The sequence below is a fragment of the Rathayibacter sp. AY1E3 genome (assembly GCF_002932235.1).
Taxonomy (GTDB): Bacteria; Actinomycetota; Actinomycetes; order Actinomycetales; family Microbacteriaceae; genus Rathayibacter.
Genome location: NZ_PSVN01000003.1, coordinates 57672 through 172449 on the forward strand (window position 1 = coordinate 57672; position 114778 = coordinate 172449).

Below are 114778 nucleotides of genomic sequence, written 5' to 3' on the forward strand. Positions count from 1 at the left end.
CATGAGGTCGTCGGTGAGCGAGAGGTAGAAGCGGCTCTCCCCCGGGTCGCCCTGGCGGCCCGAGCGTCCGCGGAGCTGGTTGTCGATGCGGCGCGACTCGTGGCGCTCGGTGCCGAGCACGTAGAGGCCGCCGGCGGCCTGGACCTTCTCGGCCTCCTCGCCCACCTTCTCCTTGACGGCGGCGAAGACCTCGTCCCATGCGGCCTCGTACTCCTCCGGGGTCTCGGAGGGGTTCAGGCCCTTGGCCGTCATCTCGGAGACCGCGAGGAACTCGGCGTTGCCGCCGAGCATGATGTCGGTGCCTCGACCGGCCATGTTGGTCGCGACGGTGACGGCGCCGAGGCGGCCGGCCTGGGCGACGATGGCCGCCTCCCGCGCGTGGTTCTTGGCGTTCAGGACCTCGTGACGCACGCCCTTCTTGGCGAGCAGGCGCGAGAGGTACTCGCTCTTCTCGACGCTGGTCGTGCCGACGAGGACCGGCTGCCCGGCCGCGTGGCGCTCCGCGATGTCCTCGACGACCTGGGCGAACTTGACCTGCTCGTTCTTGTAGACGAGGTCGGCGTTGTCGATCCGCTGCATCTTGCGGTTCGTCGGGATCGGCACGACGCCGAGCTTGTAGGTCGACATGAACTCGGCGGCCTCGGTCTCGGCCGTTCCGGTCATGCCGGAGAGCTTCGCGTAGAGGCGGAAGTAGTTCTGGAGCGTGACGGTGGCCAGGGTCTGGTTCTCGGCCTTGACCTGCACGCCCTCCTTCGCCTCGATGGCCTGGTGGATGCCCTCGTTGTAGCGGCGTCCGGCCAGGATGCGGCCGGTGTGCTCGTCGACGATCAGGACCTCGCCGTTCAGCACGACGTAGTCCTTGTCCTTCTTGAACAGCGCGCGCGCCTTGATGGCGTTGTTGAGGAACGAGATCAGCGGGGTGTTCGCCGACTCGTAGAGGTTGTCGATGCCGAGGTAGTCCTCGACCTTCTCGATGCCGGGCTCGAGGACGCCGACGGTGCGCTTCTTCTCGTCGACCTCGAAGTCCTCGCCCTCGTCGAGGCGCTTGGCGAGGTTGGCGAACTCCGCGAACCAGCGGTTCGCCTCGCCCGAGGCCGGTCCGGAGATGATCAGCGGGGTGCGGGCCTCGTCGATGAGGATCGAGTCGACCTCGTCGACGATGGCGTAGAAGTGGCCGCGCTGGACCATGTCCTGCGCCTGCCACGCCATGTTGTCGCGGAGGTAGTCGAAGCCGAACTCGTTGTTCGTGCCGTAGGTGATGTCGGCCGAGTACTGCTCGCGGCGCTGCTCCGGGGTCTGGCCCGAGAGGATCACTCCGGTCGTCATGCCGAGGGCGCGGAACACGCGCCCCATCAGCTCGGACTGGTACGACGCGAGGAAGTCGTTGACCGTGACGATGTGCACGCCGCGGCTGGCGATCGCGTTGAGGTAGGCCGGAAGGGTCGCGACGAGCGTCTTGCCCTCTCCGGTCTTCATCTCGGCGATGTTGCCCAGGTGCAGGGCGGCGCCGCCCATGAGCTGCACGTCGAAGTGGCGGAGGCCGAGCGTCCGGCGCGAGGCCTCGCGGACGGCGGCGAACGCCTCCGGCAGCAGGTCGTCGAGGGACTCGCCGTTCGAGTAGCGCTCGCGCAGCTCGACGGTCTCGTTCTTCAGCTCCTCGTCGCTGAGGTGCGTGAAGTCCTCTTCGAGGGCGTTGACGGCCTTCGCGTAGTTCTCGAGGCGGCGGATGACCCGCCCCTCCCCGACGCGAAGGACCTTTTCGAGGACAGAGGCCACGGGGTACTCCAAAAAAGTAGAAGACAGGAGTCGCGCGCCGGAGCGCGGACCGCGACCAGCCTAGCCGGGGCGGGCGGCGAGCGGTCGGGGCGACGCGTCCGCCCTGGGCGGACTCCCTGCCTGGGCACGGGGAGGGCCCCGGAGCGGATGCTCCGGGGCCCGGGGTCGGATCTCAGCCGGCGGCCTGCTCGGCGAGCTCGTCGGCCTCGTCGCCGAGGCCGATGACGCCGTAGTCCCAGCCCTTGCGGCGGTAGACCACGCTCGGGCGGTTCGTGTCGGAGTCGATGAAGAGGTAGAAGTCGTGTCCGACCAGCTCCATGTAGTCGACGGCGTCGTCGACGGTCATCGAGACGGAGGCGAAGACCTTCTTGCGGATGACGACGGGGCAGTACGGCTCCTCGACCTCGTCCTCCACCGGCTCCGGCGCCTCCTGCACGGGGATGACGCCTGTGCTCAGCTGCTCCAGCACCGCCGCGTCGGCCGGCTGGATGGCGACGACGCTGAAGTCGTCGGCGGCCGCGTCGCGGAGCGAGGTCGGCCGATGCTGGCCCCGATGGACCTTCTTCCGGTCCTTGGCGCGTCTCACCCGTTCGAGCAGCCGGCCGATGGCGACGTCGAACGCCGCGTACTTGTCGGCCCCGCTCGCCTCGGCCCGGACCACGGGCCCCTTGCCGATCAGCGTCAGCTCCACGCGGTCGCCGCCGGCCGAGCCCTTGCCCTCGGCGTGCCTGCTCGCCTTGATCTCGAGTGCGAGAGCACGATCGGCGAGGTGCGCCACCTTGTCCGACTTCTCCGTCGCGTACGCGCGGAAGCGATCGGTGATGTCGATGTTGCGTCCTGTGATGTCGATGTCCATGACAACCTCCCAGTCGAGTACGGCGTGCCGCCTTTCTCCGGGGCGGACCGTTCACGCCGTGCCCCCACCGTAGACCCCGGCCACCGGATCGTCACCGGGAGTTCGTCCGGATTCTGCTGCTACGTTCCCTCCTCGTTGCGCGGTGCCGGCCAGGGCCGCCGCGGCCCGGACCGTCCCGCCGGCCGCACGCACGGCGCGCCGGAGCTCGAGCAGGGTCGCGCCGGAGGTGACCACGTCGTCGACGAGGACCACCGGCGGCCACGACGAGAGCGGGCGGCGGGCGCGGAACGCCCCGTCGAGGTTGCCGCGCCGCTCGACGCGGCCGAGCCCGACCTGGTCGCGGACCATCCGCGACCGCCGGAGAGGACGCGCCGCCCGCCCTCCCGCCGCGGCGACCAGCTGCGCGACGGGATCGGCGCCCCGCCGCACGCGGCCGAGCCAGGAGCCGGGCGGGACGACCAGGATCGCGGGGCTGCCGGCGAGCGCCGCGCCGAGAGCGGGACGCAGCAGCGCGCCGAGCGGGGCGAGGCTGGCCGTGCGGCCCTCCTCCTTCAGCGCGACGACGAGGCGGCGCACCGTGCCCTCGTACGGGGCACCGGTGACGACGAGGAGCGGATCGTCCGGCGGCCCGACGACGCGGGTCAGCAGGCAGGCCGAGGCGGCCGCGTCGGCCGAGCAGTCCGGACAGGGCGCCCGGCTCGTCGGCTCTCCGCAGGCGGGGCACTCCAGCGGGAGGAGGACGGCGAGGGCGTCGAGCAGGTGATCGGAGAGCATGCCTCCACGTTCGCCGTCCGGGCCGCGGCGCGGGGGGTGGATCCGTCGGATCGGGACGATCCGCCCGCCCGACGCGCCTGGGGAGGAGCATCCGGAGCGCGCCGCCGTCGGAAGGGCTCGTCGCCGCCGACAGGACCGGTCAGGACCCCATGCCGGTCTGCGCCGCGAGCAGCCGGATGTCCGTCGCGGTCGTCTGCCAGGCCGAGCCCCGCTGCTGCCGGAGCTCCCCGCCCTCGGCGAGGATGCGGATCTGGGTCGAGGTGTTGCCCGCGGCGATCTGGACCGTGCCCGTCGTCGTGCCGAGCGCCGTGGCGCCTCCGCCGAGCAGGTTCATCGTGACGGCGTCCTCTCCCGTCGAGCTGCGGACGACCGACACCACGTCGAGCTCGTCCGTCCAGGCCGCGGCGACCGCGGTCCCCAGAGTCGAGCGGAGGACGACCGGCTCGCCGACCGCCACCGGGTCGCCGTCCCGGGAGCGGGTGATGCCGGCCACCAGCACCGTCGCCTGCTGCCCGTCCTGGGCGAGCGCCAGCATCCGGGTGCCGTCGCGCGACACGGCGATCGAGGCGAGCGACTCGACCTCGCTCCAGGCCGTCGCGACCTGCATCGAGCGCGAGCCGTCCGCGGAGTACGCCACCAGCTGCCCGGGCGAGGCCGACGGCACGGACCACACGTACCCGAGCGGATCGATCGTCGGCGCGACGAGGCCCGACCGCGCGTCGAGGAGGACGTCGGCACCGTCGGGCTCCACGAGGCTCACGCCCGCGGCGGTGAGCACGGCGGCCGATGCGTCCGAGTCGGCCCCGCGCTGCTCGCCGAGGACCGCGGCCCGCGGCTGCAGCGCCTCGATCCGATCCGAGATCCCGAGGCCGGCCAGCCCGGAGGAGCCGAGGAATCCGAAAGCGTCGTCGGTCAGCACGAGCGGCCGGGTGTCGACGCGGGGCGAGGTCGGCAGGCCGGTGACCTCGGAGGGGACGTCGATCGGGTTCTGCTCGACCGAGAGCGCGACTCCGGTGACGTTCGAGACGTTCGCGAGGCTCCGGTTCAGCTGCAGGGCCATCAGCCGCCACTGCGCCGGATCGGCCTCGAGAGCGGCCGGGTTCAGGTCCACCACGGCGCGCTGCGACTCGACCGGGACGGTCTCGGCCGCCAGCGTCGTCCCGGTCGGGAAGGCCGACACGACGGCGGCGGAGTCCCGCAGCCACGGCGTGGGGCCGCGCAGCAGCTCGGTGACGATCGTGGTGCTGGTGGAGCTGTCGGCGCGCGAGGCGAACCAGCGCAGGTCCGGCACGAGGTACTGGTATGCGGGGTCGAAGAAGTAGAGCGCGTGCGTCGAGAAGACCTGCTCGAAGGTGGTGCGGTCGATCACCACGCCGCTCGGCGGCGCGCTGATGCGCCATTCGCCGTTCTCCTGGACGAAGCCGTAGTCGAGGGTCAGGCCGGCCGTGGTGGCGACGTCGGTGTAGACGCCGGTCGCGTCGACCTCGGCGACGGGCGTGATCGTCAGCGAGAGCGTGGATCCCGACTGCGGCGAGGCGGAGCGCTGGCCCTCGTCGACCGTCACGTGCTCGCCCGGCGTCCAGTCGGCTCCGGTGGAGAGGAACTCGCGGGCGATCTTGTAGTTGTTCTGCGGGCTCGACGCGGCGTCGATGAAGCCGGTCAGGATGTCGCGCTGCGACGCACCGACGGCGGGTCCCGACGGGAGGAAGTCGTACTGGAGGTCCTGCGGCGCGGTGTCGGGCCGTCCGACTCCGACGTCGCCGTCCCGCGGGATGCCGGCGCACCCGGCCAGCCCGAGCGCGAGCAGCGCGGCGGCCGCGGCGCGGAGGACGCCGCGCCTCACGGGAGCACCCCCGCGGCCCCGACCGGAGGAGCCTGCAGCGGAGGGAGGACGATCGGGCCGCTGTAGGCCTGCTCGCCCGCGTCGACCGGGGGCAGCGGGAGCGGCGAGGCCTCGATCCGCTCGCCGCGGTGCCGGGGCACGGTCAGGCGGAAGCAGGCGCCGCGATCGGGCACGGACCAGACCTGCAGCCAGCCGTGGTGCAGGGCGGTGTCCTCCTGCGCGATGGAGAGGCCGAGGCCGGTGCCGCCGAGCGTGCGGCGGCGGGACGGATCGGCGCGCCAGAAGCGGTCGAAGACGCGCACCACCTCCTCGCTGCTCATGCCGTGCCCGTAGTCGCGCACGGCGAGGGCGACCGCGCTGGCGTTGCTGTCGACGGTGACGACGACCTCGCGGCCGTCGCCGTGCTCGATCGCGTTGCCCAGCAGGTTGCGGACGATCCGGCGGATGCGGCGCGGATCGAGGTCGGCGTCGAAGTAGCCGCCCGGGGCGGAGAGAGTGAGCCGGGAACCGTTCGCCTCCGCGATCCCGCGCATCGCCTCGATCTCGTCGCCGGCCAGCTTCACCAGGTTGACCGGCTCGAGCTCGAGCTCGGCCGATCCCGCGTCGTGGCGGGAGATCTCGAGCAGGTCGGCGAGGAGGCTCTCGAAGCGGTCGATCTGGCTGTGCAGCAGCTCGACCGTGCGCTCGGCGACCGGGGCGAAGTCCTCGCGCTGGTCGTACAGCACGTCCCCGGCCAGCTTCATCGTCGTCAGCGGCGTCCGGAGCTCGTGCGAGACGTCCGAGACGAAGCGCTGCTGGACCTGGCTGAGCGTCGCGAGCTCGCTGATCCGGTCCTGCAGGCTGTCGGCCATGCCGTTGAAGGACCGGGCGAGGGTCGCGATCACGTCCTGGCCCCGCTCGGGGATCCGCACGTCGAAGTCGCCGGCGGCGAGGCGCTGGCTCGTCTCGGCCGCGACCCGGACCGGGGCGACGACGATCCGCACGACGACCCAGCTGACCGCTCCGATCAGCAGGATGAGCAGGATCCCCGCCACGTTGAGCACCTGCTGCACGAACTGGAGCGTGCGCTCCGCGTCCGCGAGGGAGTAGCCGATGTACAGCTCGTAGCGCCCGGCCGAGCTCGGCAGCTCGAGGGTCGAGCCGACGAGGATGCCGGGCTGCTGCTGACCGGAGGCGTCGAGCGTCACCGACTGCCAGTACTGCCCGTCGGAGCCCGCCTGCACCCGCTCGCGCAGCGCGTCGCTGATCACGCCGTTCTGCAGCTCGCGGTTGTAGATGTCCTGAGGCGCCAGCGAGGACGCCTCCTGGTCGGGCGAGCGCACGACGGCGATCAGCGCGGAGGAGGAGGCGTCCCGGACGGCGGTGCGCACCGAGCTCATCACCTCCTCCATGTCCTGGCGGGTGGAGACTGTGGCGGCGTCGAGGTATCCCTGCGCGGCCCGGGTCGCGCGCGACGTGTCGCCCGTGACCTGCGTCAGCCGTGACTGGAACAGGTTGTCGCTGATGCTGTACGAGAGGTAGACGCCGGTCGAGCCGATGGCGATGCCGCTGAGCAGGACCGTGATCGCGACCGCGCGGAACTGCAGCGACGTGCGCCACACCCCGAGCACGCGGCGGGGCCACCGGCGCACGTCGGGAGCGGCGAGGCGGGGCACGGTCAGCCCGGGAGGACGGCGCCGGCGCGGTAGCCGACGCCGCGCACGGTCATCACGATGCGGGGGTCGTCCGGGTCCTTCTCGACCTTGGCGCGCAGGCGCTGGACGTGCACGTTCACGAGGCGGGTGTCGGCCTTGTAGTGGTAGCCCCAGACCTGCTCGAGCAGCATCTCGCGGGTGAAGACCTGCTGGGGCTTGGAGGCGAGGGCGAGGAGGAGGTCGAACTCGAGCGGGGTCAGGCCGATGCGCGTCTCGCCGCGGCGGACCTCGTGGCCGGCGACGTCGAGGCTCAGGTCCCCGACCTGCAGCACCGCGTTCGCGGCGGCGGTGGCGGGACGCAGGCGCGTCCTGATGCGCGCGACGAGCTCCTTGGGGTCGAACGGCTTGACCATGTAGTCGTCGGCGCCGGACTCGAGGCCCTGCACGACGTCGGAGGTGTCGGACTTGGCCGTCAGCATGATGACGGGGACGCCGGACTCGGCGCGGATCGCGCGGCACACCTCGATCCCGTCGATCCCGGGCAGCATCAGGTCGAGCAGGACCAGGTCCGGCCGGGCCCGCCGGAAGGCCTCGAGGGCGCCTGAGCCGTCCGCGCAGAAGGAGACGTCGTACCCGTCGGCGCGCAGGACGATGCCGATCATCTCGGCCAGGGCGGCGTCGTCGTCGACCACCAGAATGCGCGCGCTCATCGGTCTGCTCTTCCTCGTCTCGGGTCGCGCCCGCCCACGGCGCGCACGGTGACCCGACCCAGGCTAACCGACGCACCTCTCCGTGGGCGGGGAGCGGGCTCTGCGGGCGAAGGGGGTCCGCTCGGGGGAGGACCCCGCCCGCACGCCTGTGACAGCATGGAGGGGATGACCGACGCAGCTCAGTGGCCCCCGCCCGCAGGGCGTCCGGACGACGCGGCCGTCCCGGCGCAGGACGGCGACCGGCGCAGGCCGCTGCCCGCTCCCGTCGCCCCGGCCTGGTCGCCCGCGCCGCCGAGCGCAGGCCCCGTACCACCCGGTCCCGCCGGGGGCTCCTGGTCGCCCGCCGGCGCCGGCCCCTGGTCGCCCGGACGCCCAGCGCCCGGCTGGACTCCCCCGCCCAAGCCCGGTCTCGTGCCGCTGCGCCCGCTCGGCTTCGGCACCCTGCTCGGCGCCCCGTTCCAGGTCCTCCGCCGCAGCCCCCGCACGACCCTGGGCGTCGCCCTGCTGGTGCAGGGCCTCGGGTCGGTGCTCGCCCTGGCGGTCTACGGCCTGATCGCGGTGCTCGCCGTCGGGCGCATCGCGCAGGCGGAGTCCGCCGACCGCGACGCCGTCGGCGCAGGCTCCCTCGCGGTCGTGGTCCTGGCCGCCCTCATCCCCCTCGCCGTCTCGCTCGCCAGCGGCGCCCTCGTGCAGGGCGTGGTCGTGCTCGAGGTCACCCGCGGCGTCCTCGGCGAGCGGGCGACCTTCCGACAGCTGCTCGCCCGGCTGCGGGGCCGCTTCTGGGCGCTGATCGGCTGGACGGTCCTCCAGGGCGTCGGCTACCTCCTCCTGGTGCTCCTCGCCGTGGCGCTCGCCGTGCCGCTGTTCGTCATCGGAGCGATGGACGGGACGTCGAGCGCGATCGTCGGCGGGATCCTGGTGCTCGTCGGCTCCGGCCTGGTCGCCCTCGCGCTGGGGGTCTGGCTGTCGACGAAGCTCGCCCTGGTGCCGAGCCTGATCGTCGTCGAGCGGCTGCCGCTGCGCCGTGCGGTGGTGCGCTCGTGGCGGCTGGTGGCGGGCGGCTTCTGGCGCACCTTCGGCGCGCTCGCGCTGATGACCGTGATCATCCAGGTCGCCGGCCAGATCGTGGCCACGCCGTTCAGCCTGCTCATCCCGATCGCCGGCGCCCTGATCGCCCCGACCGACCCGGACGCGCAGCTCGTCACCTCGCTCGTGGTGACGATCGCCTCCGTCGCCGTGGGCTTCGTGATCGGCGCCGTCGGCACCGTGCTCCAGTCGGCCGTGACGGGCCTGGTCTACCTCGACCGACGGATGCGCCGCGAGGGCTTCGACCTGGTGCTGATGCGCCACGTCGAGGAGCGCGCGGCGGGCCGCCCCTCCCCCGATCCCTTCCCCGTGCCGGAGCGCCCGTGATCCTCGCCGCGGCCCCTCTCGAGCCCGACGCGGCGCAGGCGCGCCGACTCCTCCTCGAGGAGCTCGCCGACCCGCGCTACCGGGCGGCCGAGCCGACCCTCTTCGACCGGGTGGTGCAGGCGGTGCGCGACTGGTTCGCCTCCCTCACGCTGCAGGGCGACGGCCCGCCGGTGCCGATCGCCGCCGTGATCGGCGTGCTGGTGCTGGTGGCGCTCGTGGTCGCCGCGCTCGTCATCGCCGGACGGCCCCGCGCCGGTCGCCGCAGCACCGTCACGGGAGCGGTGCTCGCCGACGACGACACCCGCTCGGCCGCGACCCTCCGCTCGCTCGCCGAGGCCGCGGCCGCCCGCGGGGACTGGGACGAGGCGCTCGTCGAGCGCTTCCGCGCCCTGGTGCGCTCCCTCGACGAGCGGACCGTCCTGCGGGTCTCGCCCGGCACGACCGCGCTCGGCCTGGCGTCGCGCGCCTCCGCGGCCTTCCCCTCCTCCGCCGCCGCGCTGCGCCGCACGGCCGACGACTTCGACCGCGTGCGCTACCTCGGGCAGCCCTGCGGCCCGGCCGAGTACGAGCGGGTCGCGGCTCTGGACCGCGAGCTCGCCGCGGCCTCGCCGGTCCTGGACGCCCTGGCGGCGCCCCGGTGAGCGCCGACACGGTCTCCAGCCCGACCCTCGGCGCGCTGCTGCGCCGCGGACGGGTGTGGGTGCTCCTGCTCGTGATCGTCGCGGTCGGCACTCTGCTGCTCACCGTCGCGACCGGGACCCGGGTGGCCGCCCCGGACCTCGACGTCGACAGCGCGACCCCGGACGGCGCCCGTGCGCTCGCCCAGGTGCTGCGCGATCAGGGCGTCGAGGTCGTCCGCGCCGACGACCTGGACTCCGCTCTCGCCGCCTCCTCCCCGGACGCGACACTGCTCGTCGACGACCCGGACGTGGCCCTCGACGAGGCCCAGTACCGCCGGCTCGCCCGCGCCTCGGCCTCGCTCGTCCTGGTGACCCCGGGAGGAGCCGCGCTCGACGCCCTGCTGCCGGACGTCCGCTTCGCCGGCTCCCCGGCCGGCGACGGCCCCTTCCGCGCCGAGTGCCCGCTCCCGGCGGCCGAGCGCGCCGGGACGCTCCCCGCCGGTGGGAGCACGTACCGGATCCTCGACGACGGCGACGCGGTCGGCTGCTTCCCCTCGGGCGACGACGGCTTCCTGCTCGTGAGCACCGTGTTCCCGCAGGGCGCCGACGTCACCGCGATCGGCGACGCCGACCTCCTCCGCAACGGCACCATCGGCCAGGACGGCCGCGCCGCTCTCGCACTCGGACTGCTCGGCGGTGAGGACCGGCTGGTCTGGTACCGCGCCGGAGCCGCCGACTCGGCGAGCACCACCCCTGCACCCGCCGACCTCGCCCCCGGCTGGGTGACTCCGGCTCTCCTGCTGCTGGTGGCCGTGTTCGTCGCCTCCGCCGTCTGGCGCGGCCGCCGGCTCGGCCCGCTCGCGGTCGAGCCGCTGCCGGTCGTCGTGCATGCGAGCGAGACGGCCCGCGGCCGCGCGCGGCTCTACGCGCGCGGAGCCCTGCGGCCCCGCGCCCTCGACGCACTGCGCATCGGCACCCTCCGGCGGACGGCCGCGCTCCTGGGACTCGCTCCGGCGACCGGGGTCGACGAGATCGTCGCCGTCGCCGCCGAGCGCCTCGGCCGCGATCAGGCCGCGCTGCGCCGTCTGCTCGTCGACGACCTGCCGGGCGACGACGCCGCCCTCGTCGCCGCCTCCGACGAACTCCTCCGCTTCGAGAGCGCGCTCCGCGCCGCCCTCTCCCCGACGACCGCCCGACGACCGGAAGGCCCCTCCCGATGAGCGACACCACCCCCTCCGCCCGCGACGGAGCGCCGGTCTCCGACGACGACCTGCGCGCCGAGCTCGACCGGGTCCGCTCCGAGGTCGGCCGCGCGGTCGTCGGCCAGGACGGCGCCGTCTCCGGGCTCCTGATCGCCCTCCTCGCGGGCGGCCACGTCCTGCTCGAGGGCGTCCCCGGAGTCGCGAAGACGCTGCTCGTGCGCGCCCTGTCCGTCTCGCTCGGCCTCGACACCCGCCGGGTGCAGTTCACGCCGGACCTGATGCCCGGCGACATCACCGGCTCCCTCGTCTACGACGCCTCCACCTCCGGCTTCGCCTTCCGCGAGGGCCCGGTCTTCACGAACCTCCTGCTGGCGGACGAGATCAACCGCACGCCGCCGAAGACCCAGGCCGCGCTCCTCGAGGCGATGGAGGAGCGCCAGGTCAGCGTCGACGGGCGCACCCTGCCTCTGCCGGACCCGTTCCTCGTCGCCGCCACCCAGAACCCGGTCGAGTACGAGGGGACCTACGTGCTCCCGGAGGCCCAGCTGGACCGGTTCCTGCTCAAGCTCGTGCTCGACATCCCGCCGCGCGACGTCGAGGTGGAGGTGCTCTCGCGCCACGCCGCGGGCTTCGACCCGCGCGACCTCGACGCCGCGGGCGTGCGACCCGTGCTCGACGCCGCCCGTCTGCGCGCCGCCCAGGCCTCGGCCCGGCGAGTCGGAGCCGGTCCCGACGTCCTCGGCTACATCGTCGACCTCGCCCGCGCCACCCGCGAGAGCCCGAGCGTCAAGCTCGGCACCAGCCCCCGCGGCTCGACCGCCCTGCTCGCGGCGTCCCGCGCCTGGGCCTGGCTCAACGGCTACGGCTCGATCACCCCCGACCACGTGCAGGCGATGGTCCTGCCCGTGCTGCGCCACCGCATCCAGCTGGAGCCGGAGGCGGAGCTCGAGGGCGTCCGCACCGAGGCCGTCCTGGGCGGGATCCTGCAGCAGGTCCGCGTCCCGGTCTGAGCCGTGCACCTCACCGGACGCAGCGTCCTCGTCCTCCTCGTCGGCCTGGTGCCGGTCGTCCTCCTGGGCGGCCGCCCCGAGGTCGCCTTCGCCGTGCTCGGCCTCTGGCTCCTGGCCTGGGCGGTCCTCGTCGGGATCGACGTCGCGGTCGCGGGCTCGCCCCGGGCCGTGGTGCTCGAGCGGCGGGTGCCGGACCGGGTGCGGCTCGGCGAGAGGGCCGAGGCGACCCTCCTGGTCACGAGCACCGGCCGCAGGAGGATCACGGGGGTCCTCCGCGACGCCTGGGAGCCCTCGGCCGGTGCCCTCGAGACCCGGTCGCCCCTGCGTCTGCCGCCGGGCGAGCGCCGCGCGGTGACCACGGTCCTGGAGCCGCTCCGCCGCGGCGAGCGCCGGGCACTCCACGTCACCATCCGCTCCCGCGGGCCGCTCGGGCTGGCCGGCCGCCAGGCGACGCGGGCCGCGCCGGCCGTCGTCCGGGTGCTGCCCGCCTTCCGCTCCCGTCGCCACCTGCCCTCGCGCCTGGCGCGGCTGCGCGAGCTGGAGGGGCGGACCAGCGTGATGATCCGCGGGCAGGGAACGGAGTTCGACAGCCTGCGCGAGTACGTCCGCGGCGACGACGTCCGCTCGCTCGACTGGCGGGCGACCGCGCGGCGCCGGGAGCCGGTCGTCCGCACCTGGCGCCCGGAGCGCGACCGGCGCGTGATCGTCGTGCTCGACACGGGCCGCACGTCCGCCGCACGGATCGAGGACGAGACGCGCCTGGACACGGCGATCGAGGCGTCGCTCCTCCTGGCGGCCCTCGCGGCCTCGGCCGGCGACCGGGTCGACGTGCTCGCGTTCGACCGCACCCGGCGAGCCCGCGTGCACGGCGCCACCGGCACGGAGGTGCTGACCCGCGTCGTGGACGCCCTCGCCCCCGTGCAGCCCCAGCTCATCGAGACCGACTGGGCGGCGGTCCCCGCGCAGGTGCGCACCCTGGTCTCCCAGCGCTCGCTGGTGGTGCTCCTCACCGCGCTCGACTCGGTCGGCTCGGCGGAGGGGCTCCTCGCGGTGCTCCCGCAGCTCACCCGCGTGCACACGGTCGTGGTCGCCTGCGCGCTCGACCCCGAGCTGCAGCGGATGGCGGAGGACCGGAGCGACCGGGCCGCGGTCTACTCCGCCGCCGCCGCGGAGCGCTCGCTCGCGGACGTCGACCGGCTCTCGGCCGCCGTCCGCCGTCTCGGCGGGGACGTCGTGCTCGGCAGCCCCTCCGCTCTCCCGCCGGCGCTCGCGGACCGCTATCTCGCCCTCAAGGCGGCCGGACGGCTCTGACCTGCGAGAGGGGCCGTCGCCGCTCCCGGGAGCGCGACTCGACGGCCGTGCTCGTCCGGCTCGGCTCAGCCGGCCGCGATGCTCCGCGACCCCGCCTCGAACCGGTCGAGGTCGCCCGTCTCCCCCGCCCGCACCGCGCGCCCGCCGACGACGATCATGTAGAAGAGGAACGCGCCGAGGGCGAGCGCCCCGATCCCGATCTTGAGCCACCAGGGCCAGGGCGCCGGAGTGACGAACCCCTCGATCACGCCCGAGACGAGCAGCACGAAGACCAGGCCGATCGCCACCGTGAACAGGCTCCGCGCGTCCTCGGCGAGCGCCTGGCCGCGGGTGCGCGCGCCGGGAGCGATCCAGGCCCAGAAGATCCGCAGGCCCGCGGCCGCGGCGACGAACACGGCCGTCAGCTCGAGCTGGCCGTGCGGCGCGATGTAGAGGAAGAACGTGTCGCCCTCCCCCACATGGAACATCACCGCGATCGACGTGCCGAGGTTCTGCGCGTTCTGCAGCAGGATGTACGGCACGTAGACGCCGACGATCCCGAAGGCCACGCACTGCGCCGCGATCCAGGCGTTGTTGGTCCAGACCTGCCCGGCGAACGAGGCGGCGGGGTTCTCGGAGTAGTAGTCGATGAAGTCGCCTCGGGCGAAGCGCCGCAGCTCCTCGTCGTCGCCCAGCGCGGCGAGCAGGCGCGGGTCGCCGAGGATCCAGAGCGCGTAGAGCGTCGCCACCACCGCGGTCGCGAGGGCGACGGCGAGCGTCAGCCAGCGCAGCCGGTGCAGAGCGGCCGGGAGCGAGAGGACGACGAAGCGGGAGACCGCGGCGAGCGGCTCGTCTCGCGTGCCGGTCAGGCGTCCCCGAGCCCGCGAGAGCGAGACGGCGAGCCGCGTGCCGACGGCCGTCGATCCGGCGGTGGAGGAGATCGTGGCGAGGTCCGCGGATGCCGCCTGGTAGCGCTCGATCAGCTCGTCCGCCTCGGCTCCGGTCAGGCGGCGCCTGCGCGAGAGCTCGTCGAGGCGGGTCCACTGCGCAGTGCGGGCGGCCGAGAGAGCGTCGATGTCCATCTCCTGACAGGATAGCCAGGCACGCCGCCGAGGCCGAGCATCCGGGAGGAGCACCGTGGAGGAGCAGCGCACCGAGTTCGACGACGCCGACCTGATCACCGGCGAGGCGATCGCGCTCGAGGTGCCCGTCACCTCCTTCGTGCTCCGCGCGGTCGGCGCGATCATCGACCTGATCGCGGAGCTCCTGCTCGCGCTGGGCCTATTCCTGCTGGTCTCCTCCCTCTCCGGGGACGGCGGCCTGGACCCCGCCGCCTCGGCCGCCGTGGCGATCGCGGCCCTCGTCATCGCCGTGGTGATCGTGCCGGTCACCGTCGAGACGGCCAGTCGCGGCCGCTCGCTCGGGAAGCTCACCGTCGGCGCTCGCGTCGTCCGCGACGACGGCGGTTCCATCGGCTTCCGGCACGCCCTCGTGCGCGGCCTCACCGGCGTCCTCGAGATCCTGATGACCTTCGGCGGGCTCGCCGCGGTCGTCGGCCTCCTCTCGCGCCGATCGCGCCGTCTCGGCGACGTCCTCGCGGGCACGCACAGCCAGCTCGAGCGCGTTCCCCGCGCGGAGCCGCTGGTCGTCGAGATCCCGGAGCCGCTGCGGGGCTGGGCCGTCACGGCGGACACCGCGCGCCTCCCCGACGCCCTGGCGCGCCGACTGGCGCAGTTCCTCCGTCAGCGCCACGGCATGACGGAGCCGTCGCGCTCGCAGCTCGCCGCCGCGCTGGCCGACGAGACCGCGGTCCACGTCTCCCCGCTGCCCGCCGCGCCCGCGGAGGACTTCCTCCTCGCCGTGGCCGCACTCCGCCGGGCGCGGGAGGAGCGCGCCCTGCTCCTGTCCGACCAGCGCCTCGAGCGGCTGGCCCCCGTGCTCTCGAGCACGCCGCGCGGCTTCCCCGAGCGGCCCTGACGCGCGCGGCAGCGGCCTAGGCGGGCCCCGCGCCGTAGCGGACGGTCTCCCAGCCGCGCGGGACGAGGAGCCGCCGGTCGTGCTCGGCGCAGAGGTCGTAGCCGTGCGGATCCGGCGCAGGACTCAGCGGCCCGACCGCCACCAGCGAGTCGCGGTAGTCGTAGGTCAGCGTGACGACGGCCTGCGCACGGCAGCCCGTCCGCGAGCAGTGCCGTCCGGTCATCGCCGCCCACAGTAGCAATAGGCTGGAGCCATGCCCCGTGCTCGTCGTTCCGCCGCTCGCCCGACGAGCGGGTCGCGCGGAGGCTCCCGCGACCGGCACGGCCGCGGCGCACGAGGGCCGATCACCGGTCCGCACCTCCCCCTGCTGCAGACCCGCTCCGACTTCTTCGAGGCGACGATCGGCTCGGCCTTCGACTACCTGCGCGGCACCTGGCCGGAGGAGCTCGCCGGCATCCGCGTCGACGTCGCGGCGACTCCCGACGTCGACCCCGACCGGCTGCAGGGCACGGGCATCGCGCGGTGGCGCGTCGACCACGCCGCGCGCCGCATCACGCTCTACCGCGTGCCGATCGAGCGCCTGGCGAAGCTGCACCGCCGCGACGAGTGGCACCAGCGCATGCTGATCGAGAGCTACGTGTTCCGCGCCGTCGCGGAGCTGCTCGGCCGCGACCCGTGGGACATCTCCCCGGACCGCTACCGGCACCCCTGAGGCGCCGGCAGCTCTGAGGCGCCGGCAACTCTGAGGCGCCGGGACCGCCGAGGCGCCGCCGCCCCGCGTCTCAGTGCGAGTAGACCGTGATCGGCGAGGAGAGCGGTCCCGGCGGGACGATCGTGTACGAGGCGATCCGCCCGTCGCGCGCGATCGAGACCGAGGCCTGCACCGGCTGGGTGCTGCTGACGACCGCGCCGTCGCCGTCCAGCGGGGTCGCGAGAGCCGCGAACGGGCCGAGCTCGAGCGTGCGGGTGCCGCCCGGCGCCTCGATCTCGACCGAGGCGGTCGAGTCGCTGCCGTTGACCAAGTGCAGCCGCGCGTCGCCCTCGCCCGTGCCGGCGACGCCGAAGGGCGTCGTGGTCGCGGTGCCGGAGGCGAACCAGGCGAAGTCCGTGCCGGCCGAGCCGGTCGAGGTCGTCCGCCCCGCCGCGACGATCGGCTGATCGGCCCGCAGGACGATGCGGTAGGAGCCGTCCGCCAGGCCCGTGAGCGGGACCTCGCCGACGAGGCCGGCGGGGACGACGACCTGGGTGAAGGCGCCCGACCCGCTCGGGTCCTCGTTGGTGACCTCGACCGAGACCGTGCTGTCGGCGTCGCCGGGGGTGAGGATGCGCAGCACGGGGCTGCCCGCGCCGCCGCTGCCGTCGTCGCTCGCGGTCTCGGCCGGAGGCGACGTGACGGTGAAGCCGGCGATCACGGCGAGCGTGTCCGGGCCGGCGGAGGGGCCGGTGGTCTCGACGCCCTCCGGGGTGAGGCCGGAGATGGCGCTGCTCTGCATGCTCGCGGCGACCTCGCCGCCCCGTGCGGTCACGTGCACGACGGGCTGGACGATTCCGGGGGCGAGCCCCGCGAGCGGGAGCGCGCGGACCGCTCCGGCCGGAACGACGATGCCCGTGGCGCCGGTGGCCTGGACGGTGCCGGTCTCGGAGAAGAGCGTGAGGTCGACGGTGGAGGCGACCTCGCTCGGGTTCGCCAGGATCAGCACGGAGGTGCGCCCGACGTCGGTCGAGCCGGCCACGAGCCAGCTGTCGGCCGAGGGCTCGGCGCAGGCGCGGGCGGACAGTCCGGAGAGGGTGTCCGTGCCGATGGCCTGGACGGTGGCTCCACCGGGAGCGGGGTCGGAGCCCGCGGGCACGCTCAGACCGGTGATGCCGGTGCCCGGTGCGGCGACATCGTCCTCGTCGAGGACCGTGGGGTCCGAGGTGGAGCCCTCGGGCCGGACCGCGGTCGCCGCGCCGTCGAGGGCGCGCAGCTGCTCCGGCTCTCCGGCGTCGATCAGATCGCCGCCGCAGACCAGCGAGCTGTCGGCCGCGACGGGCGTCACGACGACGCCCTCCGCGGCGCTCGAGACCAGGGGGGACGGGAGGAGCTGGGGCACGACCACGGCGGCCGCGGCGATCACGACTCCGGCCGCGCCCACCGCACCGCGCAGGGCCGTCCGGCGCCGACGGGCGGCCGAGGGTGCGCGATCGGGCGTCGAGGCCGCGGCGCGATCGGCGCGGCGCTCCGCGCGGGAGCGGCGGGCGGAGGACTCGGGCATCTGCTTCTCCTGGTCGGCGGGGTCAGACATCGTCGTTCCCGTCGTCGAACTGGCCGGTGGCCTCGCCCGGCTCGTCGTCGATCCCGGCGACCGCGCCGCTGGAGCGGCCCCGCTCGAGGGAGAGCCCGGTGGGCACCGCCAGCAGGAGGGCGACGACGAAGACGAGGAGGAGGGCGATCGTGTAGGCGATCCCGAAGGGTCCGACCACGCCGGACGGAGCGGCCTCGGTGCGGGTCCCCTCCGTGTCGACGGCCGTCCAGAGGAGCCCGTAGCGGGTGTCGCCGACGGCCGAGAACGCCGCGTTGCCGTCGAGGGAGACGGCCGCCCGCGCGCGCACGGCGGCGGCCGCGTCGCCGACCTGGGTGCCGGCCGGCTCGGTCAGCACGACGAAGCGCACGCCGAGGCTCTCGAGCGCGGAGGGGACGTCGTAGCCCGTCCGCGAGACGAGGTTGCCCGCCAGCTCGTCGATCGCGTCCGTGCTCTCGGCGCCGGTGTTCGCGAGGGTCGACTGCTGGTCGAGGGTCGCGCCCGCTCCGCGCTCCAGCCGGGCGAGGACGCCGCCGTCCACCTGCGGGACGAGCACGATCGTGCCCACCCGCGGGTCGTTCCGGGCCTCGGCCGCCACGTAGGCGGGGAGCGAGCGGTCCGACGTGGTCGACACGGACGTGCCGGCGCCGGACGGGAAGGCCACCGCGAGCGGACCGACCAGTGCTGCTGCCGCGGCCGTGACGACGAGCGCCGGCACCACGCGCACGGAGCGCACGGCGGCGAGCGAGAGCGACGCGCCGATCACCAGGCCGAGCCAGTAGAGGCTGAGACCGGTACCGCTCCAGACGGAGACCGCCTCGGAGCCGGTGGTCGCGACCTGCACGCCCTGGGCGAGCGAGGCGGTCACGAGACCCGCCGCCGCCACGCCGACTCCGCCGAGGGCCGAGAGGTTGTTCGGGAGGAGGAGGGCGGCCAGCGCCGCGACGATCAGCGGCACGACGAGCACGGCCGTGACCAGCGGGGCGGCGGAGGCGCCGATCCCCAGACCGCCGAGGAACGCGAGCCATCCGTCGGGCAGACCGGCCGGGAAGCCGGCGAGCAGCGCGACGAGGTCCGACTGCGCGGAGGGCAGCGGGACGCCCGGATCTGCGAGGACGCCGAGCCAGTCGCCCCGCGGTGCGCGGGCGACCACCAGCGGGAAGAGGAGGACGGCCGCGGGGATCGGCAGGCCGAGGAAGCGGCCGATCCGCCGCCCCGAGGTGGCGACGACGACGAGCCAGATCACCAGGAGCGGCACGGCCAGCACCGGCGCGCACGCCACGACGGCCGCAGCCAGGATCGAGGCGCTCGCGGAGGCGGACCAGGAGCGGTACGCGCCGAACCCGGCGAAGAAGAGCCAGGGAAGCAGCACGTGCACCAGCAGCGGGGCGGGGCGCCCGTCGGCCTGCGCGGCAAAGAAGGCGGGAGCGAGGATGTAGACGAGGGCTCCGGCGGCGCGGGCGGTCGCGCGCGGGGTGAGCCGCGCGATCATCAGCCAGGCGCCGAGGGCGGAAGCGGGGAGCGCGACGAGGTAGAGCAGCACCATCGAGTAGCTGGGCGACCAGAAGGTCAGCGAGCCGAGCACGGCGAGGACGGCGGCGAACGGGTCCGCCGCGCCGATGAACCCTGAGCCGAGGTCGCGCCAGCCGTAGGCCGCGTTGCGCCAGAGCTCGCCGACGGTCGGCGAGAGCGTCAGCAGACCGCCGCCGCTGAGCGCGGGAGCAGCGAGGAGCGGCGTGTAGAGCACCAGGCCGGCGAGCGCGGCGATGAGGACGACCCACACTCCCCCGCCCTGGAAGAAGTGCAGCGGATGGCGGTCCCGCCCGGCCTGCACGCGCACGGCGTCGTGGCGCACCGAGCGCAGCTGCCGCACCACGTCCAGCGGGATGCGGAGCGGCGCGATCGCCTTCCAGCCCACGTTCTTCGACGAGCGGAGAACGGTGCGGGCCCGCAGCACCTTCGTCCCCCCGAAGGCGACGACGAGGGCCGCCAGCAGCTCCCCTCCGACCAGCCCGGGCTGCTTGCGCAGCAGTCGCACGACCGCGCGGCCGATCGCCAGCGGGACGAGCGAGAGCCAGTGCAGGAGGAGGAGCGCGACGGGCGCGTAGGCGAGCCGGCGGTGCAGCTGCGCGGTGCGGTGCTGGCGTGCGCGGCGCCGCTCCCCGCTGTCGATGCGGCGGCCGTCGGGGCGCTGCAGCCCGATGCGGGCGGTGGTGACGCGGGCGTCCGGCACGCGGCTGACCCTGTGCCCGGCGAGCCGGGTGCGGATCGAGAAGTCGAGCGCGTCGTCGACGACCGGCAGGCCGGGGTCGAAGCCGCCGAGCTCCTCCCAGAGGGAGTGGCGCACGAGCATGCCGCCGGCGGCGACGGCCAGGACGTCGGGCGTGGAGTCGTGCTGGCCCTGGTCGAGCTCGTCCTCGACGAGGTGAACGGTCGTGCCGTGCTTGGTGATCGACTCGCCGTAGCTGCGGATGTAGCCGGAGCGCGTCCAGTCCATGATCTTGGGGCCGGCGACCGCGACGGAGGGGGCGACCTCGACGGCTCCCAGCAGCGCCGCGAGGGCGCCGGGCTCGGGGGCGGAGTCCTGCGCGAGCAGCCACAGCCACTCGTCCTCTCCGGCCGGCGGCTGCATCACGCGGACAGCGCGGGCCACGGCCTGGCCGAAGGGGAGGTGCTCGGCGACCTGCACGAGCTGCGTCGGACCCCAGGACGCGAGGAGCTCGTCGGTCGTGTCCTTCGAGCCTCCGTCGACGAACACCGTCGCGTCGGGCTGACGGGTCTGCGCCCGCAGGGCCGCCAGGGTTCGTTCCAGATAGGCCGCGCCGTTGCGCGCGACGAGGACGGCGGTGACTCGTGGATACATCGCGGACCACCCTAAGCGATGCCGCCGCGCCGTCCGCCTGCGGCTCGCCGCCCCGTCGGTCGGGTCGCGGCGAGGAGGGGACTAGGCCCGGCGGCGCAGCTTCCGGCGCTCGCGCTCGGAGAGGCCGCCCCAGATGCCGAACCGCTCGTCGTTCTCGAGCGCGTACTCGAGGCACTGGGCCCGGACCTCGCACGAGGTGCAGATCTTCTTGGCGTCGCGGGTCGAGCCGCCCTTCTCGGGGAAGAAGGCCTCGGGATCGGTCTGCGCGCACAACGAGTCGACCTGCCAGGAGAGCGCGCCCCCCGGCGCCTCGGTCGCGGTGTCGATACCGGGTCGGACCCCGGGCACGCCCAGACGGACCGGATCGACGAACCAGTCCTCGGGGACTCCGGAGTGCTGTTCCGGAAGCGTCATGCCGTCTCCTACCCCGCCTGCGAACCGATGATCGGCGGCCGCTCCTCCCGGAGCCGCTGCCTAGGTAATTACAGCGGTGTCATTCGCTCAGGTCAAGTCGCGGACCATAAACCCTCAACCCGCCGTGGAGGGTTCACGACACACCGGCGTGTCGCGAACGTGAGATCCGATCAGGCGGTCGCGGCGCTCCGTGCGCGCCAGGCGCTCTCCACCATCTCGGCGACCGTGTGCCGCATCTCCCAGCCCAGGTCGCGGGCCGCCGTCTCGCCGGAGGCGACGATGCGGGGCGGATCGCCCGGCCGCCGCGGGGCGACCTCGGGCGTGAAGGCGATGCCGGTGCTGTCGGCGATCGCGCGCATGATCTCCCCGACGGAGGCCCCGGATCCGCTGCCCAGGTTGTAGACCGGGTCGATCGGCTCGCCGGCGGCCAGGCGGCGCGCCGCGGCGACGTGCGCGAGCGCCAGGTCGGCGACGTGGATGTAGTCGCGGACGCAGGTGCCGTCCGGCGTCGGGTAGTCGTCGCCGTTGATCCGGGGCGTGCGGCCGTCCAGCAGAGCCTCGAAGACGAGGGGGAAGAGGTTGTGGGGGCTGGTGTCGTAGACGTCCGGGTAGCCGGACCCGACGACGTTGAAGTAGCGCAGGGAGGCGTGCCGGACGCCGTGCGCCCGCCCCGCGTCCGCGAGCAGCCACTCGCCGATCAGCTTCGACTCGCCGTAGGGCGACTCCGGGCTCTTGGGGGTGTCCTCGGTGACGATCTCGACGTCGACCGCGCCGTAGACGGCAGCGCTCGAGGAGAAGACGATCGAGGAGACCCCGGCGCGCTCCATCGCCGCCAGCACGCGCATGGTGCCGGTGACGTTCTGCTCGTACGTGTGCAGGGGGCGCTGCACCGAGACTCCGGCGTACTTGAACCCGGCGACGTGGACGACGCCCTCGATGTCGTGCTCGGCGAGCACGCGGTCGAGCAGGGCCTCGTCGAGGATCGAGCCCTGGTGGAACGGGACGCCCTCGGGCACGAACGACGCGTGCCCCGAGGAGAGGTCGTCGAGGACGACGGGGTCGATGCCCTGCTCCGAGAACGCGCGCACCACGTGCGCCCCGATGTATCCGGCTCCCCCGGTGACCAGCCATGCCATGTGGATCCTCCTCGGTGCGGGCCCGCGACTCCGCGCGCCGGAAGACACCCTAGCGGCGGGGATCGACGGCGTGGATGGGCCGGATGACGACGGGTGGCGATATCCTGCCGCCGTGCTCCGCTCCGTCGCCCTCCTCGCCCTGCCCGGCCTCGCGCCGTTCGAGTTCGGGGTCGTCTGCGAGGTGTTCGGGATCGACCGCGGCACCGACGGAGGTCCCGCCCTCGACTTCCGGATCGCCACTCCCGATCCCGGCCCCGTCCGCACGAGCCTCGGAGTCGACCTGCTGATCGCCGATGGTCTCGACGCGGCCCGGGACGCGGACCTGATCGCCGTCCCCGCCCACGGCCGCGGGCCCGCCGACGAGCGGGTGCTCGACCTCCTCCGCGAGGCTCACGAGCGCGGCGCGTGGATCCTCAGCGTCTGCAGCGGGGCCTTCACCCTGGCGCAGGCGGGCCTGCTCGACGGCCGGCGCGCGACCACCCACTGGATGCACGCCGCGGAGCTCGCCCGGCGCTTCCCCTCCGTCACGGTGGACCCCGAGGTCCTCTACGTGCAGGAGGGGCGCATCGTGACGAGCGCGGGCACCGCGGCCGGCATCGACGCGGCGCTGCACGTGGTGCGCGAGGAGCTGGGCGCGACGGCGGCCGAGCGTCGTCGCCCGGCGGATGGTCGTGCCCCCGCAGCGCCACGGCGGGCAGGCGCAGTACCTGCGGACCCCCGTTCCCGAGGCGCGCGCGGACTCGCTGGCCGAGGTCACCGAGTGGATGCTGGAGCACCTCGACGAGGACCTCTCGATCGAGGCGCTGGCCCGTCGCGCCCTGATGGCCCCCCGCACCTTCGCGCGCCGCTTCCGGGCCGACCTCGGCACGACTCCGCTCGCCTGGCTCACCCGCCAGCGCCTCCTCCGGGCGCAGGTGCTGCTGGAGGAGACGGAGCTGACCCTCGAGGCGGTCGCCGCGCGGGTCGGCTTCGGCACGGCCGCGGTGATGCGCCACCACTTCACGCGCGTCCTGCGGACCACGCCGGCGGCCTACCGCCGCACCTTCGCCGCCTGAGCGGCCGGGTCGTTGGAGGGGTCAGACCGTCGCGACGAAGAGCGTGCCCCGTCCGGTGACGGCGAGAGCGCCCTCCGACGGGGTCACGAACACACTGCCGCCGCGCTCGACGCGGACCGAGCCCTCGGCGCCCTCGAGCGAGAACGAGCCCTCGGTCGCGATCGCGATGGCGGGCCCGTGCAGGGCGACGCGGGCCGGCTCCTCCGACGCCGGCTGCACGACGGCGAGCACGAAGTCGGGGACGTCCGGACGGTAGACGCGCACGCCCGGCCCGGCCTCCTCGGCCGGGAGGTAGGGCACGGGCAGCGGCGAGAACTCGAGCACGCTCACCAGCTCGGGCACGTCGATGTGCTTGGGCGTGAGGCCCCCGCGCAGCACGTTGTCGGAGGCGGCCATCAGCTCCACGCCCGTGCCCGCGAGGTAGGCGTGGATGTTGCCTGCGGGCAGGTAGAGCACCTCGCCGCGGGCGAGGCGGACGCGGTTGAGCAGGAGCGAGAGCACGATTCCGGGGTCGCCCGGGTAGCTCTCGGCCAGGTCCCGGACCGTGGTCGTCTCGAGGCGGTCGTCGCCCGCGGACGCCGCGACGACCGCGGACACCAGCGCGGCGACCTCGGCACGGTCGCCGTCGGCGAGCAGCCACGACACGGCGCCGCGGAGGACCTCCGAGGGCTCGCCCTCGAGCGTCCGAGCGAACCGCGCGATCGCGGCCGCCTCCTCCGCCGGGGCGCGCCCGGCCAGCTCGGCGAGCAGCGCCCGGGCGTCCGCCGGCTCACGGAAGCCGCAGAGCGCGTCGAAGGTCTCGCTGAGCGCGTAGATCAGCTCGGGCTTGTGGAACGGGTCCTTGTAGTTGCGATCGGCGGCGTCCCGCGGGATGCCGGCCTCCTCCTCCTCGACGAACCGGCGCCGGGCCCGCTCGGACGAGGGGTGGGCCTGGAGCGACAGCGGCCCGCCCGCCGCGAGGATCTTGAGCAGGAACGGCAGACGGGGAGCGCCCGATACCGGATCGACCGACCCCTCCACTCCGGCGAGCGCCGCCTCGGGGTGCTCGGCGATCCACTCGGCGAGCGTGCCGGCGCCGACCGAGGCGGGGTCGAGGATGCGCGCGGGCGAGCCCGGGTGCGCGCCGAGCCAGAGCTCGGCCTCGGGGGCGCCGGAGGGCGCGGTGCCGAGGGCCTCCGAGATGCCGGTGAGCGAGCCCCAGGCGTAGTCGCGGGGGGTGTTGCCGATCGGGATGAACACGGGAGCGCTGGCCTTCCGTCCGAGGGGTGGGTCCGAGCCGCTCAGCCGGACGCGCCGGGGCCGCTCCGCTGCGACGCTAGCAGGATCCACAACGCGGGCCCGGGAGGAGGGCCCGCCTGTTGGTGCTCTCCGCCAGAGGACGCGGCACTCGCAGGCGCGCTTCGTACGCTGGGAGTCGCAGCACTGTCGCCGTCGGAGCGGTCGCCGTGCCGCATCCGACGAGCGAGGGAGCACAGAGCATGGACAGCACGACCTTCGAGACCCTGGGGGCCGACTTCTACGGGTTCGAGGCGGCGCTCACGCCCGCCGAGAAGGAGCTGCTGGTCGGCGTCCGCGCGTTCCTCGAGGAGCAGGTGCGGCCGATCGCCGACGAGTACTGGGAGCGCGCGGAGTTCCCGCGGCAGCTGATCCCCGCGATCCACGCCACCGGCGTCATCGGCCTCTCCTGGCCCGAGACCCGCGCGATCGAGAACTCCGCCGTGTTCCGCGGCTGGGTGGCGCTCGAGCTGGGCCGGGTGGACGCGGGCATCGCGACCTACGTGGGCGTGCAGAACGGCCTGGTGATGGGAACGGTCGGCGTCGCCGGCTCCGAGGAGCAGCGCGCCGAGTGGCTGCCGAAGCTCGCCTCGGGCGAGGTCGTCGGCGCCTTCGGGCTCACCGAGCCGCACTCCGGCTCCGACTCCGCCCAGGGCCTGCGCACCACCGCCCGCCGGGACGGCGACGACTGGATCCTCGACGGCGAGAAGCGCTGGATCGGCAACGCGACCTTCAGCGACGTGACCGTGATCTGGGCGAAGGACGCGGAGGACGGCCAGGTGAAGGGCTTCCTCGTCCCCACCTCGACGCCGGGCTACCGCGCCACCGCCATCGCGCGCAAGCAGAGCCTGCGCACGGTGCAGAACGCCGACATCGTGCTCGAGGGCGTCCGCGTCCCGGAGTCGCTGCGCCTGCAGGGCGCGAACTCGTTCCGCGACACCGCGAAGGTGCTCCGGCTCACCCGCGCCGAGGTCGCCTGGCAGGCCATCGGCGTCGCGATCGGCGCCTACGACGCGGCGCTGCGCTACGCGAAGGAGCGCGTGCAGTTCGGCAAGCCGCTCGTCGGGCACCAGCTGGTGCAGGACCTCCTGGTCAAGAGCATCGGCAACATCACGGCCAGCATCGCCCTGGCGACCCGCGTGTCCGAGATGCTCGACGCCGGCGAGCAGCGCGACGAGCACTCCGCCCTCGCGAAGGCCTTCGCGACGGCCCGGATGCGCGAGACCGTCGCCTGGTGCCGCGAGGTGATGGGCGGCAACGGCATCGTCCTCGACTACGGCGTCGCCCGCTTCTTCGCCGACGCGGAGGCCCTCTACTCCTACGAGGGCACCCGCGAGATGAACACGCTGATCGTCGGCCGCTCGATCACCGGCACCGCTGCGTTCGTCTGAGCCTCCCCGGCCGGGGAGGGTGCGGCGGCGCGCCCGGCACGCCGCCGCGCCGCCCCCGCTCCCTAGACTGGTCGCCATGATCCGACGCGCCGCCCCCGCCGCTCCCCGAGCGCTCGCGGTGGCGGTGCTGGCCGTGCTGCTGGCCGGCCAGTCGCTGCGGAACCTCGCCGGATGGTGGGGCTGGGGCGTTGTCGTCGCGGTGCTCCTGGGCGCCTCGATCGCCGTGCTCGTCCGCGCCCGCCCCCGCCTGCGCTGGGCCCGCACGCCGAAGTCGCTGGTCCTCTTCCTCGGGCTCGCGGTGCTCTCGCTGCTGTGGTCCGCCTATCCGGGAGCGAGCGCGATCGGAGTCACGGCGCAGCTCGCGACGACGCTCGGCGGCGTCGTCCTCGCCGTCACGCTGAGCAGCCGGGAGCTGCTCACGGCTCTCGGACGGGCCCTGCGCCTCTCCGTCGGCCTGTCGCTCCTCTTCGAGCTCGTGATCGCGGTCGTCGTGCGGCAGCCCGTCCTGCCGTTCGGCGTCGAGCCTCCCGCCGACGGACCGACGCCCGACGCCTTCTACTGGTCGCAGGCCGCCCTCTTCACCGGCGAGCCCGTCCAGGGGATCGTCGGCAACCGCAACCTCCTCGGCTTCCTCGCCCTGCTCGGCCTGATCGTGATCGCGATCGAGCTGGCGGCCCACTCGATCCGGCGCCGGTGGGGAGCGGTCTGGGTCGCCCTGTTCGTCGCGACCCTCCTGCTCACCCGCTCGGCGACCGTCCTGCTCTGCCTCGTCGCCGTCGTCCTCGCGGCCGCGTTCGCGCTCTGGGCTCGCCGGAGGGGCGAGTCCCGCCGGCGTCCCGTCTACCTGACCGCCGCGGGGCTGGCGGTGGCGGCCGTCGCCGGAGGCGCCGCGGGCTGGGGCGCCCTCCTCGGCCTGCTCGGCAAGAGCGAGGACGCCACGGGCCGCCTCGACATCTGGGACTCGGTGATCGCGCTCACGCTGCAGCGTCCGGTCCTCGGCTGGGGCTGGGTCAGCTACTGGGCTCCCTGGGCCGCCCCGTTCGACACCCTCGCCGAGCGCAAGGGCGTGCTCTACCTGCAGGCCCACGACGCCTGGCTCGACGTCGCCCTCCAGCTGGGAGCGGTCGGCCTCGTCCTCTTCGCGGCGCTCGCCGTCTCGACGCTGTGGCGCTCCTGGTTCCGCGCGGTCGACCGCCCGCGGCGCGACGCGACCTCGACTCTCCCCTACACGGCCGTCAGCCTCGCTCCGCTGCTGATCATGGTCGCCCTCCTGGCGCAGTCGCTGTTCGAGAGCCGGATCCTGATCGAGGGAGGCTGGCTGCTCCTCGTCCTCTTCGCGGTGCAGACCAAGCGACCGGCGACCGAGACGCCCGAGGTCCTCGCCGCGACCCCGCTCCCCCTCGCCGACGCCTCCCCGAGGCGATGAGGCCCCGCCGCCCCTCGCTCCCCGCCTCCGTCGCCGACGCGACGGCGTCCCCGCAGTTCGCGGCGGCCCTCGCGCAGACCACTCTCGTCACCGTCCTCTGCGCCCCGGCGGTCCGCGGGCTCATCGGCTGGCCCGGCTACATCGCCGCCGTCGCCACGCTCACCGCCCTCGCCGCGGTCATGCTCGTCCTGCGGCGCGGGCGGCTCGACTGGGAGGGCCTGCTGCCCACGAGCATCCTGGTGTTCCTCGGCTGGATCGCGCTCAGCGTGCTGTGGAGCGACTACACCTGGGCCACGGTCTCGAGCGTCGTCTACCAGTTCGCCCTGGCGTTCCTGGCGATCGCGATCGGCCTCACGCGCGACATCATCCAGATCATCCGCTCGGTCGGCGACGTGCTGCGGGTCGTGCTGATCGCCTCGCTGGCCGTGGAGGTGCTCTCGGGGGTGCTGATCGACCAGCCGCTGCGCTTCCTCGGCGTGGAGGGCCTGCTCGCGGTCGGCGGGCCGATCCAGGGACTCGTCGGCACGCGCAACCAGCTCGGGCTGGTCTGCCTGCTGGCGATCGTGACGTTCTCGGTGGAGCTGATGACCCGCTCCGTCGCCCGCGGGCCGGCCGTCGCCTCGATCGCCCTCGCCGCGGTCACCCTCCTCTTCACGCGCTCCGCCGTGAGTGCGGGCGTGCTCGCCGTGGCCGTCGTCGTCGCCCTCGCTCTGCGCTGGGTGCGCCACGGCGACGGCACCCACCGCCGTCGGCGGCAGTTCGCGGTGCTCGGCGTCGCCGCCGCGGCCTCCCTCACCGTGTGGCTCCTGCGCTACCGGGTGATCGAGCTGCTGAACGCGGGCAGCGAGTTCGAGTTCCGGCTGCGGCTCTGGCAGCAGGTCTGGCGCTTCACGGACCTCGCTCCGATCGTCGGCTGGGGCTGGGTGGGCTACTGGCGGCCCGACCTCTACCCCTTCACCGCCATCGACTACCTCTCGGGCCGCCCGCACTCGTCGAGCCTCAACGCGCTCTTCGACGTGGCCCTGCAGGTCGGCGCGGTCGGGGTGGTCCTCTTCGTCGTGCTGATCGGCCTCGCGCTCTGGCGCTCCTGGCTGATCGCCTCCGAGCGCAAGGCGGTCGTGCACGTCTGGCCGGTGCTGGTGCTGGCCGTGCTGATGGTCACCGCGCTGGCCGAGAGCTCGATCCTGCTCGACGCCGGCTGGCTGCTCGTGGTGCTCTGCGCGATGCGCGCGGCCCAGGGACTGAGCTGGCGTCGGCTCCTGCACCCGCGGGACTGACCGGACTCCTCAGCGCCCGCGCCGCCGCGCCACCTGGCGGAGCACGGCGAGGTGCTCCTCCCGGCAGCGCTCCCAGCTGAAGGACCGGGCACGCTCGACGCCGAGCGGGCCGAGCTCGCCGGTCCGCTCGATCGCCTCGAGGATCCCGTCCGCGATCGAGCGCGGCTCGAGCGGATCGACGTAGACCGCGGCGTCCCCGCAGATCTCCGGGAGCGAGCCCGCGTCGGAGGCGGCGACCGGGCATCCCGACGCCATCGCCTCGATCGGCGGGAGGCCGAAGCCCTCGTAGAGGCTCGGGAACGCCAGCACCGCGGCTCGGCGGTAGAGGTCGGCGAGCTCCTCCGGAGTGACGTGGCCGCGCCACTCGACGAAGTCCGGCAGCGGGCCGAGGCGGTCCAGGTCCCCTCCCGTCAGCACGAGCCGGAGGGAGTGCCCCTCCTCCCGCAGCAGGCGCACCGCCTCGAACAGACGGGCGTGGTTCTTGTGCGGCCAGGCGCGCGCCGGGTAGAAGACGAAGTCCTCGCGTGTCCCCAGATTCGCGACGAAGCGCCGGGTGTCCACGCCGAGATGCGACACGTGGATCCGCTCCTCCGGGATGCCCAGCAGCTCGACGATCCGCCCCTTGGTGAAGGCGCTGATGGTGATGACCGCGTCGGCGCGGCGAGCGGTCGCCTCGTAGGCGAGCCGGCGGAAGACGCGCTCGACGCGGGGGAAGAGGTGCGGGAGGTCGCGGTGCTGCAGGTCGAACAGCATCTGCACGTGCCCCTGCCGCCGCGACGGCCACGGGAGCGGGACCGTGAACGGGAAGTAGAGCACCGCGTCCCGGCCCAGGCGCCGGCGCAGGCTCGGCGTGCGCAGGAGCGCCTGGAGCATCCCCACGGCCCGGCGGCGGTGGCCCGCCCCGCTGACGACCCCCTCGGCCACGACCTCGGGCACGCCCTCGCTGAAGCCGCGCGCGTTCTCGGGGACGAGCACCTGCACGTCGGGCCCCTCCTCCCCCGGCCGCGGCGCCAGGAGGCGCGTGAGCGCGCGCGCGTAGGTCTCGCCGCCGCCCATCCCGCCCGGGTCGACGGTGAGCACGGCGAGCGTGACGGGGCGGAGTTCCGGCATGGCGTCCAATCGGTCCGAAGCCCGGCCAGGATACCGGCGGGTCGCACCGCTCCCGGCGCCCGGCCGTGCCCGTGGGTAGTATGTGTCCCGCTGTCATCGACCCCGACGAATTGGACCACCACGTGCCCCGCGCTTTGATCACCGGAATCACCGGCCAGGACGGCCTCTACCTCGCCGAGCTCCTCCTCTCGAAGGGCTACGAGGTCTTCGGGCTCGTCCGCGGGCAGAACAACCCCAAGTACGAGCTGGTCCGCCGCACCGTGCCCGAGGTGACCCTGCTCACCGGCGACCTGACCGACGTGTCGAGCCTCGTGCGCGTGCTCGCCGCCGCCCAGCCCGACGAGGTCTACAACCTCGGTGCGATCTCGTTCGTCGCCTACTCGTGGGAGAACGCGTCGCTCACCACCGATGTGACCGGCAAGGGCGTGCTCAACATCCTCGAGGCGACCCGCCTCTACGCCGGCTCCGACATGTCGCGCGTGAAGTTCTACCAGGCCTCCTCCTCCGAGATGTTCGGCAAGGTCCAGCAGGTCCCGCAGAGCGAGGAGACGCTGCTCTGGCCGCGCTCGCCCTACGGAGTGGCCAAGGTCTTCGGCCACTACATGACCATCAACTACCGCGAGTCGTACGGCATGCACGCCTCCTCCGGCATCCTCTTCAACCACGAGTCGCCCCGCCGCGGCCCGGAGTTCGTCACCCGCAAGATCAGCCTCGCGGTCGCCCGCATCAAGCTCGGCCTCCAGGAGACGCTGGAGCTCGGCAACCTCGACGCGAAGCGCGACTGGGGCTTCGCCGGCGACTACGTCGACGCGATGTGGCGCATGCTGCAGCAGCCCGAGGGCGACGACTACGTGGTCGCGACCGGCGAGACCCACGAGATCCGCGAGTACCTCGACATCGCCTTCAACCACGTCGGCATCGAGGACTGGACGCCGTACGTGACCCAGAACCCCGCGTTCATGCGTCCCGCCGAGGTGGACCTGCTGATCGGCGACCCGGCGAAGGCGCGCGACGTCCTCGGCTGGGAGCCGAAGGTCTCGTTCCCCGAGCTCGTGGCGATGATGGTCGAGAACGACCTCGCCGAGCAGTCCGCGCTGATCAAGTAGTCATGCCTGCCGCTCTCGTCACCGGAGCGAGCGGTCAGGACGGGGGCTACCTCGTCGAGCGCCTGCTCGCCGACGGCTGGGAGGTCTCCGCGCTCGTGCGCGGGACCGACGACGCCGCTCTTCCCGCCGCCGTCCGAGCCTTCGAGGGCGATCTCCGCGACGCCTCCGGCCTCGGCCGTATCGTCGCGGAGGCGCAGCCGGACACGGTCTTCCACCTCGCCGGCCTCTCCTCCGTCGCGCTCTCGTGGAAGGAGCCCGTGCTCACGGCGGAGGTGACCGGCACCGCGGTCGCCGCGCTCCTGGAGGCCTCGCTGTCGCTCCAGGAGTCGGCGGGCCGGGAGGTCCGCTTCGTCCAGGCCTCCTCCTCCGAGATCTTCGGGGCCGCGACCGAGAACCCGCAGACCGAGCGGACCCCGATCCGCCCCGTCTCCCCTTACGGAGCCGCGAAGGCGTTCGCGCACCACCTCGTCGCGGTCTACCGCGGCCGAGGGCTCCACGCCTCGTCCGGCATCCTCTACAACCACGAGTCGCCGCGTCGGCCGCTCGGCTTCGTCACCCGCAAGATCACCGCCGGAGTCGCGGCGATCGCGACGGGCGCCGAGTCGGAGCTCTCGCTCGGCAATCTCGACGCGCGCCGCGACTGGGGCTGGGCTCCCGACTACGTGGACGCCCTCGTGCGCGCCTCGCGCGCCGAGGAGGCGGGCGACTACGTCGTGGCGACCGGAGTCGCGCACTCGGTCCGCGACTTCGTCCGTGCCGCCTTCACCGCGGCCGGCATCGACGACTGGGAGCAGCGGGTCACGATCGACCCGCGGTTCGCGCGCCCCGTGGACGCACCCGAGATGCGCGGCGACTCCTCCCGGGCCCGCGAGGTGCTCGGCTGGGCGCCCACCGTCGGCTTCGAGGAGATCGTCGCCCGCATGGTGCGGAACGACCTCGGGCTGGCGCGCTCACGCTGACCCGCGACGCCCGCTCCGCGCCGCACCGCCGGGGCGCGGGACCGGGTACGTACAATGATCTGGCTGCCGCCACGGCAGTGCTATGGCTGGGAGACCGATGAGCAGCAGGAAATCGACGATCACGCGCGCGGCCGACCGCGTCGACGCGATCGCGCGGGAGCCGTTCCACCAGAGCGGGACGCAGCCCGGCGAGGGCCGCAAGAGCGGGTTCGTCTCGGCCCTGATCGACATCTTCAAGCACCGCGAGCTCCTCCGGCTGCTGGTCAACCGCGAGCTGAAGGCCCGGTACAAGGACTCCAGCCTCGGCTTCGTGTGGACGCTGATCCGCCCGCTCGTGATGCTGATGATCTACTACGTCGCGATCGGCCAGTTCCTCGGGGCGGCGCGCGGCATCCCCGTGTTCGCGATCTTCGTCTTCTGCGGGCTGACGCTCTGGAACCTCTTCAGCGAGATCGTCGCCACGGGGACGACCTCGATCCTCGCCAACGCGGGCCTGATCAAGAAGGTCTACCTGCCGCGCGAGATCTTCCCGGTCGCGACCATCGGCGCCGCGCTGTTCAACTTCGCCGTGCAGTTCCTCGTCCTGATCGTCGGCGCGGTCGCGCTCGGCGCGCTCAACGTCAGCTGGCAGCTCCTCTTCATCCTCCCGGCGCTCGCCGTGACGCTCGTCTACGGTCTCGCCCTCGCTCTCGCACTCTCGGCCCTCAACGTCTACCTGCGCGACATCCAGTTCCTGGTCGAGGTCGGCCTGCTGATCTTCTTCTGGCTCTCCCCCATCACCTACGCGTGGTCGTTCGTGGTGGAGACCGTCCCGAACTGGCTCGAGCAGATCTACCTGCTCAATCCCATGACCAACGCCATGCTCGCCTTCCAGCGCGCCATCTGGGGACCAGGCTCGCGCGAGACCCAGGTCGAGCAGGCCGACGGATCCTTCCGGTCGGTCGCCGGCCAGCCCTGGCCCGCCGACATGGCGCTGCACCTTCTCATCGTCTTCCTGGTCGGGGTGGTGCTGGTGTGGATTGCCCACCGCATCTTCCGCCGCCTCGAGGGCAACTTCGCCCAGGAGATCTGATCGCATGACACTCGAGACAGAGGTCGCCCTTCCCGACGCGGCGCAGATGCCGACGATCATCCGCGTGCAGAACGCCTCGAAGCGCTTCGTGATCCGCAAGGACAAGAGCCTCAAGGAGCGCGTGGTCAACTTCGGGCGCGGGAAGCAGCACCGCGACGACTTCTGGGCGCTGCGGGACATCGATCTCGAAATCCCGCTCGGCTCCACCGTCGGCCTGATCGGCGCGAACGGCTCCGGCAAGAGCACGCTGCTCAAGCTCATCGGCGGGATCATCCAGCCCACCACCGGCACGGTCGAGCGACGGGGCCGGCTGGCCGCGCTGCTCGAGCTCGGCGCGGGCTTCCACCCCGACCTGACCGGCCGCGAAAACGTCTTCCTCAACGGCGCCATCCTCGGCCTCTCCCGCAAGGAACTGGAGGACAAGTTCGACTCGATCGTCGACTTCTCCGAGATCGCCGACTTCATCGACACGCAGGTGAAGTTCTACTCCTCGGGCATGTACGTGCGCCTCGCGTTCGCGATCGCCATCCACACCGACCCGGACCTCCTCCTCGTCGACGAGGTCCTTGCCGTCGGCGACGAGCCCTTCCAGCGCAAGTGCATGGACCGCATCCGCGCCTTCCAGCGCGCGGGGAAGACCATCGTGCTGGTCACCCACTCGCTCGAGCAGGTGGGCGAGCTCTGCGACCGCACCGTCGTGCTCGATCACGGGAACATCATCTACGACGGCGAGACGTCGCGCGGCCTCGAAGTCCTGCGCAACGGATTCGAGTCCTCCCGTCAGGAGCGCGTCGAGCGCGAGACGGCCGAGGCCGTCGCCGAGGCCGAGGAGTCGGGCGAGGAACCCGAGCAGGTCCAGCCCGCCGAGATCGTCGCCGTCGAGCTGGACGGCGGCACGCTGGAGGAGGGCAACCGCATCCTGCGGCCCGGCGAGGACCTCGAGGTCCGGGTGACCCTGAGGCCGCTGACCACCGTCCCGCTCGAGCACTGGTTCCTCGGGATGGGCGTCGACACCCCGCTCGGACAGGTCGTCTTCGGCACTAACACGATGCGCCTGGGCTTCGAGCACCCGCCGCTCACCCGCGAGACCACGGTCGTCTTCCATCTCCCGGACACGCACTTCGGCGGAGGCACCTACGCCGTGCACGCGTCCGCGTCCACTCTCGAGGGCGGCGAGTTCACCCGGGTCCCGGTCGGAGCCCGCTTCACCGTCGAGCGCACCACCAAGCGGGTCGGCCTCGTCGACGTCGGAGCCTCCGCGACGGTCGACGGCGTCACCCTGGCGTGACGGGTGAGCGCGTCCGGCTGCTCGTCGACGCGAGTCCGCTGGCGTCCGAGCGGCTGACAGGGGTGGGCCACGTCCTCCTCGAGACCCTCCGGGCCCTCGTCCAGCCGCACGACCGGGGCGAGGTCGAGGTCGTGCTCTTCGTGCCGGCGTCCGAGACGCGCGCTGTCGGGCGCTTCGGCCTGCCGTTCCGGATCCGGGCGATCCCGCTGCCCCGGCGGCTGGTCGGTCTCCTCACGCGGATCTCGGTCCCGCTGGACCTGATCACCGGCCGCGGGGTCCACTTCTTCCCCAACTACCGCAACTGGGCGCTCACCCGCCGCTCCCGCTCGATCACCTTCGTCCACGACGCGTGCTTCGCGGTCGCCCCTCAGCTCGTGCCCGCCGCGCGCCGCGCCCTCCTCGCCTCGAGGATGCCCGGATGGCTCGCCCGCTCCGATCTCGTCGCCACGGGCACCCCGTCGGCCGCCGCCGAGATCGTCGAGCACCTCGAGGTGGACCCCGGGAAGATCGTCGTGCTGCCGACGACCGTGGACGCGTCCGTCTTCCGGCCCCGCGGAGACGAGGAGGTGGCGGCCGTGCGCACCCGGGTCGGGATCGGTCCCCGCCCCTACGTCCTCTTCGTCGGCGCCCTGGAGCCCCGCAAGAACATCGCCGCGCTCGTGCGCGCCTTCAGCGCAGCCGACCGCCCCGAGGACGCGGTGCTGCTTCTCGTCGGAGCGACCTCCTGGGACGACGAGGACGTGCGCACCGCCGTCGAGCAGGCGGGGAGGGCGGGTGCGGACGTCCGCCTCTCCCCCGTGTTCGTCGAGGACTCCGAGATGCCCGCCCTGATGACCGGTGCCGCCGCGCTCGCCCTCGTGTCCCTGCACGAGGGCTTCGGCCTCCCCGCCCTCGAGGCGGTGGCCTCGGGCACGCCCGTCGTGGTCTCCGACGTGCCCGGCATCCGGGACGCGCTCCGAGGACACGAGTCGTCCGCTCGGTTCGTGCCCCCCGGCGACGAGGAGGCCCTGCGCGAGGCGCTGGAGTCCGCCCTCGTCGCTCCCCGCCGGATCGACCCCGGCGACATCCGGCCATGGACCGACGCCGCGGACGCTCTGGTGCGCGCCGCGCGCGGCCTCGCGGACGTCTGAGGCGCCCCTCCGCGGGAAGGGACGCCTCCGAGCCGTCTAGAGGACCGAGACCCCCGAGGGCGCGACGGCCGTGACGTAGGTCCAGAGGTCGTCGGCGTACTCGGTCCAGGTTCGGTTCGTCCGATCGCGGGCCTGGGCCGAGAGGCGCGCGTGCACCTCGTCGTCGGCGACGAGCGAGATCATCGCGTCACGGATCGAGTGGTCGTCGCGCGGGTCGACGAGCAGGGCCCCACCCTGCGCGGCGATGTCCCGCATGCTGCCGAAGTTCGAGGTGATGACGGGCGTGCCGACGGCCAGGGATTCGGCGACCGGCAGCCCGAAGCCCTCGTTCAGGGACGGGAAGATCGTGCAGCGCGCACTGCGGTAGGCGCTCCAGAGCAGCTCGTCGGTGATCGCGGAGAAGGAGTCGACCGTGCGGCCCTCGTCCTGCAGTGCCCGCATCCGGCCCTGGAACTCCTCGCTGTTCCACGCGTTGCCGCCGATGAACGCGAGGGCGAAGTCGACACCCGAGCGCCAGGCGAGCTCGGCGGCGTGCAGGACGGCCAGGTGGTTCTTGCGCGGCTCGTGGCTGCCGATGCAGACGACGAGGGGCTGGCCGGGAGCGGCCCCCAGCCGGACACGGGTGCTCTCCCGATCCGCCGTCTCGCTGCCCCCCGCGGACGCGGGCAAGGGGACCGCGTCGATCTCCGGGCCCCGTTCGCCCTCGAGCATGCCCCGCCAGCCGCGGAATTCCGTCTCGGACGCGGAGGACACCGTGGCCACGCGATCCATGTGGGAGACGGCGACCAGGGTCCGGGGGAACTGACCGCTGATGCCGCCGTGCGCCGTCTCCGCCGTCGTCAGCGGGACGCAGTCGTGCCCGATCATCGTGGTGGCGTTCCCGCTGAACTCCGTGAACGCAGCGAGCCTGGCGCTCCGCGCATCCTCGATCGCGAGCTCGGGCAGGACGTAGAGCGACTGCCAGGGCACGACGACCGGCGCGTGCGGATCGAGCCGCGCATCGGGGACGGATCCGAACAGCGCGTTCGTCCGCAGATCGTTGCCCACCTCGCGGAAGCCGGACATCGCGTCGTCCCACACGAGGAGGACGACCTCGTGCCGGCTGTTCCACTCGACGATGGTGTTCCGCACCACGCGCTGGATGCCAGTGGCGAGCCCCGTTCGAGCCGTATGGTGGACGTCGACGAGGACGGCGTGGCGGGCGATCACGACGGAGCCGGGCGCCCGGACGGCGTCGAGCACGCGCGAGGCCGGGGTCGGCCGCAGCAGCGACTCCAGCAGGGCGGGCACTCCGTCCAGGCGGGCGGTGCGGCGGGCGTCGACGACCTGGTCCCGCACCGGCAGCTCCGCCGTGAGGACCGCCAGCAGGAGCCAGGTGTGCTCGAAGGTCGGCTGCCCCACGGCGTCGGACACCTGGCGCACCAGCACCGGCACCTCGCGGGCGGGGACGGCGGTGGGCTCGAGGGTCTCGAGCAGCAGCGTCAGGCGCTCGAGAGCGGTCGATTCACGCACGGGCGTCCTCCTCGTCCGCAGCCGGCACCGAGGGCACGAGGGCCTCCCAGAGCTCCGCGGAGTAGTCGTTCCAGGTCCGCTCGGGGCGGGCGAGCGCTTCGGCGGTGAGCTCGGCGAGACGCTCGTCGGAGTCGAGAAGCTCGCGCATCGCCGCTGTCAGCTCGTCGTCGTCGTAGGGGTCAACCGTGATGCAGCCGCCGTCGGCGGCGATCTCGGCGAGCGATCCGCGATCGGACGTGATGGAGGGCAGCCCCAGCGCCAGCGCCTCGGCGACGGGCAGGCCGTAGCCCTCGTGGGTCGACGGGAAGACGAAGAAGCGCGCGTTGCGGTAGGAGGACATCAGCACGTCGTCGCCGGCGCCGCGGATCACCTCGACCGCTCGTCCGCGACGCTGCGCCTCGCGGATGCGCACGTCGAAGACCTGCGTGGCCCAGGGATTGCCTCCGCCGATGAAGCGCAGACGGAACCTCCTCCCCTCGCGCCAGAGCATCTCCGCGGCGAACAGGATCGCCAGGTGGTTCTTGCGCGGCTCGTGGCTGCCGACGGAGAGGACCAGGGGGAGGTCGTCCTTCTCCGGGGTCGTCGCTCCCGAGAGCGGGGGCGCCTCCACCGGCAGCGGGACGGCGTGCAGCTCGGGACCCTCGAGACCCTGAGCGGGCAGCGCGGCGTTGAAGCCGGCGAACTCCTCCTCGACGGCCCCGCTGATCGCCGCGACGCGGCTCGCGTGCTTGACGACGGTGAGGTAGTTGACGAAGCGGAGGCTTTCGTGGGGCGGCACCGTGTCGGCGCTCACGACAGGGATGAAGTCGTAGCCGATCATGCTCACGGTGTTCCCGGAGTACTGCGCCAGCGCGGCCAGGGGGTCGCAGATGCCCATCGCCGGGACCTCGGGGACCACGAGGGTCGAGCGGAAGGGGACGATGAACTCGACCCGCTCGGGACGACCCGGATCCCACGGGCGCTTGCTGCTGGTCTCGAAGTCGACGACGCGCTCAAGCTCGCCCGCGCCGAGGCGGCGCAGGGACATCGAGCCGTGCTCCCAGGCGGCGAGGATCGGCTCCCGGTCGCGGTGCCAGCGCTTCATGGTCTGGCGGACCACCCGCTGGATGCCGGTCGCGTGGGAGTTGCGGGCGCAGAAGTCTACGTCCACCACGACCTCCCCCGTCACGACCGAGAGGGTCGTCGAGAGATCGTGGAAGCCGGTGGACGCCCGGGTGCCGGCGACCATGAACACCCGCATCGCCTCATGGGGCTGCGCCAGCTGGAGCGAGCGTTTGAACCAGTTGAAGAGGTGCGGCACCGGGTAGACGCCGAGGAAGGCGGTGAGCGAGAGCCAGGTCAGGTCGTCGGAGTCGCGGCGCTGGACGGCCCGGGCGGTCTCGTCGAGGAAGGGGCCGGGGCCCCGGCGGGCCAGGTCGGCCGCGAGCTCCGCGTCCTCGAGGACGAACGGAGCGATCTGCTCGAGGCGCTGGAGGATGAAGGCCCGGCGCTCGTCGCGTCCCGCCGTGTCGACGTCGCTCACCGGCCCTGCCCGAAGCGGCGCTGCGCGTACCGGACCGTGTGCCGGACGGCTCCCGGCAGGCCGAGCTGGCCGACGCGGATCTGGAAGGTCCTCGCCGCGCGCAGCGGCCGGGTGACCTTCCACGACAGCGTCGACTCGAAGTCGGCGACGAAGGGCGAGCCGCCGAAGCTCATGTTGGCCGCCCACTCGTCGAGCGGGTCGTTGAGGAGCTCGTCGAGGCGTTCGCGGAGCTCGGCGATGGTCTCGGCGTCGCTCGCGCCCTCGTGGGGTCGCTGGGGAGTGGTGGTCTCGTCAGGCACCCGACCAGTGTAATCGGCCCGTGCGGCCGGGCCGGATGCCCGCCCGGCCGGGTGCGATGCGCGCTCAGCTCCCCGGGACGAAGAGGAGCCAGCGACCGGAGTCGGAGGCGACCGCGGGGACGGTAGTCCCCGTCGCCGCCTGGACGAAGGGCTGCCAGCTCAGCGGGGACTCGGTGTAGCCGGCCGTGTCGACGTAGACGGCGCACGCGCCGGTCGAGTCCACGGCCGCGTCGAACTCGGCCGGCGAGTCCACGGACGACCATACGTCCCAGCCGTAGGTCCCCGCGACGGACCCGTAGCTCCACTCGAGATCGCCGTCGTCGGTCGAGAGGTACGGCAGCGCCTCGTCGTAGTCGTCGAGCTCTCCGATCCTCCCGCTGTCCGGGAAGCTCTTGAGCGGCAGCTGCACCACGCCGCAGCCGTCGGGCAGGAGGTCGTCGGCCGCCGTGACGAACTCTCGCATCTCCCTGTCGTCGGTGGGGTTCAGGACGACGAGGCCGGAGACCCCGACGAGCTGATCCGCCACGACGACTCCTGCGACGACGACCCCCAGGATCGCGCGGACGCCGAACCGCGCCGTCACCCTGTCCAGGACGAGGGCCACGGCGGCGAGGGCGAGCAGCAGCAGCACGATCGACAGCCGGGACCAGGCGCGGATCGTCGGGCCCGCGACGAGCGACACTACGACTCCGAGCCCGGTGACCGCGTAGAAGGCCAGCGTCCAGAGGGAGGCGGAGGCGAGCAGGCCCACCCGCGGCTGGTCCACCAGCCTGGCGAGTGCGCCCCGCTTGGGGACGGAGCCGGCGAGGAGGAGGAGCAGACCCGCTCCGAGCAGCAGGATCAGGCCGACCGATCCGATGATCGAGAAGCCCGGCGGCTCCGTGGTCTGGAGGATGCCGGTCTCGCGGGTGTAGTCGGCGAGCAGGTCCTGCGCCCCCGGGACCGCGGACGCCGCCCACGGCAGGACGAGGAGGATGAGCTTCCCCGCGTAGAACTCGGACTCGGACAGCGTCCGGCCCTCGAAGTAGGGGCGGTACCGCTCGCCGTACCCGAGCCCGAGCAGCAGGAGCTCGACGGCGACGAAGCCCCCGAGAGCAAAGACCGGCGCCGCGGGCAGCAGCAGCTCGCGCCAGCCGACCCGCGCGAGGAGCCTCCCGACCGTCGCCGCCGCGAAGACCCCGCCGACCACGAGGACGGCGAAGACGTAGTAGTACCCGCCCGTCGAGGCGATCAGCAGCGCGAGGACGACTCCGGGAGCGATCCGGCGGACTCGACGGCTCGCTCTCGTCCGCGCTCGGGACGCCCAGCCGCGGAACGGATCGGTCCTCGGCCCGGCGACCATCAGCAGCAAGACCCCGATCAGGGGGATCGCCCAGTAGTTAGCCAGGAAGGCGTGACCGGAGTAGATCCGGATGAAGTGGTACGGCGCGAGGCTGAACGCCGTGGCGAAGAGCGCAGCGCCCCAGGGGCGCACGGTGAGAGCGCGGAAGAAGGCGTAGCCGGTGACCGCCACGCCGGCGAAGGTGAGCAGGTAGAACACGTTGAGCAGCAGGACGCCGTCGCGCACCACCAGGCCGAGCAGCGAGACGACGACCGCGGCGGAGAGGTCGAACTGGGCGCTGAAGAAGGCGTTCATCCCGTCGGGGAAGCCCAGCGCGTCGTTGGTCGCGAACGGGAAGACCTGGGTGGCGCTCGTGAACAGGGTGTAGTGCAGGATCTGGTCGTCCCCGCCGACCTGCCAGCGGGCGGTGAGGTCCGCAGGGCTGATGTGCAGGGCGAGGACGGCCGCCACCGTGCTGATGACGGCCGCCGCCACGGCCCAGGCCGTCTCGCGCAGCAGGCCGCCCCGTCGACGGGGACGGGCTCCGAGGTCAGTAGCCATGGATCCCGCGCTCCCTCTCGAGGCTGGTGTCGATGATCTCGTCGAGGCGCTGCTCGCCCGGGGTCCCGGCGTAGTCGTAGACGAGGACCGATCCGCAGGCGGTGATGCTCGCAGGCTCGCCGAGCGTGACCTGGGCGAAGTCCGGCCACTGCGTGTCCCGATCGATGAGGACGAAGCTGAAGTGTCTCTCGAAGCGGGTCAGATCGCTCATCCAGACCTGAATGCTGAAGTCGGTGTTGATCTGCTCGACGTCCAGGCCCGCGTAGAGGGAGAGCGGCCTGGTGGTCCAGAACGAGCCGACGCCGGCGATGTCGCGCCCGCCGACCCAGTCCGTCACGCACTGCGACTCCGGCTGCTGGAGCACACCGGCGCGGAGGGTCGACGACACGGTCCGGATGCCGAAGACCGCGAGCAGGACCACGGCGGTCCCGGCGGCGACCGCCGAGACGATCGACGCGGCGCGCCCGAGCCCGGGCAGGACCCGGGGAAGCGCGAGCACGGCGATCGGGACGAGGCAGGCGAAGACCGCGATCGGCATCAGGTACCGCGAGACGATGCTCCCCGAGACGATCTGCACCGTGAGGAGGACCAGCGCCTGGCCCAGGACGAGGACGCAGAGGAACCACGCCCGTGCCGGCCGTCGCTCGTCGCCGGTGCCCGGCTCGCGGGGACCCGTCGCGAGCGCGCGGATCCGCACCCCCACGACCACCAGGGCGGCCGCGAGGAGCAGGCCGATCGTCACCAGCTCGAGGAGCCCGGCCCGCGTCGACATGATGTCGGTCAGCTGGTCGAGCAGAGCGGTGAGCGCGGTGCCGGCCAGCGTCGTCTTGAGGTAGCTGGAGGTGCCGGTCGCGATGAGCGAGGACAGCGGGAGGCGCGCGAGGTAGCCGATGGCGGTTCCGGCGATCACGAGCGCGCCGATTCCGAGCACGCGGCGTCCGGCGAGCTGCGCCGTCAGCCAGAGCGAGCCCAGCGCGAGCACGGCCGGCGCTGTGAAGTGCAGCATCAGCAGCGGATCCGACAGCGTCGTCGCCGCGAGGAGCAGGACCATCGCGAGCCCGCTCCACACGGGCAGGCGTCCTCCGGGCCTGAGCAGGTTCAGGGTGAGGGCGGCGCAGACGGCCGCGACGAGGACGGACCCTCCGTAGTAGGTCGTGAGGAGGAAGGTCGTCGCGAGGGCGCCCTCGTTGACCAGCGCCCTGGTCTCCGTCAGGCAGAGGGCCAGGAGGAGCAGGATCGACAGCACCGCGGCCGTCCGCCGCAGCCAGGCGGGCTGGTGCGCGAGGACGAGACCGCTGATCCAGCGCGCCGTCGCGTAGAGGAGGACGACGTTGAGCACTCCGTTGAGCAGCAGTGCCGCGGCCGCGTCCCCGACCAGCGACGCCAGCGCGTAGAGAGGGAGCTCCGGGAACAGGAACAGCTGGCTCGTCATGACCCACTGGTGGGGTCCTCCACTGCCCAGCGACCTGAGGATCAGCGGCAGGGCGAGCGAGTCACCGTCGCGAAGGAAGTACGACTGCCACTCGGTGCCGAGCAGCAACCCGATGGCGGCGAGGGTCGCGGCAGCGACGACGGCTCCCGCGAGGACCTCGGGGAGGAGGGCCCTCGCACGCAGCAGCGTCCGACCACCCCGGCTCACCGGGCTGCGCGGCCGAATCGGAGCGAGAGCACGAGCACCAGGTTCTTGCGGAGGGTGTTCGTGGGGATCTTGGACGTCCCGACCGTGCGGTCCATGAAGACGATGGGGATCTCGCGGACCGTGCGGGCGAGGTTCAGCGCCCGGTACTTGAGCACGATCTGGAAGCCGTAGCCCGAGGCGGACACCCGTGTGAAGTCGATCCTGCGGAGCAGATCCGAGGAAAAGAGGTTGAAGCCGCCCGTGTAGTCCGTGAGCCCCGACCCGAGGAAGAACCTCGTGTAGAGGTTGCCCCCGCGGCTGAGGAACTTGCGGTCGAGGGTCCAGTCGGGAGTGCTCCCGCCGGGGATGTAGCGGGACGCGACGACGAAGTCGGCTCCTTCCCGCGCCGCCTGCAGGAATTCGTCGATGTAGCGCGGGTCGTGCGAGAGGTCCGCGTCCATCTGCAGGACGTAGTCGGGAGCGTCGGGGGCGTCGACGATCCGGCCGAACGCCCAGACGTACGCGGCCCCCAGGCCGTCCTTGCTCGCGCGGCTGAGCACCCGGACGGAGAAGCTCGCGGTCTCGAGCGCCTCGCCCGCGACGCGGGCGGCGTCCGCCGTCCTGTCCGGCGAGCTGTCGTCGACGACGCAGACCTGCACGGAGAAGTCCGGGTTGCGGGTCGCGACGTCCGCGAGCAGAGGGAGCAGAGTCGCGATGTTCTCGACCTCGTTGTAGGTCGGGATCACGATGGTGAGGGAACGCATGTCAAGCCGTTTCGTCGTTCGCGAGTATCGGACCGACGTCCGGGCCCCGTGGCCCTGCGAGTATAACGACGGCCGCTCAGGTGACCGGCGAGCACGCCGGGCGGGGCGGAACGGCTCCGACGCCCGCTCAGGACGTTCCGGAAGGGATTCTCAGAGAGTCGTCACCTGCCGCGAGCCCCTGATCGCGCCCTCGCAGGCTAGGGTCGGAAGGCGATCGCAGCCGGTCGCCCGAGATCTCAGGACCGACGCCTCCGCCCTCCTTGCGGCTGTACCGCGGCGAGGACGACACACAGAGGACCTACACGTGAAGAAGCTGCTCGAATCGCAGAAGGTCCGCTTCCTCATCGCGGGCTGCACCAACACGGCGATCGACTTCCTCATCCTCAACACGCTCGTGCTCCTGCTCGGTCTGCCGACCCTCGTCGCCAACGTCTTCTCCGTCCTGGTCGGCATCACGATCTCGTACGCGCTGAACCACTTCTTCGTCTTCCGCCACCCGGGCAGGGTCTCGGTCGCCACGTTCGCGAAGTTCTTCCTCGTCACCGGGTTCAGCTCGCTGGTCCTGCAGTCGGCGATCATCTACGGCTTCGAGGTCTTCTTCGACACCCGCTTCGGCAACTCGCTGCTCTTCCTCCCCAGCTCCGGCGAGAACGCCTTCCTCGCGATCAACATCGCCAAGGCCGTCGCCGTCCTCGTGGGACTGGTGTGGAACTTCTGCATGTACAAGTTCGTCGTCTTCCGCCGTCCGGCGCACGATGCGCTGCCCGCGATCGAGACGGTCTCCCCCGCCGCCGTGGCCGTCAGCACCGAGCCCGTCGACATCGTCCGCTGAGGGCCGCAGGCTCCCGGGCCCCGCTCGAGCCGCGTGCTAGCCTCGTCGAGTTCTTCCGACGGGGCACACCTCCCGTCGACGCCGCACCACCCGGAGGCTCCCATCGCCCGCTCGACGTTGCCCATCGCGGTCGTCGTCGTCACCCACTTCTCGGGTGAGGTCCTCCGCGCGTGCCTCGAGTCCGTGCCGGAGGCGACGGAGCACGACGTGCGCATCGTGGTGGTCGACAACCTGACCACGGACGACTCCGTCCGCAGCGTCGTCGAGCGCCTGCCGCAGGTCGAGTTCCACGAGACCGGGCAGAACCTCGGCTACGGCCGGGCCGTCAACTACGCGGTCGACCGCCTCGGGCCCGAAGTGGAGTGGATCCTGGTGACCAACCCGGACACGGTCTTCCTCCCCGGCTCGATCGACGCCCTCTACGCCGCCGCGACGGCGGACGACCGGATCGGCTCGATCGGGCCCCGGATCCTCGACTCCGACGGCACGATCTACCCCTCCGCCCGCGCTCTGCCCTCGCTCGGCACGGGCGTCGGGCACGCCGTCTTCGCCCACGTCTGGCCCGGCAACCCGTGGTCGGCGACCTACCGGCGCTCGCGCGCGGTCGAGACCCTCCGCCACGGCCGGATGGAGGCGGGCTGGCTCTCCGGCGCCTGCGTGATGGTGCGCCGCACGGCCTTCGAGGAGATCGGCGGGTTCGACGACCGCTACTTCATGTACTTCGAGGACGTCCAGCTGGGCGACTCGCTCGGACAGCGCGGGTGGACCAACGTCTACCTCGCCGACGCGGTCGTCTCCCACCTCGGCGGGCACTCCACCCGCCTGGCCTCGGCGCGGATGCTCGCGGTCCACCACCGCAGCGCCTACCTCTACCTCGCGCAGAAGTACGGCGCCTGGTATCAGGCGCCGATCCGCGCGGCGGTCCGCGCCGGGCTGGGCGCCCGGGTCGCGCTGATGCGCCTGCGCTCGAAGAGCTGATCCGCTCCGATCGGGCGGGCCGCCTGGCCGGCGCCGGGCGGCCCGCCCACCGGATCGGCGGTCAGGACGCGGAGTCGAGCTCCGTGTAGAAGGCCCGCGCCTCGTCCCAGGTCGGCAGCAGGCCCTGCGCCTCGGCCTCGGCCAGCGTCGGTGCGTCGGTGTCCTTCGGCGAGAGGAGCAGCTCGCCGGCCTCCTCCGGGAAGCGCAGGCCGATCTGCTCGTCGAGCGGGTCGATCCCCTTTTCCCGCACCGGGTCGAAGGTGGCGTTCACGAGGTACGAGACCACGGCGCCCTCGGTCAGCGCCACGAAGGCGTGCGCGACCCCCTCGGCGATGTAGACGGAGCGGCGGTCGACGTCGTCGAGCAGGATCGACTCCCAGCGCCCGAAGGTCGGCGACCCGACGCGCACGTCGATCACGTAGTCGACGACCGCGCCGGAGAAGCACGAGACGTACTTGGCCTGCGACGGCGGGATCTGCGCGAAGTGGATGCCGCGGACGGTGCCGCGCCGCGAGACGGAGGTGTTGCCCTGCCGCAGCGAGAGCGGGTGCCCGACCTTCTCGGCCAGGCGGTCGAAGCGGTAGAACTCGTAGAAGACCCCGCGATCGTCGGGGAACTGGCGCGGAGTCACTTCGTAGACGTCGGGGATGTCGAGATCTCGGATCTGCACGGTCGCCAGTTTAACGACGGCGTGTCACGGGCCCGCGACGCCTCTCTGCGCCACCCGGCGGCGTGCCGGAGCGCCGACCGTCGGCCGACGGACCGCTCGGGCATGATGAGGAGGTGACCTTCCTCCTCACGGGCGCCTCCGGCATGCTCGGCACCGACCTGCGCGCGGCCCTCGGCTCCCGCCCCAGCACCGCCCTCGGCCGCTCCGACCTCGACGTGACCGACCTCGACGCCGTGCGCGCCGCCGTCGCGGGACACGACGCCGTGGTGAACTGCGCCGCGTACACCCGCGTCGACGACGCCGAGACCGACGAGGAGGAGGCGCACCGCGTCAACGCCGTCGGAGCGCGCAACCTCGCCCTCGCCACCGCCGAGACGGGAGCCGCACTCGTGCAGGTCTCCACCGACTACGTCTTCGACGGCTCCGCGACGACCCCCTACTCCGAGGACCACCCCCGGAACCCGATCTCGGCCTACGGCCGCACGAAGGCCGAGGGCGAGCGCCTGGTGCTCGAGGCCAACCCGGAGCGCGGGTACGTCGTCCGCACGGCCTGGCTCTACGGCGAGCACGGCGGCAACTTCGCTAAGACGATGGTGCGACTGGCGGGCGCGCACGAGACGCTGACCGTGGTCGACGACCAGCACGGCCAGCCCACCTGGACCGCCGACCTCGCCGCGCGCCTGATCGAGCTGGTCGACGCGGAGGCCCCGGCCGGCGTCTACCACGGCACCAGCTCCGGCGAGACGACCTGGCTCGGCTTCGCCCGTGCCGTCTTCGCCAAGGCGGGCCTGGATCCCGAGCGCCTGCGCCCGACCGACAGCGGCTCGTTCGTCCGCCCCGCTCCGCGTCCGGCCTACTCGGTCCTCGGACACGACGGCTGGAGGCGGGCGGGCCTGCCGCCGCTGCGCTCCTGGCAGGACGCGCTCGCCGCCGCACCCCTCGAGGCGGTGACCCCGTGACCACCACTCTCCGCGTCGTCGTCGACCAGATGCTCGCCCGCGTGCCCGGCGGCATCGGCCGCTACACCGAGGAGCTCACCCGCGAGCTGATCGCGACGGCTCCCCGCGACTGCGAGGTGGAGGCCGTCGTCTCCGCCCACCCGCCCGAGAAGGAGGAGGAGCTGCGCCTGCGCCTGCCCGGCCTCGCGCGCATCCACCGGCTGCCGCTCGGGCGCCGCGAGCTCTCGCGCGCCTGGCAGTACGGGATCGCCATCCCGGCCGGCGGCGGCATGATCCACGCCCCGAGCCTCTTCGCACCGCTGCGCAGCCACGACGGGAGCGAGGGCGAGCAGATCGCCGTCACGATCCACGACACGGTGCCGTGGACGCATCCCGAGACTCTCACCCCCCACGGCGCGAAGTGGCACCGGGCGATGGCCAAGCGCGCCCGCAAGCACGCGGACGCCGTCGTCGTCCCCACTCACGCGGTCGCCCACCAGCTCTCCCAGCTGATGGACTTCGGCGATCGACTGCGCGTGATCGGCGGAGCCGTCGGCTCCGGCCTGGTCGTCCCGGAGGACGCCGACGAGCGCGCCACGGCGCTGGGCCTCCCCCCGGAGTACGTGCTGAGCGTCGGCACGCTGGAGCCGCGCAAGGGCCTGGTCTCGCTGATCGCGGCCTTCGGAGGAGCGTCCGCGCCGGCGATCCCGCTGCTCCTGGTCGGCCCGACCGGCTGGGGCGACCTCGACGTGGCCTCCGTCGCCGACGAGCAGGGCCTCGACGAGACGCGCGTGCGCGCCCTGGGAGTCCTCAGCGACGCCGACCTCGCCGTCGTCCTCTCCCGGGCCACCCTCTTCGTCTACCCGAGCATCGCCGAGGGCTTCGGCCTGCCCGTGCTCGAGGCGATGCACTTCGGAGTGCCGGTGGTGCACTCCGACGACCCCGCGCTGATGGAGGTCGCCGCGGACGCCGGCGTCGCCGTCGAGCGCGGCGACGCGAAGGACTACCCGGACCGCCTCGCCCTCGCCATGAGCAGCGTGCTCGCCGACACCGGGCTGCGCGAGCGGATGTCGGTGGCCGGCCGCGACCGCTCCCGCGCCTTCAGCTGGCGCGACTCCGCCGAGCGCGTCTGGGCGCTGCACGCCGACCTCTGAGGCGTGCGGCACCCGGCCGTCTACGGCGCGGAGTCGCCCGACAGTCCGGCGCTCACCAGCGAGTGCACGACGTCGTAGTCCGGGTCCTCCGGGTCGACGGCCGGCGGGACCAGCTCGATCGGATCCACCGGCTGCGACTTCGTCTTGAGCCCCAGCTGCACGAAGTAGCCGAGCATCCCCTGCGGGACGTCCGTCTTGATGACCTGGGACCCGGCGGACGCGACGTCCTGGAACTTGGCGAGGACGTTGCCCGGCTCGAACTGGGCGAGCAGCGCCTCCTGCACCTGCCGCTGGCGCGCCATCCGGTCGTAGTCGCTCGTGGTGTAGCGAGACCGGGCGTAGGCGAGGGCCTGCTCGCCGTTGAAGTGCCAGTGCCCGGGATCGATCCACTGGTTGACGCCCTGCATCACGCCGTCGGAGTCGGGCAGCCCGCCCAGGGGCAGCGGCTCGTCGGCGACGTAGTCGATGTCGATGCCGCCGAGCGCATCGATCAGCTGGGCGAAGCCCTCCATGTCGATCAGCGCGTAGTACTGGATCCTCAGATCGAGGATGCCCTCGACCGCGTCGCGCATCGCCTCGATGCCGGGCTCGCTGCCGTGGTCGACGGCGTCGGGGTAGAGCTCCGGGTGCTTCAGCTCGACCTCGGTGTAGACCGAATTGAGCTTGCAGACGTCGACGGCGCAGTTGTCGGTGTCGTAGCCGTCGGGGTAGAGCTCGTGCATCGGGCTGGTCTCGGGGAACGGGAAGTCGACGAACTCGCGCGAGACGCCGATGATCGAGGCCTTGCCGCTCGACGCGTCGATGCTGACCACCGAGATGCTGTCGGGGCGCAGACCGTCGCGGTCCTCTCCCGCGTCGCCGCCGAGGAGCATCACGTTGTAGCGGCCGTCGATCGGCTGCTCGATCGCTCCGCCGCCGAAGATCGACGACAGCGTCCCCCGTGTCACGCCGAGCAGGTAGGTGCCGTAGGCGGTGGTGCCGACCGAGATCGCCATCAGCGCGATCGTCGCGAACGCGAGCACGCCGCGCATCCGCGGGCGCACCCGGACGACGCGGATCAGGCGGAGGGTGTCGAGCGTCAGCACGGCCCAGACCACCCCGTAGACGACGAGCGCGGCCTGGAGCGCGAGCATCGAGACGTCGAAGGTCGCGAGCGTGTAGAGGCCGGTCGGGAAGACGAAGTAGAGGAGCACCGCGACCAGGAGGGCGACCCAGAGCCCGAGGGTGAAGCCGAGCCCCAGGCGCCCGAGCCGGCGGTTGCCCGCGAGGACCTGAGCGGACCCGGGCACCAGCAGGTTGACGATCAGCAGCCACCACGCCCGCCGCGTCATGAAGGCGCGGGAGGCGACGTCCGGGTGCCGCAGCGGCAGGGCGACGGCCGTCACAGGCCCGCCACCAGGGCGTCGTTCTTCGCGGCGACCTGCACCTCGAGGTCGGCGGCGAAGTCGTCGAGCGCTGCGGAGAGGGCGTCGTCCGCGGTCGCGAGGATCTTCACCGCGAGCAGTCCGGCGTTCCGCGCTCCGCCGATGGAGACGGCGGCGACGGGGACGCCCGCCGGCATCTGCACGATCGAGAGGAGGGAGTCGAGCCCGTCGAGGCGGGCGAGCGGGACCGGCACTCCGACGACGGGGAGCGAGGTCACGGCGGCGAGCATGCCGGGGAGGTGGGCGGCTCCGCCCGCCCCGGCGATGACGACCTTCAGGCCGCGGCCGCGGGCCTCGCGGCCGTACGCGATCATCGCCTCCGGGGTGCGGTGCGCGGAGACGACCCGGACCTCGTGCGCCACGCCGAATTCGGCGAGGACGGTGGACGCCGCCTGCATGACGGACCAGTCCGAGTCCGACCCCATCACGACGCCGACGAGCGGCGCGGGCCCGTTCACGAGCGCGTCCGCGCTCACGAGAGGGCTCCGGCAGGGGTCGGGGAGGTCGGCAGGCTCGTCACGGCGACCATCGTACGGGTCAGTCCGTGAGAACGGCCGCCGCCGCGCGAGCCTCGTAGACCACGAGGTCGAGGTCGTCGCCGCCGGCGTTCACGTGCCCGACCTTGCGGCCCGGTCGCGGCTCCTTGCCGTAGTTGTGCACCTTCACACCCGGGTGATCGGCGAGCACCCGCGGGTAGCGGTCGGTCAGCGACTCCCCCACCGGGCCGCCGAGCACGTTGACCATCACGGTCCACGGATCGCGGCAGCCCGTCGCGCCGAGCGGCAGGTCGAGGACCGCGCGCAGGTGCTGCTCGAACTGCGACGTGGTCGATCCGTCCATCGTCCAGTGGCCGCTGTTGTGCGGGCGCATGGCCAGCTCGTTGACCAGGATCCGGTCGTCCGTCGTCTCGAACAGCTCGACGGCCAGGACGCCGGTGACCCCGAGGCTGTCGGCGATCGTCTGCGCGATCTCGGCCGCGGCTGATGCGAGCCGGCCGGCGGACGCGGGGGCCGGAGCGATCACCTCGGCGCAGACCCCGTCGCGCTGCACCGACTCCACCACCGGCCAGAGGATGCTCTCGCCGGAGGGACGCCGGGCGACGAGCTGCGCGAGCTCGCGGCGGAAGCCCACCAGCTCCTCGACCAGGAGCGAGCCGCCCCGGCCGTCCTCGGCGAGGGCGGTGAACCAGTCGTCCGCCTCGTGGGCGCCGCGCACCACGCGCACGCCCTTGCCGTCGTAGCCGCCGCGCGCGGTCTTCACCACGGCGCTGCCGCCGTGCTCAGCCAGGAACTCCCCCAGCTCCTCGGCGGAGGAGACCTCGGCCCACTCGGGCACGGGCACGCCGAGCTCGGTCAGGCGGCGCCGCATCATCAGCTTGTCCTGGGCGAACAGCAGGGCGTCGGGGCCGGGGTGCACGGCGACGCCGCGGGCGACGAGCTCGCGGAGGATCGGCTGGGGAACGTGCTCGTGGTCGAACGTCACCACGTCCACGGTCTCGGCGAAGGCGAGCACGGTCGCCTCGTCGCGGTGGTCGCCGACCCGTGTCGCGGCGAGCCCCGCCGGGGCGCCCTCGCTCTCGGCGAGCACGGCGATCTCGATGCCGAGCTCCACCGCCGCGGGGATCATCATCCGGGCGAGCTGGCCGCCCCCGATCACGCCGACGCGCATGGCGCTCCTCCGTCTCCGCCCGCTGGCGCGGGGCGGCTCCATGCTACCGAGGCCCCGACGCGCTCACGCGGGTGGCGGCCACTCCGGCTCGAGAACGGGAGCCGCGCCGATCGCCTCCCGCAGCAGGTCGGCCGTGAGCTCCGGATCCGGCAGGTCCCGCAGCACGAACACCTCGGCTCCCGCCTGCAGGATCCGGACGTCCCCGCACCGGGCGAGGCGCTGGCCGAGGGAACGCTCGACCACGACCTCCATCCTCCGATCGAAGACCACCTCGGCCCGCCGGATCGACGCCACGCCCCGGCGCGCGCTGAGGCCGGAGGCGGTGACGCGGTAGCGCACGCTCGCCCAGCCCGCGATCCCGGGAGCGCAGAGGAGCAGCACCAGAAGTGCGGTGCCGAGCCCGATGATCCAGCGCTGCAGGGCGAGCTCGAACTGCGCGGCGAAGTAGAAGCCCGTCCAGGTGAGCAGGAGGAGGCCGACGACCGGTGCGACCGCCCGGCGGGCGCGCGGGGTCAGCCGCGCCAGCTCGCGGTCGGCGGGGTCGGTCCTGGCCATTAGGAGCGCAGGTGCGTGACGTCGCCGGCCGTGAACGAGCGCAGCGCGCCGCCCTGCTCGAGCAGGAGCGAGCCGTCCGGGGCGAGTGCGGCGGCGGTCCCCTCCTCCTGCGTGCCGTCGGGCAGCTCGAGCCGGACGCGCGTTCCGAGGGTGCCGCAAGAGGCGCGGACGGCGGCGGCCGCTCCGGAGGCCTCGGCGTCGCCCTGGGCGAGCAGCGGAGCCAGCAGCCCCTGGAATGCGGTCAGGAACGCGGCGAGCACCTCGTCGGCGCTCGTCGTCCGTGCTCCGGCGAGGGCGAGCGAGGTGGCGGTCGGGACCGGCAGCTCCGCCTCCGTCAGCAGCAGGTTCACACCGGTGCCGACGACGACCCGCCCGTCCGGCAGGCGCTCGGCGAGGATCCCCGCGACCTTCCGGCCGTCGATCAGGACGTCGTTGGGCCACTTGACGGCGACGTCCCCGTCGACGAGGGGTGCGAGGGCCCGGGCGAGAGCGGCGCCGGCCACGAGCGGCAGCCAGCCGGAGGCCTCGGCGCCGAGGGCGGAGGCGTCGACCAGAGTCGAGGCCGCGAGCGTGCGGCCCGCGGGCGCCTGCCAGACGCGCCCCAGCCGGCCGCGCCCGGCGCGCTGGTCGCCGGTGGCGACGACGGAGAGGTGCGGCCACGCGGCGGGGTCGGCGGCCGCCCGCTCGCGGAGCTCGTCGTTCGTCGACCCCGCCGACTCGAGCGCGAGGACGCGGGGGGAGACAGCGGAGGAGAGCGGGAGGAGCATGCCGCCACGGTAGCGGCGGCTCCCGCGAGGCCGCTCCGAGCGCCGCTCGCGACGTCCCGCCCTTGTCCGGATCCTCCCGTTCGGAGCGGCCCTCCCTGTGCGAGTGCGACAAGAGGAGGCGTCCGCCCCGCCGGTAGGGTGAGCGGGTGACCGCGAACACCGAACGTCCCGCGCCCGATCTGTACACGACCGCGGGGAAGATCGCGGACCTCAGGAACCGCTACCACGAGGCCGTCACGGCCAGTGGCGAGGCGGCGATCGAGAAGCAGCACGCCAAGGGCAAGATGACCGCACGGGAGCGGATCGACACCCTCCTCGACCCGGGCTCGTTCGTCGAGCTGGACGAGTTCGTCCGCCACCGCACCCACGCCTTCGGCATGGAGAAGAAGCGACCCTACGGCGACGCCGTCGTCACCGGCACCGGCACCATCCACGGCCGCCAGGTCGCCGTGTACTCGCAGGACTTCACGATCTTCGGCGGCTCGCTCGGCGAGGTGGCCGGCGAGAAGATCATCAAGGTGATGGACCTCGCCCTGAAGACCGGCGTCCCGATCATCGGCATCCTCGACTCCGGCGGAGCACGGATCCAGGAGGGCGTGGTCGCCCTCGGCAAGTACGGCGAGATCTTCCGCCGCAACACCGCGGCGAGCGGCGTGATCCCCCAGATCTCGATCATCTGCGGCCCTGCCGCGGGAGGCGCGGTCTACTCCCCCGCCCTGACCGACTTCGTGATCATGGTCGACAAGACCAGCCAGATGTTCGTCACCGGGCCCGACGTGATCAAGACCGTCACCGGCGAGGACGTCGGCATGGAGGAGCTCGGCGGCGCGCTGACCCACAACAAGATCTCGGGCGTCTCGCACTACCTCGCGAGCGACGAGAACGACGCGCTCGACTACGCGCGGACGCTCCTCTCCTTCCTCCCGGACAACAACCTGTCGCCTGTCCCCGTCTTCGAGACCGAGGTCGACCTCGAGACGACCGACGCGGACCGCTTCCTCGACACGGTCATCCCGGACAGCCCGAACCAGCCGTACGACATGCGCGCCGTCATCGAGCACATCGTCGACGAGGGCGACTTCCTCGAGGTGCAGCCGCTGTTCGCGCCGAACATCGTGATCGGCTTCGGCCGCGTCGAGGGCCGCTCCGTCGGCATCATCGCGAACCAGCCGAGCGCCATGGCGGGCACGCTGAACATCGAGGCGGGCGAGAAGGCGTCCCGCTTCGTCCGCTTCTGCGACGCGTTCTCGCTGCCGATCCTGACCCTGGTCGACGTCCCGGGCTATCTGCCCGGCACCGACCAGGAGTGGACCGGCGTCATCCGCCGCGGCGCGAAGCTGCTCTACGCCTACGCCGAGGCGACCGTGCCGCTGGTCACGGTCATCCTGCGCAAGGCCTACGGCGGCGCGTACATCGTGATGGGGTCCAAGCAGCTGGGAGCCGACATCAACCTCGCGTGGCCGACCGCCGAGATCGCCGTCATGGGAGGCCAGGGCGCGGTGAACATCCTCTACCGCAACGAGATCCGCAAGGCGGAGGAGGCCGGCGAGGACGTCGCAGCCGTCCGGACGCGCCTGGCGAACGAGTACACCTACAACGTCGCGAGCCCGTTCCTCGCGGCCGAGCGCGGCGAGCTCGACGGCGTGATCGAGCCCTCGGCGACGCGTGTCTCCGTCATCAAGGCGTTGCGGGCGCTGCGCACCAAGCGCGCCAACCTGCCCGCGAAGAAGCACGGCAACATCCCGCTCTGACCCGACTCGCTCGGACGCCGCGGCAGGAGACGGGAGACCGTCCGTGCCGCGGCGTTCCGCTGCGACCGCCTCCTCACGGGGCGGAGGGGCGGAACGATCAGTCGGAGGAGCCGGGGCCGGTCCGTCGGACAGCGGACTCCGCGGGAGCATCGGGCCGCACGACGGGAGCGGCCGGCTCCGCGGCCGGAGCACCCAGCTCCCCTGTCGCGGAATCGGGCTCCGCTTCCCGGGCATCCGCCCTCGCAGCCGGAGCACCCGCCTTCACCCCAGGACCGTCCGGCTCGGCTGTCGGAGCACCCGCCTTCGCCGCAGGAGCGCCTGCCCTGGCGGCCGGAGCATCCGGCTTCGCCGCGGACGCCTCGGACGGCTTCTCCTCCGGCTTCGCCCCGACCACCCGCGCGAACGCCAGCGCCTGCGCGGCGGAGAGGTCGGGCAGATAGGCGCGACCCAGCGCGGCTCCGATCCGGGGCAGCTGCAGCGCGTCGGGGTAGGTCATCCAGAGGCCCGCGTAGCGCGGGTGGAACTTGGCCTTGAAGCGGAACAGCGACGTGAAGCCGTAGGCCGGCTCGAGCGTCCGCGAGAGGAACTCGAGCAGGCGCGAGAGGACCGTCGGCTCCGGAGGCTCCTCCCCCTCCTCGACCGGTGCGGTGGCGAGCGGTGCGCCCGAGAGCGAGAGGAACTCGGCGCCCTCCTCCTTGACGCGCAGCGCCGCGGAGGCGATGAGGAACTCCATGATGCCGGGCATCGAGTCGTCGGAGCGGCGCATGAAGTCGAGGGTCCAGCCGACCACGCGCCCCTCCCGATGCACGGGCAGCCAGCTCGTCACCCCCTGCAGCACGCCGTCCGGTCCGACCGCGAGCAGGAGGGCGACGTCGGGATCGCGGACCTCGTCGATCCCACCGAGGGTGAAGCCCATCTCGGGCAGCGCCTTCTCGGCGACCCAGCGCTCCGACAGGTCGACGATCTGGTTGGCCATGCCGAGGGAGAGCTCGGGCCAGCTGGTCCACTGCGCCTCGATGCCCAGCTTGATGCCGCGCGTGAGCGGGTAGCGCACCTTCTGCCACCGCTTGCCGGTGAGCTCGAAGGAGGAGAGCTCGATGATCGTCTCCTCGCCGACCGAGAGGCGCGACCAGCCGAGCCGGTCGAAGACGGGGAGCAGCTCGTCGTGGATGCTGTAGAAGACGGGCGTCCAGCTGCGCTCGTCGCAGAAACGCACGAACTCGGCCACGACGTCCTCGCGCCGCTCGGGAGCGCAGGCCGGGTCGGAGAGGGTGATCGCCACGCCGCCGATCACCCGGTAGGCGACTCCGCCGGTCCCGTCGGCCGAGATCCAGTGCGCGTTGCCCTCCCAGGTCCCCTGATGGCCGAGGCTGCCGGCGCCGTGCAGGGACAGGAGCGCGCGGTACCGCGCCTCGTCGCCGCGGTTCCGCTGCACGTCGGTGGCCCGGAGCAGGGCGACCACCGCGACGACGACCACGAGCCAGAACACCGGGCCGACCCACTCGAAGACGATCCGCGCGACGGGCTCCCGCGGCACGGCGAGCAGTCCGGCGCCGCCGAGGAAGCTCACCGGGACGAAGCGCAGCAGCCCGTCCAGGAGGAGTCTCCCGAGGCCCAGGAGCGGCTCGAAGCTCGTGCGCACGCCGGCCGAGAGCGCCAGGTAGCCGCCGAGGGACACGACGAAGGCGATGGCGACGACCCGCGTCCAGAGCCTCGCGGCGGCACGGGGCGCGCGGATGCGGAAGTGCCTCCTCCCGATCACGAGCATCGCCACGACGGCCAGCGGCACCAGCACCGTCGTCGCCACCCAGAGCAGGTACTCGGCGTAGTACAGGAACTCGGGGTGACGGGCGGCGCGCTGGAGGGAGAAGACCTCCAGGATCGCGATCGCGATGTTCACCCCGACCGCCAGCAGCAGGCCCAAGCGGCGCCCGGAGCGCAGGCCGTAGGCGGCGACGAGCAGGAGGACGAGCGGGACGAACGTCAGCAGGATCGGCCCGGGGGCGACCAGGCTCAGCTTCACGTGGTGCGCGCAGTGCCGGAGGGCGCGGCTGCACGGGTCCTCGAGGTCCGTCGTCCCCGTGAAGGCGCTCTGCAGCAGTCGGCCGAGGAACGAGAACGGACCGTAGCCCGAGTCGGAGAGGACGGCGACGAGCGGACCGATCGCGGTGACGACGACGACCGCCGCCAGCAGCCCCCGGGACTCGCGGTGCGAGCTCGGCGCCGGACGCTGCGGACGCAGCCCCGACGCTCCCCGCGCGAGCACCGCGCCGAGCACGAGCCCCGCGCCGCCCGCGAGGAGCCGGTACGCGTCGGCGGAGTCGCCCGCGTAGAGCACGAACATCAGCACGACGGCGAAGACGGTCACCCGGAGCCTGCGACGCCACAGAGCGCCCATGAAGGCGGTCGAGGCGATGAGGGCGCCGACCGCGCCGATCAGCGGGTCGAAGGTGTGGTCGCCGACGGTGTCGCCCGCCCACCACTCCCCGACGAGAGCGCCGATCGACTGCACGGAGGACCCGACGACGATCCCGACGGCGCCTGTCACGAGGAAGGCGAGGAGGGTGCGGGCCGAGCCGAGGCGGCGCTCCGCGGCGAGGAGCATCGGGAGCACCAGCACGACGTCCAGGAGCAGCTGCAGCGGGTCCGCCGCGATCAGGAGGGCGGTCACCGCCGTCCACGGACGGCCGTCGAGGGTCGTCATCGGGCCCGCCGCCCACCAGGCCGTCGTCTCGGCTCCCGCGGGGGCGACGAGCGTCCCCGTGATCGCGCTCGCGGCCAGGAGGACCAGGACGACCGAGACGGCCGCCGGCGACCTCCGGACCAGCAGACGCAGGGGGCGCAGCGCCGCGGCACCGCTCCTCGGGAACCACGTCGGCATGCGGGGACGCTCCTGTTCGCAACGGACGGACGACGCTCCGGCGGCATCCGGCGTCAGCATAGCCATGCCCCGCCGACCGGCGCCGTGAACGGCATGCGATAGCGTCACGGGATGACCGCCTCCGACTCCGCACCCGCCGTCGTCATCTCCACCCCCGGCCTCGACGCCGCCGAGATCGCCGCCGTCACGGCCGTCGTCACCGCACTGACCTCGCGCACCGAGGCCGAGCCGGAGACCCCGCAGGAGCTCAGCGGCGGCTGGAACGACCGCGCCGCGGCGGTCCGCGGGCCGCTCCGGCCGGCACCCGGAGCGTGGCGCTCCTTCTCCGGCTGAGCGGACTCGCAGACGCAGCCCGTCGGGGAACGAGCGATCCGCGACGCGGAACGTGAAATTTGTCCCCCGATTAGTCCCCTAAAGTGCTGACTATGCGCCTCCTGGCGGAGCGAGCACACTAGTGGACGTACGGTGCTCCTCCTTCGGAAGGGGCACCGCCAATCACTCGCCGACCAGGGTAAGCAGGCGGGTGTGTTGGGGGCGAGTGAGGGTAATATTCGGGTTGTTACCCTCACTCGGGGTTTGACGGCGGGCCGGGCCCCCTCTTCGGAGGAGTGGACGGCCCGCCGCACTCCGTTAACGGGCTTTCGTCCTGACGCGCTCGGCGCTCAACGGGCTCCGCTCATGACGGCTCTGCTCACGCTCGTGCCGCGCCGACGATCGGTCCGCGCCGAGAGACCGGGTGCGCCAGGACCTGAGCCGTGCTGAGAGCCGGAGCGTACCGACCGCGGCACCGATCCGACATCCGCACGCCCTCCGGGGCGGGTCGCCGCCGGTCGCTGCGCAGGCGGACGGCCGCGCCGTCCCGCGCGCGCTCCGCCGCTCAGACGTCCCGTCCGCCGACGCCGTCGCGCCGGATCTCGACCCAGGCGTCGACCTCGTCCCCCGCGTCGTCGGAGCCGAGGGCGCCCGCGCTGCCGTCGCCGGCCGTCCGCAGGCCCACCACTGTGACCGCCGAGGCCGAGTCGGCCGACGCGGTGCGCACCACCACGCGGTCGACCTCCTCGCGGATCCCGCTCAGAGCCTGGGCGAGCTCCCCCAGCACCCGTCGGCTCTCGCCCTCGGAGGTGCGGTCGAGGCCGCCGTCGTCGAGCACCAACACGGTCACCCCCCGCCGCCGCGCGTCGAGCACGAGACGCCGCACCTCGTCGTCCAGCAGCCGCCGGCCGCGGATCTCGTCGCGCACGGCCGCCTCGAGCAGCCGGCACTCGCGCCGCTCCTCGTCGGTGAGGCCCGGTCCCGGCTCGGCGATGCGCAGCAGCATGTCGGCGGCGAGGGCGCGGGTCTGCTCCAGCCGGACCTCGCGCTCCGTGAGGTGCGCCTCCTCCGCGGCCCGCCACGACGCGGCCGCGCGCTCGGCCGCCTCGAGCACGCGCGCCTCGGAGCCCGCGCGCCCGAGCTCGACGATGAGCAGCTGCGCGATCGCGACCCAGGCGATCCCCCCGACGACGCCGAGAGTGGCCAGCGCGGCCGGGCCGGCCCAGAACACGGTGTGCACGATCAGGAAGCCGACGCCGACCCAGGCGCAGGCCGCGCGCCGGCGGGCGCACACGATCGTCATGAGGGTGCCGACCGCGGCGATGTACCAGGTGGAGTAGCCGTTGGAGGCACCCGGATCGAGCGAGGGCGCGACCAGCAGCGGCAGAGCGACGGCGACCGCGGTCATCCCGACCGCGGCGGGCAGGGCGAGCCGGGTCGTCGCTCCCGGCCAGAGGGCGACGACGGTCGCCGCGACGTACAGCGCGACCGCGACGAGGTCGGCCGGCGTGGCCGGGGAGATGCGGAAGGAGAAGAAGGCGAGCACCACGTGGTACAGCGAGAAGCCGGCGCCGAGCGCCTGGAGCAGGGGGCGCGGGTAGGCGATCACGGCCCTCCTCCCGCGTCCGCCCGCCAGGAGAGGACGACTCGGGTGCCCTCGCCCGGAGTCGAGTCGACCCGCGCCGATCCCCGCGCGTTGTGCACCCGCTCGAGGATGGAGAGCCGGATGCCCAGCCGCTCGCGCGGGACGTCGGCGAGCCGGAAGCCGCGGCCGTCGTCCTCCACCACGACCTCCACCGCGCCGTCGCCCAGCAGCCCGTGCACGGCGCGGTGGACGCTGCCGCTCGGACCCGCGTGCTGGACGCTGTTGGCGAGCGCCTGCCAGACCGCGCCGAGCAGCGCCTCGGCCACCGGGCGCGGCAGCGTCGTCGCGCGCGGATCCACTCCATCGGCCGTCGCGACTGCGATCTCGGTCCCGAAGGTGGACGCCGCGTGGGCGAGCTGGCGCTGCAGGAGCTCGAGCGGGACCAGCCCCTCGGGCGGCTCCGGCTCGTGGTCGGGCAGCAGCACGGCGAGGGTGCGCTGCGCCATCGAGGAGACCAGCGCGCGCTCGGCCGGCGACTCGGCTGAGGCGGCGGAGAGCAGCGTCGCGAGCACGTTGTCGTGCACCAGGGCGTCGACCTCGACCCGCTCCACCTCGCCGGCGTGCTGGCGCATCGCCGCCTCGTACTGCTCCATGGCCGTCGTCTGCGCACGGTCGATCTCGTCGGCCGACTGCCGGAGCACGGTGATCAGCACCAGCATCACGAAGCCGACGATGCCCACGTAGGCGGCGTCGAGGATCGCGCGGGTCGGCTCCGCCCCGCCGCCGGAGGGGAGGACGCGCAGCAGCCCGAACAGCATGGTCGTCACCGACACGTACGCGATCGCGATCCGGAGGGGAGCGGCGATCGTGCAGAAGGCGGTGCCGATGGTCAGCAGGTACCAGATCCACGGGGTCTCGCGGTCCGCGCCCCCGGTGGCGACGGCGGCCGGCCAGGTCAGGAGGGCGATGAGGACACCGACGGCGACCAGGACCGCCGTGATCCGCGTGCCCCGCCGCAGCACGGCGGTGACCACGGCGGCGGTGAGCGATCCGAAGACCAGCACCAGCACCGGCCAGGCCACCTCGGGGCGCAGGAGGGGCAGCTGCGCGAGGATCGGCGGGACGGTCTGCACGCCGAAGCCGAAGCCGAAGAACGACACGACCGTGCTGATGATCCGGTCGATGCGCTCGCGCCCGGCGTTGCGGCGGGCGATCGGCGCCTCAGCGCCCGCCATCGCCGTCGTCCGGGTCGATGCCCGGCAGGATGCCGTCCTCCACCGCGCGCCGCAGCAGATCGACCTTCGTCGGGGCGGGACGGCCGATCTCGACGTACTTGTCGCGGATCCGGTCGAGGTACTCCTTCGCCGTCGACACCGAGATCTGCAGCCGCTCGGCCACCAGCTTCAGCGGCAGCCCCGAGGCGTAGAGGTGCAGGACGTCGCGCTCGCGACGGCCGAGCACGGCCCGCGCGAAGTCGTCGTCGGCGTCGATGGCCGAGGCCCACTCCAGATTGTTGAGGACCTCGCCGCGGGCGACCGTGCGGATGGCGGCGACGACCGTCGACATGGGCGAGGACTTCGGGATGACGCCGGCCGCTCCCGCGGCGAGCGCCTCCCGCACGGCCACGACACGGTCCGCGATGCTGTGGACGAGGACGGCGGAGCCGCGCACCTGCCCCCACTTGACGTTGCTGGTGATGCTCGAGCCGTCGTTCAGGGACAGGTCGAGGACGAGCACCTCGATCTCCGCGCCGCCGATCGTGCTCTCGAGGGCCTGGACGGTCTCGGCGGCGGCGACCACCTGCATCCCCGCGCTCTCGACGGCGGCGGCCACGCCCAGGCGCACCGACTCGTGGTCGTCCACGATCGCCACGCGCACGCGCGGGGCCTCGGCTGCGTCGACGTGGGGCTCCATCCCGCCCATGGTACGCAGACGCGGGCCCGCGGTCAGTCCTCTCGGCGGACCAGTCGCGCAACGGCCTCCACGTGGGAGGTGTGCGGGAAGAGGTCGAAGCCCTCGAGGCGCTCCAGCTCGTAACCCGCCCCGGTCAGGGCGCCCACGTCGCGGGCGAGCGCGACCGGGTCGCAGGCGACGTAGACGAGCTGCGCCGGCCGCAGCTCCGCCAGAGCGTCGGTGACCGCTCGGCCGGCGCCCGAGCGCGGCGGGTCGAGGACCACGGTCGCCGCGCGCCACCGCGCCCGCTCGCGCGCATCGGCCTGGGCGACGACGTCGCGGAGGTAGCGGTCGACGCGGGCGGTCACCGCGCGGGCGCCGACCTGGTCGGCCAGGTTCTCGAGCGCGTGCTCGGTGGCGCGGGAGTCGCTCTCGACGCTGGTCACGCGCACTCCGGCGCCGAGGCGGTCGGCCAGCGCCGCGGCGAGCAGGCCCACCCCGCCGTAGAGGTCGTGGTTGGCGGCCGACGGGTCCGCCGCATCCGCGTCGACGGCGGCCTGCACGGCCTCGAAGAGCGCGGCGGCGGCTCCGCGGTGCACCTGCCAGAAGCCGGTGCGGTCGACCCGGAAGGTGCGGTCGGCGACGAACTCGCTCACCACCGTGCGGTCGCGGCGGGCGCGCTTGTCGGAGGGGTCGTGCACGAGCACCGCGGCCCCCTCGGATCCGGCCGCGTCGACGAGGTCGACCACCGAGCCGGGAGCGAGGCGCTCGCCGAGCGGTGCGGCCAGGGAGGAGTCGGCGGTCGCGAGGGGCAGCGACTCCACGGTGACGACGTGGTGGCTGCGTGCCGCGTAGGGGCCGACCCGTCCGTCGTCGTCGACGTGGAGGCGGTTCCGCGTGCGCCAGCCGAGGCCGCCGGACGCGTCGTCCCCGCCGATCGGCGAGACCTCCACCTCGACCTCGCGACGGGCGAAGCGGGAGAAGGAGTCGACGAGCACGAGGCGCTTCAGCTCGCGCTGGTAGGCCAGGTCGGCGTGGCCGAGCTCGGCGCCGCCGACGCGCTCCCCCGGGCGGCGGTCGAGGGCGGCCTCGGGCCAGACGTGCTCCACCCGGTGCTCGGACGCCTCGAGCACCTCGAGCGCCTCGGCACGCCAGAAGCTGTCGTGCCGGACCTCGCTGATCCGCGCCCGCACGCGCTCGCCGGGGAGGACGTCCGGGACGAAGACGACGCGGCCCTCGTGCCGGGCGACGAACACGCCGCCGTGGGCGACGTTGCTAATGTCGAGCTCGATCTCGGTCCCGAGTGCGTCGTCGGCCCCGTCGGGGCGGGCGGATGCTCGGGACGGGGTCTGTGCCATCCGTCGAGCATCCCACAGCGTGGGCCCGGCCGCAGGGAGCCCTCGTGCGCCTCTACCTCGCCTCCACCTCCCCCGCGCGCCTCGCGCTGCTGCGGGCCTCCGGGATCGAGCCCGTCGTCGTCCCCTCCGAGGTGGACGAGCCCGCGGCCGTCGCCCGGGCCGAGCAGGAGCGGGGCGCGGCACTGGACGCGGACGCCACCGTCTCGCTGCTCGCCCGCGCCAAGGCGCACGCCGTCCTGCGCCCGGACATCGACGGTCTGGTGCTCGGCGGCGACTCCGCGTTCGTCCTCGACGGGGTCGTCCACGGCAAGCCGCACGAGCCGGAGCGGGCCCGGGAGCGCTGGCGCGCCCAGCGCGGTCGCACCGGCCGCCTCCACTCCGGCCACTGGCTCGTCGACCACCGTGGCGGGAGGATCGTCGCCGAGGCCGGAGCGGTCACCTCCGCCGCCGTCACGTTCTCCGACGACATCGACGACGCCGAGATCGACGCCTACGTCGCCACCGGCGAGCCCCTCGAGGTGGCCGGCGCCTTCACCATCGACGGCCGCGGCGCCGGCTTCATCACCGCGATCGAGGGCGACCCCTCGACGGTGATCGGGATGTCGGTGCCGACCCTCCGCACGCTGGTGCGGAGCCTCGGCGTCGACTGGACCGCGCTCTGGAACCGCTGAGGCCCGTCCCGCCCTTGTGAGGAACCGACGAAGGCCCTCCGCTTCTTTGTGGTGAGCCGCGCCGGGCCGGGCGGAGCCGCCCCCTAGGGTTGGGGACCATGCCGAAGATTACGAAGGTGCTCGTCGCCAACCGGGGCGAGATCGCCGTCCGAGTCATCCGCGCCGCCCGCGACAGCGGGATCGCCTCCGTGGCCGTCTACGCCGACCAGGACCGCGACGCCGTGCACAGCCGCCTCGCCGACGAGGCCTACGCCCTCGGCGGGACGACCAGCGCCGAGACCTACCTCGTCATCGACAAGCTGCTCTCGGTGGCCCGCCGCTCCGGTGCCGACGCCGTGCACCCCGGCTACGGCTTCCTCGCCGAGAACGCCGACTTCGCCCGCGCCGTCATCGACGCCGGCCTGATCTGGATCGGCCCCGGCCCCGAGGCCATCGAGCGCCTCGGCGACAAGGTCTCGGCCCGCCACGTCGCCGAGAAGGTCGGCGCGCCGCTGGCCCCGGGAACCCTCAACCCCGTCTCCGGCGCCGCCGAGGTGCTCGAGTTCGTGGACCAGTACGGCCTCCCCGTCGCGATCAAGGCGGCCTTCGGCGGCGGCGGTCGCGGCCTCAAGGTCGCCCGCGAGCGCGGCGAGGTCGAGGAGCTGTTCGCCTCCGCCACGCGCGAGGCCGTCGCCGCCTTCGGCCGCGGCGAGTGCTTCGTCGAGAAGTACCTCGACCAGCCGCGCCACGTCGAGACCCAGTGCCTGGCCGACGCGCACGGCAACGTCGTCGTGGTCTCCACCCGCGACTGCTCCCTCCAGCGCCGCCACCAGAAGCTCGTCGAGGAGGCGCCCGCGCCGTTCCTGACGGATGCGCAGAACACCGAGCTCTACCGCGCCTCGAAGGCGATCCTGCAGGAGGTCGGCTACCTCGGCGCCGGGACCTGCGAGTTCCTGATCGGCAAGGACGGCACGGTGTCCTTCCTCGAGGTGAACACCCGCCTCCAGGTCGAGCACCCCGTGTCGGAGGAGATCACCGGCATCGACCTCGTGCGCGAGCAGTTCCGCCTCGCCGAGGGCGGCGTGCTCGACTACGACGACCCGGAGCCCCGCGGCCACTCCTTCGAGTTCCGCATCAACGGCGAGGACGCGGGCCGCGGCTTCCTCCCCGCTCCGGGCCCGGTGCACGTCTTCAAGGCCCCCGGCGGACCCGGCGTCCGCGTCGACTCCGGCGTCGTCGCCGGCGACGTGATCTCCGGCTCCTTCGACTCGCTCCTCGCGAAGCTGATCGTCACCGGCGACAGCCGCGAGCAGGCGCTGGAGCGCTCGCGCCGCGCCCTCGCCGAGTTCGAGGTCACCGGACTGCCGACCGTCCTCCCCTTCCACCGCGCGATCGTCGAGGACCCGGCCTTCGCCCCCGAGGGCGGCGCGCCCTTCACGATCTACACCCGCTGGATCGAGACCGAGTTCGAGAACACGATCCCGGCCTGGAGCGGCGAGCCCGGAGCGACCGACGAGCCGGCGGCCCGCCGGAACGTGGTCGTCGAGGTCGACGGGCGCCGCGTCGAGGTCACTCTCCCCGGCGACCTGGTCGGCTCGGGACCCGCCCGCGGGGCCGCTGCCGCCTCCCCGAAGCGCCGCGGCTCCTCCTCCGTCAGCACCGTCACGGGCGACTCCGTCGCCTCGCCCATGCAGGCCACCATCGTCAAGGTCGCCGTCGCCGAGGGCGACACGGTCGTCACCGGCGACCTGGTCGTCGTCCTCGAGGCGATGAAGATGGAGCAGCCGCTCACCGCCCACAAGGACGGCGTCGTGAAGGGCCTCGACGCGACGGCCGGAGCGACCGTCCCCGCGGGACACGTGCTCCTCCAGATCGTCTGAGGTTGTTCCGGGCCGCTCCCCGCGCGGCCCGGCGCGGTCGGCTCCTCGACGTGAGGGATACCGCAGAGCGGGTCGTGTCGCGCTGCCGTGAATCGCTTCGCACGCGATTCCCGGTCGCGCGCTCTGCCGATGAAAAGCCGCTCCCCGCGCGGCCCGGCGCGGTCGGCTCCTCGACGTGAGGGGTACCGCCGAGCGGGTCGCATCGCGCTGCCGACAATCGCTTCGCACGCAATACCCGGTCGCGCGCTCTGCCGATGAAGGACCGCACCCTGCGCGGCCCGGCGGAGGGGCGCGTCAGGTGACGATGTGCATGGCGCGCGCGGCGTCCGAGATCGAGCCGGTGAGGCTCGGGTAGACGGTGAAAGCCCGCGCGACCTGGTCGACGGTCAGGCGGTGCTCCACGGCGAGGGCGAGCGGGAAGATCAGCTCGCTCGCCTTCGGAGCGACGATGACGCCTCCGATGACGGTGCCGGAGCCGGTGCGCGCGAACAGCTTGACGAAGCCGTCGCGGATGCCCATCATCTTTGCCCGCGGGTTCGCGGCGAGCGGGAGCTTGTAGATCTCGCCCTGCGCGATGCCCTCCTCGATCTCGCGCTGGCTCCACCCGACGGTCGCGATCTCGGGCTGCGTGAAGATGTTCGCCGCGACGTTGCGCACCTCGGTCGGGTTCACGGCGTCGCCCATGGCGTGGAACACGCCGGTGCGGCCCTGCATGGCGGCGACGGAGGCGAGCGGGAGGAACGTGGTGCAGTCCCCGGCCGCGTAGATCGAGGGGACGCTGGTGCGGGCGACGCGGTTGACGCGGATGTGCCCCGACTCCGTCAGCTGCACCCCCGCGTCCTCGAGGCCGATGCCCGCCGTGTTCGGCACGGAGCCGACGGCCATCAGGCAGTGCGAGCCCTCGACGACACGTCCGTCCGAGAGCACGGCCTGCACGCCCTTCTCGGTCCGCTCGACGCGGTCGGCGCGCGACTTCGAGAGCACGACCATGCCGTTGCGCTTGAAGACGTTCTCGATCACGGCGGCCGCGTCGGCGTCCTCGCCGGGCAGCACCTGGTCGCGGGAGGAGATGAGGGTCACGCGGGCGCCGAGCGCACGGTAGGCGGAGGCGAACTCCGCGCCGGTCACGCCGGAGCCCACCACGATCAGGTGCTCGGGGACGGACTTGAGGTTGTAGAGCTGGGTCCAGCTGAGGATGCGCTCGCCGTCGGGAGCCGCGGTCGGGAGCACACGGGGGCTGGCGCCCACCGAGACCACGATCGTGTCCGCCTCGATGCGGTCGAAGTCCATGCCCTCGCCGCCGGCCGCCGTGGAGACGATCAAGGCGTTCGAGCCGTCCAGGCGCCCGTCCCCCTGGACGATGCGCACGCCGTGGTGCACCAGGTTCGCGCGCATGTCCTCGGACTGCTGGCGCGCGAGCCCGAGCAGGCGCTTGTTCACCGTCGCCAGGTTGACCGCCACGTCCGGGCGCACCGGCTTGTTCTGCTCCGAGCGGGTGAAGAACTGCACGCCCAGGTCGGCGGCCTCGCCGATGGCGTTGGTGGCCTCCGCCGTCGCGATGAGCGACTTCGACGGGACGACGTCGGTGATGACGGCCGAGCCGCCCACTCCGACCCGCTCGACCAGGGTGACCTCAGCGCCGAGCTGCGCTCCCGCGATGGCGGCTTCGTAGCCGCCCGGCCCCCCTCCGAGTACAGCGATCCTCTGCGCGCGCTCGAACTCGTAAGCCATGCTTCCCATTGTCCTCTCTCACTGAGTGTTCGCCCAATCGCGGGGTGTCGGATCGGCCGCGGGAGTCGCCCTCCGCCGCCGCGCAGCCCGTCGGTAGGGTGGGAGGATGTCCGACCAGACCCTGCACCCCCTCGAGGCCCCCGACGCCGATCCCTTCGAGATCGCGGCCCGCGCGGCCGCTCAGATCGCCGAGGCGACAGGGGTCGAGAAGCACGACATCGCCCTCACCCTCGGCAGCGGCTGGGGCAAGGCCGCCGACGCGATCGGCGAGACGACCGCGACGGTGGAGGCCACCGAGATCCTCGGCTTCTCCAAGCCGGCCGTGCACGGGCACGGCGGCACCCTGCGCTCCGTCCTGCTCCCCACCGGCAGGCGCGCGCTGATCATCGGCGCCCGCACCCACTACTACGAGGGCTACGGCGTGCGCCGCGTCGCGCACAGCGTCCGCACCGCCGCCGCGACGGGCGCGACGGTGATGATCCTCACCAACGGCGCGGGCGGCATCAAGGAGCACTGGACGCCCGGGACCCCCGTGCTGATCAGCGACCACATCAACCTCACCGCCGACTCGCCGCTCGAGGGCGCGACGATCGTCGACCTCACCGACCTCTACTCCTCGCGCCTGCGCGACCTCGCCCGGGGGACGCGTCCTGAGCTGGACGAGGGCGTGTACGTGCAGTTCCGCGGGCCGCACTACGAGAGCCCGGCCGAGGTGCAGATGGCGAGGATCATCGGCGGCCACATCGTCGGCATGTCGACCGCCCTCGAGGCCATCGCCGCGCGCGAGGCGGGCATGGAGGTGCTGGGCATGTCGCTCATCACGAACCTCGCCGCCGGCATCCAGAAGACCCCCCTCAGCCACGAGGAGGTGCTCGAGGCCGGCCGCGACGCCGAGGACGACCTCGCCCGCCTGCTCGCCGGGATCACGGGCGCCCTGTGAGCGCCGACGTCCGGGAGCTCGCCGAGGCCTGGCTCGCCCAGGACCCCGACCCGGAGACGCGGGAGGAGCTGGTCGGCCTGCTGACCGCCTCCGACTCGGGGGACGCCTCCGCCCGCGCCGAGCTCGAGGACCGCTTCGGCGCCCGCCTGGCGTTCGGCACCGCGGGCCTGCGCGGCGCCATCGCGGCGGGATCCAACCGGATGAACCGCGTGCTGGTCTCGCAGGCCGCCGTGGGCCTGGCCGACTTCCTGCTGGCGCAGGGCGTCCAGCGGCCCGTGGTCGTGATCGGCTACGACGGCCGGAAGAACTCGCGCGTCTTCGCCGAGGACTCCGCCGCGCTGATGGCGGGCGCCGGCGTGGACGCGGTGCTGCTGCCCCGGCTCCTGCCCACCCCCGTGCTGGCCTTCGCCGTGCGCCACCTCGGCGCCGACGCCGGAGTGATGGTCACGGCGAGCCACAACCCGCCGCAGGACAACGGCTACAAGGTGTACCTCGGCGGCGCCGACGAGGGCTCGCAGATCGTGCCGCCGGTCGACTCCGAGATCGCCGAGCGGATCCTCGCGGTCGCGCGGGACCGGCGCGTTCCGGAGCTGCCGCGCGGCGAGTACCGGCTCGCGGACGAGTCCGTGGTCGCCGCCTACATCGAGGCGACGGCAGCCGTCGGCCGCCAGTCCGCTCCGCTGCGCATCGTCTACACGGCGATGCACGGGGTCGGCTGGGAGACGGCGCACCGGGTGCTCTCCGCGGCGGGATTCGACGAGCCGGCCGTCGTGGTCGAGCAGATCGAGCCCGACGCGGCGTTCCCCACGGTCGCGTTCCCCAACCCGGAGGAGGCGGGCGCCCTCGACCTCGCCTTCTCGACCGCGCGCTCCGGTCGCGCGCAGCTGATCGTGGCCAACGACCCGGACGCCGACCGCTTCGCCGCCGCCGTGCCCGACGCCTCCGCCCCGGAGGGCTTCCGGCGCCTCACCGGCAACGAGGTCGGAGCGCTGCTCGGCTGGCGCGCCGCCGAGCAGGTCCGCCGCGAGGGCCGCACCGGAGGAGCGCTCGCCTGCTCGATCGTGTCCTCCCCCGCCCTCGGTGCCGTGGCGGCCGACTACGGCCTCGACTTCGCCGAGACGCTCACGGGCTTCAAGTGGATCTCGCGCGTCCCCGACCTCGTCTTCGGCTACGAGGAGGCACTCGGCTACCTGGTGAACCCCGGGACGGTCCGCGACAAGGACGGCGTCTCGGCCGCGCTCGCCTTCCTCTCCCTCGCGAGCGCGCTCGCCGCCGAGGAGCGCACGATCGACGACGAGCTGGAGTCGTTCGCCGAGCGGTTCGGGCTCTTCGGATCGGAGCAGATCTCGCTCCGCGTCACCGACCTCTCCGAGATCGGCCGGATCATGGCCGGACTGCGCGCGACGCCTCCGACCGCGATCGGCGGGCTCGCCGTCGAGCGGAGCGAGGACCTGCTCGCCGAGGGCGGCGCGCTGCCCCCGACCGACGCGCTCCGCTTCTCCCTGGACGGTGCCCGTCTCATCGCGCGCCCGAGCGGCACGGAGCCGAAGGTCAAGCTCTACCTCGACGCCTGGTCGCACGACTCCGACGCCGACGCCCGCCGGTCGGCCGTCTCGTCCCGCCTCGCCGCCCTGCGCACCGGCGTCGCGGAGCTCCTCGCGTAGGTCCCCCTCCGGTCAGCGGGGCGCGCGGACACCGATCCGCTCGCCCCGCTTCCAGAGCCACTCCACCGGACCGAGCTCGAACCGGCGCAGCCACAGGTGCGCCGCGAGCACGACGACCGCCGCGATGAGCAGGAACGCTCCGACGGTCGCCGGGACGCGCCACTGCGCGGCGGTCACCGCCAGCCCGAGTCCCCAGCCGTAGAAGAGGGCGCCGCCGAGCAGGTTCTGCAGGAGGTAGGCGCTCAGCGCGACCCGGCCGACCTCCCGCGCCCGTCGTGCCGCCCAGCCCTCGGCGCCCCGGCGGAGGCAGGCCTCGGCGAGGGCCGCGAGCAGGCCGAGCCCGACCAGGGGCGCGACGAGGTAGCGCTCGGCGAGCAGACCGGCGGCGCTCCCCCCGATGCCCAGCGCGAGGTCGACGGGGAGGGCGAGGGCGCCGAGGACCATCAGGCGGCGGCGGAGTGACGCGCCCTCGGCGGCGAGGACCCCCGCCCGATGGAGGCGCGCGCCGAGGAGGAACATCGCGAGGCTGAGGAGCCCGATGAGCACCGGCTCCGCACGGAAGACGCCCGCGTTCTGCAGCCGGAAGAGGGCGAGGCCGAGGAACGACGCGTCCGCGTAGGGGCTCCGGCCGGCCGGCCCCTGCCCGGCACCGTCCGGGCTCGCCGCCACGAGCGCCACGAGCGCCGAGATCAGGACGACGTGCAGAGCGCCGCAGACGAGGATCACGCGGCGCTGCGTCGTCGGCCGGGTGAGCAGCAGCCAGGCGACGACCGCTCCGGTGACGGCGTATCCCATGAGGACGTCGAACTCCGCGATCAGCACGTAGTTGACCGCGCCGTCCAGGAGGAGGAGCGTCGCGCGCCAGAGGTAGCGGCCCGGCCAGCGCGTCCCGCGCCGGACCGCGGAGGCGTGCTGGATCGCGAGGCCCACCCCGAAGGCGAGGGAGAGGAGGGCGAGGAACTTGCCCTGCGCCAGCGCCATCAGCAGGAGCTGCGCAGTCCCGGCGGAGGAGGAGGTCTCGGGCGTCACCGGAACGGAGAGCAGTCCGAGCATCCCCCAGGGGTGGGAGAAGATCCAGATGTTCGTGCCGAGGGTCCCGATGATCGCGACACCGCGGACGACGTCCAGGGTCGCGATGCGGCGGCCGGCTTCGGCACGGGGCGGCAATACGGTCGTATTGGTCATGTCCGAGAGCGTAGCCTGCTCGAGCAGTCGAACGAGAGGGACGCCATGCCGGATCGGCGCGAGAGCAGGAGCGACATCCTCTCGGCGGTCGTCGCCGTCCTCTCGACCCGCGGGGCGGAGCACCTCAGCATCCGCACCGTCGCGGCCGAGGCCGGCGTCTCGGTGGGGGCCGTCCAGCACCACTTCCCGACGAAGCAGGCGCTGCTGGCCGGCGCGATGGCCCGGGTCGAGGAGCGCTTCCGCGAGCGGATGCGGAGCCGCCTGGAGGCCGAATCCTCGGCCGAGGTGCGGCTGCGCGTCTTCTGCGACGAGATCGCGTGCGTCGCGGACGAGGACGTCCCCGATGCGATCGTGTGGACCGCCTTCGCCTCCCGCGCCGGCACCGATCCGGAGATCCGCGCGATCCACACCGCAGGCTGGTCGCGAACGGAGGACGTCGTCCTGGAGCTGCTGCGCGCCGCGCATCCCGCGGCGTCGTTCGGCGCCGACGACGCGGCGCTTCTCCTCGCAGTCCTCGACGGCATCGCGGTCTCCCGCGCGGCCGAGCGGCCCGCCCGCCTCTCCCCCGCCCGCGCCCGCCGCCTGATCGGCACCGTCCTCGAGCAGCTCGCCGCCCGCTGACCCCCCAAGACCCGAGCAGCCGTCCGCGCGGGAACCCGGCTCTCGGCACGCCGCTCCGCGGCCACTCGACCAGCAGGGGCGGACGACGGACGCCCTCCCACCGCACGGTAGACACATCGCGCCCTGGAAATGGGAGTCTTGATACGCCGCTCTGCGGCTACTCGACCAGCAGGAGGAGGGAGCGCCCTCTCACCGCAAGGTGGAGGGCGCGTCCGAGAATCGCGTGCCAGCGATTCGAGGCAGCCCGACGCGACCCGCTCTTGAGAACGCGCCCCGTCGGGAGGCCGACCGCGCTGAGCCGCGCAGGGAGCGGCTCAGAAACGGACTCAGCCCAGCGCCCGCTCGATCTTCTCCGTGATCTCGTTCTGGTCGAGGTAGTTGTCGATGACGACGACCTCGGCGAAGGTGCGGCCGATGCGGTCGACGAGCTCACCGGAGGTGAGGATGACCTGCGCGTCGGCGGCGAGCGCGTCGACGGAGGCCAGGTCGGAGGCGATCACCTCGGCCTCGAGGTCGAGGGTCTCGAGGGCGCGCTCGGCGCCGAGCTTGAGGATGGCGGAGGTGCCGATTCCGGCGCCGCAGAGGGTGACGATCTTCATGCGCTTCTTCCGTGGTGCGGGGTGCTGTCGGTGAGGACGGCGTTGATGCTGCGGAGGGTGCGGGCGGCGGCGAGGGCGCCGACCGCGTCCGGACGGCTGAGCACGTCAGCGAGCCCGGAGACGAAGCCGACGTGTCCGTGCGCCTGGGTGGCGGCGATCCCGATGACGACCGACACCGGGTCGTTGGTGCTGTGCCCGAAGGCGACGGGCTCGGCCAGCGTGACGACGGAGAGGCCGTCCGCGAGGACGTCGTTGCCGGGCCGGGCGTGCGCGAGGGCGAGCCCGGGCGCGATGACGATGTACGGCCCGAGCACGTCGACCTGCTCGACCATGCGCCGGGAGTAGGCGGCGTCGACCGCGCCGGTCCGCTCGAGCGCACGGCCCGCCTCGAGGACGGCCTCCCGCCAGGATCCGGCGGAGTGGCGGAGGGCCACCGCTTCCTCGGGGAGCGCGTCGAGCGGCACCGTCAGGCCGCCTCGAAGCCGGCGCTGATCGTCTCGACGAGCTCGCGGCGCTCGTCGAGCGGCAGGAAGGCGGCGTGAGCCGCGTTCAGCTGGAAGGCCTCGAAGTCGTCGAGGTCGTACCCGAACGCGTCGGACAGGAGGGCGAGCTCGCGGCTGAGGGTCGTCGCGCTCATCAGGCGGTTGTCGGTGTTCACCGTGACGCGGAAGCCCAGCTGGTAGAGCAGGTCGAAGGGGTGGTCGGCGAGCTCGGCACCCCACGCTGCGACGGCTCCGGTCTGCAGGTTGGAGGAGGGGCTGAGCTCGAGGGCGATCTCGCGGTCCTTCACCCACTCCGAGAGCTCGCCGAGGGTCACGTAGCTCGCGTCGTCGTCCTGGCGCTCGATGCGGATGTCCTCAGCGATCCGGACGCCGTGGCCCAGGCGCAGCGCGCGGCCGTCGAGCAGGGCCGAGCGGATGCTGTCGAGGCCGTCCGCCTCCCCCGCGTGGACCGTGGTCGGGAAGTGAGCCGCCGCGAGCAGCTCGAAGGCGTGACGGTGCCGCGAGGCGGGGAAGCCCGCCTCGGCTCCGGCGATGTCGAAGCCGATCGCACCGCGCTCGCGGTGGCGCAGCGCCAGCTCGGCGACCTCGAGCGAGCGGTCGGCGTGCCGCATCGCGGTGATCAGCTGGCCGACGCGGATGCGGTGTCCCTGCGCCGCCGCCTCCTGCACGCCCTGCTGCAGCCCCTCCTGGACCGCTTCGACAGCCGCGTCGAGCGAGAGCCCGGCGCGCTGGTGCTGCTCCGGCGCCCAGCGCACCTCGCCGTGCACGACTCCGTCGGCGGCGAGGTCGAGCACGAACTCGCGGGCCACGCGCTCGAGCGCCGGCGCGGTCTGCATCACGGCGACCGTCGTCTCGAAGGTGGCGATGTAGTCGGTGAGGGAGCCGGAGTCGGCCGTGGCACGGAACCACTCGGCGAGCGCGTCCGGCTCCTCGGCCGGGAGCGGCACGCCCGTCTCGCGGGCGATCTCGAGGACCGTCCCGGGCCGCAGGCCTCCGTCGAGGTGGTCGTGCAGCGACACCTTGGGGAGCTCGTCGATGAGGACGCCCTCGCCCGGGAGGAGGTACTCCTCGGTCTGATCGGTCACGGTGCTCCTCGCAGGTCGGCGGTGGTTCGCCGACCACCCTAGAGGGTCGGCGGGAGCGGCTCGCCGGGCGGCGCCTCCTCCGTGCCGGGCGGCGCGGGGCTAGGAGACGCGCTCCGCCACGAGGGGGCCGCCGTCGAGCACCTCGTCGCCGTCGTCGCCGATCCGGTAGGCACCGTCGAGCGCCTCGAGCGCCCGGGCGAAGCGCTCCGGCTCGTCTGCCGAGAGGGTGATCAGGGGCTGGCCCGCGCGGACTCGGTCGCCCGGCTTCGCGTGCAGGTCGATCCCCGCCGCGTGCTGCACCGCGTCGGCCTGGCGGGCGCGTCCGGCGCCCAGGCGCCAGGCGGCGATGCCGAACGGCAGCGCCTGCTGCTCCACCAGGACGCCGTCGCGCTCGGCGACCACGACGTGGGTCTCGCGGGCCTCGGGGAGCGCCGCATCCGGATCCCCTCCCTGAGCGCGGATGACCGCGCGCCAGGTGTCCATGGCCGCGCCGCCGTCGAGGGCGCGCTCGACGTCCGCGTCCGGCTGCCCGGCGAGGGCCAGCATCTCGCGGGCCAGGGCCAGCGTCAGCTCCCGGACGTCCGAGGGGCCGCCGCCGGCGAGCACCTCGACCGACTCCCGCACCTCGTTCGCGTTGCCGATGGCCAGACCGAGCGGCACGTTCATGTTGGTCAGCAGCGCGGTGGTCCGCACCCCCGCGTCGTTGCCGAGGTCGACCATCGCCCGCGCCAGCTCCCGCGAGCGCTCGATGTCGACCATGAACGCCCCGGAGCCGAACTTCACGTCGAGCACCAGGGCGTCGGTCCCCTCGGCGATCTTCTTCGACATGATCGAGGACGCGATCAGCGGGATCGCCTCGACGGTCCCGGTGATGTCCCGGAGCGCGTAGAGCTTCTTGTCGGCGGGGGCCAGGCCCGAGCCCGCGGCGCAGATCACGCCGCCGACCGTCCGGAGCTGCTCCAGCATCTCCTCGTTGCCGAGGTCGGCCCGCCAGCCCGGGATCGACTCCAGCTTGTCGAGCGTTCCGCCCGTGTGGCCGAGCCCGCGTCCCGAGAGCTGGGGCACCGCCACGCCGAAGGAGGCGACCAGCGGCATCAGCGGCAGCGTGATCTTGTCGCCGACCCCGCCCGTGGAGTGCTTGTCGACCGTGCGCTTGCCGAGTCCGTCGAAGCGCATGCGCTCGCCGCCGGCGATCATCGCCAGGGTGAGGTCGCGGATCTCGTCGCGCTCCATCCCGTTCAGCAGGACCGCCATCGCGAAGGCCGCCATCTGCTCGTCGGCGACGTAGCCGCGGGTGTAGGCGTCGATCAGCCAGTCGATCTGCGCGGTCGAGAGCGTGCCGCGGTCGCGCTTGGTGCGGATGATGTCGACGGCGTCGAAGTCCTCGACGGGGGTGGTGCGGGTCATGCGGAGTCCTCGGTTCGGGAGTGGGAGCGGTGACGGCGGCGCTAGGAGGCGGCGTAGGCCTCGAGCGTGCGCGGGCCGAAGGCGTCGGGGATGACCTCGTCGATCGTCTTCACGCCCGACACGGTCTGGAGGAGCATGCCCTCGGCCGAGTGCTCGAAGAGCAGCTGGCGGCAGCGCCCGCAGGGCATCAGGACGCCGCCCTTCCCGTCGACGCAGGTGAAGGCGACGAGCCGGCCGCCGCCCGTCATGTGCAGCGAGGACACCAGCGCGCACTCGGCGCAGAGCGTGAGCCCGTAGGAGGCGTTCTCGACGTTGCAGCCCGAGATCGTCCGGCCGTCGTCCACGAGCGCGGCGACCCCGACGGGGAACTTCGAGTACGGGACGTAGGCGTGGCTCATGGCCTCCAGTGCGGCCTCGCGCAGCGCCTCCCAGTCGATGTCGGTCACGACGGCTCCTCTCAGGACTTCAGGTACGGCTTGCCGGCGGCGGCCGGTCCGCGGGACTGGCCGACGAGACCGGCCACCGCGAAGATCGTCACGACGTACGGCAGCATCAGCATGAACTCGCTGGGCACGGGCGAGCCGATGACGCCGAGCACGTTCTGCAGGTTGGTCGCGAAGCCGAACAGCAGCGACGCGAGCGTCGCCTTGATCGGGTCCCAGCGGCCGAAGATGACGGCGGCCAGGGCGATGAAGCCCGCACCCGCGGTCATCTCCTTGCCGAACGCGCCGACCGCGTCGAGCGTGTAGTACGCGCCGCCGACTCCGGCGATCGCCCCGGCGAGGGAGACGTTCCAGAAGCGCGTGCGGGCGACATCGATGCCCACGGTGTCCGCGGCCTGCGGGTGCTCGCCCACTGCGCGCAGGCGGAGGCCCCACTTGGTCTTGAACAGGCCCCACCACACCGCGAAGATCGCGAAGTACATCAGGTAGACGATCACCGTCTGGTTGAACAGGACGGCGCCCACGATCGGCACCTGGCTGAGCACCGGGATCGGGAGGCGGTCGAACTTCACCGGCGAGTTGAACGTCGACGCATCGGCGGAGAGGACCTGGGAGTAGAGGAAGCTCGTCAGGCCGGTCACCAGCACGTTCAGCACGACTCCGACGATCACCTGGTCGACCAGGTACTTGATCGCGAAGGCGGCCAGCACGAACGACACCAGGACGCTCGCAACCATCGCCGCGAGCAGGCCGAGCACCGGCTGGCGGGTGAGGGAGCCGACCATCGCCGCGGTGAAGGCGCCGGCGAGCAGCTGCCCCTCGATCGCGACGTTGACGACTCCGACCCGCTCCGAGATGACGCCGCCGAGCGAGCCGAAGATCAGCGGAGTGGCAAGCCCGACGGTCCCGAGCAGCAGCCCCGAGACGGGCAGCGCGGCACCGGCCGACGCCCAGACGAGGAACCCGATCAGGAAGACCAGGGCGAAGACCGCCGAGAGCCAGAGCGGGATCCGGCGGCCGGCGCGGGTGAGCGCGGCCGACGCGACGGCCAGGGCGACCAGGAGGATCGCGACGACCACGCCCGTCCCCCGCGTCGGGAACGGGATGTCCGGCAGCGCGAAGAAGTCGGTCCCCGCGGCGAGGCGGAACGAGCTCGTCCCGTCGCGGCCGAGGGCCACGAAGAGGACGACGGCGAGCAGCGCGAAGACGCCGAACGCGATCGGCTCCTTCCAGCTGCGGATCACGACGCGGTCCGGGGCGGTGGCGACGGCGGTGCTCATGCGGACACCTCCGAGGTGCGGCGGGTGCGGCGCTTCGGGGCTGCCCCGGGCGTCGGGAGGCGGAAGATCGCGCGCACCAGCGGCGGTGCGGCGATGAAGAGGACGATCAGCGACTGGACGACGAGGACCACGTCGATCGGCACGCCCTCGGCGGCCTGCATCGAGTAGCCGCCCGCCTTGAAGGCGCCGAAGAGGATGCCAGCGAAGAACACGCCCCAGGGTCGGGAGCGGCCCAGCAGCGCGACCGTGATCGCGTCGAAGCCGATGCCCGCGTCGATCCCGGAGGTGAATCCGGTCGTGACCGTCCCCATCACCTGGGCGCTGCCGGCGAGGCCGAGCAGGCCGCCGGAGAGCAGCATCGCGTACACGTAGCTGTTCTTCACGTCGATGCCCGCGACCCGTGCCGCGTGCGGGTTCTCCCCCACCGCGCGGAACTTGAAGCCGATCGTCGAGCGGTTCAGGAGCCACCAGACGAACACGGTCGCGAGGACCGCGAAGACGAAGCCGAGCGTGAGCGAGTATCCGGGGCCGAGGAGCGCCGGGAAGACCGCGGTCTCCTTCATCCCGGGCGACTTCGGGTTGTTCGAGCCGGGCGCCTGCAGCGCGCCGGGCGTCCGCAGGAGGTAGGAGATCAGGTAGAACGCGACGTAGTTGAGCATGATCGTGAGGATCACCTCGTGCGCGCCGGTGCGGGCCTTGAGCAGTCCCACGAGTCCGCCCCAGAGCGCGCCGCCCAGGATTCCGGCGGCGAGCGCGACGATCAGGTGCACGCCCCACGGGAGGTCGAAGGAGAAGCCGACCCAGCCCGCGCAGGCGGCGGCGATCAGCATCTGGCCGCGGCCGCCGATGTTGAACAGGCCGACGCGGAAGGCCAGCGCCACTCCGAGCCCGCCGGCGATCAGCGGAGTCGCGAAGGCCAGGGTGTCCGTCAGCGGCTTGATGCCGTTGGCGAAGCCCTCGCGGCGGAAGTTGTAGACCGAGCCCTGGAAGAGCGAGGAGTAGGCACCGGAGACGGACTGCCAGATCGCCTGCAGGGTGTCGAGCGGCCGGGCGAAGAAGTAGCCCGACGCCTCCTGGACGTCCTTGTCGGTCGCGGCGATCAGCACGCCGCCCGCGATGAGGGAGAGCAGCACGGCGAGCACCGACATCAGCGCGGTGCCGGAGAGGATCTCGCGCAGGACGCGGGAGGCGCCGCTCTCGAGCGGGCCGGGGCGCACCTCCTGATCCGGCTTCTGGCCGGGCTCGAGCCCGGACGCCTTCTCGGTCTCCGCGTCGGGATCGACCGCGGGCAGTTGCGCGTCGCTCACGCCGCCGCTCCCTTCTCGGCGGGCGTCTGCCCGGCCATCATGAGCCCCAGGACCTCGCGGGGCGTGTCGGAGGGGACGATGCCGATGATCCCGCCCTTGTACATGACCGCGATGCGGTCGGCGAGCGCCGCGACCTCGTCGAGCTCGGTCGACACCACGATCACGGGTACCCCGGTGTCGCGCGTCTCGACGATGCGCTTGTGGACGAACTCGATGGAGCCGACGTCGATGCCGCGAGTGGGCTGCGCCGCGATGAACAGCCGCAGCTCCCGGCTGAGCTCGCGCGCGAGCACCACCTTCTGCTGGTTGCCTCCGGAGAGGCGGCCGACGTGGGTGCCGATCCCCTGGGCGCGCACGTCGAACTCGCGCACCCGCTCCTCGGCGAAGCGCTCGAGCTCCTTGAGCCGCAGGCCCAGTCCCTTCACGAACGGACCGCGGTCGCTGCGGTCGAGCATGAGGTTCTCGGCGATCGTGAACTCGGCGACCAGACCGTCCTCGGTGCGGTCCTCGGGGACGAAGCCGACCCCCGACTCGAGGACGCGGCGCACGGACAGTCCGTCGAGGCGGCGACCGTCCAGGGTCACCGAGCCCTCGACCCGCTCCTGCAGGCCCATGATCGCCTCGGTGAGCTCGGTCTGGCCGTTGCCCTGCACGCCCGCGATCGCGAGGATCTCCCCGCGGCGGACCTCGAAGGAGACGTCGTCGACGACGGCCTGGCCGTTGGCGTCGCGCACGGTGAGGTTCGAGACGACGAGGGCCTCGTCGCCCGGCACCGCCTGCTCCTTCTGCACCGTCAGCTCGACGGCGCGTCCCACCATCAGCGAGGCGAGCTCGGCGTTGCTCGCGGTCGGCGACGCCTCCCCCACGACTCTGCCGAGGCGGATGACCGTGATGCGGTCTCCGACCTCGCGCACCTCGCGGAGCTTGTGCGTGATGAAGACGATGGCGGTCCCGGCCGCACGCAGCTGGCGCATGATCGCGATGAGCTCGTCGGTCTCCTGCGGAGTCAGCACCGCGGTCGGCTCGTCGAACACGAGCACCCGGGCGTCGCGGGAGAGGGCCTTGATGATCTCGACCCGCTGCTGCACGCCGACGGGGAGGTCCTCGACCAGGGCGTCGGGATCCACGTCGAAGCCGAAGCGGTCCGAGATCTCGCGCACCCGGGCGCGCGCGGCGGCGAGGTCCAGGCGCCCGCCGGCCTTCGTCTCCTCGTGGCCCAGCATGACGTTCTCGGCGACGGTGAACACGGGGACGAGCATGAAGTGCTGGTGGACCATCCCGATGCCCGCCTTCATGGCGTCACCCGGACCGGAGAAGTGCTGGACCGCGTCGTCCAGCAGGATCTCCCCATCCTCGGCCTGGTACAGGCCGTAGAGCACGTTCATGAGCGTCGACTTGCCCGCGCCGTTCTCGCCGAGGAGGCAGTGGATCTCACCGGGTTCGACGGTGAGATCGATGTGGTCGTTGGCCACGAGCGCGCCGAAGCGCTTCGTGATGCCACGCAGTTCGAGCTTCATGGGACCAATCTAACTTTCGGTTCGCGCCACGATGCGCCGTCGGCCGGGATCGAGGGACGCAGCGGAGCCGATCCGCCCGCCGGACCGACGAAGAGGCCGGCGGGCCCGAGGTGTGCTCGGGCCCGCCGGCCTCTTCGAGGAAGCGGCTAGGACGCCGCGGGAGCGGACGGGGAGGTGACGGTGATGGAGCCGTCGATGATGCCCGCCTTGATGGTGTCGAGCTCGCCCTGCAGGTCGCCCGAGACCTTCGACTCGAAGTCGTGGAACGGCGCGATGCCGACTCCGTCGTTCTCGAGGGTGCCCACGAAGGGAGTGGGGTCGAAGTCGTCGGCTCCGGCGGAGCTGGTGACGTCGGTCGTGCCGGCCTCGATGCCCTTGAGGATCGAGGTCAGGTACAGGTCGGCGCCGTCGGGGTAGGTCTCGTACAGGTCCGCGTCCACGCCGACCATCGCGATGTCCTTGCCGGAGTCGCGGATCGCCTCGATCGCCGACTGGAAGATCGGACCGCCGACGGGGAGGATGACGTCCGCGTTCTGGTCGATCAGCGACTGCGCGGCCGACTTGGCCTCGACGCCCGCCGCGAAGCCGCCGGTGAAGGAGCCGGTCTGCGCGTCGACGTCCCAGCCGACGACCTTGACGTCCTTCCCCTTCTGCTCGTTGTAGTACTTCACGCCGTCGGCGTAGCCGTCCATGAAGATCGTGACGGTCGGGAACTGCTGGCCGCCGTAGGTGCCGACGACGCCGGTCTTGGAGTACGACGCGGCCGCGTAGCCGGCGAGGAACGCCGCCTGCGAGGTGTCGAAGGTGATCGGCTTGACGTTCGGCAGGTCGATCGACGCGTCGTCGATGATCGCGAAGTCGATGTCCGTGTTCGCCTCGGCCGCGGCCGACGTGGCCTCGGCCAGCGCGAAGCCGACGGTGATGATCAGGTTGCAGCCCTGGTCGACGAGGCTGGTCAGGTTCGGGGCGTAGTCCGTCTCGGACTCCGAGGTGACGGTCTTCGGCGTGACGCCGAGGTCCTCCGAGGCCTTCACGAGGCCGTTGTAGCCGAGCTCGTTGAACGACTTGTCGTCGAACCCGCCCGCGTCGGAGACCATGCAGGGCAGGAAGTCGCCACCGGCGGCGGCGCTGGAGCCGCTCTCCTCGGGGGCGGAGGCGCAACCGGCGAGAAGCGCGGTGACGCCGAGGGCGGCGAGACCGCCGAACGCGGCCTTACGCGAGGTGATAGTCAAGATGTCGTCCTCCAGGAATGCGGCCCCGCGCGACGAGCGCAGCAGGGCGTCGATTCCCACACGTTACCCAATGTGACAAGCCGCTCAGCCGCCCGGACGGTGGTGGTCAGGAAGAGTTACACAGTGTTGATCTTCGCGACATCGGAGCGTGTCGCGGGGCGGTCGGCTGTGCTCGATTCCGAGCCGCGGAGCGGCTCGGCGCGGTCGGCTGGGCTCGATTCCGAGCCGCGGAGCGGCTCGGCGCGGTCGGCTTCGCGACGGGTGCGTTCCGCAGAGCGGGTCGCGTCGGGCTGGCCTGAATCGCTTGGTACGCGATTGCGGCTCGCGGCCCTCTCCCCTGCTGCCGGACGTCGAGAGTGCTCGGGGGAGCTCCGCGCTGCGCGCGGTCGGGCACGGACGGGTGCTTCCACGGTGGTCGAGTTGCCGCGCGAGCGGAGACCCGCCCGCCAGCACCGAGCGGGACGGCCGAGGCCCTCATCGAGGGTGGTCGAGTCGCCGCGCGAACGGCGTATCGGGACCGCCGCACGCGCATGAGGCGAGGGGCGGAACGGCGAAGCGCGGCGCCTCCGAGGGGAGGGCCGCGCTTCGACGGGTGGGACGGAGGGCTAGAGGACGTCGGTGCGGCCGGAGAGGCGCAGGGCGTCGACGACGCCCTTGACCTTCTGGGCGTTCTCGGTCGTGGTCACCAGGAGCGCGTCGGGGGTGTCCACGACGACGATGTCCTTCACTCCGATGAGGGCGATGGTGCGGTTGCCGCCGCTGACGACGATGCCCGTCGCGGAGTCGGCCAGCACGCGGGCGTCCTCGCCGAGGATGGCGAGGTCCGAGCGGAGTCCGCTCGAGTGCAGCTTCGCGATCGAGGCGAAGTCGCCCACGTCGTCCCAGGAGAAGTGGCCGGGCACGACGGCCAGCTTGCCCGCGGCCGCGGCCGGCTCGGCGACGGAGTAGTCGATCGCGATCTTCTCCAGGCCCGGCCAGATGCGGTCGACGACCGCGCCGCGCTCCGGGGTGTCCCACGCGGCGGCGAGCTCGAGCAGTCCGGCGAGCAGCTTCGGCTTGGCGCGGCCGAGCTCCTCGAGGAGGCGGTCGGCGCGGGCGATGAACATGCCCGCGTTCCAGAGGTACTGACCACTGGAGAGATAGGCGCGCGCGGTGTCGGCGTCGGGCTTCTCGACGAAGGAGTCGACGGCGAGCGTGTGCGTCGCCCCGTCGATCCCGAGGTGCTTCCCCGTGCGGATGTAGCCGAAGCCCACGGCAGGCTCGGTCGGCGTGATGCCGATGGTCGCGATGTAGCCCGCGTCCGCCGCGACGACGGCCTCGGCGACCGCGTCGTGGAACAGCTGCTGACCGCTGATGACGTGGTCGGCGGCGAACGAGCCGATGATCACGCCCGGCTGGCGGCGCTCGAGGATGGCGGCGGCCAGGCCGATCGCGGCGGACGAGTCGCGCGGCTCGCTCTCGAGGACGACGTTGAGGTCCTCGAGGCTCTCGAGCTGCTCCTCGACGGCGGCGCGGTGCGCGCGGCCGGTCACGACCATGATCCGGTCGGCGCCCGAGATGGGCGCGAGGCGGTCCCAGGTGTCGCGGAGGAGGGTCTGTCCCGACCCCGTCAGATCGTGCAGGAACTTCGGGGCGTCGGCCCGGGAGAGCGGCCACAGCCTCGAGCCGATCCCGCCGGCGGGGATCACGCTGTAGAAGCGGTCGAGCGGGGCGCGGCCATCGGTCTCAGGTGATGTCATGTCCGCAGGATACAAGGGAGCCCGAGCGCGACCGTCCGTTCACCCGGGCGCGCGCCGCCGTTCATCCCGCCGCCGTAGCGTCCGGGGCGTGAGAGTCGCGGTCGTCACCGAGAGCTTCCTGCCGTCGTTGAACGGCGTGACCACGAGCGTCCTGCGGGTGCTCGACGAGTTCGCGGAGCGCGGGATCGAGGCGCTCGTCGTCTGCCCGGCCGCGGGGGCGCCGGGCCACTACGCGGGCCACCGCGTCGTGGAGCACCCGGCGATCGCCTACCGCGACTTCCCGGTCGGGATCCCCACGCTCGCCCTCACCCGGGAGCTGGCCGACTTCGAGCCCGACGTGGTGCACGTCGCCTCGCCCTTCCTCCTCGGCGCCCGCGCCATCGCCTCGGCCGGCCGGCTCGGGGTGCCGAGTGTCGCGATCTACCAGACGGACGTCGCGCGATTCGCGGCCCGCTACGGCATCCGCGGCGCCCGCGCCCTCGCCTGGCGGGTGATCCGCCAGATCCACGCCGGGGCGGACCTGACCCTCGCCCCCTCCACGAGCGCCCTCGACGACCTCGCCGCCGCCGGCATCGAGCGCACCGCCCTGTGGGGCCGCGGCGTGCAGAGCGAGCGCTTCCACCCGCGCCGCCGCTCCTCCCCCTACGCGCAGGCCGTCCGTGCCGGACTCGGCGCCGACGACGCGCTCGTCGGCTACATCGGGCGCCTCTCCCCCGAGAAGAGGGTGGAGCGGATGGCGGCGCTCGCCTCCCTCCCGCACGCGGAGCTGGTCGTGGGCGGCTACGGCCCCTCCTCCGCCCGGGTCGCCGCCGCCCTCGGCCCGGCGGCGCGGATGCTCGGCCGGCTCGACGGCGACCGGCTGCCGGCGGTCTTCGCCGCGCTCGACGTCTTCGTGCACACCGGCACGGAGGAGACGTTCGGCCAGACGGTCCAGGAGGCGCAGGCGTCCGGCACCGCGGTGGTCGCGCCGCACGCGGGCGGCCCCACCGACCTCATCGAGCACGGCGTGGACGGCCTGCTCTACGCGCCCGAGAGCGACTCCGACCTCCGCCGGCAGGTGGAGCGCCTGGTCCGAGATCCCGCACTGCGCGCCCGGCTCGGCGAGGCGGGCCGCCGCCGCGTGCTCCACCGCACCTGGAGCGCACTCACCGACGAGCTCCTCGCGCACTACGCGACCGCGGGGGCGCCCGCCCTCGCCCTGCCCCGCAGCTAAGGCTCGCCTAAGCCGCGCCCGCCTGCGAGCGCGCTTAGAATCGGAGGGCGAGTTTCTCGTCGCTCCCCGCCCCGTCCCCGTCCACGCGACGTGGGAACAGGTCAGGCCGTCGGAGCACAACCAGGGAGGGTTGTTCGTGTCAGTTCAAGCTGCTCAAACCCTCGCACCCCGGAAGCAGGGGAAGATCCGGCGTCCGGCCGGCACCCTGTACCGCGGTCGCGAAGGCATGTGGTCGTGGGTGCTCCACCGGATCACCGGTGTCGCCATCTTCTTCTTCCTCCTCGTCCACGTCCTCGACTCCGCTCTCATCGCCGTGAGCCCCGAGGCGTACAACGCGGTCATCGGCACGTACAAGAACCCGATCATGGGACTCGGCGAGACCGGGCTCGTGGGCGCCATCGCGTTCCACGCGCTGAACGGCCTGCGGATCATCCTGGTCGACTTCTGGAGCTGGGCGACCCGCAACCAGCGCGTCCTCTTCTGGGTCGTCATGGGCCTCTGGGTCGTGCTGATGCTCGGCTTCGCGCCGCGCCACCTGATCAACGTCTTCAGCGAGGGGGGTGCGCATTGAGCACCGTCGCCGCACCGCGGACCCCGCACACCCCGACCCGCTCCTCCGGCACCAACTGGGAGAAGTGGGGCTGGATCTACATGCGCGCCTCCGGCGTCGTGCTGATCGTCCTGATCTTCGGGCACCTCATCTACAACCTGCTGCTGGGCGACGGCATCAAGGCCATCGACTTCGGCTTCGTCGGCGGCAAGCTGGCGAACCCGTTCTGGCAGTGGTGGGACGTCCTCATGCTGTGGCTCGCGCTGATCCACGGCGGCAACGGCATGCGCACGCTGGTCAACGACTACGCGACCTCGCCCCTGCTGGCCAAGGCCTTCAAGGGCGGCATCCTCGTCGCCGTCGTCGCGCTGATCGCGCTCGGCACCTGGGTCGTCTTCGCGTTCGACCCGTGCCCCGCCGGCACCGCCGCGGATCTGCTGCCCTCCTTCTGCGCAGCGTGACCACGGTGCCGCGGATCGGAGAGGGGCCAGCGCCCCTCCCGGTCCGCGGCACCGCGTCCCGGCACCTCCCCCTCCCATCCCCGTACGACGGAGCACCCACCCCGTGAGCACACCAGGCCACTCCCACACCGGCGCCGACCAGAGCGCCTTCGCGCAGACCGTCGGACCCGACGGCGTCCACTACCACCAGTTCGACGTCGTCATCGTCGGCGCCGGCGGTGCCGGGATGCGCGCGGCCATCGAGGCCGGCCCCAAGGCGAGGACGGCCGTGATCTCGAAGCTGTACCCGACCCGCTCCCACACCGGAGCGGCGCAGGGCGGCATGGCCGCCGCCCTCGCGAACGTCGAGGAGGACAGCTGGGAGTGGCACACCTTCGACACCGTCAAGGGCGGCGACTACCTCGTCGACCAGGACGCGGCCGAGATCCTCGCGAAGGAGGCCATCGACGCGGTCATCGACCTCGAGAACATGGGCCTGCCCTTCAACCGCACCGAGGAGGGCAAGATCGACCAGCGCCGCTTCGGCGGCCACACCCGCGACCACGGCAAGGCGCCCGTCCGCCGCGCCTGCTACGCGGCCGACCGCACCGGCCACATGATCCTGCAGACGCTGTTCCAGAACTGCGTCCGGCTCGGCATCAACTTCTACAACGAGTTCTACGTCCTCGACCTGGTGATGACCGAGGTCGACGGAGTGGCCAAGCCCTCCGGCGTCGTCGCCTACGAGCTGGCCACGGGCGAGCTGCACGTCTTCCAGGCGAAGGCGATCATCTTCGCGACCGGCGGCTTCGGCAAGATCTACAAGACCACCTCCAACGCGCACACCCTCACCGGCGACGGCGTCGGCATCATCTGGCGCAAGGGCCTCCCCCTGGAGGACATGGAGTTCTTCCAGTTCCACCCGACCGGCCTCGCCGGCCTCGGCATCCTCCTCACCGAGGGAGCGCGAGGAGAGGGTGCGATCCTCCGCAACGCCTCGGGCGAGCGCTTCATGGAGCGCTACGCCCCCACCATCAAGGACCTCGCGCCGCGCGACATCGTCGCCCGCTGCATGGTCCAGGAGGTGGCGGAGGGCCGCGGCGCCGGACCGCACAAGGACTACGTGCTGCTGGACTGCACCCACCTGGGCGCCGAGGTCCTCGAGACCAAGCTCCCCGACATCACCGAGTTCGCCCGCACCTACCTGGGCGTCGACCCCGTCGTCGAGCCGGTCCCCGTCATGCCGACCGCGCACTACGCGATGGGCGGCATCCCGACCAACGTCAAGGCCGAGGTGCTCTCGGACAACACGACCGTCGTCCCGGGCCTCTACGCCGCCGGCGAGTGCGCGTGCGTCTCGGTGCACGGCTCCAACCGCCTCGGCACCAACTCCCTCCTCGACATCAACGTCTTCGGCAAGCGCAGCGGCAACAACGCCGCCGACTACGCCAAGACGGTCGACTTCACCCCCCTGCCCGCCGACCCGGCCGGCGCGATCCGCGACATGCTCGCCTCGCTCCGCTCCGCGACCGGCACCGAGCGGATCGCCTCGATCCGCAAGGAGCTGCAGGACGAGATGGACAAGAACGCCCAGGTGTTCCGCACCGACGAGTCCCTCGAGGCCGTCACCGGGACCATCCAGCGCCTGCGCGACCGGTTCCGCAACATCTCGGTGCAGGACAAGGGCAAGCGCTTCAACACCGACCTCCTCGAGGCCGTCGAGCTGGGCTTCCTGCTCGACCTCGCCGAGGTCGTCGTCTACTCGGCGCGCAACCGCAAGGAGAGCCGCGGCGGCCACATGCGCGACGACTTCCCGAAGCGCGACGACGAGAACTACATGCAGCACACGATGGCGTACCTCTCCGGTGACGCCCACTCCTCCGACGCCGGTGACCACATCCGGCTCGACTGGAAGCCCGTCGTGATCACCCGGTACCAGCCGATGGAGAGGAAGTACTAGCCATGTCGACCGCTACCCTCGAGCAGCCGCCCGCCGCCGCCGCGGCCCCGGAGGCGTTCACCGTCACGTTCATCATCCGCCGCTTCGACCCCGAGGTGGACGCCGAGCCGCGCTGGCAGGACTTCGACGTCGAGATGTACTCGACCGACCGCGTCCTCGACGCCCTGCACCGCATCAAGTGGGACCAGGACGGATCGCTGACCTTCCGCCGCTCGTGCGCGCACGGCATCTGCGGATCCGACGCGATGCGGATCAACGGCCGCAACCGCCTGGCCTGCAAGACGCTGATCAAGGATCTCGACATCTCGCAGCCGATCTACATCGAGGCGATCAAGGGCCTGCCCCTCGAGAAGGACCTCGTCGTCGACATGGAGCCGTTCTTCGCCTCCTACCGCGAGGTGCAGCCGTTCCTGGTCGCCAACACCCCGGCACCCAAGGGCAAGGAGCGCGTGCAGTCGGTCGCCGACCGCGCCCGCTTCGACGACACCACGAAGTGCATCCTCTGCGCCGCGTGCACGTCGTCCTGCCCCGTGTTCTGGACCGACGGGCAGTACTTCGGCCCCGCGGCGATCGTGAACGCCCACCGCTTCATCTTCGACTCGCGCGACGACGCCGGTGGAGCGCGCCTGGACATCCTCAACGACAAGGAGGGCGTGTGGCGCTGCCGCACGACCTTCAACTGCACGGAGGCGTGCCCGCGCGGCATCCAGATCACGCAGGCGATCGCCGAGGTGAAGCAGGCCGTCATCCGCGGCCGCGCCTGATCCTCCCCCTCGCGAACGCGTCCGGCCCGCCGGGATCCTCGGATCCCGCGGGCCGGACGCGTTCCTGCGTGCAGGCGGGCGCGTGCACGGGAGCGCCGCGAGGCCTCAGTACGCTGGAGGAATGACCGAGGCGGCCGACACTCCCCGCGGGATCCCGGGCCTGTTCGAGCGGGTCATGCGGACGCGGCCGGTGCGGGTGATGCTCCACTACTCCGAGACCGGCGGGCCCCTCTTCGCCTCCGGACTCGCCTTCCAGGCCCTGTTCGCGGTCTTCGCGGCGCTCTTCGTCTTCTTCGCCGTCTTCGGCTTCTGGGTGCGCGACGACTCGGTGCTGCGCGACTCCCTCCTCGATCTGGTGACCCGCTCCGTCCCCGGCCTGATCGGCGGGAAGAACGCGCTCGTGTCGGTGGACGACCTGCTCGACTCGTCGATCCTCGGCTGGACGGGTGCGATCGCGGCCGCCGGCCTGCTCTGGACGGCGCTGAACTTCCTGGGGAGCCTGCGCCAGGCGGTCCGGCTGCTCTTCTCGCTCCCCGGACCCACGACCCTCTTCGTCCTGCTCAAGCTCAAGGACGCGGGGCTCGCCCTGGTCTTCGGGGCGGTGCTGCTGGTCTCGGCGGGTCTCTCCGTGTTCTCGACCTCGCTGGTGGACGTGGCGTTCGGCTTCCTCGGGATCGGCAGCGAGTCGATGCCGGCCCGTCTCGCCGGCAGCGCGGTCGGCCTGCTGATCATGCTCGCCCTGGACACGGGCACGCTCGCCGGCTCCTTCCGCATCCTCTCGGGCATCTCGATCCCCTGGAAGAACCTCTGGGCGGGGTCGCTGCTCGGTGGGATCGCTCTCGGCGCGCTCAAGGTCCTCGGGACGCAGCTGCTGGGCGGCGCCTCCCGCAATCCGCTGCTCGCCTCGTTCGCGGTCCTCATCGGTCTGCTGATCTGGTTCAACCTCGTCTGCCAGGTGATCCTGATCGCCGCGTCGTGGATCTCCGTCGGGATGAGCGACGCCGGGATCTCGGCGCGCAAGCTCACGCCGGAGGAGCGCGAGAAGGAGCGGGAGGAGCAGCTGCGCACCGCCCGCCGCACCCTCGCCGAGGCCGAGCGCGAGCGGCTTCGCGCCGCGCTGCCGGAGGCGTCCCTCCTGAAACGACGGCGCCTGGAGCGCCAGCTCGCGCAGCTCGAGGAGGAGCTCGAGCAGCTCGCCGCCTGACCCGGCGGTCCTCCTTCCGTCCAGCCCTGCCTCGCCGGGCCCGATTCCGCCTGCCGAGTCCGTCCGTTTCTGTTGACTTCCCTCCCGAACGGGTCTAAAAAGAGGTAAACGCAGATCCGAGGTCGGCAACGACACCGCGGATCCGGCGCATCACCCACGGCGAGACGACGGAGTCCACATGTACGCACCGGAGCGGCACCAGGCGATCCTGGACCGCGCCCGCACCGACGGGCGCGTCGAGGTCCGCGACCTCGCCCTCTCCCTCGCCGTGACGCCGGAGACGATCCGCCGCGATCTCACCAGCCTCGAGAAGCGGGGCCTGCTGCGCCGTGCGCACGGCGGCGCCATCCCCGTCGAGCGCCTGGGCATCGAGCCCGAGGTCGCCGCCCGCGAGGGACACCTCGCCGGCGAGAAGGACCGCATCGCCACCGCGGCCCTCGCCGAGGTGCCCGACGGCGGCTCGATCGCCATCGACGCCGGCACCACCACGGTGCGGCTGGCGGAGCTGCTCCCCCTGGACCGCCGGCTGACGGTCGTCACCCACTCCCTCCCCGTCGCGATGGCGCTCGTCGGCCGGCCCAACATCGACCTCCACCTCATCGGCGGGCACCTGCGCGGAGTCACGCAGGCCGCCGTCGGACCGTGGGCCGCCCAGGCCCTCTCCACGGTCTCGGTGGACGTCGCCTTCATCGGCACGAACGGCCTCAGCCTCGAGCGCGGGCTCACCACCCCCGATCTCGACGAGGCCGTCGTCAAGTCCGCGATCATCGCCTCCGCGCGCCGGGTCGTGGTCCTCGCCGACCACTCGAAGTTCGGCCGGCAGGACTTCGGGCACGTCGCTCCGCTGTCCGCGGTCGACACCGTCATCACCGACGCCGATGTCGACGACGAGCTCGCCGACGACATCGAGTCGGCCGGCCCGGAGGTCGTCCGCGCATGATCGTCACCGTCACCGCCAACCCGAGCATCGACGTCACCCTCTCCACGAGCGGCTTCGCCGTCGGCGAGGTCAACCGCGCGCACGACGTGCGGCGCGACCCGGCCGGCAAGGGCGTCAACGTCGCCCGTGCCCTCGCGCGCAACGGCGTCGAGGCGACCGCGGTCTACCCGGCCGACGCCTCCACCGGCCTCGACCTGTCCACGATGCTCCGGGCCGCCGGAGTCCGCTCGGCCAGTGCGGCGATCGCCCACCCGATCCGCACCAACATCACCGTGGTCGACGACCGGACGGGCCGCACCACCAAGATCAACGAGCCCGGCCCCGCCGTCACGGAGGAGGAGGCCCGCGCCCTCTCCGAGCTGATCGGCGAGCACGTCTCGGCCTCGCCCCGCTGGCTCGTCGCCTGCGGCAGCGTCCCCCCGGGACTGGGAGCGGACTTCTACCCCGCCCTCGGCCGTCTCGCCCTGCACTTCGGCGTCCCCCTCGCCGTCGACACCTCGGGAGCCCCCCTGACCGCGATCATCGCGGCCGGCACCGCCACCCTGGTGAAGCCCAACCTCGAGGAGCTCGAAGAGCTCCTCGGCCGCTCCCTGACGACGGTCGGAGACGTCGTCGCCGGAGCCCGTGAACTCCTGCAGCTGCCCGACGCGCGAGCGCTCGTCAGCCTCGGAGAGCACGGCGCCCTCCTCGTCACGGCGCATGCGTCGTGGTGGGCGGGCGCCCCCGCCGTCGTGCCTCTCAGCACCGTCGGCGCCGGCGACAGCACGCTCGCCGGCTACCTCTCGGCCGTCGACGCCACGGAGGCGGAGCGCCTCGCGACAGCAGTCGCGTGGGGTACCGCCGCCGTCCAGCTCCCGGGCAGCGAAGCCCCGGGTCCCGACTCCCTCCGCCTCGACGACGTCTCCGTCGTCGAGAACCCCGACCCCACCCTCCCGATTGGAGAACTGAGCGCATGACTGCTCTCACCGAGGCGTCGACGGTCATCGTCGACCTCACCGCCGCCACGAAGGACGAGGCCACCGCGCAGCTCGCGAAGACGCTCGCCGACGCCGGCCGCGTCACCGACCTCGACGGCTTCCTCGCCGACGTCCGCGACCGCGAGTCGCAGATGGCGACCGGCATGCCCGGCGGAATCGGGATCCCCCACGCCCGCTCCTCCCACGTCGTCTCGCCCAGCGTGGCGGTCGGCATCGCGAAGCAGGGCGTCGACTTCGGCGCCCCCGACGGCCCGGCCGACCTGATCTTCCTGATCGCGGCTCCGGACGGCGCCGACCAGGCGCACCTCAAGATCCTCGCCCAGCTCGCCCGCAAGCTGATCCACGAGTCCTTCACCGGTTCCCTCCGCGCCGCCGCCAGCGGCCAGGAGGTCGCGGACATCATCGCCCGAGAGGTCGTCGTCTCATGAGGATCGTCGCCGTCACGAGCTGCATCGCCGGCATCGCGCACACCTACATGGCGGCCGAGGCCCTCGAGCAGGCCGCGAAGAAGAAGGGGTACGAGATCCAGGTCGAGACCCAGGGCGCCGCGGGCTCCGATCCCATGTCGGACCGAACCATCGCCGACGCCGACGTCGTGATCCTCGCCGCCGACCTCGAGGTCCGCGGCAAGGAGCGCTTCGCCGGGAAGCCCACCCTCGAGGTGGGCACGTCGGAGGCGCTCGCGAAGGCGGCCGACGTCATCGACCGCGCCGTGGCGAAGGTGCAGGACGCGCCCGCCGCGAGCCCCGCCTCCGGCCCGCGCTTCGTCGCCGTGACCAGCTGCATCGCGGGCATCGCCCACACCTACATGGCCGCGGAGGCGCTCGAGCAGGCCGCGAAGAAGCGCGGCTACCCGATCCACGTCGAGACCCAGGGCGCGGCCGGCTCGGACGAGATGACCGCGGCCGACATCGCCGCCGCGGACGTCGTCATCCTCGCCGCCGACCTCGAGGTCCGCGGCAAGGACCGCTTCGCCGGCAAGCCGATCCTCCAGGTGGGCGTCGCCGAGGCCCTGTCCAAGCCGGACGAGGTCCTCGACCGCGCTCTGGCCCTCCGCGGCTCCGGCTCCGCCGCGTCCGCCCCCGCCCGCTCGACTCCGGCCGCGGCCCCCGCCGCGCCGAAGAAGGTCGGCGTCGGCACGCGCATCCGCCAGAACCTGATGACCGGCGTCTCCTACATGATCCCGTTCGTCGCGGCGGGCGGTCTGCTGATCGCGCTGTCGTTCCTGTTCGGCGGCTACCGGATCGTCGACTTCACGGCCCAGCAGATCATCGACGACGGCTTCAACGTCGCGAACATCACCGACTGGGCCGGAGTGATGTTCCTCATCGGAAGCGCGACCTTCGCGTTCCTGGTGCCGGTGCTCTCGGGCTTCATCGCCTTCGGCATCGCCGACCGTCCCGGCATCGCGCCGGGCTTCCTCGGCGGCGCGGTCGCGGTCACCGTCGGCGCGGGCTTCCTGGGCGGCCTCGCCTCCGGCTTCATCGCCGGCTACGCGGCCCTCTACATCTCGCGGATCAAACTCCCCGCGGCGTTCAAGTCGCTGATGCCCGTCGTGATCATCCCCCTGATCGCCACCTTCATCACCGGCTTCCTGATGTTCGTGGTGCTCGGAGCGCCGCTCCGCGCACTGAGCGAGGGCCTGTCGTCCTGGCTCTCGGGCCTCTCGGGCGGCAACCTGATCATCCTGGGGATCATCCTCGGCCTCATGATGGCGTTCGACATGGGCGGTCCGGTCAACAAGGTGGCCTACGCCTTCGCGACCACCGGCCTCGCCTCCGTCCCCGCTGACGGCGACCCGAACTCCGTGCAGTTCAAGGTGATGGCGATCGTCATGGCCGCCGGCATGACCCCGCCGCTGGGTCTGGCCCTGGCCACGACTCTCCGCAAGCGCCTGTTCACCGACGCCGAGCGCCAGAACGGCAAGGCCGCCTACCTGCTGGGCGCGTCCTTCATCTCGGAGGGTGCCATCCCGTTCGCCGCGGTCGACCCGCTGCGCGTGATCCCGTCCGCCATGGTCGGCTCGGCCGTCACGGGTGCGCTCGTCGCGCTCTTCGGCTCCACCCTCCGCGCCCCGCACGGCGGCGTCTGGGTCACCGGTCTCGTCGGGCAGCCGATCCTCTACCTGGTCGCCATCCTGGTGGGCATGGTCGTCACGGCCGTCTGCGTGATCATCGCGAAGAGCATCAAGCGCGCCCCGGTGGTCGCCGAGGTGCCCGAGCCCGCCACCGCGCAGGCCGTCCCCGCCTGATCCCCTCCGACCGACCGTCCTGAGCGGTCCCGCCGGCGGTCGCCTCCGCGCTCCTCCCCCTCTCCGAGGGAGTGGCGCGAGTCGGCCGCCGGCTTCCGCGTTCCGGGGTGCGAGCGCGGCCGGGCGACCCGCTCCGCGGCTCCGAATAGACTGCTCCGGTGACTCGCAGCACCCTCCGCATCGCCTCCGTCAACGTGAACGGCGTCCGCGCCGCCTACCGCAAGGGGATGGGCGACTGGCTCGCCGCGCGCGACGTCGACGTCCTGGCCCTGCAGGAGGTCCGCGCCTCCACGGACGACCTCACGGGGCTCCTCGGGGACGAGTGGGACGTGCTGCACGACGAGGCGACCGCCAAGGGGCGCGCCGGAGTCGCTCTCGCCTCGCGCAGGCGCGCCACGATCCACCGCGTGACGTTCGGCGCCGACGACTTCGACTCGGCCGGACGCTGGCTCGAGGCCGACTACGAGGTCGGCGGCCGCTCGCTCACCGTCGTCTCCACCTACGTCCACTCCGGCGAGGTCGGCACCCCCAAGCAGGTCGAGAAGTACCGCTTCCTCGACGCGATGGAGGCGCGCCTGCCCGAGATCCGGGCGCACAGCGAGCTCGCCGTGGTGATGGGCGACCTCAACGTCGGCCACCGCACGCTCGACATCAAGAACTGGAAGGGCAACGTCAAGAAGGCCGGCTTCCTCCCGGAGGAGCGCGCCTACGTCGACCGCTTCGTCGGCGCCGAGGGCGACCCGGACTACAACGCCGGTGCCGGACTGGGCTGGGTCGACCTCGGCCGCCGGTTCGCGGGCGAGGTGCCCGGACCGTACACGTGGTGGTCGCAGCGCGGCCAGGCCTTCGACACCGACACCGGCTGGCGCCTCGACTACCAGCTCGCCACGCCCGCGCTCGCCGACCTCGCCCGCAGCTACGAGGTCGACCGCGCCGCCTCCTACGACACCCGCTGGTCCGACCACTCCCCCGTGGTCGTCGACTACGAGCTCTGACCCTCTCCCCCGCGAACCGACCCCTCGAGGCCACCCATGACTCCCAGCACCCCGGGCGCCAAGCCCGTCATCTTCTCCGGCATGCAGCCCTCCTCCGGGTCGCTGCACCTCGGCAACTACATCGGCGCGCTGACCCAGTGGGTCGCGATGCAGGAGGACTTCGACGCCTACTTCTGCGTCGTCGACCTGCACGCGATCACGGTCCCGCAGGACCCGCAGCAGCTCCGCGAGCGCACCCGCGCGACCGCCGCGCAGTACATCGCCGCGGGCATCGACCCCGCGCGCTCGATCCTCTTCATCCAGTCCCACGTGCCCGCTCACGCCGAGCTCGCCTGGGTCCTCAACACCCTGACCGGCTTCGGCGAGGCCAGCCGGATGACGCAGTTCAAGGACAAGTCGGCGAAGCAGGGCGCTGAGGCCGCCTCGGTGGGCCTGTTCACCTACCCGATCCTGATGGCGGCCGACATCCTGCTGTACCAGACGGACGCGGTGCCGGTCGGCGAGGACCAGCGCCAGCACCTGGAGCTCACCCGCGATCTCGCCGCGCGCTTCAACTCGCGCTTCGGCGAGACCTTCGCCGTGCCGGAGCCCCACATCGTGCGCGAGACCGCGAAGATCTTCGACCTGCAGAACCCGGGCGCCAAGATGTCGAAGTCGGCGGAGTCGGATGCGGGCCTGCTCAGCGTGCTCGACGAGCCGAAGGCGACCGCGAAGAAGATCATGCGCGCCGTGACGGACACCGAGTCGGAGGTGCGCTTCGACCGGGCGGCGAAGCCCGGCGTCTCGAACCTGCTGACGATCTACTCGGTCCTCGCCGACCGCTCCGTCGAGTCGCTGGAGCAGGAGTACGCGGGCCGCGGCTACGGGGACCTCAAGAAGGGCCTCGTCGAGGTGGTCGCCGCCACCTTCGACCCGATCCGAGCGCGGACCGCGGAGCTGCTCGCCGACCCGGCCGAGCTCGACCGGGTCCTCTCCCTCGCCGCCGACCGCGCGTCCGAGACCGCGGAGCGCACGCTCGCCGCCGTCTACGACTCCGTCGGCCTCCTCCGCCGCGTCCGCTGAGGCGGCCGTGCTGCGGCTCGCGCTCTTCGACCTCGACGACACCCTCTTCGCCCATGCCCGCGCTGTGCGGGAGGGGATCGTCGCGTACGCCGCCTCGCTCGGCGCCGCCTACGCCGGCGAGCCGGCCGAGGTGCAGCGCCGCTGGCACCTGCTCGAGGAGGAGCACTACCACCGCTACCTCGCGGGCGAGATCGACTACGAGGGCCAGCGCCGGGCGCGCGCCACGGACTTCGCCGCGGAGGCCGGAGTCGCGCTGTCTCCCGAGGAGGCGAGCTCCTGGTTCCGCGCGTACCTCGAGCACTACGTCGCCGCCTGGACCCTCCACGACGACGCGCTGCCCGTCCTCGACCGGCTCGACGCCGCCGGGGTCCGCCTCGGCGTCATCACCAACGGCGTGCTCGACTTCCAGCGGGGGAAGATCGAGGGCACGGGCCTCTCCGGTCGCTTCGAGCACGTGATCGCCTCCGGCGACGTCGACGTCGCCAAACCGGACGCGCGGATCTTCGCGATCGCCTGCGAGCGGTTCGGGGTCTCTCCGGAGGAGGCCCTCTACGTCGGCGACCGGCTCGGCACCGACGCCGTCGGAGCGGCCGCTGCGGGCCTGCGCGGCGTCTGGCTCGACCGCGTCGGCGGTCCCGAGCACGGCCGCGAGCTGCCGCCCGAGGCGGTCGAGCTGGGCGTGCGCCGGATCGACTCCCTGGACGAGCTGGACGCGCAGCTCGGGCTGTCGGCGGACTGAGGCCCCGCCCGGTCCGGGTCTCGATAAGCCGCCTGCAGCGACTACGCGACCAGCATGCAGGTCCGAATTGCCGGGTCTCGATGAGCCGTCTGCGGCGACCACTCGACCAGAATGGGTGTCCCCGAACCACCCCGTTGCGATAGCCGTTGCGCCGTCGTCGGAACGACGAAGCGCCCCACCCGACCCGAGGGTCGGACAGGGCGCTTCACCGTGAACGGACGCACATCATCCGCTCGCCGCACGAGGCGAACGGGGAGAACGCGTGTCAGCGTTGTCCCCTAACCGGACGGAACCCGCTCCCCGAGACGCGACCACCTCGATGAGCCGACCGCGCCGCGGCAGGCAGGGACTGCCGCGGAGGAGGCTACTGCACGTCCTCGTCGATCCAGTCGAAGGTCTTGGTGACGGCCTTCTTCCAGAGGCGGTACTGGCGGGCGGCCTCGTCCTGGTCCATCTGCGGGGTCCAGCGCGAGTCCTCCTGCCAGTTCTGGCGCAGGTCGTCGAGGTTCTCCCAGAACCCGACCGCGAGACCGGCCGCGTAGGCCGCTCCGAGCGCGGTGGTCTCCGCGACGACCGGTCGGACGACCGGGACGCCGAGGATGTCGGCCTGGAACTGCATGAGCAGGTTGTTGGCGATCATTCCGCCGTCGACCTTGAGCTCCTGCAGGGGGACGCCGGAGTCGGCGTTGACCGCGTCCAGGACCTCGCGGGTCTGGAAGGCGGTCGCCTCGAGCGCGGCGCGGGCGATGTGGCCCTTGTTGACGTAGCGGGTGAGGCCGACGAGGGCTCCGCGGGCGTCGGAGCGCCAGTAGGGGGCGAACAGACCCGAGAAGGCGGGGACGAAGTACGCGCCTCCGTTGTCCTCGACCGTGGCGGCCAGCTCCTCGACCTCGGGGGCCGAGCCGATGAGGCCCAGGTTGTCGCGCAGCCACTGGATCAGCGAGCCGGAAACCGCGATCGAGCCCTCGAGCGCGTAGTGCACCTCGCCGTCGCCGAGCTTGTAGCCGATGGTGGTGAGCAGACCGTTCTTCGAGTGGACGATCTCGGTGCCCGTGTTGAAGATCAGGAAGTTGCCGGTGCCGTAGGTGTTCTTCGCCTCGCCCGGGTCGAACGCCGCCTGGCCGAAGGTCGCGGCCTGCTGGTCGCCGAGGATGCCGGCGATCGGGACCTCGCGCAGCAGCGACGACGACTCGACGTGGCCGTAGACCTCGGAGGAGGAGCAGACCTCGGGGAGCATCGACTTCGGGACCCCGAAGGCCTCGAGGATGTCGTCGCGCCACTCGAGGGTCTCGAGGTCGAGGAACAGGGTGCGGGAGGCGTTGGTGACGTCGGTCTTGTGGACGCCGCCGTCGATGCCGCCGGTCAGGTTCCAGAGGACCCAGGTGTCCGTCGTGCCGAAGATCAGGTCGCCCGCCTCGGCCTTCTCGCGAGCACCCTCGACGTTCTCGAGGATCCAGACGATCTTGGTGCCGGAGAAGTAGGTCGCGAGCGGGAGGCCCACGATCGACTTGAAGCGGTCAGCGCCCTCGTCGCCCGCGAGGCGGTCGACGATCGACTGGGTGCGGGTGTCCTGCCAGACGATCGCGTTGTAGACCGGCTTGCCGGTCGTCCTGTCCCAGACGACAGCGGTCTCGCGCTGGTTGGTGATGCCGACGGAGGCGATGTCGTGGCGGGTCAGGTCGGCGCGGGAGAGAGCCTGGCCGATCACCTCGCGGACGTTGTTCCAGATCTCGATCGGGTCGTGCTCGACCCAGCCGGCGCGAGGGAAGATCTGCTCGTGCTCCTTCTGGCCGGTGGAGACGATCGATCCCTTCTTGTCGAAGATGATCGCGCGGGACGACGTGGTCCCCTGGTCGATAGCGATGACGTAGTCAGCCATGAATGATTACTCCTTCGTAACGGGGGTGAAAGGAAGCGCGGCGGTCTAGAGGACCGGGAGCAGCACGAGCGAGGCGAGGCCCGCGAGCACTCCACCGACGATCGGGCCGGCGACGGGCACCCAGGCGTAGCTCCAGTCGCTCGAGCCCTTGCCCTTGATCGGCAGCAGCGCGTGCGCGATGCGGGGGCCGAGGTCGCGGGCGGGGTTGATGGCGTAGCCGGTCGGGCCGCCGAGGGAGGCGCCGATCGCGATCACCAGGATGGCGACGGGCAGCGCGCCGAGCGCGGCCAGACCGCCGTCGCCCTGACGTCCGCCGCCGAAGCCGATGACGACGAAGACGAGGACGAAGGTGCCGATGACCTCGGTGACGAAGTTCCAGCCGTACGAGCGGATCGCCGGACCGGTCGAGAAGACGCCGAGCTTGTTGGCCGCGTCGGGCTCCTCGTCGAAGTGCTGCTTGTAGGCGAGCCAGCAGAAGACGGCACCGAGGATCGCACCGATCATCTGGGCGAGGATGTAGACGAGGATCGAGACGATGTTGACGGGCACGCCGGAACCGAACTCGGTCGCTCCACTCGCGACGAGGCCCAGGGTGACCGCGGGGTTGAGGTGCGCCCCCGAGTTGTACGAGACGATCACACCGGCGAAGACCGCGAAGCCCCAGCCGATGTTGACCATGAGGGTTCCGCCGTTGAGACCCTTGCTCTTCACGAGCGCGACGTTGGCGACGACACCGCAGCCGAGGAGCACGAGCATGGCCGTTCCCACGACTTCGGCGAGGAAGACCACTCCGAGATTGTCCACGTTGACCTTTTCCTTTTCGTAAGACGGACGCGCACAGGCGTCCGCGGCGGGCTTCGATGCCCGACGGTGTGAAGTTATCGGCGCCCTGTCCTAGCGACAAGGAACGGCGCGTGCACGTTTGTGCGTTGTCACGACGGAAGCCCCGGTCGAGGTGATCCTCGGTCCGGGGCTTCCGTCGATCCGCGTCTGATCGCCGATCAGGAGGCGGGCACGGCCGTCGGGGTCTGCACCGAGGTGCCCCCGACGTCGACGCCGTTGTACTCCTTGAGGTGCGCGATGGTCGCGTCGACCTCCGACGCGCGGGCGGCGTCGTCCCAGCCCAGCACGGCGCCCGTGTGCTCGGCGAGCTCCTCGAGGAGCTCGCGGCTCAGGCCGCCCGTGAAGGCGTGGTTGGTGCGGCGCATCACCAGGTCGATGAGGTGCACCACGCTCTCGCGCTGGGCGAGGTAGCGGATCTCACCGGTGGTGAAGTCCTTGTCGAAGTCGAGCGCCTCGTCGTGTCCGTCGGCCAGGGCCTCGATGACCTCCTGCGCGCGGGTGCCGTAGCGCTCGAGCAGCTGGCCCGTGCGGGCCGAGGAGAGCCCGGAGCGGTGCTGGCTGATCCACTGCGCGCGGGACGCGTCGGTGCGCGGGAAGCCCTTGCCGCCTCCGATGGGGGTCTTCACGGTGGAGACGCGACGGGTCACGCCGATCCGCTTGAAGACCTCGTTCGAGAGGTGCTCCGACAGGGCGCGGAACGTCGTCCACTTGCCGCCGACCAGGCTGAGCACGGGCGAGCCGTTGCCGGGGAGCGTCGAGGGCTCGATGCGGTAGTCGCGGGAGACGAAGCCCGGGGCCTCGTCGTCGTGGCGGGGCAGCGGGCGGATGCCGGAGAACTTGAAGACGATCTGCGAGCGGTCCACGCGGATGGCCGGGAAGACGTGGTTGACGAGCTCGAAGAAGTAGTCGATCTCCTCCTCCGTGCACACCGCCGGCTTCGTGGGGTCGGCGTCGATGTCGGTCGTGCCGACCATCACGCGGCCCTTGAGCGGGTAGATGAGGACGATGCGTCCGTCGCTGTGCTCGAAGAACATCTCGCGGCCCTCGCAGGCCTCGACCAGCTCGGGGTTGTCGAGCACGATGTGCGAGCCCTTGGTGCCGCCCATGAACGTCGTGGTCGTGCCGAGGGCCGTGTTGGTGAAGTCGGTCCACGGTCCGGAGACGTTGACGACGACGTCCGCCGCGAAGGTGAACTCCTCGCCGGACTCGCGGTCGCGGAGGACGACGCCCTTCTCGTCGGCGCCGACGGCCTCGACGTAGTTGGCCGCGCGGGCCTTGCTGCCGCCGATCAGCGCGTCGTGGAGCACGTCGAGCGCGAGGCGCTCGGGCTCGTGCACGGAGGCGTCGAAGTAGGTGGCGGTGTACTTGATCTTCGGGTCGAGCTTGGGGAGCTCGTTCAGCGAGCGCTTGCGCCCGTGGAACTGGTGGCGCGGGACCGTGCCGCCGTCGCGGGAGAAGAAGTCGTACATCGTGAGGCCGACCTTGATCAGCAGCGCACCGCGCTCCTGCGGCTTGCCCGACTTGTGGGTCAGGAAGCGCAGCGGAGCCGCGAGGATGCCCGAGAACGTCGAGTAGATCGGGATCGTCGTCTGCAGCGGCTTCACGTAATGGGGAGCGATCTTCAGCAGGCCGTTGCGCTCGTGCACGCCCTCGTTGACGAGTCGGAACTCGCCGTTCTCGAGGTAGCGGATGCCGCCGTGGATCATGTGGCTCGAGGCGCTCGAGGCACCGGAGACGTAGTCGCCGCGCTCGACGAGGGCGACGTCGACGCCGTTGAGCGCGAGCTCGCGGAAGGTCCCGATGCCGTTGATGCCACCGCCGATGACCAGGACCGTGGCGCGGGGGTTGTCGCGGAGAGCAGCGACGCTCTCGCGCAGAGCGGAGTTTCCGGGAGTTCCGTCGGACTGTGCCACTTCGTACTCGCCTTCGTGTCGTAGGGGTGTCGTCGAGGCCTCCGCACCAGCGTGCACCGGGGAGATGACCGATTGATTTCGCGGAGGAATACAGCCATCCTTGACCCGACAACACATCCGGTCAAGACGGGTGGAAATCCGTGCAGGGAGCGCTATGACCCCGGTGAGACCGGTCGTCGAACTCGACGAGACGACCCACGCGACCCATCCCGACAAGACGCGGGACGCGCTTCGTGCGGCCCAGCTGTACTACATGCAGGATCTGACGATGGACGCGATCGCGCACGAGCTGCACACGTCGCGCTCCTCCGTCTCGCGCCTGCTCTCGCACGCCCGCGCGACCGGCCTGGTCGACATCCAGATCCGCTCCCCCCTCGACCGGGCGAGCGCCCTCTCGGCCGAGGTGCGGTCCCACTTCGACATCACGGCGCACATCGTGCCGGTGCCGGACCACACCAGCGAGATCGACCGGCTCGAGCGGGTCGCCCTGTCCGCAGCGAGGATCCTCGGGCAGTTCATCGACTCGAACATGATCGTCGGCATCGCCTGGGGCTCCACGATGAGCGCGATCAGCCGCCACCTGATCGCCAAGGAGACGCACAACACGCAGATCGTGCAGCTGAACGGCGCCGGCAACACCGAGACCACGGGCATCAACTACTCGAGCGAGATCCTCCGCCGCTTCGGTGACGCCTACGCGGCGAAGGTCCAGCAGTTCCCGGTGCCGGCGTTCTTCGACGACCCGACCACCAAGCAGGCGGTGTGGCGCGAGCGCTCCACCCGACGGGTCCTGGAGCTGCAGCAGCGGATGGACGTGGCGCTGTTCGGGCTCGGGTCGCCGTTCGCGGCGGTCCCCTCGAAGGTCTACATCGGCGGCTACCTGGAGCCGAGCGACTTCACCTCGCTCAGCGGCTCCGGGGTCGTCGGCGACGTCGCGACGGTGTTCTACCGGTCCGACGGCAGCTGGGACGACATCCCCATGAACGAACGTGCAAGCGGTCCGGACCTCTCCACCGTGCGCCGCGCGTCGCGCCGGATCTGCGTCGTGTCGGGCGCCTCGAAGCTGCCGGGCCTGCGCGGCGCCCTGGCGGCCGGCCTCATCACCGACCTCATCCTCGACGAGGGAACGGCCCGCGCCCTCATCTCGGACTGACGACTCCCGCCCTTCCGCGGGACGCGCTCGGGTACGCGGCACGCCGACCCAGGCGCACCGGAGCGGCGTCTCGCGGGAGCGGTCAGGACTCGCGAGCGTGCGCGTCGAGGAACTCGTAGACCTCGGCGTCGTCGATGCCGGGGAAGGTCCCCGACGGCAGCGGCGCGAGCACGTGCGCGTGCAGGCGCGCGCTCGGCCAGGCGTTGCCGTCCCAGCGCGCGGCGAGCTCCGACGGGGCGCGTCGGCAGCAGGACTCGTCGGGGCAGCGGGAGAGCTCGCGGCGGTCGGTGTCGCGGCCTCGGAAGAAGCGGGCCTCGGCGAACGGGACGCCCACGGTGATCGAGAACTCCTCGGTGGCGGTCGTGCCGGTCTGCGACGCCGACCAGAAGGTGCCCGCCGGAGTGTCGACGTACTGGTAGTACTCCGTCGTCCGGTTGGTCCGGGTGAACGCGGAGCGCGCCGACCAGTAGCGGCAGACGACCTGGCCCTCGACGGCCCCGGTGACGTCGGTCGGCAGCGGCAGCCCGTCGTTCTCGTAGGCCTTCTGGATCGAGCCGTCTCCCAGCACCCGCAGGAAGTGCATCCGGATGTCGAGGTGCGAGGTGAGCAGGTTCGTGAAGCGCAGGGCGGCGGCCTCGTGGGTGACGCCGAAGCCGTCGCGGAAGTCCTCCACCGAGATGTCCCGCTCGCGCTTCGCCTCCTGGAGGAACGCGACCGCCGGCTCCAGCGGCATCAGGCACGCGGCGGCGAAGTAGTTGATCTCGAGGCGCTGGCGGAGGAAGTCGGCGTAGGTCACCGGCCGCTCGTGCCCGAGGAGGCGGTGCGCCATCGCCTGCAGCGCCAGCGCCCGCAGGCCGTGGCCCCCGGGGATCGAGGCGGGCGGGAGGTAGATCCTGCCGTTCGCGAGGTCGATCACCGAGCGGGCGGAGTGCGGCAGGTCGCCGACGTGGATGATCTCGAAGCCGAGGTGCCGGGCCATCTTCGAGACGGAGCTGTGGGTCAGTGCTCCTCCGCGGTGCCCGACGGTGCGGAGCATCTCGCCCGCCACCTCCTCGATCTCGGGCAGGTAGGAGCTGCGCTCGCGCAGCTGGAGCCGCTGGGCGGTGTTGGCCCGGCGCGCCTCCTCCGGTGTGGCACTCGCCTCGCTCCGGCGACGGGCGAGCTCGCGGTAGACGCCGAGGAACGCCTCCAGCACGGGCGTGCTCAGCCCCTTGTTGACCTTGAACTCGGGCAGGCCGAGCGAGCGGTACAGCGATCCCTTCTGCACGCGCGCCAGCTCGATCTCGAGCGCGGCCCGCTCGCTCGGCGGCTCGTCCGAGAGCAGCGCCGCCAGCTCGACGCCGAGCGCGGCCGCGAGGCGCTGCAGGAGGGAGAGGCGCGGCTCGCGGCGGCCCGTCTCGATCAGCGAGAGCTGGCTCCCCGACACGTCGACGCGCTCGGCGAGCTGCCCGAGGGTCAGTCCGCGCCGGGTGCGGAAGTGGCGCAGGCGCTGCCCGAGCAGCACGGCGTCGGAGCCTGGGGCGGGTGTCGAGGGATCGGTCACGGCGAGCTCCAGCGGTCGGTTGTGACGGAAGCGCAAAAACGCGGTTTCTTGACCGCCTGAGCGCCGGGAATACCTCCTGATCCTCCTCCATCCTGGCTTCAGGCGCCACTGAGCGCCCCTCCCGCCCCGGCCGGCCTCTTCCCGGCTGCGGCCGGCGACTCCCCACCCCCGTCGACGACGACCACCGAAAGCGGAGCCAGCATGAGCATCTACAGCAACACCGTCCGACTCGAGCCGAGCACCATGACCGCGCCGACGTCCGTCCCCGCGCCCGTCGTGCCGCCGGCGCCCCTCGCCCTCCGCCGCTGGGTGCGCGAGACCGCCGCGATCCTCCAGCCCGACGTGATCGAGTGGAGCGACGGCTCGCCCGCGGAGTGGTACCGCCTGACCGAGCGGCTCGTCGCCTCCGGCACGCTCCTCCCGCTCAATCCGGAGTGGCGGCCCGGCTCGTTCCTGGCCCGCACCGACCCGGACGACGTCGCCCGGGTCGAGGACCGCACCTTCATCTGCACGACCGACGAGGCCGACGCGGGACCGACCAACAACTGGCGCGAGCCCGCCGCGATGAGGGCCGAGCTCGCTCCCCTCCTCGACGGAGCGATGCGCGGACGGACGATGTACGTCGTCCCGTTCTCGATGGGGCCCGTCGGCGGTCCGCTCTCGCAGCTGGGCGTCCAGGTCACCGACTCGGCCTACGCGGTGCTGAACCTGCGGATCATGGCGCGCGTGGGCTCCGAGCCGCTGGCCGCCTTCACCGAGGAGACCCCGTTCGTCCGCGGCGTGCACACCGTGGGGATGCCCCTCCGCGACGCGGACGGCGTCACCCGCGAGGACGTCGCCTGGCCGTGCAGCCCCGTGAAGTACATCACCCAGTTCCCGGAGACGCGCGAGATCGTCTCGTACGGCTCCGGCTACGGCGGCAACGCCCTGCTGGCGAAGAAGTGCTTCGCCCTGCGCATCGCCTCGGCGATGGGGCGCGAGGAGGGCTGGCTCGCCGAGCACATGCTGCTGATCCGCATCGTCTCGCCCGAGGGACGGCGCTACCACGTCGCCGCCGCCTTCCCGAGCGCGTGCGGCAAGACCAACCTCGCGATGATGCAGCCCGCGATCCCCGGCTGGCGGGTCGAGACGCTGGGCGACGACATCACCTGGATGCGCCGCGGGGAGGACGGACGCCTCTGGGCGATGAACCCCGAGACGGGCTTCTTCGGCGTCGCTCCCGGCACCGGGGAGAGCTCGAACCCGAACGCCGTGCAGACGCTCTGGGGCAACACGATCTTCACCAACGTCGCGCTCCGCGAGGACGGCGACGTGTGGTGGGAGGGCCTGACCGACGAGGTCCCGGAGCGGCTGACCGACTGGCGCGGGCAGCCGTGGACGCCGGCGTCCGGCACGCCCGCCGCGCACCCCAACTCCCGCTTCACCGCGCCGGCCGCGCAGTGCCCGTCGCTCTCCGCCGACTGGGACGCCCACGAAGGCGTGCCGCTGGACGCGATCGTCTTCGGTGGCCGACGGGCGAGCAACGTCCCGCTGGTCACGCAGGCCACCTCGTGGCAGCACGGCGTCTTCCTGGGTGCGACCGTCGCCTCCGAGAAGACCGCGGCCGCGGAGGGCACGGTCGGGGAGCTGCGCCGCGATCCGTTCGCGATGCTCCCCTTCTGCGGCTACAACATGGCCGACTACTTCGCGCACTGGCTCGCGATCGGCGCCGAGCTCGGCGATGCGGCGCCGGCCGTGTTCCAGGTCAACTGGTTCCGGAAGGACGCGGACGGCGAGTTCCTCTGGCCCGGCTTCGGCGAGAACGCGCGGGTGCTGCAGTGGCTCGTCCGCCGCCTGGAGGGGCTGGCGGAGGCGCGGCGGAGCCCCCTCGGCGACCTGCCGGTCGCGATCAACACGCACGGGCTCCTGCTCTCCGCGGCCCAGAAGGAGGAGCTGTTCTCCGTCCCGGTGGAGGCGTGGCTGGAGGAGTGCGCGCTCACGGAGGAATTCTTCACGCGGTTCGGCGACCGGCTGCCGCCCGAGCTGTCCGCCGAGCTCCAGGCCCTGCGGCTCCGGCTCCTCGCCGAGAAGCTGCCGCTGGCGGCCTGATCCCCCTGACCGAGCCGGCTCCTGCCGGACACCCCTGTGGCCCGCGGGCGGATCATCCCCCTTTCCTCGCACCCCCGCGGGTCCACTCCCCCCTTCCGCTCCCACGACGACGGGCACCATGACCGACCGCATCACGCTCCGCTTCCTCGCCGCCCCGCAGGACGCCACCGCCGACGGCCGCAGCGCCCAGGCCGGCCGCGTCCTCGAGTGGATCGACAAGGCCGGCTACGCCTGCGCCGTGGGCTGGAGCGGCGGCTACTGCGTGACGGCGTACGTCGGCAACGTCCACTTCACCCGGCCCATCTCGGTCGGCAACCTGATCGAGGCGACCGCCCGCGTCATCCACACCGGGCGCACGAGCATGCACGTGCTGGTGCAGGTCGCGCAGGCGGATCCGCGGACCGGCCTCTACGAGGACGCCACGCACTGCCTCCTCGTGTTCGTGGCCGTCGACGACGAGAAGAGGCCGCGGTCGGTCCCGGAGTGGCGGCCCCGCTCGATCGAGGACCTGTCCCTCGCCGAGGGCGCCGCCGCGCGCATCGAGGGCCGCCGACGGCTGCACGACGTGATGCGCGCCCAGGAGTACACCGAGGAGGGCACCGGTCCGCGGATCGTGTTCCGCTTCCTCGCGGCGCCGGGCGACGTCAACTGGGGCGGCAACGCCCACGGCGGGATCGTGATGCGCTGGATCGACGAGGCGGCCGACGCGGTCGCGCAGCGCTGGACCGGCCGCGACGCGGTGGCCGTCTACTCCGGCGGGATCCACTTCTACCGTCCGGTGCGCATCGGGCACCTCGTCGAGGTGGAGGCGCGCCTCATCCACACGAGCGCCCGGAGCATGCACCTGGCGGTGCACGTGCGCTCCGGGGACCCGCGGACCGGCGAGCTGGAGCTGACCACGCAGTGCCGGAGCGTCTTCGTGGTGCGGGGCGCCGACGGGGCGGCCGAGCCGGTCCCGCCTCTCGAGCTGCGGACCGAGGAGGACCGGCGTCTGGACGCCCATGCGCGCGAGCTGATCCTCCTGCGCGCGGCGCTGCCGCCGCTCCCGCTCGCGGGGACGGCCGGCGCTAGGGTCGGAGCGTGAAGCTGCCGATCCTCGTCCTCAACGGCCCGAACCTGAACCTGCTCGGCACCCGCGAGCCCGAGCTCTACGGCTCGGACACCCTCGTCGACGCCGAGGCGCTGGCGGCGGAGGCGGCCGAGCGGCACGGCTTCACGGTCGAGACCTTCCAGAGCAGCTCGGAGGGCGCGATCGTCGACCGGCTGCACGCGGCTCGCGGCTCCGTCTCGGGAGTGGTGCTCAACGCCGGGGCGTACACGCACACGTCGATCGCGATCCGCGACGCCGTCCTCGCGACCGAGCTGCCGATGGTCGAGGTCCACGTGAGCAACGTGCACCGGCGCGAGCCGTTCCGGCAGCACTCCTACCTCTCGGACGTCGCGATCGCCGTGATCGTCGGCGCGGGGATCGCCGGCTACGGCTACGCGGTGGACGTGCTCGCGCGAGCGGCGGAGAAGCGATGAGCGGCCTCGGACGCTCCTTCGGCAGCGCGGTCGACGCCTACGACCGCGGGCGGCCCGGCTACCCCGACGACGCCGTCGACTGGATCGTGGGGCACGCCCCCGCGCCAGTGGCGGGCGCCTTCGTCCCGGAGCGGGCCCGCGCGGCGGGAGCCGACGCCTCCGATCGGCTGCGCGCGGTGGACCTCGGCGCGGGAACGGGCAAGTTCACCGCGTCGCTCGCGTCCCGCGGCCTCGCCGTGACCGCGGTCGAGCCCGACGCGGAGATGCTCGCGCGGCTCGCCTCGAATCTGCCGGGGGTCCGCCCCGAGGAGGGGACGGCCGAGGCGATCCCCGCCGCGGACTCCTCCGCGGAGCTCGTCACCGCCGCGCAGTCGTGGCACTGGGTCGACGCCGAGCGCGCGGGAGCCGAAGTCGCCCGCGTCCTGGTGCCGGAGGGCGTGCTCGCGCTGGTGTGGAACATCCGCGACGAGTCGGTCCCCTGGGTGCGCCGGCTCGGCGAGGTCGCCGGAGCCTCCACCGCCGAGCGCTTCGAGACACTCCGGCCGCCGCTCGGCTCCGCTCTCGAGCGGGTGGCGTTCGCGGCCTTCGAGTGGTCCTTCGAGCTGGACCGAGCCGGGGTGCGGGACATGTTCGCGTCCCGCAGCTCCGTCATCGCGATGCCCGACGAGGAGCGCGCCGCGGTCCTCGCGGCGGTCGACGCCGTGGTGGACGAGGAGTCGGGCGGGAGCGGGACCGTCGCGATGCCGTACTCGACGCGCGTGACGATCGCGCGCCGCTCCTCCTCCGCCTGACTCCGCGCCGCGCGCCGCGGACCGCCCCGCCCGCCGACTACCCTCGGAGGGCGCCGCACCGGCGCGAGCACCGAGAGCACGAGGAGAGACGCACGTGAGCATCATCGCCGCCGCAGACGGGTCCGCACTGGGCAACCCCGGCCCCGCCGGCTGGGCCTGGTACGTCGACGACGAGCGCTGGGCCGCGGGCGGCTGGTCGCACGGCACGAACAACATCGGCGAGCTCACCGCGGTGCTCGAGCTGCTGCGCGCGACCGCGCAGGAGGAGGAGCCGCTGCACATCCTCTGCGACAGCCAGTACGCCATCAAGGCCTGCACCGAGTGGCTGCCGGGCTGGAAGCGGAAGGGCTGGCGCAAGGCCGACGGCAAGCCGGTGATGAACGTCGAGATCATCAAGGCGCTCGACGAGGAGCTGCAGGGCCGGGCGGTCACCTTCGAGTGGGTGAAGGGGCACGCCAACCACCGGATGAACGAAGCCGCCGACGTCCGCGCCCGGAGCGCCGCGACCGCCTACCAGCGCCGGCAGCCCGTCGACGCCGGACCCGGATGGCCGACGGCCGCCGCCGCGCCTGCCGCGGCCGCTGCGCCCCCCGTCGAGGACTCCGCCACCCTCTTCTAGCCGCGTTCCCCCTGGGGCAGCCGCAGCAGCCCCGTCGCCACCAGCTCGCGCACCCGCGGCAGCACCGAGTCGGACACCGCCTCCTCCTCGACCTGGAGGAGCGAGGCGACCGCCGCCGCGATCGCCGCCACCGTGAGCTCGCCGTCGCAGGCGCCGACCACGGCGGCGAGCGCCGTGTCGACCTCCTCGACCCGGGCGAAGCCGCCGCCCTGGCGCAGCCGCAGCACCGTCGGATCGTCGTTGCCCGGCCAGTAGTGCCGCTCCTCCGTGACGTCTCCGGCGACGACCAGGGCGAGACCCGCCAGAGCGCGATCGTCGATCGACGCGAGGGCCTCGGCCGCGTCGAGGCAGGCGGCGAGGTGGCCGCCCAGGCCCGCGGTCGCCACCGGCGTGGTGATCCGCTCGAGGCGGCGGATCGGCGGGCGGGGCTGCTCGGGCAGGCGGAGCGTGACGTAGCCGAAGCCGACGCCGGTCACCCCGCGCCGCTCGAAGTCGGTCAGCCAGGCGTCGACCAGCGCGTCGAACGCGGGGCCGCGAGTCGTGCCGCCGTCCCGGATCCAGGTCTCGGCGTAGACCGCCGGATCCTGACGCTCGCGCTCCACGACCCAGACGTCCAGCGGAGAGGCGGTCCCGCCCATCCAGGCGTCGAGCCCCTCGGGCCCCGCCTCGAGCGCCTGCTCCAGCGGGCTGCGGGCGTCGGCGAGCCAGTCCGCGATCCGGTCGAAGGCGTCCGCGCCCTCCCGGTACTCCCAGTTCCCCAGGAGCTGCGCGACACCGCCGGGCACCAGGTGCTCGGCTGCTCCGAGGATCACGCGGCGCACGATCTCGTCGCCCTCCAGCCCGCCGTCGCGGTACTCGTAGGAGGGGACGCCCTCGACTCGCGGCGTGATGACGAACGGCGGGTTCGTGACGATGTGGTCGAAGCGCTCCCCCGCGACCGGCTCGTAGAGGCTGCCGAGGCGGAACTCGATGTTCTCGATCCCGTTGAGCGCCGCGGTGAAGGAGGCGAGCGCGAGCGCGCGCTCGGAGATGTCGGTGGCGACCACCTGCTCGGCGTGGCGGGAGGCGTGCAGCGCCTGGATCCCGCAGCCGGTCCCCAGGTCGAGCACGCGGCCGACGGGTCGCTGGATCATCAGGCCGGTCAGCGTGAGGCTCGCGCCGCCGACGCCGAGCACGTGGTCCTCGTCGAGCGCGCGGCCGAGGGCGAGCTCCCCGAGGTCGGAGGCGATCCACCAGGAGGCCGCGCCGCGCTGGTCGACCACGTCGTAGGGGCGCAGGTCGAGGGCCGCGGTGACGACGGCTCCGGCCTCGACGCGCACCAGGCCGAGCTCCACCGCCCCCTCCAGCGCGAGAGCGCCGAACGCCTCGTCCGCGTCGTCGGCCGAGACGGGATCGGCCAGGAGGAACAGGCGGGCGAGGGTGGCCAGCGCGTCGTGGTCGCCGCTGCGCTCGAGGGCGCGGCGGGCGGGGACCCGATCGCCGCGGTGCAGCGCCTCGGCCGCTTCGTCGCCCCAGAGCCCCCGCACGGCGTCCACGCCGTAGCGGGCGCGGATCAGGTCGTCGCGCAGGAGGGCGATACGGGCTCGGTCGAACGGGTCTGCGGAGAACACCGCTCCATCCTCCTGCACACGGGTCGGCCACCGGGGCCGCCGCGGCCGTACGATCGGAGGCATGCCGCTGACCGGAGAGTACGAACCCAGCACGTCCGAGTGGGCCCGCGAGCAGGCGGAGCTCTACGAGCGGACCGGCGGAGCCGAGGGGAACCTCCTCCGCGGCCACCCCATCATCGTCCTGACCACCGTCGGCTCGAAGAGCGGGAAGCTCCGCAAGACCGCGCTGATGCGCGTCGAGCACGAGGGCGAGTACGTGGTCGTCGCGTCCAAGGGCGGCGCGCCCGAGCACCCCGTCTGGTACGGCAACATGCTCAAGGAGCCGCACGTCGAGCTGCAGGACGGGCCCGTGAAGAAGGACTACGCCGCGAGCGTGCTCGAGGGCGATCTGCGCGCGGCCTGGTGGGAGCGCGCGGTCGCCGCGTGGCCGGACTACGCCGAGTACCAGACGAAGACCGAGCGGCAGATCCCGCTCGTGCTGCTCACTCCCTGGTCCTGAGCGCGGCGGGCGGCTCGGCCCTTCGCTGAGGCGGCCGTCCTCCGGTCGAGGTCGCGCCGCACGGCAGGCGCCTCACGCGGGCGGCGAGCCCAGCGGATCCGGTCCGGCCTCAGACCCGGGCCGCGATGAGGTCGAGCACCTTCGGGCTCGAGAGCAGCGCGAAGTGGCCGACCACCGAGACCGCGATGTTCTCGCGCGCCCCGGCGAGGCGGCTCCCTCCGGGGATGTACTGGTCGCGCATCCCGTAGATCGACGTGATGCGCGCGTCGGCCTCGCGCTCGGCCAGCAGGGTTCGGATCAGCGGGCGGTGGGGCGCGAACTCCCGGAGCGCCCGCGCCGGGGCGATCCGTGCGAGCGACGAGCCGTTGAACGGGGTCGAGACGGCGATCATGCGCTCGATCCGCCCGTCCTCGCGGTCGTCGACGACCATCATGTGCTTGCCGATCAGGCCGCCCTTGCTGTGCGCGACGACGACGACTCCGCGCAGATCGTGCTCGCGCAGGTAGTCCTGGCCGAGTCCGGCCGACGCGACGATCGGCCGCGTGTTGTAGCCGAGCGCGGGCAGCACGTGGATCGGATGGCCCGCCGCGTGCAGCCTCTCGGCGATGGGCTGGAGGAACTGCCACGTCTCGTAGATCCCGGGGATGAGCAGCACCGGAGCGCCGTCGCCGGACGCGTACCGCGACACGTCCCAGCCCTCCCGCAGGTGCACGAAGCGCGAGCCGTAGGCGTAGCGGTAGTCGCGGAGGTACGCGCGCCGCAGCGAGGTCGAGCGGCGCGGGCGGGCGGAGTCACGCGCCGGCATGGGCCCGCTCCAGCTCCGCGATGTCGAGGCGGCTCATCGCGAGCATCGCCTGCAGAGCGCGCGCGGACGCCTCGGGGTCGGCGCCTCCGAACAGACGCGGGAGGACCTCCGGCACGATCTGCCAGGACAGCCCCCAGCGGTCGCGGAGCCAGCCGCACCGGCTCTCCTCGCCGCCGTCCGCGATCAGGGCGTCCCACAGCCGGTCGAGCTCGGACTGGTCGCCGACGGTCACGACGATCGAGACGGCCTCGGTGAACGGGAACCGCGGCCCGGCGTTGATCGCCTGGAACCGCTGCCCGTCGAGCTCGAACGTCACCGACAGCACCTCGCCGGGCGACGGAGAGCCCTCCGGCAGCACCTGGCTTCCGGTGATCCGCGAGTTCGGCACCAGCTCCGTGTAGAAACGCGCCGCCTCCCCTGCGCCGTCGTCGAACCAGAGGAAGGTGCTGACCACGCCCATCGGAGTCTCCGTCCTGCGCGGGAGGGTCTCCGCGGCTCCCTCAGTGTGCCGCGGAGGCGCCCTCCCCGCGACGGATCACAGCGGGTTGACGCCGAACGCCGTGGCCAGCTTGTCGATCTTCTTGGCGCGGCCCAGCCGGGGCAGGTCGCTGCCGTCGCGGATGACGCGGCCGCGGGCCTCGAAGTCGTCGAGGAAGTCGCGGGCCCAGGCGACGTCGGACGGCGTCGGGCTGATGACCTCGTTGATCACGGCGAGCTGCTCGGTGTCGAGGCAGAGCTTCCCGGTGAGGCCGAGCGAGACCGTGAGCGCGGACTGCTCGCGCAGCACGGGGTGGCTGTTCGAGACGGTCGGTCCGTCGATCGGGCCGGGCAGGTCGCCGATGCGCGAGGCGACGACCAGGCGCGAGCGCGGGTAGGCCATCGCGAGATCGTCGGCGCTGGTGCCGGTGTCGCGGCGGTAGTCGCCGCTGCCGAACGCGAGGCGGAAGGTGCCGCGGGCGCGGGCGATCGAGACCGCCTCCTCGATGCCGAGGGCGGACTCGACCAGGGCGAGCACCGGGGTGGAGCCGCCGAGGCGGTCGAAGGTCTCGGTGACGTGCTCAGCGGCCTCGGTCTTGGCGAGCATGACGCCGGCGAGGCCGGGCAGGCCCTTCAGCGCGTCGACGTCGTCGGACCAGAACGGGGTGGAGTGGTCGTTGATGCGGACCCAGGCGCGCTTCTCGCCGGTCAGCCACTCCGCGACGTCGGTCCGCGCGTCGGGCTTCGCCTTGGGGTCGACCGCGTCCTCGATGTCGAGGACGATCTGGTCGGCGCGGGACGCGTGCGCGGCGTCGAACGTCTCGGTGCGGGTGGCGTTCACCAGCAGCCAGGAGCGCGCGATCTCGGGGGCGACGTCGCGCCCCTTCCGCTTCGCGATGGCGGTGGTGGTGGTCTCGGGCAACGTCACGTTCGGGTCCTCTCGGTGGCGCGGTCCTCGCTCCGCGGACGCCACCGCTCTGCGACGGCGCCGGGGACAAGGGTAGCGGCACACCGTCGGCGGGGCTCCGGGCACTCCGGCGTCTCTCCACTCCGGGGCTGCGACGCCCCGAGCGCTCCGGATCAGCGGCCCTCCGGACGCTCCCACAGCGTCAGCACGGTCGTCGGCACCCGGATCCGCTCGCGCGCGACGAACCCCGCCTCCGCGAGCACCGCGTCCGCCTCGCCCTCCGGCAGCGCCTGCCAGACCCGGTCCTCCCCGGCGAGCGCGGCGCGCAGCGCCTCGCCCTCCAGCAGGACGTCCGAATACGTGCCCGTCGTCCTGTACGGAGCGGCGAGGGCGACATCGTCCACGCCCGCGAACGCCTCCGGGTAGGCGGCGAGCGCCAGGCGGGGCCGGAGCGAGACCGTCCCGGAGGAGCCGAGGAGGACGGCGTCGCCCGAACGGGCCCGCTCCTCGACGGCGGCCGCCAGACCGCGGAGGTCCTGCCCGGCCGGCTTCCCGGTGACCGTGCGCATCTGCACGAGGACCGGCAGGGCGGCCACCGCGATCAGGGCGAGGAGGGCGACGCCCGTCCGGGCCCTGAACGAGTCGAGCGCGAGGCCGAGGAGGACCGCGAGAGCGGGCGTGCTCGACGCGAGGTAGCGCGGGGTGAACATCGGCTCGACGAGGAGGGTCCCGAGCACCAGCACCGCGGTCGGCAGCACGATCCAGAGGACGAGGGCCGGCAGGAGCGGCCCGCGCAGGCCGCCCCGCACCGCGGCGACCGCGAGGAGCGCGACGGCGATCCCGGCCAGCCACCACGCGGATCCGAAGAACGGCTCGACCAGGACGGTGAACGCGGTAACCGGCTGCGAGCGGAGCCAGCCGACCTGGCCGCTCTGCCCGGCGGCGAGGAGCAGCACCGGCACGGCGCCCAGTGCAGAGAGGGCGCTCGCCGGGAGAGCCCGCACGGCACCCCGGGGCGCCGCGGCCGCGGCGAGCGCGACGAGAGCCGGCAGCACCAGCACGGAGTAGAGGAACACGGCGTTCGCCAGACCTGCGACGGCCGCGAACGCGGTCCAGCGCAGGGCGCCTCCGGAGCGGGCCGCCCGCACGACGAGGACCGCCGCCCCCACCACGAGCGCGGTGGCCAGAGCGGAGGATCGCGCCTCGGTCCCCGAGAACGAGGACCGCGGGAGCAGCACGAGCACCGCGGCGGCGAGGAGTGCCGCCCGGGGCCGGTCGAACGATCGCAGCAGGACGACGACGCCCGCCGCCGCCGCTCCCGTGGCGAGAGCGGACGGCGCGCGCACCGCGAGCTCCGACTCCCCGGCGATCGCGATCCAGCCGTGCATCAGCAGGCCGTAGACCAGGTGCACCGCGTCCTTCTCCTGCACGAAGGCGAGGAGCTCGCCCACCGGGAGCCGCGCCAGGCGGAGGGTCGCGGCCTCGTCGTTCCAGTAGGAGGGGATCCAGGAGCCGACGAGGGTCAGCGCGGTGGCGAGGGCGAGGACCGCGCTCGCGGGCAGGGTCCGGAGCGCGCGCATCCCGCCAGCGTAGAGGCCGGGCTCAGCGCGCCGAGCGCTCGGCGAGACCCTTCGCGTACGCGGCCTGGCCGACGTGCTGCGTGTCGTCGTCGATCACCGAGACCAGCCGCACCCCGAGGGTCACCGGCGGATCCCACTGCTCGTCGACGACGCGCTCGAGGTCCTCGTCGCCGAGCGTGTCGAGGAGGGCGAGCGTCTGCCGGTGCACGGCGTCGGCGTACTCCGCGAGCAGCGCGGCCGGCACCGCGGCGAGCGCCGCCACCTCGGCCGGCTCCTGCCCGTAGCCGGTCTCGTCGGGCCCGAAGGGCAGGCCGGACCGGCCGTGGAAGCCGTCGGCCGTCCACACCTGCTCGTGGCCGGCGAGCGGGGCGAGGTGGTCGTCCTGCACCCGGACGAGATGCCAGACGAGCCAGGCGGGCGAGTTCGAGCGGGCGTCCGCGCGGAACGCGAGCTGATCGGGGGTGCTGTCGTCGAGGACGGCGTGCACGTTCTCGTGCACCCGGCCGAAGGCGTCGCGGAGGAGGTCGATGGCTGCGCTCATGCCGCCAGCCTGCCGCTCCCGCGCCCAGTGCGGCACCCCCTCCGCGCGCCTCGGAGGAAGTGCGGAGGCGGGTGCCCGATACTCGGCCCGTGACCTCCGGATCCTCGAACCTGGCGACGAAGCCGTGGCTGACCTCCTACGCGGAGGGCGTGCCCGCCGAGATCGACCCTCCCACCCAGACCCTCGTCGACCTGCTCGAGGACTCGGTCGCGCGGTACCGCCGCGGCACCGCGCTCGAGTTCTTCGGTGCCGAGACCAGCTACGCCGAGCTCGGCGAGCAGGTCGCGCGGGCGGCGGAGGGCCTGCGGCGCCTGGGCGTGCGCGCCGGCGACCGCGTCGCGCTGGTGCTCCCGAACTGCCCGGAGCACGTGGTGGCGTTCTACGCCGCTCTCCGCCTCGGAGCGATCGTGGTCGAGCACAACCCGCTCTACACGCCGCGCGAGCTGCGGCGGCAGTTCGAGGACCACGGCGCCCGGTTCGCGGTCGTCTGGGACAAGATCGCCGACGTCGTCGCGACCATGCCCGCCGACCTGGGTATCGAGCGCGTCGTCTCCGTCGACCTCACCCGCTCCTTCCCGCTCGGCAAGCGCCTGGCGCTCCGGCTCCCCCTGCCGTCGGTGCGCCGGTCGCGCGAGAAGCTGACCGCGACCCCCCGCAGCCGCTCCCTGGTGCCCTTCGCGTCGCTGCTGAAGAACCGCCGCATCGCGCGCTCGCACCCCCGCCCGGTCCTCGGCGACACGGCCCTGCTGCAGTACACGAGCGGCACCACCGGGACGCCCAAGGGCGCGATCCTCTCGCACGCGAACCTCCGTGCGAACGCCCTGCAGGGCCGCGCCTGGGTGCCGGGCCTGCGCGAGGGCGACGAGACGTTCTACGCGGTGCTCCCCCTGTTCCACGCCTACGGGCTGACGCTGTGCCTGACCTTCGCGATCAGCATCGGCGCGAAGGTCGTGCTGTTCCCGACCTTCGACGTCGGCCTCGTGAAGGCGGCCGCGAAGTCGTCGCCGCCCACCTTCCTCCCCGCGGTGCCGCCCGTGTACGACGCGCTGGCCCGCGCCTCCGAGCGCCACGAGCTCGACCTGCGCGGCATCCGCTTCGCGATCTCGGGAGCGATGAGCCTGCCGGTCGCGACGGTCGACCGCTGGGAGCGCGCGAGCCGGGGACTCCTGGTCGAGGGCTACGGCATGACCGAGAGCTCGCCGGTCGCCCTCGGCAACCCGGTCGGCCCGACCCGCCGGCCCGGCACGGTGGGCGTGCCGTTCCCCAGCACGACGATCCGCCTCGTCGACCCCGCCGATCCGTCGGTCGACCGCGGCCCGGGCGAGTCCGGCGAGCTCCTGCTCCGGGGGCCGCAGGTGTTCCAGGGGTACTGGAAGCGGCCGGAGGAGACGGCCGAGGCCCTCCTCCCCGGCGGCTGGCTGCGCACGGGCGACATTGCGACCGTCTCGGCCGACGGCTTCGTCACGATCGTCGACCGGGCCAAGGAGCTCATCATCACCGGCGGCTTCAACGTCTCCCCCTCCGAGGTCGAGGGAGTGCTGGAGTCGCACCCGGACGTGACGCGCGCGGCCGTCGTTGGGCTCCCCCGCGAGGACGGCGGCGAGAGCGTCGCCGCGGCCGTGGTCCTGCGGGCCGGGACGGCCGTGGATCCGGAGGCGCTGCGCGACTTCTGCCGGCTGCACCTGACGCCCTACAAGGTGCCCAGGCGGATCGTCCCGGTGGACGAGCTGCCGACCTCGCTGATCGGCAAGGTGCTGCGCCGCCAGGTGCGCGAGAGTCTGCTGGACTGAGGCGACCGGAGCGGGCGGTGGCCCGCGAGGAGGAGGACGACATGGCGAGGTTCGTGCAGTACGAGCGGATCGGCGGGCCCGAGGTG

Annotated in this window: 101 protein-coding genes and 1 pseudogene (2 of these 102 only partly in view); 49 read left to right on the plus strand and 53 right to left on the minus strand. The window is 72.8% G+C overall.

Going from position 1 to position 114778, the window contains the following annotated elements; translation table 11 throughout:
• The 6 genes from secA to mtrA all read right to left on the minus strand — a co-directional run.
• Positions 1-1776, minus strand: the 5' portion of a protein-coding gene (gene secA, locus C5C53_RS03185; RefSeq protein WP_104266810.1) for a preprotein translocase subunit SecA. Its footprint begins 1020 nt before the window's first position; only the first 1776 of its 2796 coding nucleotides appear in the window; it begins with the start codon at positions 1774-1776; the stop codon falls past the left edge of the window.
• 172 nt (positions 1777-1948) lie between these two features.
• Positions 1949-2632 (minus strand): ribosome hibernation-promoting factor, HPF/YfiA family, encoded by a 684-nt coding sequence (gene hpf, locus C5C53_RS03190; RefSeq protein WP_104224131.1) that lies wholly within the window; start codon positions 2630-2632, stop codon positions 1949-1951.
• A gap of 51 nt (positions 2633-2683) precedes the next feature.
• The gene (locus C5C53_RS03195) at positions 2684-3406 is read right to left on the minus strand and encodes a ComF family protein (RefSeq protein WP_104255254.1); all 723 of its coding nucleotides are present in this window, start codon (positions 3404-3406) and stop codon (positions 2684-2686) included.
• A gap of 139 nt (positions 3407-3545) precedes the next feature.
• Entirely contained in the window at positions 3546-5249 is a 1704-nt protein-coding gene (locus tag C5C53_RS17030; RefSeq protein ID WP_104266811.1) for an LpqB family beta-propeller domain-containing protein, read from the minus strand.
• Positions 5246-6904, minus strand: a complete 1659-nt coding sequence (mtrB, locus tag C5C53_RS03205; RefSeq protein ID WP_244229464.1) for an MtrAB system histidine kinase MtrB — start codon at positions 6902-6904, stop codon at positions 5246-5248. Before mtrB ends, C5C53_RS17030 begins: the two co-directional genes overlap by 4 nt.
• 2 nt (positions 6905-6906) lie before the next feature.
• On the minus strand, positions 6907-7593 hold the full coding sequence (gene mtrA / locus C5C53_RS03210; protein ID WP_104224133.1) for an MtrAB system response regulator MtrA: 687 nt from the start codon (positions 7591-7593) through the stop codon (positions 6907-6909).
• A gap of 165 nt (positions 7594-7758) precedes the next feature.
• Here mtrA and C5C53_RS03215 point away from each other — a divergent pair, with 165 nt between their 5' ends.
• The 5 genes from C5C53_RS03215 to C5C53_RS03235 are packed head-to-tail and all read left to right on the plus strand — an operon-like array spanning position 7759 to position 13149.
• Entirely contained in the window at positions 7759-9006 is a 1248-nt protein-coding gene (locus tag C5C53_RS03215; protein ID WP_146084631.1) for a hypothetical protein, read from the plus strand.
• Positions 9003-9647, plus strand: coding sequence for a DUF4129 domain-containing protein (locus C5C53_RS03220; protein WP_104266813.1), 645 nt, complete (start codon positions 9003-9005; stop codon positions 9645-9647). The genes C5C53_RS03215 and C5C53_RS03220 overlap by 4 nt, the downstream gene beginning before the upstream one ends.
• Positions 9644-10846 (plus strand): DUF4350 domain-containing protein, encoded by a 1203-nt coding sequence (locus tag C5C53_RS03225; RefSeq protein ID WP_181127706.1) that lies wholly within the window; start codon positions 9644-9646, stop codon positions 10844-10846. Before C5C53_RS03220 ends, C5C53_RS03225 begins: the two co-directional genes overlap by 4 nt.
• Positions 10843-11838, plus strand: coding sequence for a MoxR family ATPase (locus tag C5C53_RS03230; protein ID WP_104224137.1), 996 nt, complete (start codon positions 10843-10845; stop codon positions 11836-11838). The genes C5C53_RS03225 and C5C53_RS03230 overlap by 4 nt, the downstream gene beginning before the upstream one ends.
• A gap of 3 nt (positions 11839-11841) precedes the next feature.
• Positions 11842-13149, plus strand: coding sequence for a DUF58 domain-containing protein (locus C5C53_RS03235; RefSeq protein WP_104266815.1), 1308 nt, complete (start codon positions 11842-11844; stop codon positions 13147-13149).
• A gap of 65 nt (positions 13150-13214) precedes the next feature.
• Here the strand turns inward: C5C53_RS03235 and C5C53_RS03240 are convergent, their stop codons facing one another.
• Complete coding sequence (locus C5C53_RS03240) at positions 13215-14210, minus strand: stage II sporulation protein M (protein WP_104224139.1); 996 nt, start codon at positions 14208-14210, stop codon at positions 13215-13217.
• 55 nt (positions 14211-14265) lie between these two features.
• Here C5C53_RS03240 and C5C53_RS03245 point away from each other — a divergent pair, with 55 nt between their 5' ends.
• The gene (locus C5C53_RS03245) at positions 14266-15105 is read left to right on the plus strand and encodes an RDD family protein (protein WP_244230605.1); all 840 of its coding nucleotides are present in this window, start codon (positions 14266-14268) and stop codon (positions 15103-15105) included.
• A gap of 16 nt (positions 15106-15121) precedes the next feature.
• Here C5C53_RS03245 and C5C53_RS03250 read toward each other — a convergent pair whose 3' ends face one another.
• Positions 15122-15328 carry a DUF3499 family protein gene (locus C5C53_RS03250; RefSeq protein ID WP_104224141.1) on the minus strand — a complete coding sequence of 69 codons (207 nt, stop codon included), beginning with the start codon at positions 15326-15328 and terminating at the stop codon, positions 15122-15124.
• 30 nt (positions 15329-15358) lie between these two features.
• Between C5C53_RS03250 and C5C53_RS03255 the strand changes: the two genes are divergently transcribed.
• The gene (locus C5C53_RS03255) at positions 15359-15817 is read left to right on the plus strand and encodes a metallopeptidase family protein (RefSeq protein ID WP_104224142.1); all 459 of its coding nucleotides are present in this window, start codon (positions 15359-15361) and stop codon (positions 15815-15817) included.
• A 70-nt stretch (positions 15818-15887) separates the two neighbouring features.
• On the opposite strand, the gene C5C53_RS03260 is transcribed toward C5C53_RS03255, so the two are convergent.
• The 4 genes from C5C53_RS03260 to galE form a co-directional block, all read right to left on the minus strand.
• Positions 15888-17390, minus strand: a complete 1503-nt coding sequence (locus tag C5C53_RS03260; RefSeq protein ID WP_146084632.1) for a DUF5719 family protein — start codon at positions 17388-17390, stop codon at positions 15888-15890.
• Complete coding sequence (locus tag C5C53_RS03265; RefSeq protein WP_104266817.1) at positions 17383-20250, minus strand: glycosyltransferase family 2 protein; 2868 nt, start codon at positions 20248-20250, stop codon at positions 17383-17385. Before C5C53_RS03265 ends, C5C53_RS03260 begins: the two co-directional genes overlap by 8 nt.
• Before the next feature lie 81 nt (positions 20251-20331).
• A complete protein-coding gene (locus C5C53_RS03270; RefSeq protein WP_104224145.1) occupies positions 20332-20664 on the minus strand; it encodes a WhiB family transcriptional regulator in 333 nt (110 codons plus the stop codon).
• Between the two features lie 170 nt (positions 20665-20834).
• Positions 20835-21800, minus strand: coding sequence for a UDP-glucose 4-epimerase GalE (gene galE, locus C5C53_RS03275; protein WP_104255247.1), 966 nt, complete (start codon positions 21798-21800; stop codon positions 20835-20837).
• Between the two features lie 112 nt (positions 21801-21912).
• Between galE and C5C53_RS03280 the strand changes: the two are divergent.
• Positions 21913-22855: pseudogene (locus tag C5C53_RS03280) on the plus strand (GlxA family transcriptional regulator).
• Between the two features lie 21 nt (positions 22856-22876).
• On the opposite strand, the gene manA reads toward C5C53_RS03280, so the two are convergent.
• On the minus strand, positions 22877-24094 hold the full coding sequence (gene manA / locus C5C53_RS03285; RefSeq protein ID WP_104266818.1) for a mannose-6-phosphate isomerase, class I: 1218 nt from the start codon (positions 24092-24094) through the stop codon (positions 22877-22879).
• Positions 24095-24333: 239 nt separating this feature from the next.
• Between manA and C5C53_RS03290 the strand changes: the two genes are divergently transcribed.
• The 3 genes from C5C53_RS03290 to C5C53_RS03300 all read left to right on the plus strand — a co-directional run bounded on the left by C5C53_RS03290 (position 24334) and on the right by C5C53_RS03300 (position 28224).
• Positions 24334-25521, plus strand: coding sequence for an acyl-CoA dehydrogenase family protein (locus C5C53_RS03290; protein WP_104266819.1), 1188 nt, complete (start codon positions 24334-24336; stop codon positions 25519-25521).
• 76 nt (positions 25522-25597) lie between these two features.
• Complete coding sequence (locus C5C53_RS03295; RefSeq protein WP_104266820.1) at positions 25598-26947, plus strand: O-antigen ligase; 1350 nt, start codon at positions 25598-25600, stop codon at positions 26945-26947.
• Entirely contained in the window at positions 26944-28224 is a 1281-nt protein-coding gene (locus tag C5C53_RS03300) for an O-antigen ligase (protein WP_104266821.1), read from the plus strand. Before C5C53_RS03295 ends, C5C53_RS03300 begins: the two co-directional genes overlap by 4 nt.
• A 9-nt stretch (positions 28225-28233) precedes the next feature.
• Here the strand turns inward: C5C53_RS03300 and C5C53_RS03305 are convergent, their stop codons facing one another.
• On the minus strand, positions 28234-29334 hold the full coding sequence (locus C5C53_RS03305; RefSeq protein ID WP_104266822.1) for a glycosyltransferase family 1 protein: 1101 nt from the start codon (positions 29332-29334) through the stop codon (positions 28234-28236).
• Between the two features lie 122 nt (positions 29335-29456).
• Between C5C53_RS03305 and C5C53_RS03310 the strand changes: the two genes are divergently transcribed.
• From C5C53_RS03310 to C5C53_RS03330, 5 genes are all read left to right on the plus strand, one after another.
• Positions 29457-30440 carry a GDP-mannose 4,6-dehydratase gene (locus C5C53_RS03310; protein WP_104275317.1) on the plus strand — a complete coding sequence of 328 codons (984 nt, stop codon included), beginning with the start codon at positions 29457-29459 and terminating at the stop codon, positions 30438-30440.
• 2 nt (positions 30441-30442) lie between these two features.
• Positions 30443-31399, plus strand: coding sequence for a GDP-mannose 4,6-dehydratase (locus tag C5C53_RS03315; RefSeq protein WP_104266823.1), 957 nt, complete (start codon positions 30443-30445; stop codon positions 31397-31399).
• 97 nt (positions 31400-31496) lie between these two features.
• The gene (locus C5C53_RS03320; protein ID WP_104266824.1) at positions 31497-32471 is read left to right on the plus strand and encodes an ABC transporter permease; all 975 of its coding nucleotides are present in this window, start codon (positions 31497-31499) and stop codon (positions 32469-32471) included.
• Between the two features lie 4 nt (positions 32472-32475).
• On the plus strand, positions 32476-33759 hold the full coding sequence (locus tag C5C53_RS03325; protein WP_258075365.1) for an ABC transporter ATP-binding protein: 1284 nt from the start codon (positions 32476-32478) through the stop codon (positions 33757-33759).
• Positions 33756-34889, plus strand: coding sequence for a glycosyltransferase family 1 protein (locus C5C53_RS03330; protein ID WP_104266825.1), 1134 nt, complete (start codon positions 33756-33758; stop codon positions 34887-34889). The genes C5C53_RS03325 and C5C53_RS03330 overlap by 4 nt, the downstream gene beginning before the upstream one ends.
• 36 nt (positions 34890-34925) lie before the next feature.
• Here C5C53_RS03330 and C5C53_RS03335 read toward each other — a convergent pair whose 3' ends face one another.
• The 6 genes from C5C53_RS03335 to C5C53_RS03360 all read right to left on the minus strand — a co-directional run bounded on the left by C5C53_RS03335 (position 34926) and on the right by C5C53_RS03360 (position 42486).
• Entirely contained in the window at positions 34926-36401 is a 1476-nt protein-coding gene (locus C5C53_RS03335; protein ID WP_104266826.1) for a glycosyltransferase family 1 protein, read from the minus strand.
• Positions 36394-37923, minus strand: a complete 1530-nt coding sequence (locus tag C5C53_RS03340; RefSeq protein WP_104266827.1) for a glycosyltransferase family 1 protein — start codon at positions 37921-37923, stop codon at positions 36394-36396. The genes C5C53_RS03335 and C5C53_RS03340 overlap by 8 nt, the downstream gene beginning before the upstream one ends.
• Positions 37920-38222 carry a hypothetical protein gene (locus C5C53_RS03345; protein WP_104266828.1) on the minus strand — a complete coding sequence of 101 codons (303 nt, stop codon included), beginning with the start codon at positions 38220-38222 and terminating at the stop codon, positions 37920-37922. Before C5C53_RS03345 ends, C5C53_RS03340 begins: the two co-directional genes overlap by 4 nt.
• 64 nt (positions 38223-38286) lie before the next feature.
• Positions 38287-40104 (minus strand): hypothetical protein, encoded by a 1818-nt coding sequence (locus C5C53_RS03350; protein WP_146084633.1) that lies wholly within the window; start codon positions 40102-40104, stop codon positions 38287-38289.
• Entirely contained in the window at positions 40094-41743 is a 1650-nt protein-coding gene (locus tag C5C53_RS03355) for a hypothetical protein (RefSeq protein WP_104266830.1), read from the minus strand. The genes C5C53_RS03350 and C5C53_RS03355 overlap by 11 nt, the downstream gene beginning before the upstream one ends.
• Positions 41740-42486: a polyprenol monophosphomannose synthase gene (locus C5C53_RS03360; protein ID WP_104266831.1), complete on the minus strand. Its 747-nt coding sequence runs from the start codon at positions 42484-42486 to the stop codon at positions 41740-41742. The genes C5C53_RS03355 and C5C53_RS03360 overlap by 4 nt, the downstream gene beginning before the upstream one ends.
• A 304-nt stretch (positions 42487-42790) precedes the next feature.
• On the opposite strand from C5C53_RS03360, the gene C5C53_RS03365 reads away from it, so the two are divergent.
• Both C5C53_RS03365 and C5C53_RS03370 read left to right on the plus strand, forming a co-directional pair.
• A complete protein-coding gene (locus C5C53_RS03365; RefSeq protein WP_104266832.1) occupies positions 42791-43318 on the plus strand; it encodes a GtrA family protein in 528 nt (175 codons plus the stop codon).
• Positions 43319-43435: 117 nt separating this feature from the next.
• On the plus strand, positions 43436-44296 hold the full coding sequence (locus tag C5C53_RS03370) for a glycosyltransferase family 2 protein (RefSeq protein ID WP_244229466.1): 861 nt from the start codon (positions 43436-43438) through the stop codon (positions 44294-44296).
• A gap of 61 nt (positions 44297-44357) precedes the next feature.
• Here C5C53_RS03370 and C5C53_RS03375 read toward each other — a convergent pair whose 3' ends face one another.
• Entirely contained in the window at positions 44358-44966 is a 609-nt protein-coding gene (locus C5C53_RS03375; RefSeq protein WP_104223159.1) for a dTDP-4-dehydrorhamnose 3,5-epimerase family protein, read from the minus strand.
• A gap of 113 nt (positions 44967-45079) precedes the next feature.
• Here C5C53_RS03375 and rfbD point away from each other — a divergent pair, with 113 nt between their 5' ends.
• Together rfbD and C5C53_RS03385 are read left to right on the plus strand one after the other, a co-directional pair.
• Positions 45080-45925 carry a dTDP-4-dehydrorhamnose reductase gene (gene rfbD, locus C5C53_RS03380; RefSeq protein WP_104223160.1) on the plus strand — a complete coding sequence of 282 codons (846 nt, stop codon included), beginning with the start codon at positions 45080-45082 and terminating at the stop codon, positions 45923-45925.
• Positions 45922-47058, plus strand: a complete 1137-nt coding sequence (locus C5C53_RS03385; RefSeq protein WP_244229467.1) for a glycosyltransferase family 1 protein — start codon at positions 45922-45924, stop codon at positions 47056-47058. Before rfbD ends, C5C53_RS03385 begins: the two co-directional genes overlap by 4 nt.
• A 20-nt stretch (positions 47059-47078) precedes the next feature.
• Here the strand turns inward: C5C53_RS03385 and C5C53_RS03390 are convergent, their stop codons facing one another.
• The 5 genes from C5C53_RS03390 to C5C53_RS03410 form a co-directional block, all read right to left on the minus strand.
• Complete coding sequence (locus tag C5C53_RS03390) at positions 47079-48443, minus strand: LCP family protein (RefSeq protein WP_258062231.1); 1365 nt, start codon at positions 48441-48443, stop codon at positions 47079-47081.
• A complete protein-coding gene (gene purE / locus C5C53_RS03395; RefSeq protein WP_104223226.1) occupies positions 48440-48907 on the minus strand; it encodes a 5-(carboxyamino)imidazole ribonucleotide mutase in 468 nt (155 codons plus the stop codon). The genes C5C53_RS03390 and purE overlap by 4 nt, the downstream gene beginning before the upstream one ends.
• Before the next feature lie 112 nt (positions 48908-49019).
• Entirely contained in the window at positions 49020-50150 is a 1131-nt protein-coding gene (locus tag C5C53_RS03400) for a 5-(carboxyamino)imidazole ribonucleotide synthase (protein WP_104223161.1), read from the minus strand.
• A gap of 63 nt (positions 50151-50213) precedes the next feature.
• Positions 50214-50705, minus strand: a complete 492-nt coding sequence (locus C5C53_RS03405) for a PH domain-containing protein (RefSeq protein ID WP_104223162.1) — start codon at positions 50703-50705, stop codon at positions 50214-50216.
• Complete coding sequence (locus C5C53_RS03410; RefSeq protein ID WP_104223163.1) at positions 50705-51472, minus strand: biotin--[acetyl-CoA-carboxylase] ligase; 768 nt, start codon at positions 51470-51472, stop codon at positions 50705-50707. Before C5C53_RS03410 ends, C5C53_RS03405 begins: the two co-directional genes overlap by 1 nt.
• Positions 51473-51618: 146 nt before the next feature.
• Here C5C53_RS03410 and C5C53_RS03415 point away from each other — a divergent pair, with 146 nt between their 5' ends.
• The gene (locus C5C53_RS03415) at positions 51619-53223 is read left to right on the plus strand and encodes an acyl-CoA carboxylase subunit beta (protein WP_104223164.1); all 1605 of its coding nucleotides are present in this window, start codon (positions 51619-51621) and stop codon (positions 53221-53223) included.
• Positions 53224-53320: 97 nt separating this feature from the next.
• Here the strand turns inward: C5C53_RS03415 and C5C53_RS03420 are convergent, their stop codons facing one another.
• A complete protein-coding gene (locus C5C53_RS03420; protein ID WP_181074920.1) occupies positions 53321-56104 on the minus strand; it encodes a bifunctional lysylphosphatidylglycerol flippase/synthetase MprF in 2784 nt (927 codons plus the stop codon).
• Between the two features lie 111 nt (positions 56105-56215).
• On the opposite strand from C5C53_RS03420, the gene C5C53_RS03425 reads away from it, so the two are divergent.
• Positions 56216-56437 (plus strand): acyl-CoA carboxylase subunit epsilon, encoded by a 222-nt coding sequence (locus tag C5C53_RS03425; RefSeq protein WP_104223166.1) that lies wholly within the window; start codon positions 56216-56218, stop codon positions 56435-56437.
• A 544-nt stretch (positions 56438-56981) separates the two neighbouring features.
• On the opposite strand, the gene C5C53_RS03430 is transcribed toward C5C53_RS03425, so the two are convergent.
• The 4 genes from C5C53_RS03430 to C5C53_RS03445 are packed head-to-tail and all read right to left on the minus strand — an operon-like array spanning position 56982 to position 61252.
• On the minus strand, positions 56982-58025 hold the full coding sequence (locus C5C53_RS03430; RefSeq protein ID WP_104223167.1) for a hypothetical protein: 1044 nt from the start codon (positions 58023-58025) through the stop codon (positions 56982-56984).
• Positions 58022-59236, minus strand: coding sequence for a sensor histidine kinase (locus tag C5C53_RS03435; protein ID WP_104266833.1), 1215 nt, complete (start codon positions 59234-59236; stop codon positions 58022-58024). Before C5C53_RS03435 ends, C5C53_RS03430 begins: the two co-directional genes overlap by 4 nt.
• Positions 59223-59924: a response regulator transcription factor gene (locus C5C53_RS03440; protein WP_104223169.1), complete on the minus strand. Its 702-nt coding sequence runs from the start codon at positions 59922-59924 to the stop codon at positions 59223-59225. The genes C5C53_RS03435 and C5C53_RS03440 overlap by 14 nt, the downstream gene beginning before the upstream one ends.
• A gap of 23 nt (positions 59925-59947) precedes the next feature.
• Positions 59948-61252, minus strand: a complete 1305-nt coding sequence (locus C5C53_RS03445) for a class I SAM-dependent RNA methyltransferase (RefSeq protein ID WP_146080877.1) — start codon at positions 61250-61252, stop codon at positions 59948-59950.
• Positions 61253-61296: 44 nt separating this feature from the next.
• Here C5C53_RS03445 and C5C53_RS03450 point away from each other — a divergent pair, with 44 nt between their 5' ends.
• Together C5C53_RS03450 and C5C53_RS03455 are read left to right on the plus strand one after the other, a co-directional pair.
• The gene (locus C5C53_RS03450; RefSeq protein WP_181065608.1) at positions 61297-61923 is read left to right on the plus strand and encodes a nucleoside triphosphate pyrophosphatase; all 627 of its coding nucleotides are present in this window, start codon (positions 61297-61299) and stop codon (positions 61921-61923) included.
• Positions 61924-62021: 98 nt separating this feature from the next.
• Positions 62022-63782: a biotin carboxylase N-terminal domain-containing protein gene (locus C5C53_RS03455; protein ID WP_104266835.1), complete on the plus strand. Its 1761-nt coding sequence runs from the start codon at positions 62022-62024 to the stop codon at positions 63780-63782.
• 294 nt (positions 63783-64076) lie between these two features.
• Here C5C53_RS03455 and C5C53_RS03460 read toward each other — a convergent pair whose 3' ends face one another.
• A complete protein-coding gene (locus C5C53_RS03460; protein ID WP_104223171.1) occupies positions 64077-65513 on the minus strand; it encodes an NAD(P)H-quinone dehydrogenase in 1437 nt (478 codons plus the stop codon).
• 106 nt (positions 65514-65619) lie between these two features.
• Between C5C53_RS03460 and C5C53_RS03465 the strand changes: the two genes are divergently transcribed.
• Complete coding sequence (locus tag C5C53_RS03465; RefSeq protein ID WP_104266836.1) at positions 65620-66453, plus strand: purine-nucleoside phosphorylase; 834 nt, start codon at positions 65620-65622, stop codon at positions 66451-66453.
• Entirely contained in the window at positions 66450-68117 is a 1668-nt protein-coding gene (locus tag C5C53_RS03470) for a phospho-sugar mutase (protein WP_104223173.1), read from the plus strand. Before C5C53_RS03465 ends, C5C53_RS03470 begins: the two co-directional genes overlap by 4 nt.
• A 12-nt stretch (positions 68118-68129) precedes the next feature.
• Here C5C53_RS03470 and C5C53_RS03475 read toward each other — a convergent pair whose 3' ends face one another.
• Positions 68130-69302 carry a DUF418 domain-containing protein gene (locus C5C53_RS03475; protein WP_104266837.1) on the minus strand — a complete coding sequence of 391 codons (1173 nt, stop codon included), beginning with the start codon at positions 69300-69302 and terminating at the stop codon, positions 68130-68132.
• 45 nt (positions 69303-69347) lie between these two features.
• Here C5C53_RS03475 and C5C53_RS03480 point away from each other — a divergent pair, with 45 nt between their 5' ends.
• Positions 69348-69923: a TetR/AcrR family transcriptional regulator gene (locus C5C53_RS03480; RefSeq protein ID WP_104266838.1), complete on the plus strand. Its 576-nt coding sequence runs from the start codon at positions 69348-69350 to the stop codon at positions 69921-69923.
• A 326-nt stretch (positions 69924-70249) separates the two neighbouring features.
• Here the strand turns inward: C5C53_RS03480 and C5C53_RS03485 are convergent, their stop codons facing one another.
• From C5C53_RS03485 to C5C53_RS03530, 10 genes are all read right to left on the minus strand, one after another.
• Positions 70250-70522, minus strand: coding sequence for a PTS sugar transporter subunit IIB (locus C5C53_RS03485; protein ID WP_104226416.1), 273 nt, complete (start codon positions 70520-70522; stop codon positions 70250-70252).
• Positions 70519-70986: a PTS sugar transporter subunit IIA gene (locus C5C53_RS03490; RefSeq protein ID WP_104266839.1), complete on the minus strand. Its 468-nt coding sequence runs from the start codon at positions 70984-70986 to the stop codon at positions 70519-70521. The genes C5C53_RS03485 and C5C53_RS03490 overlap by 4 nt, the downstream gene beginning before the upstream one ends.
• A gap of 2 nt (positions 70987-70988) precedes the next feature.
• Positions 70989-72110, minus strand: coding sequence for an adenosine deaminase (locus tag C5C53_RS03495; RefSeq protein ID WP_104255399.1), 1122 nt, complete (start codon positions 72108-72110; stop codon positions 70989-70991).
• Positions 72111-72209: 99 nt separating this feature from the next.
• A complete protein-coding gene (locus C5C53_RS03500; RefSeq protein ID WP_104266840.1) occupies positions 72210-73517 on the minus strand; it encodes a thymidine phosphorylase in 1308 nt (435 codons plus the stop codon).
• Positions 73518-73558: 41 nt separating this feature from the next.
• The gene (locus tag C5C53_RS03505) at positions 73559-73963 is read right to left on the minus strand and encodes a cytidine deaminase (protein WP_104223180.1); all 405 of its coding nucleotides are present in this window, start codon (positions 73961-73963) and stop codon (positions 73559-73561) included.
• A gap of 11 nt (positions 73964-73974) precedes the next feature.
• Complete coding sequence (locus tag C5C53_RS03510) at positions 73975-75240, minus strand: ABC transporter permease (protein ID WP_104266841.1); 1266 nt, start codon at positions 75238-75240, stop codon at positions 73975-73977.
• Positions 75237-76547: an ABC transporter permease gene (locus tag C5C53_RS03515; protein ID WP_219813956.1), complete on the minus strand. Its 1311-nt coding sequence runs from the start codon at positions 76545-76547 to the stop codon at positions 75237-75239. Before C5C53_RS03515 ends, C5C53_RS03510 begins: the two co-directional genes overlap by 4 nt.
• Complete coding sequence (locus C5C53_RS03520; protein WP_104266842.1) at positions 76544-78064, minus strand: ABC transporter ATP-binding protein; 1521 nt, start codon at positions 78062-78064, stop codon at positions 76544-76546. Before C5C53_RS03520 ends, C5C53_RS03515 begins: the two co-directional genes overlap by 4 nt.
• Positions 78065-78210: 146 nt before the next feature.
• Positions 78211-79296: a BMP family protein gene (locus C5C53_RS03525; protein ID WP_104246690.1), complete on the minus strand. Its 1086-nt coding sequence runs from the start codon at positions 79294-79296 to the stop codon at positions 78211-78213.
• Positions 79297-79901: 605 nt separating this feature from the next.
• A complete protein-coding gene (locus tag C5C53_RS03530) occupies positions 79902-81035 on the minus strand; it encodes a mannose-1-phosphate guanylyltransferase (protein WP_104223184.1) in 1134 nt (377 codons plus the stop codon).
• A gap of 88 nt (positions 81036-81123) precedes the next feature.
• On the opposite strand from C5C53_RS03530, the gene C5C53_RS03535 reads away from it, so the two are divergent.
• The 13 genes from C5C53_RS03535 to C5C53_RS03600 all read left to right on the plus strand — a co-directional run bounded on the left by C5C53_RS03535 (position 81124) and on the right by C5C53_RS03600 (position 94130).
• Entirely contained in the window at positions 81124-82248 is a 1125-nt protein-coding gene (locus tag C5C53_RS03535) for a glycosyltransferase family 1 protein (protein WP_181065415.1), read from the plus strand.
• A gap of 136 nt (positions 82249-82384) precedes the next feature.
• Entirely contained in the window at positions 82385-82819 is a 435-nt protein-coding gene (gene sdhC, locus C5C53_RS03540; RefSeq protein ID WP_374952907.1) for a succinate dehydrogenase, cytochrome b556 subunit, read from the plus strand.
• Positions 82816-83259 carry a succinate dehydrogenase hydrophobic membrane anchor subunit gene (locus C5C53_RS03545; RefSeq protein WP_104223187.1) on the plus strand — a complete coding sequence of 148 codons (444 nt, stop codon included), beginning with the start codon at positions 82816-82818 and terminating at the stop codon, positions 83257-83259. The genes sdhC and C5C53_RS03545 overlap by 4 nt, the downstream gene beginning before the upstream one ends.
• A gap of 202 nt (positions 83260-83461) precedes the next feature.
• Entirely contained in the window at positions 83462-85198 is a 1737-nt protein-coding gene (gene sdhA / locus C5C53_RS03550) for a succinate dehydrogenase flavoprotein subunit (RefSeq protein WP_244230709.1), read from the plus strand.
• A gap of 2 nt (positions 85199-85200) precedes the next feature.
• Positions 85201-85962, plus strand: coding sequence for a succinate dehydrogenase iron-sulfur subunit (locus tag C5C53_RS03555; protein WP_104266843.1), 762 nt, complete (start codon positions 85201-85203; stop codon positions 85960-85962).
• Positions 85963-86083: 121 nt separating this feature from the next.
• Complete coding sequence (locus tag C5C53_RS03560; RefSeq protein ID WP_104223189.1) at positions 86084-87166, plus strand: YhjD/YihY/BrkB family envelope integrity protein; 1083 nt, start codon at positions 86084-86086, stop codon at positions 87164-87166.
• Between the two features lie 178 nt (positions 87167-87344).
• Complete coding sequence (locus C5C53_RS03565) at positions 87345-88106, plus strand: DeoR/GlpR family DNA-binding transcription regulator (RefSeq protein ID WP_104226423.1); 762 nt, start codon at positions 87345-87347, stop codon at positions 88104-88106.
• Positions 88103-89062: a 1-phosphofructokinase family hexose kinase gene (locus C5C53_RS03570; protein ID WP_104249472.1), complete on the plus strand. Its 960-nt coding sequence runs from the start codon at positions 88103-88105 to the stop codon at positions 89060-89062. Before C5C53_RS03565 ends, C5C53_RS03570 begins: the two co-directional genes overlap by 4 nt.
• Positions 89059-89511, plus strand: a complete 453-nt coding sequence (locus C5C53_RS03575) for a PTS sugar transporter subunit IIA (RefSeq protein WP_097166616.1) — start codon at positions 89059-89061, stop codon at positions 89509-89511. Before C5C53_RS03570 ends, C5C53_RS03575 begins: the two co-directional genes overlap by 4 nt.
• Positions 89508-91334: a PTS fructose-like transporter subunit IIB gene (locus C5C53_RS03585; RefSeq protein WP_104232839.1), complete on the plus strand. Its 1827-nt coding sequence runs from the start codon at positions 89508-89510 to the stop codon at positions 91332-91334. The genes C5C53_RS03575 and C5C53_RS03585 overlap by 4 nt, the downstream gene beginning before the upstream one ends.
• 158 nt (positions 91335-91492) lie before the next feature.
• The gene (locus C5C53_RS03590; RefSeq protein WP_104263197.1) at positions 91493-92329 is read left to right on the plus strand and encodes an exodeoxyribonuclease III; all 837 of its coding nucleotides are present in this window, start codon (positions 91493-91495) and stop codon (positions 92327-92329) included.
• Between the two features lie 36 nt (positions 92330-92365).
• Positions 92366-93391 carry a tryptophan--tRNA ligase gene (trpS, locus tag C5C53_RS03595; RefSeq protein WP_104266844.1) on the plus strand — a complete coding sequence of 342 codons (1026 nt, stop codon included), beginning with the start codon at positions 92366-92368 and terminating at the stop codon, positions 93389-93391.
• Positions 93392-93398: 7 nt separating this feature from the next.
• Complete coding sequence (locus C5C53_RS03600) at positions 93399-94130, plus strand: HAD family hydrolase (RefSeq protein WP_104266845.1); 732 nt, start codon at positions 93399-93401, stop codon at positions 94128-94130.
• Positions 94131-94494: 364 nt separating this feature from the next.
• Here C5C53_RS03600 and glpK read toward each other — a convergent pair whose 3' ends face one another.
• The 3 genes from glpK to C5C53_RS03615 form a co-directional block, all read right to left on the minus strand.
• A complete protein-coding gene (glpK, locus tag C5C53_RS03605; protein WP_104266846.1) occupies positions 94495-96009 on the minus strand; it encodes a glycerol kinase GlpK in 1515 nt (504 codons plus the stop codon).
• 45 nt (positions 96010-96054) lie between these two features.
• On the minus strand, positions 96055-96765 hold the full coding sequence (locus C5C53_RS03610; protein WP_374952909.1) for an MIP/aquaporin family protein: 711 nt from the start codon (positions 96763-96765) through the stop codon (positions 96055-96057).
• Between the two features lie 245 nt (positions 96766-97010).
• Positions 97011-98765, minus strand: a complete 1755-nt coding sequence (locus tag C5C53_RS03615) for a glycerol-3-phosphate dehydrogenase/oxidase (RefSeq protein ID WP_258065223.1) — start codon at positions 98763-98765, stop codon at positions 97011-97013.
• Between the two features lie 154 nt (positions 98766-98919).
• On the opposite strand from C5C53_RS03615, the gene C5C53_RS03620 reads away from it, so the two are divergent.
• Complete coding sequence (locus tag C5C53_RS03620) at positions 98920-99918, plus strand: sugar-binding transcriptional regulator (RefSeq protein ID WP_104223198.1); 999 nt, start codon at positions 98920-98922, stop codon at positions 99916-99918.
• 82 nt (positions 99919-100000) lie between these two features.
• On the opposite strand, the gene C5C53_RS03625 is transcribed toward C5C53_RS03620, so the two are convergent.
• The gene (locus C5C53_RS03625) at positions 100001-101461 is read right to left on the minus strand and encodes a helix-turn-helix domain-containing protein (protein WP_104223199.1); all 1461 of its coding nucleotides are present in this window, start codon (positions 101459-101461) and stop codon (positions 100001-100003) included.
• A 243-nt stretch (positions 101462-101704) separates the two neighbouring features.
• Between C5C53_RS03625 and C5C53_RS03630 the strand changes: the two genes are divergently transcribed.
• The 5 genes from C5C53_RS03630 (at position 101705) to C5C53_RS03650 (ending at position 106483) form a co-directional block, all read left to right on the plus strand.
• A complete protein-coding gene (locus C5C53_RS03630) occupies positions 101705-103549 on the plus strand; it encodes a phosphoenolpyruvate carboxykinase (GTP) (RefSeq protein WP_104266914.1) in 1845 nt (614 codons plus the stop codon).
• 118 nt (positions 103550-103667) lie between these two features.
• Complete coding sequence (locus tag C5C53_RS03635; protein ID WP_104266847.1) at positions 103668-104633, plus strand: acyl-CoA thioesterase; 966 nt, start codon at positions 103668-103670, stop codon at positions 104631-104633.
• Entirely contained in the window at positions 104630-105073 is a 444-nt protein-coding gene (gene aroQ, locus C5C53_RS03640; RefSeq protein WP_104226430.1) for a type II 3-dehydroquinate dehydratase, read from the plus strand. Before C5C53_RS03635 ends, aroQ begins: the two co-directional genes overlap by 4 nt.
• The gene (locus tag C5C53_RS03645) at positions 105070-105864 is read left to right on the plus strand and encodes a class I SAM-dependent methyltransferase (protein WP_104266848.1); all 795 of its coding nucleotides are present in this window, start codon (positions 105070-105072) and stop codon (positions 105862-105864) included. Before aroQ ends, C5C53_RS03645 begins: the two co-directional genes overlap by 4 nt.
• 94 nt (positions 105865-105958) lie before the next feature.
• Complete coding sequence (locus C5C53_RS03650) at positions 105959-106483, plus strand: ribonuclease H (RefSeq protein WP_104223203.1); 525 nt, start codon at positions 105959-105961, stop codon at positions 106481-106483.
• On the opposite strand, the gene C5C53_RS03655 is transcribed toward C5C53_RS03650, so the two are convergent.
• Complete coding sequence (locus C5C53_RS03655) at positions 106480-108156, minus strand: methyltransferase (protein ID WP_104223204.1); 1677 nt, start codon at positions 108154-108156, stop codon at positions 106480-106482. The two genes, C5C53_RS03650 and C5C53_RS03655, sit on opposite strands and share 4 nt — an antisense overlap.
• On the opposite strand from C5C53_RS03655, the gene C5C53_RS03660 reads away from it, so the two are divergent.
• Positions 108155-108592, plus strand: a complete 438-nt coding sequence (locus C5C53_RS03660; protein ID WP_104266849.1) for a nitroreductase family deazaflavin-dependent oxidoreductase — start codon at positions 108155-108157, stop codon at positions 108590-108592. The two genes, C5C53_RS03655 and C5C53_RS03660, sit on opposite strands and share 2 nt — an antisense overlap.
• 109 nt (positions 108593-108701) lie before the next feature.
• On the opposite strand, the gene C5C53_RS03665 is transcribed toward C5C53_RS03660, so the two are convergent.
• The 5 genes from C5C53_RS03665 to C5C53_RS03685 all read right to left on the minus strand — a co-directional run bounded on the left by C5C53_RS03665 (position 108702) and on the right by C5C53_RS03685 (position 112902).
• Entirely contained in the window at positions 108702-109397 is a 696-nt protein-coding gene (locus C5C53_RS03665; RefSeq protein ID WP_104266850.1) for a triacylglycerol lipase, read from the minus strand.
• Complete coding sequence (locus C5C53_RS03670; RefSeq protein ID WP_104266851.1) at positions 109384-109857, minus strand: VOC family protein; 474 nt, start codon at positions 109855-109857, stop codon at positions 109384-109386. The genes C5C53_RS03665 and C5C53_RS03670 overlap by 14 nt, the downstream gene beginning before the upstream one ends.
• 75 nt (positions 109858-109932) lie before the next feature.
• Entirely contained in the window at positions 109933-110796 is an 864-nt protein-coding gene (locus tag C5C53_RS03675) for a CoA ester lyase (protein WP_208543400.1), read from the minus strand.
• Between the two features lie 158 nt (positions 110797-110954).
• A complete protein-coding gene (locus C5C53_RS03680; protein WP_104266852.1) occupies positions 110955-112361 on the minus strand; it encodes a glycosyltransferase family 39 protein in 1407 nt (468 codons plus the stop codon).
• A 22-nt stretch (positions 112362-112383) separates the two neighbouring features.
• Positions 112384-112902 carry a DinB family protein gene (locus C5C53_RS03685; RefSeq protein WP_104223209.1) on the minus strand — a complete coding sequence of 173 codons (519 nt, stop codon included), beginning with the start codon at positions 112900-112902 and terminating at the stop codon, positions 112384-112386.
• An 89-nt stretch (positions 112903-112991) separates the two neighbouring features.
• Here C5C53_RS03685 and C5C53_RS03690 point away from each other — a divergent pair, with 89 nt between their 5' ends.
• Both C5C53_RS03690 and C5C53_RS03695 read left to right on the plus strand, forming a co-directional pair.
• Positions 112992-114692 (plus strand): long-chain-fatty-acid--CoA ligase, encoded by a 1701-nt coding sequence (locus C5C53_RS03690; protein WP_104223210.1) that lies wholly within the window; start codon positions 112992-112994, stop codon positions 114690-114692.
• A gap of 41 nt (positions 114693-114733) precedes the next feature.
• On the plus strand, positions 114734-114778 hold the 5' end (the start) of the coding sequence (locus C5C53_RS03695; RefSeq protein WP_104266915.1) for an NADP-dependent oxidoreductase. 900 nt of this gene lie beyond the right edge of the window; the window shows 45 of its 945 coding nt (coding positions 1-45); its start codon is at positions 114734-114736; its stop codon lies beyond the right edge, outside the window.

Coding starts and splice junctions, on each gene's coding strand:
- hpf (WP_104224131.1), bottom strand. CDS start 2,632: ATGGACATCGACATCACAGGACGCAACATCGACATCACCGATCGCTTC.
- C5C53_RS03195 (WP_104255254.1), bottom strand. CDS start 3,406: ATGCTCTCCGATCACCTGCTCGACGCCCTCGCCGTCCTCCTCCCGCTG.
- mtrA (WP_104224133.1), bottom strand. CDS start 7,593: ATGAGCGCGCGCATTCTGGTGGTCGACGACGACGCCGCCCTGGCCGAG.
- C5C53_RS03215 (WP_146084631.1), top strand. CDS start 7,759: ATGACCGACGCAGCTCAGTGGCCCCCGCCCGCAGGGCGTCCGGACGAC.
- C5C53_RS03230 (WP_104224137.1), top strand. CDS start 10,843: ATGAGCGACACCACCCCCTCCGCCCGCGACGGAGCGCCGGTCTCCGAC.
- C5C53_RS03240 (WP_104224139.1), bottom strand. CDS start 14,210: ATGGACATCGACGCTCTCTCGGCCGCCCGCACTGCGCAGTGGACCCGC.
- C5C53_RS03250 (WP_104224141.1), bottom strand. CDS start 15,328: ATGACCGGACGGCACTGCTCGCGGACGGGCTGCCGTGCGCAGGCCGTC.
- C5C53_RS03255 (WP_104224142.1), top strand. CDS start 15,359: ATGCCCCGTGCTCGTCGTTCCGCCGCTCGCCCGACGAGCGGGTCGCGC.
- C5C53_RS03260 (WP_146084632.1), bottom strand. CDS start 17,390: ATGTCTGACCCCGCCGACCAGGAGAAGCAGATGCCCGAGTCCTCCGCC.
- C5C53_RS03265 (WP_104266817.1), bottom strand. CDS start 20,250: ATGTATCCACGAGTCACCGCCGTCCTCGTCGCGCGCAACGGCGCGGCC.
- C5C53_RS03270 (WP_104224145.1), bottom strand. CDS start 20,664: ATGACGCTTCCGGAACAGCACTCCGGAGTCCCCGAGGACTGGTTCGTC.
- galE (WP_104255247.1), bottom strand. CDS start 21,800: ATGGCATGGCTGGTCACCGGGGGAGCCGGATACATCGGGGCGCACGTG.
- C5C53_RS03290 (WP_104266819.1), top strand. CDS start 24,334: ATGGACAGCACGACCTTCGAGACCCTGGGGGCCGACTTCTACGGGTTC.
- C5C53_RS03295 (WP_104266820.1), top strand. CDS start 25,598: ATGATCCGACGCGCCGCCCCCGCCGCTCCCCGAGCGCTCGCGGTGGCG.
- C5C53_RS03300 (WP_104266821.1), top strand. CDS start 26,944: ATGAGGCCCCGCCGCCCCTCGCTCCCCGCCTCCGTCGCCGACGCGACG.
- C5C53_RS03305 (WP_104266822.1), bottom strand. CDS start 29,334: ATGCCGGAACTCCGCCCCGTCACGCTCGCCGTGCTCACCGTCGACCCG.
- C5C53_RS03315 (WP_104266823.1), top strand. CDS start 30,443: ATGCCTGCCGCTCTCGTCACCGGAGCGAGCGGTCAGGACGGGGGCTAC.
- C5C53_RS03320 (WP_104266824.1), top strand. CDS start 31,497: ATGAGCAGCAGGAAATCGACGATCACGCGCGCGGCCGACCGCGTCGAC.
- C5C53_RS03325 (WP_258075365.1), top strand. CDS start 32,476: ATGACACTCGAGACAGAGGTCGCCCTTCCCGACGCGGCGCAGATGCCG.
- C5C53_RS03350 (WP_146084633.1), bottom strand. CDS start 40,104: ATGGCTACTGACCTCGGAGCCCGTCCCCGTCGACGGGGCGGCCTGCTG.
- C5C53_RS03360 (WP_104266831.1), bottom strand. CDS start 42,486: ATGCGTTCCCTCACCATCGTGATCCCGACCTACAACGAGGTCGAGAAC.
- purE (WP_104223226.1), bottom strand. CDS start 48,907: ATGGGGTCGGACTCGGACTGGTCCGTCATGCAGGCGGCGTCCACCGTC.
- C5C53_RS03400 (WP_104223161.1), bottom strand. CDS start 50,150: ATGCGCGTCGGCGTGATCGGGGGCGGCCAGCTCGCCCGGATGATGATC.
- C5C53_RS03405 (WP_104223162.1), bottom strand. CDS start 50,705: ATGGCCAGGACCGACCCCGCCGACCGCGAGCTGGCGCGGCTGACCCCG.
- C5C53_RS03410 (WP_104223163.1), bottom strand. CDS start 51,472: ATGCTCCTCCCGCTCTCCTCCGCTGTCTCCCCCCGCGTCCTCGCGCTC.
- C5C53_RS03420 (WP_181074920.1), bottom strand. CDS start 56,104: ATGCCGACGTGGTTCCCGAGGAGCGGTGCCGCGGCGCTGCGCCCCCTG.
- C5C53_RS03425 (WP_104223166.1), top strand. CDS start 56,216: ATGACCGCCTCCGACTCCGCACCCGCCGTCGTCATCTCCACCCCCGGC.
- C5C53_RS03435 (WP_104266833.1), bottom strand. CDS start 59,236: ATGGCGGGCGCTGAGGCGCCGATCGCCCGCCGCAACGCCGGGCGCGAG.
- C5C53_RS03440 (WP_104223169.1), bottom strand. CDS start 59,924: ATGGGCGGGATGGAGCCCCACGTCGACGCAGCCGAGGCCCCGCGCGTG.
- C5C53_RS03445 (WP_146080877.1), bottom strand. CDS start 61,252: ATGGCACAGACCCCGTCCCGAGCATCCGCCCGCCCCGACGGGGCCGAC.
- C5C53_RS03455 (WP_104266835.1), top strand. CDS start 62,022: ATGCCGAAGATTACGAAGGTGCTCGTCGCCAACCGGGGCGAGATCGCC.
- C5C53_RS03460 (WP_104223171.1), bottom strand. CDS start 65,513: ATGGCTTACGAGTTCGAGCGCGCGCAGAGGATCGCTGTACTCGGAGGG.
- C5C53_RS03465 (WP_104266836.1), top strand. CDS start 65,620: ATGTCCGACCAGACCCTGCACCCCCTCGAGGCCCCCGACGCCGATCCC.
- C5C53_RS03475 (WP_104266837.1), bottom strand. CDS start 69,302: ATGACCAATACGACCGTATTGCCGCCCCGTGCCGAAGCCGGCCGCCGC.
- C5C53_RS03480 (WP_104266838.1), top strand. CDS start 69,348: ATGCCGGATCGGCGCGAGAGCAGGAGCGACATCCTCTCGGCGGTCGTC.
- C5C53_RS03485 (WP_104226416.1), bottom strand. CDS start 70,522: ATGAAGATCGTCACCCTCTGCGGCGCCGGAATCGGCACCTCCGCCATC.
- C5C53_RS03500 (WP_104266840.1), bottom strand. CDS start 73,517: ATGACCCGCACCACCCCCGTCGAGGACTTCGACGCCGTCGACATCATC.
- C5C53_RS03510 (WP_104266841.1), bottom strand. CDS start 75,240: ATGAGCACCGCCGTCGCCACCGCCCCGGACCGCGTCGTGATCCGCAGC.
- C5C53_RS03520 (WP_104266842.1), bottom strand. CDS start 78,064: ATGAAGCTCGAACTGCGTGGCATCACGAAGCGCTTCGGCGCGCTCGTG.
- C5C53_RS03530 (WP_104223184.1), bottom strand. CDS start 81,035: ATGACATCACCTGAGACCGATGGCCGCGCCCCGCTCGACCGCTTCTAC.
- C5C53_RS03555 (WP_104266843.1), top strand. CDS start 85,201: ATGTCGACCGCTACCCTCGAGCAGCCGCCCGCCGCCGCCGCGGCCCCG.
- C5C53_RS03560 (WP_104223189.1), top strand. CDS start 86,084: ATGACCGAGGCGGCCGACACTCCCCGCGGGATCCCGGGCCTGTTCGAG.
- C5C53_RS03565 (WP_104226423.1), top strand. CDS start 87,345: ATGTACGCACCGGAGCGGCACCAGGCGATCCTGGACCGCGCCCGCACC.
- C5C53_RS03570 (WP_104249472.1), top strand. CDS start 88,103: ATGATCGTCACCGTCACCGCCAACCCGAGCATCGACGTCACCCTCTCC.
- C5C53_RS03575 (WP_097166616.1), top strand. CDS start 89,059: ATGACTGCTCTCACCGAGGCGTCGACGGTCATCGTCGACCTCACCGCC.
- C5C53_RS03585 (WP_104232839.1), top strand. CDS start 89,508: ATGAGGATCGTCGCCGTCACGAGCTGCATCGCCGGCATCGCGCACACC.
- trpS (WP_104266844.1), top strand. CDS start 92,366: ATGACTCCCAGCACCCCGGGCGCCAAGCCCGTCATCTTCTCCGGCATG.
- glpK (WP_104266846.1), bottom strand. CDS start 96,009: ATGGCTGACTACGTCATCGCTATCGACCAGGGGACCACGTCGTCCCGC.
- C5C53_RS03610 (WP_374952909.1), bottom strand. CDS start 96,765: ATGCTCGTGCTCCTCGGCTGCGGTGTCGTCGCCAACGTCGCGCTCGTG.
- C5C53_RS03620 (WP_104223198.1), top strand. CDS start 98,920: ATGACCCCGGTGAGACCGGTCGTCGAACTCGACGAGACGACCCACGCG.
- C5C53_RS03630 (WP_104266914.1), top strand. CDS start 101,705: ATGACCGCGCCGACGTCCGTCCCCGCGCCCGTCGTGCCGCCGGCGCCC.
- C5C53_RS03635 (WP_104266847.1), top strand. CDS start 103,668: ATGACCGACCGCATCACGCTCCGCTTCCTCGCCGCCCCGCAGGACGCC.
- C5C53_RS03645 (WP_104266848.1), top strand. CDS start 105,070: ATGAGCGGCCTCGGACGCTCCTTCGGCAGCGCGGTCGACGCCTACGAC.
- C5C53_RS03660 (WP_104266849.1), top strand. CDS start 108,155: ATGCCGCTGACCGGAGAGTACGAACCCAGCACGTCCGAGTGGGCCCGC.
- C5C53_RS03655 (WP_104223204.1), bottom strand. CDS start 108,156: ATGCCTCCGATCGTACGGCCGCGGCGGCCCCGGTGGCCGACCCGTGTG.
- C5C53_RS03665 (WP_104266850.1), bottom strand. CDS start 109,397: ATGCCGGCGCGTGACTCCGCCCGCCCGCGCCGCTCGACCTCGCTGCGG.
- C5C53_RS03670 (WP_104266851.1), bottom strand. CDS start 109,857: ATGGGCGTGGTCAGCACCTTCCTCTGGTTCGACGACGGCGCAGGGGAG.
- C5C53_RS03680 (WP_104266852.1), bottom strand. CDS start 112,361: ATGCGCGCGCTCCGGACCCTGCCCGCGAGCGCGGTCCTCGCCCTCGCC.
- C5C53_RS03685 (WP_104223209.1), bottom strand. CDS start 112,902: ATGAGCGCAGCCATCGACCTCCTCCGCGACGCCTTCGGCCGGGTGCAC.